Below are 114,603 nucleotides of genomic sequence, written 5' to 3'. Positions count from 1 at the left end.
CCCGGCATCCGGTGGAAAGTGGACGTCATCGACACCTGGGGGATGACCGTCACCGAACTGCCCGGTACCTACGAGGGGGTCTTCCGCATCGACCTGCCCGGCCGCCAGTTCATCGCGGTCCGGCTGCGGGCCGTATAGGCGTGTTCCCGCACGGCCGCACGCGCGGTGGCGGCATGCTCGGCGGCCTCCCGTGCGGCTTCTCGCACCGATGCCAACCCGAAACGTTCCCGCAGGAGGCTTCCCATGACGACGCACCGCTAGACCGCCTGCGCGATCACGCCCGCCACTGAGCCGCCGCGGACCGGGCCCGCCCGGCCGTGCTGCCGCGCGGGGAATTCGCCCTCCGCGCGCCGATCCGCTCGGGCGAACTGCGAGTGACCGCCCTGGGCGTGTACGAGGCGGAGGTCAACGGCGCGGTCGTGAGGGACCACGTGCCGACCCCGGGCTGGACGAGTACCGCCACCGCCGCGCCCGGGACGGCAAGCGGTCTCCCGAGACCAGTGACCACATCGGGGAGACGATCAAGAGCGCCAAGCCGCTCGAGTACGTCGGCGACACCGCCACTTCCTGACGACGTCCCCGTCACCAACACCACCTTCACCGCGGCGGGCGTGCCCACACACGCCCTGAACGTCCTGGCAAGAGCCGCGTCGTGCCTTGGCCCTCTCCGCGGCCACGGCCTCCACCCGGATAACGTCCTACGGACGGCCCTCACGCTTCTGTGCGGCCTGTTGCTCGCGGCCCCGGTGTCGTCGGCTTCCGCGGCCGAGACGTCGCACGACGGACTGATCTCGGCCGGTGCGGTCTGAAGGCGGGACGCACCACGCTCACCATCCGTTCGGGCGGGCTGGAACGCACCGTGGTGGTCTACGTCTCTCGGCGGGCGCAGGGTCGCGGACATCTGCCGACGATGCTGGACCTGCACGGCAGCCAGAGCACGGCGGCCGAGCAACTCGACTGCAGTCAACTGGGGCAGACCGCAGACAGAGAGGGCTTCCTGCTCGTGGCACCGCAGGGTGTGATCGACGCCGCGCCCGGATACCGGTGGAACGTCCCGCATGTCACCGGCACGGGCGGACCGGACGACGAGCAGTTCCTCGTCGCAGTGCGCCTGCGATCACCCGGACCGGCTCGCTGCCATCGCCGCGGTGGCGGGCCTGCGCGCGGGGGCGCCCGTCATGGACGCGGACGGCACCTACGTGCCCGACCTCGCCGCCTGCCGGCCCGGGAGGGGAGTGCCCGTCCTGTCGTTCTCCGGCACCGCCGACCCGGTCAACCCCTACGCGGGCGGTGGCGAGGCGTACTGGGGCGCAGGCCTGCTCGTCGGGTGGACCTTGGCACGGAGGGGCGCCTGAAGGGCACCTGCCCTGGCCAGGCGCCCCTGCGGCAGCCGAAGAAGTCCGGCTTCTTCGGCAAGTACGACACCAGCAGGCCCTTCGTCTGCTGGTAGTACGTGGGCTACGCGTCGCTGACCAGCGCAAAAAGCGCCCGTCGGGACTTTGGCAGGATCGCTGGCCCGGAAATTGTCCGGATCTTGGCCGATGCGGTCTCTCGGACTGGGTGGCCGCCCGGCGCCACGCAGCGGTCGGAGCCGGAAAAGATTGGGGGTGCCGCCTACTGCATCCGGTCGCACTCTGGTGTGACATGGCCATGGGCCGATACCGCCCTGTGCGCCGAAACCCGCACGCTGCCGGCGTGGAGTGACAATCCGCTCTCCGTGGCCGCGTGCGGTGGTGGCCGTCTGCAGTGAGCTATGACGGTCCCATATGGCACAGGTTGCAGAGGCCGTCCAGAGGCGTCCAGACCCAGGCGATGCCGAGGGTGATCTTGCGTCATCCGGTCGGTCGGCTGACCAGCCGTGCAGGCGCCGGCTACGGCGCAGAGCAGCAGGATGCCGACGATGGTCTGCGCCATCAGAGTGGCGGTGTGCAGGTCCCGGCAGACGGGGAGCAGCGCACCGGAGATCACGCCGTTGTCGTATCCGAAGAGGAGACAGCCGATGGCGGCGGCCATGGTGAGCCTGGCGACGCTTCCTCTGGTGTCGCTGTCGGTGGGCTGTGGCTTCACGTCTTGGTGCCCCTTGCTCGTACAAAGGCGCCGGGTTCCGCCGTTACCACGCTTAGACGGTCGGGTGGGGTGGAAAGACGGGTGCGGGTCGGCCCTGCGGGCCCACACCCGGGTGATGCCTTCGCGCGGCGCTATCCGTACAGCGCGGTGCGCACGATGCGCTGGGCCGTCATGGCGTCGTGGTTCGCCTGGGCGGCGGCCAGCTCGTCCAGCGGGATGCGGGCAGCGCGCTGGTCGAGGGCGCGGATCGCGGCGACCGATTCACGGACGGCCTCGCGCGGGTCCTCGCGGTAGGGGAACAGGTCGAGCTTGAGCGGGTGCTCCCAGCCGATCCGCCGGGTGACGTGCAGGAATTCCAGGGTCTCGACGACGTGCAGGGCGCCCGCGGTCAGGTCGTCGTCCCACTCGCGGTAGTTGTCGCAGAGTTCGATGTCGACGAGGCGGCCCATGGAGTGGGCGAGGGTGAGGGCCTCGGCGGGGTTCTCCTTGGCGAACAGGGAGTGGCCGAAGTCGATGACGAGGCCGATGTTGTCGGCGCCCATCTGCTCCAGTGCGAGCAGGGTCGTGGCAGCCGTCGACCAGAACAGGCGGGTGCGCGGTTCCTTCAGCTTGTACTCGATGCCGAAGGTCATGTCCGGGTGGGCCTTGACCACCTCGCCGATGCCCTCGATGGCGTGCCGCCGCAGGGTGGCGTAGTCGACCTGGAAAGGGTAGTCGTAGCCGTCCTGGCCGGGCCAGAACTTCACGTAGCGGGCGCCGAGTTCGCGGGCGACGTCCACGGCCTCGTGGCCGAGGTCGATCGCCGCTCGGCGCAGTTTGGGGTCGGCGCTGGTGAAGGAGCCGGAGCGGTATCCGCGGTCGTAGATCACGGGGGTGATGTTGGTGACGGTGAGGTCGTGCTCGGCCAGTTTCGCCTTCACGTCGGCGACGCTCACGCCGTCGCCGAAAGGGTAGTTGAGGTCGAGCGCGGTCAGCTCGCCGGACTCGGCGGCGAGGTCGATGGCTTCCAGGGCGCCGACCTCGGGGCCATAGCCGTTGGTGGCGTAGCGGTCGATGATGCGGCCGAAGCTCCACATGCCGCCTGCGAAACGGAGCGAGGACATGGGTCTCTCCTTTGGGAGTGGTACGGGTGCGGGATGTTCGGTGGTCGGTCGAGTGGGCGTTGTCAGGTCGGCATGACGCGCGCCCGGGCGACGGCCTGCCGCCAGCCGACCATGCGAGCCTCGCGCCAGGCCTGGCCCCGTATGGGTGCGAACCGGCGCCCGGGCGGGGTGACGGCCGCCAGGTCGGACCTCCTCCAGAGGCCGAGCGCCATGCCCGCAAGCTGGGCCACGCCGAGCGCGGACAACTCCGGAACGCCCGCCCGCAGCACGGGGCAGCCGGTGAGCTCGGTCTGGAAGGACATCAGCCGTTCGTTGGCGGTGGGCCCGCCGTCGGCGCAGAGTGCGGCCACGGGGCCGAGTGCGTCCTCGAAGCGGGTGAGGGTGTCGGCGACCTGGTAGGCAAGCGACTCCACGGCGGCCCGGGCCAGTTCGGCGGGTCCGGTGTCCTGCTGGATGCCGGAGAGGACGGCCCGTGCGTCGCGGTCCCAGTAAGGGGCGCCGAGCCCGTCGAAGGCGGGCACCAGGTGAAGTCCGCTGTCCCGCCCGGTGGCGGCCAGTTCGGCAACCCCTGCTGTATCGGTTCCCAGCAGCCGGGCGGCCCAGCGGACGGCTGTGCCGGCGGAGGCGATGTTTGCCTCCAGCGCGCGGGCGGGTTCCTGGCCGGCGAACCGCCAGGCAATGGTCCGCGCGATGCCGTGGGGCAGCTTGACGTCCTGCGGGCAGAGCATCATCAGGGAGGAGCCACTGCCGTACGTCGCCTTCACCACGTCGGCTTCGCCGTGGCTCTGGGCGAACAGCGCGGCGTGCGAGTCGCCGAGGACGGCGGCGATCGGGAGTCCGTCCGGTACGCCGGGTACTCCGCGCATGCGACCGAAGTCGCCGGTGGAAGCGGTGACCGCGGGCAGGGTTTCCAGCGGGACGCCGAAGATCTCGGCGAGCTCCGGGTCCCACTCGCCCGTGGCCAGATTCAGGAGCTGGGTGCGCGAGGCGGATCCGGTCTCCACGGCCTCGGTCGCGCCGCCGGTCAGCCGATGCAGCAGCCAGGCGTCGACCGTGCCGACCCGCAGCAGACCCGCGCGTGCCCGGCCGCGCCCCGGGTCGAGGTCGTCGAGCAGCCAGGCTGCCTTGCTGGCGGAGAACATCGGGTCGACCGGGAGTCCCGTGCGCTCGGTGATCAGTCCGGCGTGCCGGCTCTGCGCCAGCTCCGCGCACCGCTCGGCGGTACGGCGGTCCTGCCAGCTCACCAGCCGGGACAGCGGCCGTCCAGTGGCTCTCTCCCAGACGAGCACCGCCTCGCGCTGCACGCTCAACCCCAGTCCTACGGGACGTACGCCTTCGCGCATGGCCAGCTCGCGCAGGACCTCCACCACGGTGGTCCACAGGGCTTCCGGCTCCTGCTCGACATGGCCTGGTGCCGGGTACTGCTGGCTGAGCGCTCGGTAAGCGGTCGCGAGTACGGTGCCGTCCTCGGCGACGAGCATGCCCTTGGTGCCGCTCGTGCCCTGGTCGAGGGCGAGGACGGCATCGCGTGCCGAGGCGGCCGGGCTCACGACGCGTCCGTCTCGGAGCCGAGCAGCTCACCCGCGGCCCGTACGACGGCGTCGGCGGTGATTCCGAAGTAGTCGGCGAGGAAGGCCGCGCTGCCGGTCGGGGTGAACTCGTCCCCGACACCCAGCAGCCGCATCGGCACAGGCGTGTGCGTGACCACGGTCTCGGCGATCGAGCTGCCGAGCCCGCCGCGCACGTTGGCCTCCTCGACGGTGACGATCCGGCCGGTCTGGCGGGCCGCCGCGAGCACGGCCTCCTCGTCGAGCGGTTTGACGGTGGAGAAGTTCAGCACCCGGGCCCGTACCCCGTCGGCGGCGAGCCGGTCGGCGGCTTCCAGGGCGGCTGGCACGGTCGTGCCGGCGCAGATCAGCGTGATGTCGTCGCCGTCGCGCAGCCGTGCGGCCCGCCCGGCCCGGAAGGGCACGTGCGGGGTCACGTCCGGCACCTTGGTGCGCCCGATCCGCAGATAGACGGGGCCGTCGTAGGAGTGCGCCCAGCGCAGTGCCTCACGCGTCTCCTCGGGGTCGGCGGGGGTCAGGATCGTTAGTTCAGGCAGCGTGCGCAGCCAGGCGAAGTCCTCCACACCGTGGTGGGTCGGGCCGAGCTGACCGTAGGCGAACCCGGGACTCATGGCGCACAGCTTCACATTCACCCGTGAGTAAGCCACATCGGCCTTGATCTGCTCAAGTGCCCGGCCGGTGAGAAAGGGCGCGGCCGCGCACACGTAAGGAATGCGGCCCCCGCCTGCAAGCCCGGCTCCGACGCCGACCATGTTCTGCTCGGCGATGCCGACGTTGATCAGCCGGTCGGGGAAGCGCTGCTGGAAGTCCTTGAGGTTGCTGGAGCCCACGGAGTCGTTGCAGACAGCGACCGTGCGAGGGTCGGACTCGGCGAGCTCGGCGAGGGTCTCGGCGAAGGCCTGGCGGCAGTCGTGCAGTTCGGGGGCGGCGGTGGCGAGGGTCATCGGGAGAGTTCCTCCAGGGCGGCGGCGGTCTGGTCGGCGGAGGGAACCTTGTGGTGCCACTCGACCCGGTCCTCCATGAAGGACACGCCCTTGCCCTTGACCGTGTCCGCGATCAGGCACAGGGGGCGGTTGTCGGCCGGCTCGGCGCTCAGCGCCTGGAACAGGGCCTCGTGGTCGTGGCCGTCGATGTGCCGGGTGCGGAAGCCGAACGCGGTCCACTTGTCGGCGAGGGGCTCCAGCGAGTTGGTGCCCTCGGTGGGGGCGCCCTGCTGGAAACGGTTGCGGTCGACGACCACGGTGAGCCGGTTCAGCTTGTAGTGGGCGGCGGACATGGCGGCCTCCCAGTTGCTGCCCTCCTGGAGCTCACCGTCGCCGGTCAGGACATAGGTGTGGCGGGTGGAGCCGTCGAGGCGGGCGGCGAGCGCGGCGCCGACGGCGACCGGCAGGCCGTGGCCAAGCGGACCGGTGTTGGTCTCGACGCCTGGAATCTTGCGCCGGTTGGGGTGACCGTTGAGGGCGGACAGCGGCTCCATGTACGTGTCCAGATCGGCGTCCGCGAAGAAGCCGGCGTACGCGAGGGTCGCGTAGAGCGCGCCGGACGCGTGCCCCTTGCTCTGGATGTAGCGGTCGCGCTCGGGCCAGTCGGGGTGCTCCGGGTCGAGGTCGAGGACGGCCAGGTAGAGCACCGCCAGGATGTCGGCCGCCGAGAAGTCGCCGCCGATGTGTCCCTGGCCCGCGCGCGCGATCATCCGCAGGTCGCGGCGGCGGATCTCGCGTGCGGCATCGCACAGCCGGGTGGCCCGATCGGCGGGGGCGGCCGCGCGCAGCTCACTGCGGAGGTCGCGGAGCCGAGAGGTGGCTCCTGGTACGGCTGAAAGCATCTGAATATCCATTCAGCATCGAATTGCTATGCGTCGATAGTTAAGGCCGGACTCCCGACCGCCGTCAAGGGTCGGGAGGCCGGGGCCGTCCCGTACGGTGACGGAAACGACGGGGAACGATGTGCGTCCACATCGGTGGGCGGAGGGGAAAGGAAGGCCGATGTCGGCGCGCGAAGAGCTGCGGATCATGACGCACGTGGCCCGGATGTACTACTCCGAGGGCGTCCGGCAGCCCGAGATCGCGGCACTGCTCGACCTCTCACAGGCCAAGGTCTCGCGCCTGCTGAAGAAGGCCCAGCAGCAGGGCATCGTGCGCATCACCGTGCACGCCGCCCCCGGCACCTACCCCGCACTCGAACAGCGCTTGCAGGAGACGTACGGCTTCAAGCTCGCCCTGGTCGTGGACACGGACCCCGACGACGAGAAGAGCCTGATGGCCGATCTCGGTGCGGCGGCCGCGTACTACCTGCAGACCACGCTGCGCTCCGGCGACGTCATCGGGATCTCTCCATGGAGCGCCTCCCTTCTGGCCACGGTCGAGGCCATGGAACCGGTCGCGGGCCTGAAGGACGTGACGATCGTGCAGGCCGTCGGCGGGGTCGGTGACCCGGCCGCCGCCGCTCACGCCTCGCGGCTCGCCGGGCAACTCGCCCAGCTCGTGGGCGGGCAGGCCGTCTATCTCCCCGCTCCCGGGCTGGCCGGCTCTGCTGAGAGCGCCCGTGTGCTGCGCGAAGACCCCTTCGTGGCGGCCGCGTTGACCCATCTGGACCGGATCACCGTCGGTCTCGTCGGCATCGGCGAGGTCACCCCGTCCAGCACCCTCGCGCGCAGCGGAAACGCTTACCCTGCCGAAGAGTTGGCCTCGCTGGAGAAGCTCGGCGCGGTCGGCGACGTGTGCCTGCACTTCTTCGACGCCGAGGGCCGGGCCGTGCCGTCCGAGCTGGACGAGCGGGTGGTCGGTATCAGCGCGCAGCAACTGCGGGCGGTGCGCCGGACCGTGGCCGTGGCCGGGGGGCAGCGCAAGCACGAGGCGATCCGCGGGGCCGTACGCGGAGGGCTGGTGCACACGCTGGTGACCGACCGGGCGACGGCGGAGGCGCTGCTCGGTTAGCGCCTGCGGGCCTACTCCTTGATCGCACCGGCCGTCAGTCCGCCCACGATCCAGCGTTGCAGGCAGGCGTAGATCAGCAGGATCGGCGCGATCGTGATGAGCACTCCCGCCGACAGTCCGGTGAGGTTGCTGCTGAACTGCCCCTGGAAGTTGAGAAGTCCGAGCGGCACGGTCCGGTGTTCGGGAGAGCTGAGCAGCACCAGGGCCATGAGGAGCTCGTTCCAGGTCGCGGCGACATCAAGGATCGCCACGGTGACCAGGGCGGGGAGCGACATGGGCAGCACGATCCGCAGGAAGATCCGCAGACTGCCCGCGCCGTCGATGCGGGCCGCGTTGAGGAGGTCCTCGGGCACCTTGCGGAAGAAGGACTCCAGGATGAGGACCTGGAAGGGCAGCCCGAAGGCCAGGTACGGGGCGAGCAGACCCCACAGGTTGTCCGTGAGGTGCACCGACCGCAGCATCGTGAACAGCGGTACGACGGCGATGAAGATCGGCATCGTGAGGCCGAGCAGCACCAGGAACATGATGCCGCGACGGAACGGCAGCCTCAGCTTGGCCAGCGCGTACGCCAGCAGCGAGGACAGCACGACACCGAGCGGCACCTTCACCAGGGTCAGGAGGGCGCTGTTGGTGAAGGCCGTGCCGAAGTCTCCGGTGCTCCAGGCGTCCCTGAAGTTGGCCCAGGTCAGCGATCGGGGCCAACTGAGCGGACCGTGCGCGAGGAAGTCGGCCCCGGAGCGAAGTGCGGTGCCGATCAGCAGCAGGATCGGGGACGCCCACAGGAGGGCGACAAGGATCATCAACGCGGTGGTGCCGACCGTCCTGAACCGGCGCCGCCGCGCCGCGCCGACCAGGGGGGATACGGCGGTTGTCACGATGACTCCTTGGTCTGGCGCCAGACGTACGGGATGCCCACGGCGAGCGCGGCCACGGTCACCACGACCGCCATCGCGGTGCCATAGCCGAACTTGTAGGACTGGAAGACGTTGAAGAACATCCAGGTGCCCAGGACCTGGGTGCTGTTGCCCGGGCCGCCGTTCGTCGTCGCGAAGATGATGTCGAAGACCTTCAGGCCCTCGATGAACGACAGTGCCAGGACGACGTAGTGGGTGCCCCGCAGGCTCGGGAAGGTGATGTACCGGAACTGCTGCCAGCCGCTTGCGCCTTCGGTGCGGGCGGACTCGTACAGCTCCCCCGGGATGTGCTGGAGCGCGGCCAGATAGAGGACGAGCGGGAAGCCGACGCGTACCCAGCACGCGGGGACCATGGTCGCCCAGATGGCGAGACTGCTGTCACCCAGCCAGGGGTGGGCGAGCGACCCGAGGCCGATGTCGCGCAGAAGCGTGTTCACCGCGCCGCTCGACGGGTCGTACAGCCAGCCCCAGATGGTGCCGACGGACACCAGTGGCAGCACGGCCGGCAGGTAGAACACCATGCGCAGGGCGGACTTGAAGCGCACCGAGCCGTTGAGGGCGACGGCGAGGGCCAGACCGGCCGCGAGCGGGACAACGGTGGTGACCAGCAGCCACAGCGCGTTGTTGCGCAGCGCCGTGTGGACCACCGGATCGTCCAGCATCGCACGGTAGTTGGCCAGGCCGGTCCACTTGATGTCCGGCGAGATCCCGTCCCAGGAGGTGAAGCTCAACCAGACCGAGCGCAGCGCCGGGTAGATCAGGAAGGCCGCGTAGACGATCAGGCCGGGGGCGGCGAAGAGCCAGGCGGTGCCTGCGAACCGGCGCCGCGGGCGTGATCTCGCCACACTCGCAGGCGCCTTGGCGACGTGTGGGCGGTGGGTCGTAGCGGCCACAGGCTCAGCCCTTCTTGCTCACAGCGGTGGCCACGGCCTTGGCGGCGTCCTTCGGGGACTGCTTGCCCTGCATCACGTCGCTCTGGACGCTGAAGTAGGTGTTGGCGGCCTCGGCGCTCAGCGCCTGGTCCTGGATCATGTAGTGGGCGTGCTCGTTCTGCCACTTCTGCCACTGGAGGCTGAGCGGGCTGGTCTTCGCATCCGGCTCGTACGCCTTCACAGTGCTGTAGCTGTTGCCGAGCTGTGCCTGCGACGTGGCGCGCAGGAAGAAGTCGACGAACTTCGCGGACTGGTCCTTGTTCGGGGCGCCGCGCGGAATCATCAGGCCTTCGCTGAAGCCGGAGAACCGGAGCGTGGACTGGCCGGTCGGCGGAATGAACGTGCCGATTTCCGCCTGGGTCGCGGCGTCGGCGGTGGCCACGACGCCCTCGACCCATTGGCCGTCCAGGACCATCGCACCCTTGCCCGCCACCAGGTTCGACTCGACCTGCGAGGGGTCGAGCCCGAGGACGCCGTCCGCGAACCACTTCTTGTCGGTCCACTTCTTGAGCATCGCGAAGGCGTCCACCACCTCGGTCCGGTCCCAGGAGGTCTTGCCCTGGAGCAGCTGGTCGTGCAGTTCGGGCCCGGCGACGGTCTCCAGGAAGTACTCGAAGAACCGCATCAGGTACCAGCCGTACTTGCCGCCCGCGAGAAAGGGCGTGACACCGGCCTTGACCAGTGCCGCGTTCGTGGCTTCGAGTTCGTCGTAGCTGGTGGGCACGGTCGTGCCTGCCTTCGCCAGCATGTCCTTGCGGTAGTAGACGCCGATCGCGGAGGCGTAGACGGGAACGCCGTACTTGACGCCGTCGTAGGTGAAGTCGCCGATGCTGCCCTTGAGGAGCTTGGCGTCCCACCCGTACCGCTCGTAGTAAGGCGCGAGGTCGATGACCTGGTGGGCGGTCGCGAAGGGGGCGCCGATGGACCCGCCCCAGATGCGGAAGACGTCCGGCGGGCTGCCGCCGAGCAGCGCCGTGCGCACCTTGCCCGGGTAGATGGCCGCGCCCGAGCCGGAGAGGTTGTCGAGGGCGACCTTGACGCCGGAGTCCTTGCGGAAGGCGGCCAGGACCTTCTTGACGTTGGCGATCTGTTCGGCGTTGTCGTAGTCCATGTACGTCAGCGACGAGCCGCCGCTGCCCGTACCGCTGCCACCGCAGGCGGCGAGCGCTGCGCCCAGGGCGGTGACGCCCACTCCGCCGAGAAAGCGTCGTCGATTCAACTCGGTCATGGGGATCTCCAGTCGAGGAGTGGACAAAGGGGAAGATGGAGGCCCGGCAGTGGGGGTGCACGATGTGTGCATGAATATTCAGGTACCGTTGTCTAAGCTGCCGGGAACGTAGGCCCGACAGCTTCTGTGTGTCAAGGATGTTGCCGCACGTTTTCTACTGCAGCGAAAGACACGCAAAAGGTCACTCACGCCAAACCCTTGACGGCACACGGCCCACTGCCCCACTCTCGGCCGAGAGTCGATGCATTCAGTGAATTGTTATTCAGTCATGCGCCGAGCGCCCTTCCGGCGGAGCTCAGTGAGGTGTAGGCATGCCACCGCGCCCCGACCTGACCGGCGGCCAGTCCGTGGACCGACTCCGGCTCATCGTCCGGGTCGCGCGCATGTACCACGAGCGCGAGCTGCGCCAGTCGCAGATCGCCGAGGGCCTGAACCTCTCGCAGGCCGGCGTGTCCCGACTGCTGCGCGCGGCCACCGAGTTGGGGATCGTCCGCACCATCGTGGTCTCGCCCGACGGAATCCACAGCGAGCTGGAGGACGCCCTCGCCGAGCGTCACCGGCTCACGGATGTCGTGATCACGGATGGGGACGACCTGCCCGACCACCCGGCGCTGCTGCTGCGCGCCCTGGGCTCGGCCGCGGCCGGCTATCTGGCGACCGCGTTCCGGGCCGATGACCTCATCGGCGTGTCCACCTGGAGCGAGACCCTGCTGGCCGCAGTGGATGTGATGCAACCCGCGAAGCAGCCTGCCTGCGACAAGGTGGTCCAGCTGATGGGCGGCATGGGCGACCCGCAGGGGCAGGTGCGGGCGACCCGGCTGACGGCCAGGCTCGCCGAACTCGCCGGCGCCACACCGCTGTTCGTCCGCGCACCCGGCCTAGTCGGGGGCGCCCAGGCCCGGCTCGCACTGCTGCGCGACCCGTCGGTGCTCGAAGTCAGCCAGGCCTGGGCGCGGTTGACCACGGTCCTCGTCGGCATCGGCAGCGTGGAGCCCTCTCCCCTGCTGCGGCTGAGCGGCAACGCCGTCGCCGAGGAGGAGATGGAGCGGCTGCGCGACCTGGGCGCCGTCGGCGACATCTGTCAGCGCTTTTTCGACCAGGACGGAGTCCATGTCGACGCGGGCCTCGGCGAGCGCACCATCGGCATCCCCGTGGACCAGCTGCGCACCGTCCCGCGCCGGATCGCCGTGGCCGGGGGCGAGCGCAAGTACGCGGCTGTCCGGAGCGCGGTGCGCGGCCGGTGGATCACCGCACTCGTCACGGACATCGGCACGGCTCGACGCCTGCTGGACGACGACTGAGCGCGCGGCCTCGCCCGATACATCGTCGCCTTCGCCCTCGACAGCTGGCTGCGCGCCAAGGGCTACCCGCCCGATCTCAAACCGCCTGGGCCGCGCCGTGGGCGGCCTCCAGGACCGATCCCGACGACAGCATCGCCCCGCAACCTCGTGCTGTCCGGTCTCCAACAGCTCGGTATGGCTTGGGCGGAAGGCATTTCGGGCACGGTGATCGTTCGTGATATCTCACCCAGGCGGACCCCGGCATCCCAGACCTGCCGGAGCCTGGCGACTCGTTCGGCTTCGCGCTCGCCCTGGGCGACATGAATGGCGATGGTTACGCCGACCTGGTCGTCGGGGCAAGCGGCGAGGCGGCTGGCGACGTGCAGGGCGCCGGTTCGGTCACCGTGGTCTTCGGGGACCGGTCCGGTCTGTCGCGTAAGGCCATCGCGTTCCACGTCCCGGCCCCGACACCACGTGAGCATTTCGGTGGCCGGCTGACCAGCTCGACGGGCAGGTCACGCAGGACCCAGGCCAGGCGGGTGACGTCATAGCCGGCATCGCTGGCGATCACGATATGCGGGTCCCCGGCCTGCCACTGGCCGGCTGTGATGAGTCGCTCGACGACACCCCTCAACTGGGCGGCGGTGACCGCGGTGGCGTCGTCCACCGGTCCCAGCCGCACTGCTTCCTGGCGTGCACATCCCCCCGTGCAACCCAGGGCGCCTTCCAGACATCCGACAGCGACGGCACCGCCGACCTGACCCCAGTTGACTTTGTGTCCGGACAGGCGCTGCACGCCCCAGTCGAGGCCGCCTCCTGAGGGTCTGCGCAGGCGGTCGGGGAGGACAGGGCGTACTCGTAGAGGTTGGGGCCGCCTTCGTGACCGGATGGGGTCTTGGGGAGATGAAACGGCCGGTCTGCGGGTCGTAGTAGCGGTCGCGGCAGTAGAGCAATCCTGTTCCGTCGTCTTCGCGGCCGGTGAAGGTGCGGCGATTGGAGCTGGTGGCGCCTCTGGGCGTGGGCTGGCCTGCGGGGTCGTAGGGTGGCGAGTGGCGATGGTGCCGTCTGTCGGCCAGACCCCGCACGGTGCCCAGGGCGTCAGTGAGGTAGATCTGGGTTTTGCTCTTTCTTCTGGCTTCCGGAAGTGGTCAGACCCGTGCGGTTGCCGAGGGGATATTAGGTGAAGGCGGCGTACTGACTCTGCGTCACACCGCTCGGTACCTGCATCTACGGGAGCCCTCGTCAGCTCTGGACTGTCTCCCGAGACAAAGCCATCTCAAACCAGACGATTTTTCCGGTGGCAAGTCGGCTAGAGCCCCATCGCATGGAAAGCTTGTTGACCAGAAAGAGCCCTCGTCCCCCCTCATCGAAGGTACGTGAATGACGCAGCCGGGGAGGCTGTGACACATCGTCAGCAACCTCGCAGCGCAGCACGTCCGAGCGCAGCAGCCGCAGCGTGATCGGCCGTGACGTGTAGCGCACAGCGTTGGTCACAAGCTCGCTGACGAGCAGTTCGACCGAGTCGGCGAGGCTGTCCAGCTCCCAGCGGGTCAGTGCGCCGCGAGTGAGTTTCCGGGCCAGGCCAGGGGCCTTGGCCTCGGGGTCCAGATGCCAGAACGCGACGTCGCTGGGCGCGATTCCGTCGAAGCGGGCGGCGAGCAGCGCGATGTCGTCGTCCCGGTCGCCCGGGCCGAGCATGTCGAGCACCTCGTCGCACAGCGCCTCAAGGGGCGGCGGATGGTCGGCGCCGGTCAGCTGCGCGGTGGCGGCGAGCTTCTCGCGCAGCTGTTCTATACCGGTCCACACGTCACGCAGCCGCGACTCGACCAGACCGTCGGTGTAGAGCAGCAGGGTGGCGCCGGCGGGCGCGTCCAGCTCGACCGCCTCGAAATCCACCCCGCCCACACCAACCGGTGCACTCGGCGGTACGCGCAGGACCTCGGCCCGGCCGCCCAGGTGGAGCAGGACGGGCGGGGGATGGCCCGCGTTGGCGATGGTGATGCGGTGCGCGACCGGGTCGTACACCGCGTACAGGCAGGTCGCCATGCGGTCGGTACCGAGCCGCTGGGCCTGCTCGTCCAGGTGGTGCAGGACCTCCTGCGGCGGCAGGTCGAGCCCCGCGAGGGTCTGCGCGGTCGTCCGCAGCTGGCCCATGATGGCCGCCGAGGTCATGGAGTGGCCCATGACGTCACCGACGACGAGGGCGACCCGGCTGCCGGGCAGCGGAATCGCGTCGTACCAGTCCCCGCCGACCCTGGCCGTCTCCGCGGCAGGCAGATAGCGGAACGCCAGCCGCACACCGGTCGGCCGGGGCAGCGTCTCGGGCAGCATCGTGCGCTGCAGCTCGTCCGCGATGTGCTCCTGGCTTCGCGCCAGCAGGGCTCGGTCGATACCGAGCGCGCTGTGCGTGGCCATCTGAGCTGCGACCAGCACGTCTGCATCGTCGTAAGGAGCGCGCTGGTAGCGGATGAGGACGGCAAATCCGAATAGCTGCCACTTGCATTGGAGAGGAGCAATGATCGCGCTGAACTGTCCGGGAAGCGGTCCCGCAGCAATCTCCGCCAGCGCGGCCCGGGACAGGACGTCATTGATGGCGATGGGCCTGATGTTGGCAAGAATCTCGGCCAGCGCACCGTCGGACGTGAAGACAAGGTCTTCTTCGGGTGCCAGCAGTATCAGCGGAGCCAGGGCGGAGGACTCCGCTGGAACGTGGGTTCGATGGGCAAGGCGCAGATTGTGCGGGCGCAGCGTTTCGTAGTCCTGCAGCGGCGTGCTGAGGTAGACGAGGATTCCGTCGGCGAACTGTGGCACCGCGGCGTCCGCGAGGGCGGTGACCACTTCGTCGACGGTGGTTCCGGAAGCGATGTGCTCGGTGGCGGCGCCGGCAAGTCTCATACGGTCCAGCGACAGCGCTGCACCGTCGACACGTCCAACTGGTGCAGTGGATTCGCTGGTCACAGGGTTGTTCGTAGTTGTTGCGAAGTATTGTCCGTCAGCTTGCGTCCCAGCTGATTCCTTGCCCGCAGGAGGCACTGACGTCGTCGGTACAGTCTCGCCGGGGATGGTCCGGCTGCCTAAGCCCTCCCCCTGCGGCACGGTGACGTCCAGGCCGAGGTCCTCGGCGGCCTCCTGTACGGCGCTGTGCTCTCGGTCCAGTGCAAAACGCACCTTCTCCAAGGTCTCGTCGACGGCGTCAAAGGCGGCCTCGTCGGGCTCCCGCTGTGCAGTGGGGACAGGTAGCGGGCGGCTGTGGACGGTTTCTCCCCGCTCACCGGCGGCCGTCTTCGTTCTGAGTTCTCGCAGTTCAGCTTCCAACTGCTGGATGCGACGTGCCGCGTGATCGGCGACAGTCTGAGCCGTCTGCCGCTCGCTGTCGGCACGGGTCAACTGGGTGCGCAGCTCATGCTCTTGCGCCTCTGCCCGATGCCTCATCCGCTCAAGACTCGTGACTTCTTCCGGATCACCCGGCGTGGAATGGCTCAGAGCGTCGATACGCCGGGTGAGTTCCATGACTTTCGCCTGGGCCTGGCCCAGCATGCCGAAGAGAATCGTGGCGATCTGCAGGGCCTGCTGCCGTCCGTGCTCGCTGGCTTCGAACGCCTGACGGGCACGGTTGAGTTCTTCGTAGGCGGTGAGGGCCCGTTGCTGAGCGTGGAGAACCTCCCGCGCGGTCACCTGGGGTCCGCTGCCGTCCGTGGCGGTGGGCGCGTTCTCGGCGGCCTCCCACAATTGCCGCGGTTGCTCCAGGCGCTGTTGCACAGCCTCGTGGTCATCATCCGGGAAACAGATGTCGGCCACGGCTTCGACCAGGTCCCATATCAAGCCCTCGCCCGCCAGCTGACCGCGCAGCCTGCGCAGCGTAGGCACTTGGCCGTCGCCGAAATGGTCGGTCGTGAGCCGCAGATGCAGCTGTTTCACGGTCACCCCGGCCATGTCCAGCCATGACCGCAGCATGCCGACGACTTCGTTGGTCTCCGCGCACGAACCACGCGCCGGTGACCACGGACGCCCGGCCCGAGTCTGCTCCCCCACGGCTCGGCCCCCTGTACGAGTTGTTCCGGCACAAACGCCGACTTGTTCCTGCAACAACATCCAACCGCTCGCGCTCATCCGCGCGCCGGGAAACGGTGAGTTCGCTCTCGAACTCAACTACATCGGTTACAGGCGGTGTTACGCGTGTCTCCTCGCTCCATGATCGTGCTGGCTCTGCTCACCACAGTTTTGACGCTGTCTCTGGCCGCGGGCGCCGCCGCTGCCGCACTCGCGCGATGGGACGAAGCCACTGTCCCCACCGCCATCACCCGCGCTGCCATTGCTTTTGGCGGAACACTCTCGCTGGGCATCGCCCTCGTAGCCTTGTTTGTTTCCGCTTGGAGCTAAAGACCGTCGTCAGACAGCCCTGGAAGGCAACGGCGAGGCAGGCGTGGCCGTGTAGTGCCGCTGGGAGGCTGCAAAGCATCCGTTTCCTGTCAACTCGCCGATCTGATCAGCAAAGCCGCGAAGCCGCAGATAGTCTCCCGTGCGTGACGCAGATCAACTCACCCGCGAACCTTCCGCTCATCGCAGACTGCCCCACGTGCCGGAAGAAAGTACTCGCTACCGTTCACGGCGAGGTCGACGTGCCACCGGACGATGACCTTGAACGCGACGACGCCTACCGAGTCATACTGGTCGCTTGCACCACGTGCCGGACCGCCATGGTCCTGTGCAGCAACTACCTCTACGGGCCGGAAGACTGGGACACCCCCGAGAACGTCTGGCCCAACGGTGCCCCGGTCGTCGACGCTCCCTACAGGATCCAGCGCGCCTTCCAGGAAACCTACCGGTGCTTCCACCAGGCCAGCGCCTACTCGGCGACAGCAACGATGGCCCGCCGAACCCTGGAAATGATCTGTAACGACCAAGGGGCCGTCGGCCGCAATCTGGCAAGCAAGATCGGGTGGCTGCAGCAGAACGACAAAATCGAAGGCAGGCTCCTGGACTGGGCGACTGCACTGCGTTTCATTGGCAACGAAGGAGCTCACGGTCACGAGGTCAAGCGACAGGACGCCGAAGACGCCCTGTCCTTCACGGAAGCATTGCTGGAGTACATCTATGTGCTCACCGCTCAGTACGAACAGTTCTCAAAGCGTCGGAACAAGACAGCCGCCAAGAAATCCGTGCCTCAGCCGAAGGGTCCAGCACCACAGGCATAGCGTGCCTGCCAGCCACCGACGGAGCAATACTCAAGACCTATAACTAAGGGCTCGCAGAGAATCAACATGCGGGTTTGATCTTCTTCGGGCGGTGTGTTCCGTACCGGTCGAGGTGGACGGCCACATCAGTCGGGGTGCGGAATCTGGCAGTTGAGGGGTGGATCGCGTGATCGTGCTCGGCCAGTAGCGAGCGTGCTTCCTGGACGGCCCGTGTGAGAGTGCTTCCGGTGACGCCAAAGAGCTGGGCGAGCAGGTCGTGGGTGCCGATCTTGCGGAGGCAGAGCACGGTGGCGAGGATCCGGTCTGCGTCGGAGAGCTTGTCCTTGGCACCCGCACCTCGCCGCCGTCGGCGCTCGCCGCCCCGGCGCTCGTGGCGGATTTGCTCGCGTTGTTCCGCGAGCGCCGGGATCAACGCACTGACCAGCGCGTCGAGTTCGGCAGTGGTCATGCCGGTCAGCTCCGGGTCGCGGAGGGCTTGGGTGTCAACGCCGTCCGGGGACGCGGCCGGGTGGGCGGTGGTTGCTGCGGATTCCGTCTCATGGTGTGGGGCCGGGCGAGGACCAGCAGGACGGAGCGTGTAGTTCCAGTCGCCATGGAAGCGGTGCCGGCTCATTGCCAGTGCATCGATCTCGGCGTCGGTGACCTTCACACCGGTGTCGTAGGTGCCGGTGTCGAGTTCAGCTTCGACTTTCAGACCGGTGCGGGTCGTGGTCGCCGCGATGCTGTCCACGATGACTTCATGGCTGGTCAGCGGTCTGCCGCGCCAGTTCATGGAGATGTGGGAGAACAGTCGGTGCTCGATCTTGTTCCACTTCGAGGTCCCGGGCGGTAGGTGACAGACAGTGATCTCCAGACCAGTTCCGGAGGCGAGAGCGGCCAGTTCACTCTTCCAGGCCCGGGTGCGGTAGCCATTGGAGCCGCCCGCGTCCGCGGTGATCAGGAGACGGGTGGCGTGCGGGTAGTCGTAACGGCCGCGGGCCTGCCACCAGCGGCGGATCGAAGCGACAGCGAATTCGGCGGTGTCGTGGTCGGTGCCGACACTGACCCAGCCGGTGTTCGCCGCAAGGTCGTAGATGCCGTATGGGATCGCCTTGCCCGGTCCCTGTCGGTCCAGGAAGTCATGCGTTTTGACCAGCACTGGTTCGCCCGTCGGCCGCCACTCACGCCCGGCGTTCTTGTAGTCGCCGACCAACTCCTTCTTCTTGGTGTCCACGCTGATCACCGGGTCCCCGGCACCGATGTGTTCCTTGGCCCGGTCGTTGATATAGCGGAACTGGGCATCACGGTCAGGGTGCTGTGCGCCCTCGATGGTCTTCGCGTTGGCTTGCAGGCTGAAGCCCTCCTCCCGGAGCAAGTCCCCGACCGTGTCCGCGCTCACCTTGTGCCCCTGGCGGGTGAGTTCGGCGGCGAGCTTCCTCGTCGACCTGGTTGTCCAGCGCAGCGGCGATATCGGATCCCCGCGTATGTCCGGCTCGACCAGTGCGAGCAGAGCCGGCCGCAGCCCCGGGTCTACCTCGGCGGCCTTCTTGCGCCCGCCGCCAGGACGGCGAACCCGCCCCAGCGGTCCCTCGCCCGCCTCCAACTCGTCCACGCCCTTGCGAACAGTGGTCTCGCTGACCTGAGCCGCCTGCGCGACCAACCGGATACCGCCGTGTCCCAGGGCCCGGGCCTCGGCTCCCATCAGCAACCGACGCTGCCGCTCGTCCAGATGCGGGAACAACACCCCAAACTTGACGGCCAGTTGGTCACGAGTCGCGTCAGGGATGCCCATACCAGGTGAACGAGCCCGGATGCGGGAAGCAACAGCTTGATTCTCTGCGAGCCCTTAGGCTTGGTGTCAGCCACGGAATCGCCTTTGCTTCAGATCTCGTTGGTCAAGCCCCCGCAGGTGTTGCTAGCACCTGGCGGGGGCTGTTCGTTATCCGGGCACGCTAGACCCTTGTGACTGTCCGTGGCAAGCCGGTCGCGTCGAGTCAACTCGCGGGGAGGGTGGGTGGGTTGAGACCCGCCGCCCATTCCTCAGAAGCAGGGCTCGGAGATCGGCGCTTGAGCTTCGGGAGAAAAGATCGGGGCCGGTGTAAGGAAGTGCCGGGCGTATGACATGTACAGGGTGTGGAGAATATTCAGACCGGGATCGACCGTGAACGGACCGCACGGTTCACGGCCTTGTATGTCCGCGACCACCCGCGTGTGCGTGCTTTCGTGCACCGGCGGGTGGGGAACCGTGGTGCGGCGGAGGAGTTGACCTCCGACGTCTTCCGGATCGCGTGGGAGCGCGTGGCCGGGGGCGAGGAGGTGGGTACCGGCTGGCTGTTCGTCACCGCGCGGAATCTGCTCAGCAATCACCACCGCGCGGCGACCCGGCTGGCGGAGCTCCATCGGCGTATCACCGACGAGTTGGACCGCGCACCGGCGTCCGGAGAGGACTCCGCCGTGGTGGAGACCCTTGAGCGGCTTCCGGAGCGGCACCGGGACGTGCTGCTCATGCGCTACTGGGACGGGCTCAGCGCGGCTGAGGTCGGTGAGGTCCTCGGGTGCAGTGGGCCGGCGGTCTGGGTCCGGCTGCACCGGGCCCGTGAGGCGTTCCGCGGCCTCTACACCTCGCACTCATCCCTCTCACTCGAGGAGTCGGCATGATCAACGTGAAGTCCCTTGTCAAGCAGGTCAATCCGGTGCCGGACGAGACGACGACGGCGGCAGCTGACGGCATGTCGGCGCGCGCGTACGACGAGCTCGTCGGTCTTGTCGGGGCCGAGGCGGCGGAGCGGCAGGCAGGGCAAGGACGAGGTGCGCGGAGTCGGCGGCCGTCCCGGCGGGGGGTTCTCGTGGCCGCCGTTGCCTGCACGGCCGCCACGGTGGTCGCGGGGGTCGCCGTCCTCGCGCTGCAGGACCCGAAGCAACCGGGCGGTGGTGACGGCGGTGGTTCCGGGCTCGCGGACGAGCCGTACTTCGCGAAGACCGCCGAACTTGAGGCCGCGTCGGTCCTGATCGTCAGGGCGCGGCTCGGTGCCGGGCACGAGGAGACGGTCGACGGACTCACCGAGACCGTTGCCACGGCGGAGGTGGTGGCGACGGCCAAGGGCGGCTCCCCCGCGGGGAGCGAGATCGAGCTGGCCTACACCACGCCCGGATCAGGGCCCGAGACGGCGGAACTCGCCGCCGGAAAGGAGTACGTCCTGCTGCTCGACGAGCTGGACGGCGGACGGTTCACCCTGATCAACACCACCCAGGGCGCCTACGGGATCGAGGGCGGGCACGCGGTGGCCGGGGGCGACAACGACGTCACCCTGAGCCCCGGGGTGCTCAAGGCGCTGCGACTCACGTCCTGACGCAAGCATGTTCTGACGCGACGACGATTGCCGTGACCGGTCACGGCAACCGTCGTCCTGTACCTGTGTGCGCTGCGGGCTAGTTCGTCCGGCCCAGGGCGGCGGCCTTGGCGGCCAGTTGGTCGACCTTGCCGGCGTTGTCGAAGCCGTCGTCGGCCACGGGTGTGACCTTCTCATCGGCGGTGACGGTATAGAGGGCCTGCTCCGGGTTGAGCAGGTCGTACGGGTTGGTGGTGCCCTGGTCGGCGAGCATCAGTACGTACTCGGTCTTGTCCTTGGCCAGGGGTGTGGTCTCCTGCTCCGCGTACGTCACGCCGCCCAGCGTGCCGCCGAGCTGGGAGACCTCGACCGTGGCCCCCGGCTTCACGTTGCCGGAGAGGACTTCGGAGACCTTGACCGTGGAGACGGTGACGACCACCGGCTCGGCCTTGGCGGCTTCCGCTTCCGAGAGACCCGCCTGCGGGTTGGCGGCCGGGTCGTCGCTCGTGGACTTCTCGGGAAACAGCTCCTGCACGCGGGAGCTGGTCACGGTGCCCCGCACGATGACGTCCGACTCCTTCACGATCGAGTCGAGCGAGTCGTACGAGGGGTAATCGGCGTGGTACGTCACGACGTCCGAGGCCGCCTTGACACCGGTGTTGGCCTTGGCCTTGGAGCCGGATTCGGATGTGCCCCGGCTGTCCGAGGAGCAGCCGGTGAGGGCGATGGCGGCCAGCAGCGCCGAACCGCCGACGAGAACGCTCCTGATCGCGGTCATGAGTAGATCCTCCGCACTTCGGAGACGTCGTACGGCTGCGGCTTCTGCACCGTCGTCCGGTTGCGGTTGTGCTTCATGAGCGAAACCCTGCCGGTGTTCGGGTTGTCGTCGAGGCTGAGCGCGTGCCCAAGTTCGTGCGTGGTCGTGCTGCGGCACCATTCGGTCATGCGGGAACCGGAATCCCGTTCGAGCGTCCTCGCGTTGGCCTTGATTTTGAATACGCGGTTGATCGGGCGAAGGCCGGACGGATCGTAAAGTCCGTACCAGCTCTGTGAATACCGGCCCGCCGTGAATTCGGCCCTGGCGCTTGAGTTGCGACCGATGCTTGCTCCGGCGCCCGCGTTGTTCCAGTTGCTGCGTCCGGTGTCGAGGAATCCGATCCAGGTGTCATTGATGCCGACAGCCTTGACGTTGAAGCTCCGGCTCGGCATGCCGCCGTCGTAGTAGTCGGCGTGGGCGGCCGTCGTCCCGGTGACGGCAAGAGCCGTGGTCAGGGCCGTGGTCAGGGTGGTGCAGGCGACCCATCTCGCTGTGGTCCGTGCGTATTTGTGTGTCAAAGAGTTTCCCCGTACTTGTTTTCGCGGGCAGTGGTGAGTTGCCCGTGTGTGGTCGTGGATTCGCAGCCGGGGCATGGGTGATCAGTCCATGTCCCCCGGAAACGGAGACCGTTGGGAGAAGTGGCGTATGCGGATTCCGGTTCCGCATGAATGCAGGGCCGAGTCTTCCCCCGTGTCTCGGCAGGCCACGTATGCGTGATGTTATGAGCGGAACTGGCTGTGGTCAACGGTGTTTGTGAGGCAACTGACCTTTATGGTGCGAGAGTTGAAAGAAAACGACCCGGAGCCGAGGGTTTGACTGCGGGTCGTTCTTGTGAGCTGAGCCTGGGTGCGGGTTAGCCTCGATCTTTCTTGATGGGCCGTCGACGAATTTGGCGGCCCATTTCGTTGCCGATGGTCGAGACCGGGCAGGTCGAGGGCCCGGGTGTCGTCTCGGGTGGACGCCGGGTTCCACTGCTCCGGGCTGGATCCTCTTCTCATAGGGACAGGCGAGTCCGCCGGTCAGCCGGGGTTCGGCAGGAGTGCAAGCCGTTCGAGGGCGTCTGTGATCTCGCGGGTCCAGGGCCAGTGGTGGGCGAGGCGGAGGATGCAGCGCCGGCCGGTGGTGACGGGCTGACCGGCCGCGGAGAACAGGCGGAGCCGCAGGTGGCGCGGTTCCCAGAAGCGGGGCTTGCCGGTCAGGGCGGGCAAGGGCATCCAGGCCAGCAGGTCGAGAGCGATCTGGACGATCTCCAGCCAGACCCGAGTAGGACAGCCGGCGTCCGCGCTGGGCGAGCCAGGCTACGAAGTCATGGGTGCCGCCATCGGAGTCGCATCGGACCAGCGTCCGCCGCCCTCGCCGGTACTTCCCCGGTAGTTCCAGGTGGTCCTGGGCCGTATCCGGGCGCCCAGGACCGGACCGGGCCGCCCGCGCACCCGGCCTGACAAGGTCCGTGCCGACAAGGCGTACGGCTCCCGCGCGAACCGCGCCTACCTGCGCAAGCGCGGTATCCGCTGCACGATCCCGGAGAAGCGCGACCAGGTTGCGAACCGGCAGAAGCGCGGTTCCCACGGTGGTCGGCCACCGAAGTTCGACAAGGCCGACCACAAGGAGCGCCATGCGGTGGAGTGCGGATTCAATCGCCTCAAGCGCCACCGCGCGGTCGCCACGCGCTACGACAAACTCGCCGTTCGCTACGAGGCGACCGTGCTGGTCGCGGCCATCAACGAGTGGCTGTGACCAACACCTTCGAAACGCCCCCTTGGGCGCTGTTACCGGCCCGCGATCTTTAGAACGAGGCTGGTGGGAGAAGGGCAGGGGACGCGTCCAGCAGCTGGAATCGGTTGTCCCGCTGCTGGACGCGTCCGCTGGTGGGATGCGTGAAGTGGGTGCCCAGCAGCAGGTCATCGGTACCGGCCAGCTCGGTGAGCAGGTGGTGGCGGGTGGTTCGTGCCTCGGCGGGATCGACGTCGCCGACGCTACCCATGTCGGGGTACGCCAGTTGCACGGGATGATGCAGGCTGTCGCCGCTGATCAGCGCATTGCGGCCGGTGCCTGTCAGCTTGACCGACAGGTGGCCGGGCGTGTGGCCGCGTGTCGGTACCAGGCGGACGCCGTCGGCCACCTCAAGGCCTGAGGCGGGGATGTCGAGCAGGTCGTACAGGCCGTTGTCACGGATGGGTCGCAGGGAGTCGCGGTGCACCTGGGCGACTTCCTCGTCGCTTTCGGCGGCGGCGGTCCAGTAGTCCCATTCTCTGCGGTCGGTGAGGTAGCGGGCGTTCGGGAAGGTCGGTGTCCAGCGGCTGTCGACCAGGTGAGTGTTCCAGCCGACGTGGTCGACGTGCATGTGCGTGGTGATCACCAGGTCGACGGTGTCCGGGGCGAAACCCGCGGCGGTCAGCCAGCGCAGCAGCGGGGTCTGCAGATTGTTGGCGTCGGGTATCTGCCGGGGCTTGTCGTTGCCGATGCCGGTGTCGACCAGGATGCGCTTGCCGTTCACCTCGATCGCGAAGATGTGAACGTGCATCGCAAAGGCTGTGCCGTCGGTGAAGTCGGGCTGCAGCCAGGGGTGGTGCAAGTGTTCCGGTGTGGCATCGGGCAGCAGCCATTGACTGGTCGCCGGTGACATCTCGATTTCGTCGACTCGGCGCACAACGATGCCTCCGAGGTCCCAGCCCAGGAAGGCCGGGGATACACGGCTTGTGAACACTTTGAATCCATTCGTCTTGTTTGACCGCCGGTTCCGTGGGTCGACTCTAGGACTGTCGGTGACCTTTCGTAAGTACGTACCTTTTTGTAAGCTGGTGGCATGGCGGTGAGTGAGCAGTTCAAGGATGTTTTCGCCCAGCTTCCGGCAGGCTCTTTCGACAAGGACTGCCCGACCCGGCCGGTGATGGCCCAAGTGACCGGCAGGTGGGGTGCGTTGATCATCGCTGCGCTGGTTCCTGGACCGATGCGCTTCTCCGGCCTTCACCGGCACATCGGCGGCATCAGCCAGAAGATGCTGTCGCAGTACCTCAAGTCGGTGGTGCGGTACGGGCTGGTCGAACGCCTGGTGGAGCCGACCGTCCCGCCGCAGGTCACCTATAGCCTGACGCCACTCGGGCGGAGCCTGGCGCAGCAGCTGTGCGCGCTGCTGAGCTGGTTCAGCGCCAACACCCCGGCACTGGAGGCCGCCCAGCAACGCTACGACGCTGCCGAATCCCCGGCCCGGTAGCGTGTCACGGGACTGCTTGCCGGCGCGCCATCAGCCTCCTTGTCGGGCAGCAGCCGCTTACGCTGCTCGGACCGGCCGCACGCTGCCACCGCCCGATCCACCAACCCCGGCGGATACACCCAGGTCAACAGCCCCAGACCCGATAAGTCAGACACACTCGCAGCCACCCGCACCACCCTCGGGACCCACTCCCAACCAGCCTACGCCCAGGGCAAAAGCAACGGTATTTGCCTTAAGGGAGCGGCCGACGCGATAGGCAACTCGCGTTTTGTGATTGGCAGTTCTGTCCATGAGGTCCTCCGTCAGATGGTCCCGCCTTGGTGAGCGCGCATATACGGGCTCGTCCGGACCCGATGCACGGCACGTTGAGACAGGCCCGGGTTCCTTAGCTCCGATGGGAGTGCGAACGATGCGCGAGGCATACGTTCATGAGGGAGCCGCTGCCTGCCGTGACGGGAGTGGGCGCCCCGCAGATGTGGGAAGCGATCCGCACGCGCGGAGGGGTTTGCCCTCGCTGCTTCTGTGTCGGCTTCCGCTGCGGCGGTGATGTGCAGGCACTGCTGCCGGGCGGTGTCGGTGCGCATCGGTCCCTCACCCTCCGATGAGCGGAGGGTGAGTACCAGCGATGGTTGGCCTACGGAGCTTCAGGTGATGCCTGCGACCTGTGCCCGCTTGGGATTACGGTTCGGCCCCCAGGGCAAGACCCTCTGTCACCGGGTGGCCGACTGGTGGCCCTGCGGTTTGTTGCTCCTCTCACAGCCGGTCATGGTGTCGTCGGGGCGGATGTCGATGGTGCACCTGTCCCAGCCGGAGCCGCCGCGGACGACATCGTTGGCCTTCCCGTCGCGTGCGTACAGCCTGTCGTTGCCGGCGTAGCCGTCCATCAGGTCGCGGCTTCGGTTGTCCTCGGCGGACGTCATCAGGTCCGCTCCGGCGCTGCCTCGCATGGTGTCCTTGCCGCTGCCGCCGACCAGGGTGTCGTTGCCCCAGTTCACGCTCCGGCTGTGGCCGTCGCCGCCTTCCAGGGTGTCGTCTCCCCGGCCGCCCTTGAGGTTGTCGTCTCCCGGGCCGCCCTTGAGCCTGTCGTTCCCCCGGAAGCCGCGCAGGCGGTCCTTGCCGGTCTTGCCTTCCAGGAGGTCAGCGCCCTCCTCGCCGGCGATGAGGTCGTCGCCCGGCCCGCCCACCAGGTGGTCGTTGCCGGTGTCACCGCAGATGATGTCGTTGCCCCCGCTGCCGTAGATCGTGTCACGGCCGCCGAGCCCGACGATGACATCCTTGCCTGTCGTACCGAACAAGATGTCGCGGCCCTGCCCACCCCACTTCGTCGCGTATTCGCCGTAGCAGCGCGGCGGGGCAGCCGCATCGGCGCCGGTCTGCGTGATTGTGGCAGCGATCAGGAGCAGCCCTCCGGTGACCACGATCAGGAGATTCCGCCGCTTGGACGTGGACGGGACGGTGCGGCTTCGGTCAGCGGCCGAGGCTGCCAGTGCAGGTGCGATGGCGCGGCGCGGCGCCAGGTGGCTGTGCTTCATGCTGTCTCTCCCATGGGCTTGTGGGCACGGCGTGTGCTGGGCCGCGCCTACGGTTGGGTGGTACAGCAGCCACGATGCTGTCCCGGTGTCCTGGTCCGCATGGGGCATGGTGTCCTGGACAGTCGGGCTCTTTGACGGGGTGTCGGAGCCGGTTCAGTCGGAGTGGAGGGTCAGGCCGGCGTCACGGGCTTGCTGCCCGGCCTGTGTGCGGTCGCGGGCGGGGAGCTTGGCCAGGACGGCCGAGACGTGATTGCGTGCCGTCTTCCCGCTGATCCCCAGCCGCTGCGCAATGACCTGGTTGGAGCAGTCCGTGGCCAACAGGGCGAGCACCTGGTGCTCTCGGTCGGTCAGCTGGGGGAACAGATGGAGCCGCAGGTGGTCTGAGGAGAGACGGGCCCGGATCCGGTCGCTGAGCCGGGGGTCGAAGAACATCGCACCGCGGGCGACGGTGCGCACGGCCTCCAGGATCGTGGCCGGCTCGGCATGCTTGGACAGGTAGCCCAAAGCACCCGCATCCATCGCGGCCGTCAGGCGCTGGTCGTCGTCATAGGCCGTGAGGATCAGCACCTGGACCGGGGGCTCCAGGCGGTGCAACAGGCGGGCGGTCTCGATGCCGTTCTGGTCGGGCATCTCGATGTCCAGGACAGCCACATCGGGACGGTGTTCCACGACGAGCTGCGCGGCCTGCCGCCCTGTGCTGGCGGTCGCCACGACCCTCATGTCCTCGGTGGCTGCAAGCCGGGCGGCGAGCCCTTCGAGGAAGACAGGATGGTCCTCAGCGATCAGGACGGTGATCGGGCGTGTGCTCATGGCGCCTGCTGGGCAGAGTGGCCGGACGGTGGACAGGGCAGGACAGCGTGCACGGCGGTCCCCCCGCCATGCCGGATACGCACGGTGCACCGGCCGCCCAGTTCCTCGGCACGTTCGCGCATCGACCGCAGCCCGAAGCCGGGACCACGGTCATCGATGACGACCGGCAATCCGACGCCGTCATCGACCACCTCAAGCTGCAGCAGAAGCGCTTCCCCATCGAAGGTCGACAGCCTGAGCGGACCGGACGGCGCGGCGAAGCCGATGCGGACCAGGCAGTGGGAGGCGTGCGCATGGCGGATGCAGTTGGCCATTGCCTCCACCGCGATGTGGTAGGCGGCGACTTCGACGGCGGCCGGCAACCCGGTGGTCCCGGCAGGGCCGACCACCTCCCAGTGCGGAGTGCCGGCCGTATCCGCCGCCAGGTCGTGCATCCTGAGCCGGATCGCCTCCATGAGACCGAGGGAGTCCAGCGCCGGGGGGCGCAAGCCTTCCACCAGAAGGCGCAGATCATGGGCGGTGGTGCGCATGCCTGCCGCGCTCTCGAGCAGCAGGCGGTGAGCGCTGTCGAAACGATCCGGGTCGACCCGCGGCAGGACCGGCATGTCCTCGCCATCAGCAGGCGTCGGCGAGGAGGTGATGTGACTGCGCCAGCTGTCGAGCAGGGCGAGGGCTGCCTCGGTCTTGAGTGACAGTCCGGAGAGGGTGGGGCTGAGCCCGTCATGAAGATCCCGGCGCAGCCTCCGACGTTCGTCCTCACGGGTGGCGACGGCGGCGGTGCGTGAGCGCAGCACCTCTTCATGGAGGGCCACCGCCTGCATGGCGGGGCCGAGCTGCGCGGCCACCTCCCCCAAGAGGGCCAGATCGGACGCGGACAACGGCTCGTCGACCTCGCGGGCGGAGACGGTCAGGCGGCCGACGGCCCGGCCGTGGTGGTACATCAATTGGCTGTAGCGGGCACCGACCGGGGCCCCCGAGTGCTCGGCCGTGCGAAAGCCGCCGGGCGCGGTCGGATCCGTGAACTCGACGGCTGCGTAGGGCAGTCGCAGAGCCTGGGTGACGGCTACCACCACATGCGGCAGCGCCTGTTGGGGAGAGGGAATCTGCGCCAGGGCCCGCCCCAGCGCCCGCAGTGTCTCGGCGGGCTGCTCCCGTCCGCCGAACAAACGCTGGGCGGCACGGCGGCGGATCGCCTCGCGCACCGGCAGGGCAATCACCGCAACCGACACTGCCGCGGCAGCCGCCACCGTGGTGTCGGACGCCGCCGTGGTCGCCGCCGCTACGGTGACCGACAGGTAGCAGCCGAACAGCACGGCCGCCAAAGCGGTGTAGCCCAGGGCTCGGCTGATGACCCGCTCGATGGCGTACAGGTGGTAGCGCAGTATCGCGACGGTGATGCCGACCAGGATGGGCAGGCCGGCCAGGCCCACCCACCGGATGGTCGTGGGCCGGTAACCGACGACGATGTCGGGCACGAGCCAGAGCGCGAACAGGCCGAGTCCGGACAGCAGCCCGCCACCGAGCACCCAGCGCAGGGGACGACGGTGTCGGGGCACGGCCCGGCGGTACACCTGGAGCGAGAAAAGCCCGGCAGCGATCCAGCAGGCCACGGTGACGGTTTCCTGACCCGCGTGGATCCACCCGATCGCCGGCATCCCCGAAGGGCCCAGGACCAGTACGCCCCCGGTCCATCCTGCGAGCAGCAGCAACGGCCCGCCATAGGCGGCAGCGCTCAGCCACCGATAACTGCCCGGCCGGTGGGCTCGCAACGGGACCAGAGCAAGCGCCACCATGGCTCCCCAGGCGAGTGACCCGCCGCCCAGAGTGGCAATGTGATACAGCCAGAACAACGCACTGCCCGTCGCCGCATCCAGCGCTGTCATCCCGACCGCCGGTCCAGCGGCCAGCCAGGCGAACATGCCGGCGAAACCGAGCAGCAAAGGGGTGCCCGTGGGGGCAGCCGGGCGGCGGGCACGCAACCACAGGGCCAGCACACCGAGGATGCTCAGGTAGAGCAACGGGCCGGAAAAGGTGACCAGCTGCCTGCCCAAGGGCGGTCGGGCTAAGGCCACTTCCACCTCCATCGGCGCCCCGTCCCGTAACAGCTCATAGCGCAGCACAGCACCGGAACGCAAGGTCTGATCCGGTACCGAGCCCACGCCCTCGGCCAGGGAATATCCCTCGATCGCGATGACTACATCATCGTTCCTGACCTGCTTCGCATGGGAAAACCACTGCCCCACCACGAGCCTCGCAGGCAGCCAATCAGCACGCGAATAACGCACATCGGTACCGTCACAGGGCGTATCCAAACGGAGTGCAAAACCCCAACAGCCCAAGGCGACAAGGGCTCCTGCCAGCACCGTGGCGAATGGAACCCGGACAGGCAGTGCCGAATCCCTCAGCGCCCGCATCCTTCACATCATGAGGCACCCCACCTGCCGCGGCAACAGCCGTACAGCCGCGGCAAAAGGACGCGACAGCAGTATCACGGACGCGAACAGCACCCTGGCCCGCCCGCCCCACGGCGGGCGTGACTACGCTGAAGAGCCGTGCGGGATCAGCATCTCTCGCAGGTCCTGACACGAGGGCAGCGGGGCCCCGCTGGGCTCCCACGAGCGGGGCTCCGCGGGAGCGGTGGGACTGTTGTCGGCAGAAGGTTCCGGACCTGACTAATTGTCAGATGTCGGGTCGCTGCGGCGCGTTGAGCCTTGCATTAAACGATGGGTGCAGCTCGTCTTGAGGGAGGGGCGCGATCAAGCGATGGCATGAGTGCGTCAGGGTTCCCTGACTGCTGCGGCCGCCGCAGCCCGCAGTTCGGCTGTGTTCACCCCGGGGTCCTCGAGCAGGGCAGTGGTGTGTTCGTTGTGGTCGAGGATCAGTGCGAGCAGGCGGGCAGAGGCGAAAGGGCTTCTTGGTGAGGCTTTGCGAGAGGTGGAGGATCTACTCCACCGCGGGTGCCCAGGGCAGATCCCGAGCGTGGCCGAGCCTTCCTGGCGTGCCGGGTGGCAGCCAGCCGGGCGGCTCAGCAGGCGTCACTCTGGGGGTGGTTCAGAGGGTGTCGGCGATGAAGTCGGTGGCGGCTGGCATATTGTCGGCGCTGACGTGCTCGATGCCGCCTTCGTGTTCGGCGAACCGCTTGAGTTCTTCGGGCTGTTGACAGCGGTCTCGTACTGGTTGACGGCGTAGGTGCGACAGTACCGCGCGCACCCCGATCGGATAGGTCACGAACCACCACCGTCCTGACGAAGCGTCAGCCCAAAGGCTTGAGACGGACACGCTGGCCAGGAAAGTGAAGGAGCGCAACCGGGATACTAGGCTCTCGAAGCCGACATCCGGGCCTGGATAAGGGCTGGAACGAAGACCCCAAACCGTTCATCTGCAATAGCAGGCCGGATCGCATTTTTGTGCCGCCTCCAGATTCATCATTCATCACAGCAAAGGCCATAAATGTCGCGAATAGCTGCCAAACTTCGTTCGCGTATGCCTGAAGCGTCGTCGACAGGTCTCCTCGGGTGGTCCGGCAGCACCTTTGCCATCGCAGCCGTCATTGCCGTCGCCGTGATCGCCGTACGGCTCTCGATGGTGCACCAGCAGTCCCCCGACTACACCAGGTTCCTGAAGCCCTGGTACCAGCACATCTCCGCGAACGGTGGCTTCCACGCCCTCAAGGACCCCGGCTTCTCCGACTACAACGTCCCCTACCTCTACTTCCTGGCGTTGTTGACGCACTTGCCGATCTCGCCGCTCGCCGGGATCAAGGCGATCTCAGTCGGATTCGACCTGCTCCTGGCGATTTTTGCGTTCCGGATCACGGCCCTGCGCCATCCTGGCCGGCCGGGTCTGGCCCTCGCCGCCGGGGGCATCGTCCCGCTCCTGCCGACGGTGACGGCCAACAGCGGCTGGTGGGGCCAGGCTGACTCGATATTCACCGCTTTCATCCTCGGAGGGATCTACTTCGTACTGCGCCACCGTCCGTGGTGGGCCTGCACCTTCTTCGGGCTAGCGCTCGCGTTCAAACTGCAGACCGTCTTCATCTTCCCGTTCCTGTTCGTGCTGCTCCTCACCCGGCGGTTGCCCTCGAAGGCCCTCTTGGCCATTCCCGCCGTCTACCTGGCCCTAGACGTGCCCGCACTTCTGCTCGGCGCCGACCCGGTGCAGCTCCTGACCATCTACGCGCGACAGACCGGCACCTACCAGTTCCTCACCATGAACGCGCCGTCCGTGTACCAGTTCGTCACATCGGGCGACCACGCCGACGCCATCCGCTCGGCGGGCATCCTTGGCACCGGGTTCGTTGTGCTCGCGCTGACGGCACTGGTCGTGTTCTCGCGCGTCGGCCGTGCGTCCATGCGGCTCGGTGGACGCGACAGTGAGATCACTTCGACGCGCATCCTCCTGATGGCCACCGTCTCAGCCGTTCTCGTGCCGTTCCTGCTGCCGTCGATGCACGAACGCTACTTCTATGTGGCGGATGTGCTGAGCGTGCTCTCGGCGTTCTACCTGCCCAAGCAGCTCTGGCTGCTACCCGTCGTGGTGCAGATCTCATCGTTCGGCTCGTACCTGCAATACCTCAGATACCAGGAGCTCAACCGCATGCCCGACATGGCGCTCTGCGCCGGCCTCATGGCTGCGGCAGTCATCTGGCTGCTGGCCGTCACTGTCCTGGAGTTCCGCCGGGGGGACAACTCCCCGGGACCGGCCATCCCCGGACCCGTCGCCGAGCATGTCCAGCCCCGTACTCCGTTGGCATAGGCCAACGATCCATCACGCAAGCCGAGAGGGTGGCGGAAGCCAAGCTCGGCGGTATCCCGGTCCGCCACGGCAGATGGCTGCCGTCGCCAACATCTACCGTGCCGCATCGGCGGTCCGGCGGCACCTGGAGAACTGTGTGCTGCGTGGTGCGGACCTGACCTGGACGGCATTCGTCGTGCTGTGGGTGGTGTGGATCTGGGCGCACGGTGTCCAGCGGGCCGGACATCTTCGCCAGCGTCAGCTTCCCGTCCCGGTACCGGAACGCACTGGAGGTGTACTCCGCCGACCTGCGCGACTTCTTGCGGAACTTGAAACGCGGGCACCTGGCCCGCTTCGCAGGAATCCGATTCCTCCCCCGGCTTCACTCAAGGCGAGGATTTCCCTGGAGGTTTCCGATGAAGATCTCGCTCCGGCTACCCGGCTCACCCCAGATTGCTGGGAAATGTCAAACTGCCATGAGTCAAGCCGGGTGCGATTTCAGGATCTTCTGGGCACTCCTAGGCAGCAAGTTGTTGGGGGAAGCCCAGCACGTCAGCGTGGATTGTTCCGCTGGTGGCACCCAGTGGGGCGCCGGGACGGTGATTGCGTGAGGCAATGATCTCGGCGAGTACGGAGATCGCCGTCTCATGCACGGTGCGGCTGCCGATGTCGAGTCCGCACGGGGCATGAATGCGGCTCAGCTGCGCGGAGGAGAGACCGGCCTGCTGGAGGCGGTGGCGGCGGTCGGCTGCGGTCTTCCGGCTGCCGAGGGCACCGATGTAGCCGGCTGAGGTGGCGAGGGCTGCCGCGAGAGCTGGTTCGTCGAACTTGGGGTCGTGGGTGAACACCAGCACGGCGTCCCGTGGGCCGAGGTCCTGGCCCCGGAGCACGTCCTGCGGCCACCCGACGACGACCTTCGCGGCGCGGGAGAAGCGGGGCGAGCGGGCGAAGCGCTCGCGGGCGTCGCAGATCGTGACGTCGTAGCCGAGTTCCCGCGCCAGGGGTGCGAGTGCGGCGGAGAAGTCCACTGCACCGACGATGATCATCCGGGGCGTCGACGCGAAGCTCTGCAGGTGTACGCGCAGGTCCTGGCCCGCCGTTGTGCCGTCGGTGTCGAAGGTTCGTACGGCAGTGATGCCCTGGTCGAGCAGGCCGTCGAGTTCCCGAAGGACGTTCCGGTCCAGCTGGGTGATTTCGCCCAGTGTGCCCAGCGGCAGCCCATCGACCAGGGCGAGCTTCGCTCCGGCGTGCGGTCCGTCGAGGAGGGTGGCGACGGCTGCGTGGCGGTGGGCGAGGACCGCTTCCAGGACGGCGAGTTCGGTCTGTGCGTCAGCTCCGCGCACTTCGTGGAGGAAGATGTGGACCGTGCCGCCGCACATGAGGCCGACGTCCCCGAGGTCGTCTTCCGAGACCCCGTAGGTGACGAGCTTCGGCGGCCCTCCCGCGAGGATGAACTCGGCCTCTTCCACGAGGGCCGCTTCCACGCAGCCTCCGGTGAGGGAGCCCTCGATCGCGCCGCGTTCGTCGATCACCATGCGCGCTCCGGCCGGTATCGGGGCCGAGCCGTCGACGCCGACAAGGAGGGCACTCACCATGCGTCGCTTCTCTCGCAGCCGCGTGGCGGCGGCGGACAGGGTGGCGAGCGCAGTCTGGGACTCGGTGGACGAAGGGGTCGACATCACGCAGCCTCCTTGATCGGAACCGGGCCACTGCTTGCGTCGAGGGCCGACGGACCGGCGGATCCGCATAGCTTGTGGGTGTGAAGACGGCGGTCGGCAATGGCGCGGTGCACCACCGCTCCGACCGCTCCGCCGATCATGGGAGCGATCAGGTAGACCGCGAGATCGGCGGTCTGTCCCGACCACAGCGCAGGACCGAACTGGCGCGCGGGGTTGGAACTTCCGCCGCTCAGCGGGCCGAGGACGACGATGTTCGCGGCCACCAGGAGAGAGACGGCGTACGGGACCATCCCACGGCTGCGCCCGGAAGGCATGGAGAGGAGAAACCCGACGACCAGGACGATGACCGCGACGCCGCTGGCCTCGGCGAGCGCGACCTCGGACCAGTTCCAGGCGGGTGAGGGCAAGGCCACCCCATAGTTGACGGGCGGCAGTCCGCTCGTCCTTCCCCAGACGAGCCGTCCCAGGCCGGTGCCGACGATCGAGCCGGCAAGCTGGGCGATGACGTAGCCCGCCACGTCGCGGCCTGGGAAGGCCCGCATAAGCCACAGCGCCAGCGTGACCGCGGGGTTCATGTGTGCCCCCGAACGCCGCCCCCAAGGTGACAAGACCAGGGAGAACAGGACAATCGCCACAACCAGCGCCGCTACGGATAGTTCGCCGCGCGGTGAGCCCAATTCGGCGATCGCTGGGGCCACGTGCAGAGCCCAGACAGTGGTGATCACGGTGAATGTCAGCACGGTCGCGAGCGCGAACTCGATCACTGGGGTCGTGAGACTTTCAGGCAGATTCAGTCGGCGCCTCCTCTCCGCTGTCACTCCGTTTTCTGTATGCGTCGACAACGTTTCCCTCCTCGTCGGCGAGTCAACGGCAGCCAGCGGCGGAGGTGCGGTCCACCGCTGGAACCGGCGGCCGGCCCGGTGCCGGCTTTTGCTCATGACGTGCCGACGTTGGGCTCCCCGACGACCGGTCCGATCAGGTCCGCGCAGGCGCCACGGGCCTGCTGGACGCGGTCGTCGTCGAGCATGAACGCGAGGAACTGGTCGGCCAGCGGGTACTCCGCGAGCGGGCGCAGGCCGGTGGGGGCGGGCAGGTCGGCGCGGGGCGACCAGGTGCCCAGGGTGGCCTGCTGCTCGGCGGCCAGGAACCACGACATGTACAGCTTCGCGGTGCTGGGGTGCGGGCAGTTGTTGAAGATCGCCGCGGTCTGCGGCCAGACCGGCATGACGTCCTGCGGCACGTGGACCGCGGTGGGCCTGCCGGCCGCGATGTCCGCCATGGTCAGCGCCACGATGCTGTCCATGGAGACGTCGGCGTCGCCTGCGGCGATGCGGTCGGCCACGCCCAGGTGGCCGCGGATGAACTGGGCGCCGCTGTGGACGTAGTCGGCGACGAAGTCCCACCCGTAGCGCTCGGCGAGGGTCGCGTACAGGTACAGGGTGATGTCGTCGTCGTGGGGGTAGGTGGTGATGGCGCGTCCCCGGAAGAGCGGGTCGAGGAAGTCGGTGGCCACGGTGGGCATGAGGTCATCGGGCACCGTGTCGGTGTTGCGGGTGTAGGCAAGCGCGTGCACGATCAGCCCGTGGTAGGTGCCCTCGGTGTCCTTGAAGGCCGCCGGGATGTGCTCGGAGCCGTCGGGCTGGTAAGCGGTGAGGACCGAGCGCTGCTTCCAGTGGTAGAAGTCCTGGACGGTCTGGAAGATCGCAAGGTCGACTTCGAGGTTCTCGGCAGCGATCTGGGCGTCGATCTTCGGGGCCAGGATGTTGGAGAACGTCGCGGTGATGTCGACGGTGATACCGGGGAACGCCTTCTCGAACGCGGCAGCGGCGCCGGTGTACAGGGTGACGGGGCCGCCGCCGTAGAGCGACAGGGCGCCGCCCTCGCGCAACGCGGCCTGGTAGAGCTGCTCCCACTGGGGGTTGTCGGTGAGGGTGCTGTTCACGTGCTCGTCCTTCGGTTGCGTGACGGCGTCTGCCGTACGGGCTGTCCGGGCATCAGGCGGAGCGCGGCGGGGCGGTGCCTGGCGGGTGGGGGTGGGCGGTGGGAGCGGGGCCGCAGGGACATGCCGCACCCGGTCCTGCGTGGGCGGCACGGTGCGCCGCCCACGGGCTCTAGTTGTTGAGGGTTCCGTCGAAGGCGACGGACGCGTGTGAGCCGTCGCAGAAGGGCTTGTTTGCGGAGGCGCCGCAGCGGCATAGGTACACGTCGCCGTCCGGAACGTCCACTTCGCGTCCGTCGTGGTCGTGGATCGTGATCGGTCCGGAGCACTTGTAGGGGCCGTCCTGTGTGGGGACGATGTCGACGGCGGTGATGGGATTCTCCTGGGGTGCGGGGCGGGCTGACGGGTCGTGGGCGATCCGGGTGCGGATTCCGCCGGTCGGGGAGATCTTGGTGCTCGTGCTGACCGGAAGGCTGCGGATGCGCTCGCCGCGCAGGCTGGCGATCGCGTTCACGAGCGCGGGTGCCACGGTGGGCACCGCGACCTCGCCGATGCCGCCGGGCGCATCCCCGGACGGCACGAGATGGATGTCGATGTCCGGGGTGCCTGCCATCCGCATAATGGGGTAGCCGTCGAAGTTCTGCTGGACGACGTTGCCGTCCTTGAGCGTGATGCGGCCGGAGAGGGCGGCGCTGAGGCCGAACAGGGCTCCGCCCTCGAGCTGGGCACGGACCATGTCCGGGTTGACGACGGTGCCCGGATCGGCGACGAGGACGATCCTGTCGAGGTGGATCTGATCGCGTGCGTCGGTCGAGATCTCGACGACCAGGGCACTGTGTGTGCCGAATCCGGACGAGACGGCCACGCCGCGCGCCCGCCCCGCCGGCAGCGGGGTGAACCAGTCGGAGCGTTCGGCGGCCAGGTTGAGCACGGCGAGGGTGCGCGGGCTGGAGACGAGCAGGTCGCGGCGCAGCTCCAGGGGGTCGCGGTCCAGGCGTTCGGCGATCTCGTCCAGCACGGTCTCGATGGCCAGCACGTTCTGGACCATGCCGATGCTGCGCCAGGTCGCCACCGGGATCGCCGTGGGGAAGTGGATCATCTCCACGCGCTGGTCGCCGAAGGCGTAGGGGTGGTCGATGGCGCCGACCACCTGCAGGATGTCCACGCCGTTTTGGAACAGCGCCTTGCCCGTCACCGGGAGGGACTCAGCGACCGCCTGGGCGACCACCCGGTGGTCCCAGGCCGTGATCGCGCCGGTGGCGTCGAGGCCGGCCCGGACCCGGACGGCCGCCATGGGCCGGAACTGGCCGCTCTTGAATTCCTCGGTCCGTGACGACTGCACCTTGACCGGGTGCTTGAAGCCCAGCGCCTGCGTAATCTCCACGGCCTCCGAGACCGGGCTCGGGGCTGCTCCCAGCCGCAGTCCGAACCCACCGCCCGCCAGCGCGGTCTGCACTTCGATCCTGTCGTCCGGCAGACCGGTCACGTCGGCGGCCACCATGCGCGCCACGTCTCCGGACTGGGTACCGGCCCGCACTTCCAGGACGCCGTCCTCGCGCATCCGGCAGGCCGCGTTGTGGGGCTCCATCGGAGCGTGCGCGAGGTAGGGAACGTCTACGACGGACTCGACGACCGTATGGGCGGCGGCCAGCGCGGCCTCGACATCGCCCTCGCTCTTCGCGACGGCGGCGCCGGACCCCTCGCGGGCGAGCTGTAGATGCTCCTCGCGCAACTGGTCGGTGCCGCGTGTCTCCGCGCCGGTGTTGTCCCACTCGAGGACCAGAGCGGCGGCGCCCTTGACGGCGTCGAAGAAGGTCTCGGCCACCACGGCCACACCGTTGCTGATGGTCACCACGTCAACGACGCCGGGCATCTCGCGGGCAGCGTCGTCCTCGACCGAGGCGAGCGTCGCGCCGAACAGCGGCGGATGCACGACGAGCGCGGTCAGCACACCGGGCCACTCCACGTCGATGGTGTACGCGGCGGTGCCCCAGATCTTGCCCGGGCTGTCGACCCGCGGGCCGCCGTCCCGTCCCACCTGCCGATACTCATCCGCCTGCTTGGGCTGGGCGTCCAACGGCGCGGGCAGCAGCGCGGCCTCGGCCGCCAGCTCGCCCACCGTGGCCCGGTGACCGTCGGGATGGCTCAGGACACCTGCGCTGACCTCGATCTCCTCGGCCTGCACGGTCCACCGCAGGGCGGCGGCGTTCTTCAGCCGCTGCCGCAGAACCGCGGCGATCTGCCGGTAGCGCTGCCAGAACATGATCAGCGAAGTCGAACTACCGGTGCTCTGCAGGCCGCCCCCCAGGATGGGGTTGTCGTAGCGTCCGGACGTGTCCGTGACCGTGACGACGTGCACCGACGCCGGCTCAACGTCGAGTTCCTCGGCGAGGATCGTGGTCAGCGCGGTGTGGACGCCCTGGCCCATCTCCAGCTGCGACGACGCCACGTGCACCGTCCCGTCCGGGTCGATCGTCACGTATGCGCCGATGGGGTCGGTGACGTCGAAGACCGGCTCCCCTCCGGTGTCGCCTGTCGGCACCGGTGCGGGCCGTCGGCCGGCCTTCAGCGTGTCGGCTGCCTCGTGGATCGCCGCGCGGATACGCGGATATGTGCCGCACCGGCACAGGTTGCCGGTCATCGCCTTGTCGATGGCCAGGTCATCGGGCTCGGGATCGGCGCTCAGCAGTGCGGTGGCGGCACAGATCTGGCCCGGCTGGCAGTACCCGCACTGCACCACATTCTTGCGGTACCACGCGTCACGGACGGCGTCTGCCTCTGCACCCGCCGCTGCCTGCGCGGTGACCACCTTTCCCTGCACCCGGCCCGCCAGCTGCTGGCAGGCCTTCACCGCCTTGCCATCCACCAAAACCGTGCACGCCGCGCAGAACCCGCCCCCGCAGCCGAACTTCACACTGCGTACTCCGAGAACGTCACGCAGAACCCACAGCAGGGGCGTCTTGGCATGCCGGTCATCCACGTCGTGGAGTTCACCATTGACATCTAGCTTCATGAAGAAACGGCCCTCACGCCGTAGGCAGCGCGGAATTTACGCGCGCCTGATCCGTATTTCCCGGGTGCGGCCTCGCAGAAATATTCCGCAGCCAGCAAAAGGCTCCCAGCGGCGGTGGTGAGAAGCCACAGATTTCCGGCGTCACCCGACACAACTCGGTCGTGAGCCGGACCTTGTTCCTTCACCAAGTATGACGGCTGTCCGCTCAGTCCGCGATGGACAGAGTTCGCAGGCGTATGGACTTATCCATCGTACGATGGACAATTCTTGCGACCGTATGGACGCATCCTTCGCCATCCCGGCCCAGCGGTCCGTGAGCGTCGGCACCGCGAACGGCGAGCGAGCGCCAGCCACCCCAGTGTTCCGTGGATCTCGCGGTGCGAGGCGCCGGTGTCCGGAGGCATACCTCACCCTGGAGTGCAGGTCAGTGGCTTCTTCGGGGCGGTAGCATGTGTAACAGCGGCGGATCGCCGCGGGCAGGAGCCCTCGTCTTGAGTACTGAGCCAGATGTCCAGCTTCCGAGCAGGCGGCTCGGCCGTGAGCTCGTTGTCGAGCGCATGCCGATAACCGTTCCTGCACTTCATGTGACGCTGTACGAACGTGACACTTTCGTCGATGACCGGTGCCCTGTCTATGGGCCTCATCAGCATGAGTTCCATGAGCTGATCTGGACCAGGAGCGGAACCGGTCACCACCGTCGCGACAACGAACGTTCCGTCCTCGGGGAAAACACAGTGATGCTGGTCGGCCGCGGCCAGGTACATCATTTCGAGCGGGCGCAGGACTTGTCGGGGGCGATTGTCCGCTTCGGTGACGAGCTGCTGTACGACGAGGTGGCCGGACCTGGGCAAAGCCCCGGCCGGCTACTCACCGGCCGCCAGATACCGGTCATCCGGGTGCCATCGGATTCCACGGCGCGCGTCGACGCCCTGATCCACGCGCTGGACGCCGAGGCCAAGGGCCCCGTGGACGCCCGGAGTGTCGGGGTGCAGCGGCATCTGCTGCTGGCGCTGCTCGGGTGGGCTGAGCGCTGGTCGCAGGAGGGCGCGCCTCGGCAGACCGCAGAGGATGAATCCGACATCCGGCTGCACCGGCGTTTCGTCGATCTGCTCGAGCGTGGCTTCGCCGACCATCACGACGTCGGTCACTATGCGCAGGGGCTCGGGGTGTCGCCGGGAGTACTGTGGCGGGCGCTGTCGCGGGTGACGGACAACTCGACACGGGGGCTGATCACTGAGCGGGTGATGCTCGAGGCCGCTCGGCTGTTGCGCTTCACGGAGATGTCCGTCAGCGAGATCGCCTCCCGCGTCGGCTTCAACGACCGGCTGTACTTCTCCCGTGCGTTCAAGCGGCAGTACGGCGAGTCGCCGCTGGCCTACCGTGAACGGCTGCATGGCCGCGATGGCGCCGAACCGTATGCCGATCACTGAGCCGGCAAGCGGCACCGGGCATCCGACGGCGCTCTGAACAGAGCCCGCGACGGGCGGAGAGGCGCCCTCCAACGTGGCTGGGCTGCGTGGCCAGCGGGCCCTCGGCGGTCCGCTTGCCTATGTCGGCCGGTCCCCAGCGGGAACCAGGCTCGCACCTGTCCCGGATACGGCAATGGCCTCTTTCGTGGGCCGACCGCTGTGAGCCGGCCCATGAGGGAGCCCTGACCTGAGGCGCCGCGGTCTTCGGCCGCGGCCCCGGTTGGTCGTCACACGAGGGTGGCGTCGGTGCGCAGGTGCAGGAGCGCCGGGCCGTCAGTGGCAAACAGCGTGCGCATGGCGTCGTCGAGTTCGGTCGGCGTGCCGGCCGTGAGCCCGGTGGCGCCGCAGGACCGGGCGAAGTCGGCGAAGTCGGGATTGACCAGGGAGGTCTGCCAGACGGGCAGGTGCCCGGCGAGCTGCTCCTTGCTGATCTTGCCGAGGGAGCCGTTGTCGAGCAGGACGTGCTTGATGGGCATGTGGTGTTTGACGGCGGTGGTCAGTTCGGCGAGGTACTGGCCGAAGCCGCCGTCGCCGGTGACCGCGACTATGGGCCGGCTCGGATCGGCGGCCCAGGCGCCCATGGCGGCCGGGTAGCCGAAGCCGATGGAGCCGAGGTAGCCGGACATCAGCACGGGCTGGCCGGTGCTTTCGAAGTAGCGCCCGAAGGAGTACGCATGGTTGCCGACGTCCACGGTCATCACGGCGTCAGTGGGACAGTGCCGGGTCAGGGCGGCGAACACGGCGGCCGAGGACAGGCCCTGGCCTCGGTCGTCGGCGGCCCGGCGCTCCTTCTCCTTCCGCCAGATGGCCCAGCGGGCGGCGACATCGTCGCGCTGGTCCTCGGCTTTTACGTCGTGGCCCAGGCCCTCCAACAGCTCGGTGAGGGTGACCGCGGCATCGCCCAGCAGGCCGACATCGACACCGGTGAACCGTCCGATCACTGCGGGGGTGTCGTCGACCTGGATGATCGGCTTGTATGGAGCGATGCCGGTGTGGTTGGCGAACGAGGCACCGACCACCAGCAGCAGATCGGATTCGTTCATCAGCCACGAGGCCACCGGTGTGCCGGAGCGGCCCAGGACGCCCGCGCCGAGGGGGTGGGTGTCGGCAACGAGGCCCTTGGCACGGAAGGTGGTGAGCACCGGTGCACCGAGCCGTTCCCCGAGAGCGGTGACCTCGGCCTGGGCGCCGCGTGCGCCCTCACCGACGATCAGAACGGGCCGTCGTGCGGTGCGCAGGCGTTCCAGGGCCGCCGTCAGCTCGGCGGCAGGCGGCGTCACGGCCAGGTTCGCCTGCCGTCCGGCGGGTGAGCCGGCCTTCGCGTCCGAGGGCTGATCCTGGACCTCGTCGGGCAGCACCAGGTGGGCCACGCCGCGGCCGTCGAGGGCGTGCTTGACGGCCGTGCCGGCCAGTTCGGCGTGATCAGAGCCGGCGTGCACGGTGACCGTGGAGAGGGCCACGTCGCGGAAGACGGCGGACAGATCGACGTCCTGGAAGGCACCGCAGCCCAGCACCGTGGAGGGCACCTGCCCGGACACGGCGAGCACCGGGGCGCTGTCGAGGCGGGCGTCGTACAGTCCCGTAAGCATGTTCGTCGATCCCGGTCCGGCGATGCCGAGACAGACCGCGGGGCGGCCGGTGAGCTTGCCGTAGGCGCTGGCGGCAAAGGAGCCGGCGCCCTCGTGGCGGATGCCGATGTAGCGCAGCTCGCCGCGCTCCTCGGCCCGGCGCACGGCCTCGGCGAAGCCCAGGTTGGAGTGCCCGACCATGCCGAAGACGGTGTCCACGCCCCAGGCCACCAGCGTCTCGACGAGGACGTCGGAGACACTGCGTGGACGTTCGGACTCCGCGGGCAGCGCCACATAGGCGCCGTCCGCCCGTTCCTCGACCTCGTAGGAGGCGGGGGCGTCGCTGAAGCCCTCCGGCGGGCGGCCGTCGGTCGGGTTGTAGTCGTAGCCGTGCCAGGGGCAGCGCAGCCAGCCGTTCTCGATCGAACCCTCTCCAAGCGGGCCGCCCTGGTGGGGGCAGTGGTTGTCCAGCGCGCCGAGCTTCCCGGCGCAGCGGGACAACGCGAGAGCTCGGCCGTCGACCACGGCGGTGTGCACCCGCCCCTCGTCGGGGAGTTCGTCGAGTTTGTGCCAGCGTGTGGCGCCGTCGCTCTGGTGCTGCTTGTCGGTCATCGCTTCGCTCCCGCGTAGGTGACGCCGGCCAGCTCAGCGACGTCGTGCTTCCAGGTGGTCAAGTCGTGTGCGGTGAAGGCGCCGAGCCGGTCGTGGCCACAGGCCCGGGCCAGGACCTTCATCAGCTGGGTGGCCGACTCGAAGTAGCGGGTGAGCTGCGCCGCGGCCCGCTGCACGGGCAGCCGGGCCCGCAGGTGCGGCTGCTGCGTGGCGATGCCCATGGGGCAGTTATCGGTGTGGCAGGCGCGCATCCCCACGCAGCCGATGGCCTGCAGCGGCACGTTGGACAGCGCGAGCGCGTCGGCGCCCAGCGCGAGGGCCTTGGCCATGTCCTGCGGCCGGCGCAGTCCCCCGGTCGCGATCAACGTGACATGGCGGGCGCCGGAGGTGTCGAGATGGCGGCGGGCTCGGGCGAGCGCGGCCATCGTCGGCACGCCGATGTTGTCGCGCAGGATGGTGGGGGCCGCCCCGGTGCCGCCACCGCGGCCGTCGAGGATGACGTAGTCCACGCCCATCTCCAGGGCGGCGTCCAGGTCGGCCTCGACGTGCTGGGCCGACATCTTCACCCCGATGGGGATCCCGCCGGAGCGTTCCCGCAGATGGGTGACGAGGTCGGCGGCGTCGCGCAGGGTCGTCCAGTCCGGGAAGCGGGCCGGGGAGACGGCGGAGGTGCCCTCGGCAAGGCCGCGGACCTCGGCGATCCGGCCCGTCACCTTGTGGCCGGGCAGATGGCCGCCCGTGCCTGTCTTCGCGCCCTGGCCGAGCTTGAGGTGCACGGCCTGGACCTTCTCCAACACCGCCTCGTCCCAGCCGAAGCGCCCCGAGGCCAGCTCGTACAGGTACCGCGAATTGGCGGCCTGTTCCTCGGGCAGCATGCCGCCCTCACCGGAGCAGATCGCGGTGCCCGCGCCCTCCGCGCCCATCGACAGCGCCGTCTTCGCCTCGGCCGAGAGGGCGCCGAAGCTCATGTCGGAGACGAACAGCGGGATGTCCAGGCGCAGGGGCCGCGCGGCGGCCGGGCCGATAGTGACCGCGGTGTCGACGGGCTCGTCGTCGAGGAGGGGAAATCGGTGCAGCTGGGCTGTGAGGAATTGCAGGTCGTCCCAGTCCGGCAGGTCGGTGCGCGGCACGCCCATGGCGGCCACGTCGCCGTGCGCGCTGCTCAGGCCGCGCCGCGCCATGCGGTGGATCTCGGCGACGTACGGCTCGGCCGGGGTGTTCTGATGCGGATCGTTGTAGAGCCGGTCGTACGTCGACTCCGTCACCGGCGATGGGTTGGCGTCCTGGTAGGCCACCAGTTCGGCTTTGTCGATCACCACGTGCTCACCCTCGCGGCGGGCGGTGAAGCGATGGATGCGTTCGGCCGGGTTGTACGCCGAGACCCCGGTGTCCAGACGGAAGTCCCACCCGTGCAGACCGCAGACGATGTTGCCGCCCTCCACCCGGCCGTCCGCCAACAGCGCGCCCCGGTGCGGGCAGCGCCCTTCGAGTACCGCCACGTCCTGGCCATGGCGGACTACGACCAGGTCCACTCCGTCGGCCTGCGCGGCCGCCGGAACGTCGCCGACCAGCTCGTCCCAGCGGGCGAGGGGGATGAAGGGGCCACTCATGACAAGACTCCAAGGCAGGTGAACAAATGAGGGGTGACGGAGAACGGGCAGGTGACCGCCGGTTGGAACCGGATCAGCTGCCTGGGGCGGCCGTGCGGTGCGGTGCGCAGGGTCAGACGGTCTGGCCTGGGGCGGGGTGGGCGTGTCGGCAGACGCCGATCTGGTGGGCCCAGGCGTTCTTGACGCGGGGGTAGTGTGTGGCGGCTTCTACGAGGTTGACGAAGTCGATGACGTTCGCGTCGAACCGCTGTTGGAGGTAGCTGTCCGACAACAGGCCGCCGGTGGTCAACATGGTGTCGGCACGGGCCAGAGAGAACATGCCGGGATAGACGCGGGCGCCAAGGTGTTCGAGGGGAACGCGCAGGGCCCACAGTCCGCGGTTGCCGCCGACCATGGAGGGCGATGCCGACATGAGCAGTGTCTGGCGGTCGCTGAACGGCTGAGGCCGGAAGCGGGACACCCAGTCGAGAAGGTTCTTCAGCACGCCGGGAATCGAGGCGTTGTACTCGGGTGAGACGACGACGAGTGCGTCCGCGTCCTCCAGTCGCCGTTTGAAGTGTTCGGCGCCGAGCGGAATGCCGTTTCTGGCCTCGGCGTCGCCGTCGTAGTCGGGGACGGCGAAGTCCTTGACGGTGGCGAGATCGGCGACCGAGCCATCTGCCTCGATTGTTGCAGCCGCCAGTCGTGCCAGCTGGGTGTTGAGGGAATCGGCCCGCCCTGATGCGGACACGACCAGAAACCGCAGTGGCTCGCGTGTGGGTGTGTTCATCTCTGTCGTCTTTTCTGGCGTGTTCGGCGGGAGGGGACGATGGAGGAGGCGGGCCGACGTAGGCGCCGGGGTGTTCGAGGAGGGCCGCGCAGGACTCGCCGCCCGCGACACTCGCCGAGGCACGGGCGGCGGCGTATTCCGGCTGAGCGCATGAGCGCGCTCAGCTCCGGTAGGCGTGCTCAAGCATGAGGACGAGACCGCTGCTGAGAAGCAGGGTGGTCACTGCGAGGAGGAGCACTTTCGTGCGCTCGCGGGCGTGAGGAGTCATCGTGCTGCCTTCCTGAAGCGTTCATCCGGGGGTGAGCGATCGGCGATGTGCCCCGGCAGGGGCGGGCGGGTGTCAGCCGAACTGCACTGAGCGCTTGGACATGCCCAGCCAGTAGCCCTCGATGACGGCCTGCTGGGTGGGCAGTTCATCGAAGGCTGCGCCGAGAGTGACGGCGAGCGGGACGAAGTGCTCCTCGCGCGGGTGGGCATACAGGGCGGCCGGCGCCTTGTGCTTGAAGTCGAGGATCGCGTCCACGTCTCCCCCGGCCAGGGCTTGCTTGCCCCAGTCGTCGAACTCGGCCATGAACGGCAGCACGTGGTTGGCGGTGTTCAGGGCGCGCAGGTTGTGGGTGAAGTGACCGCTGCCGACGATGAGGACTCCTTCGTCGCGCAGCGGGGCGAGCCGGCGCCCGATGTCCATCAGCTGCTTCGGCTCGAGGGTGGGCATGGACATCTGCAGGACGGGGACGTCGGCCGCCGGGTACATCTGTGTGAGCGGGACGTAGGCGCCGTGGTCCAGGCCCCGGTCGGGCAGGTCATGGACTGGCATGCCCGGGCCGCGCAGGAGCTTGCGCACCTTGTCGGCCAGATCGGGGGCGCCGGGGCTCGGGTACTGAACGCGGTAGAAGTGCTCGGGAAAGCCGTAGAAGTCGTAGGTCAGCGGCACCGTGGTGGTCGCTCCCAGGGCGAGCGGTGCCTCCTCCCAGTGTGCGGAGATCATCAGGATCGCGGTGGGGTGCGACAGGGCGGCCCCCCAGCGGGCCAGTTCGCCGGGCCAGATCGGGTCGTCCGGGAGACTGGGCCCGCCGTGACTCATGTAGATGGCGGGCATCCGTACAGGTGTTGCGGCGTTCATCGCTCTCCTTGGTGGGGCAGGCCTGATCGGGGTGGATCTCTTCGAGGCGGGGCTGAAGGGTGGGACGGGAGTCCTCCGCGGAGCACTCAAGCGGCGGCAGCGGTGCCGGGCCACGACCGGCGCAACGTGACGCTTCAACCTGGGCGGGTATCCTCGGCGAATGACGGATGCGCAATCGGGCGAGCCCAGGCCGGAGCCGGACTGGCTGACCGACAATGAACTGGCTGCGTGGGAGCCGCTGGCCGCCATGCTGGTCAAGCTTCCGCCCGCGCTCGACGCGCAGGTCCAGCGCGACATCGGCGTGAACCATTTCGAGTACGGAGTCCTCGCCAACCTCGCCAAGGCCTCCGACCGCAGGCTCCGCCTGCGGGAACTGGCCGCCAGGGCGAGCGGGTCGCTGTCGCGTGTGTCCCATGCGGTGAAGCGGCTTGAGCAACGCGGCTGGGTGGTCCGCGAACCGACCCCGGACGACTCCCGCTACGCCGATGTCGTGCTCACGGACGCCGGATGGGCGGCTGGAGCGGCAGCCGCTCCAGGGCATGTGGCCACGGTGCGCAGACTCGTCATTGATCACCTCAGCGCCACACAGCTGCGCTATGTGCGCAGCATCTGCACCCGCGTCGTCAAGCAGCTCGACATCGACGAGGTGGAGCAGCGCCGACGCTAGCCGCGCGGTCACACCTTGCGGGTCGGCCGCCCGCCTGCCGGCGACCGCGGGCGCGCGGCAGGAAACACTGCTGCTCGCAGACCCGAGGCCGCCCCCGTCGCGGACGGTGGCTGCTGCCTGATCGGCTCGCACTGTGCGCAGAGCGGGCAGCGGCCCGATGCTGTGTGCTGGGCCAGCCGAGAGGGCTGCACGAATGCCGCCACTCTCACCCAACGCGTCCACACGCGTCGTCACACCCCGGCTTCGGTCCGCCGGTGGCAGGCGGGGCGCGACCGGGCAGCCACCGGCACTTATGCCCGCACAGGACCTGTCCATAGAAACCTTGCTTTCGACGCCAGCGCGGATCTCGCGTCCGAATAAGCGCGTCGTCTATTGGGGAAGAATTGTGCCGCACGGGCCGGTTGAACACGGGCCACACGAGGGGAAACGGCACGGCATCGTGACCGTATTCCCATTCCAGAATTCCCGCTTTTGATGCATTCCGGCGGGCGGAAATTCACCCGGTCGAGAAGCCGTGACTCAGTATTTGATTCATGACGCACAGGCTTCCAAAATTGGACAAATCCCGCCCGATGCACGCTGGAACAGTACCTCGATCAGGATGAACGTTCAAGCAGGCAACATGAACCTTCAATGTGATGTGCACCATATTCACTGATCACAGGGTCACTGAGTTGACATGACGTGATCAGTTGATCATTCGCAGCTGATCGCGTGACGTGGACGGGCGCATGACGCCACCGAGGCGTTCGGGTCAGTCGCACAGCGAACCTCGATCCCTCCATGAGTCACGCGGAACGAACCTCGTCAGACGCAATTGACCAGGTCAGCAAAAGCGGATTCCTGAGGGAATTTTGATCGCAGGCTCGGAGCCGGTTACGGTGATCCCGCAGTCGTCCGGGTGCCACATTTCAGTGAACCCAGGAATTCATTTCACGGAAAACAGAGGTTCTCGTGATAGACCGTCGTTTCGTCATCCAGCGAAGTGGCGTCACAGCAGGCGTGGTCGCGCTCGCCGCGGCAGGACTGGGCTCGCCGGCCCCCGCCGCAGCCGCCCCTACGACGCCCGCCACCGGCTTCCTCCCGCTCCCGGAGCACGCGAAGCCGCTGCCTATGCCGCCCGAGGGGTACCGACTCGAGCGCGTCGGCAAGAACGGCTACGTCGTCAGCGCTGGCATCGCCCAGGGCTACTTCTTCGTCACGCGCACCGGCGTCGTCATGCTCGACGCGGTCGCCAAGTTCCTACCCCTGGCGTCAAGCGGGTCACAGACAAGCCGGTGACCCACGTGATCCTCACACACGACCACGACGACCACATCGCCGGCGCCGTCAAGTTCCCCGACGCCACGTTCGTCTCCCACAAGATGACCGCCGAGGTCCTGCGGATCTACACCGATCCCGAGCGCCCCGTGCCGGACATCACCTTCTCCGGTAAGCACCACAGCCTCACCGTGGGCGGCGAGCGCTTCGAGCTGATCTACCCGGGCCCGAACCACGAGCACGGCAACATCATCGTCTACCTGCCCAAGCAGAAGATCGTGATGATGGCGGATGTCGTCGCGCCGGGCTGGGCGCCGTACATGCACTACGGCAACGCCGACCACATCCCCGGGCATCCTCGAGGCGATGGACGCCATCCTCGAACTCGACTTCGAGGTCTTCCTGGGCGGCCACACCTACCACACTGGCAACCGGTACGACGTCGAGGCCTGCCGCTCCTTCTTCGTGGACCAGTGGAACTGGACGGTGCAGGCGATGAAGGACATTCCCATGGACCTGAGAGTCGTCGAGGAGGGCAACATCTGGGCGGCGCAGGCTGTCTGGTTCAACCGCATCGCCGACCACGTGACGCCCCGTCTGATCGAGAAGTACGGCACGGAGCTCGCCGCAGTAGACGCGTTCACGCACGACAACATCAAGGCCATCATCGTGTCGGCGTTCACCGACGATCCCAAGATCCCGGCGGACGCCCTCCGGTAGGCCGTGCACCCACGTGACATCGGGGCGCCTGTCCGCAAGGAGGATGCGAGGCCGGCACCGCTGCGGCAACAGGGCCTCCAGATAGGCTGACGACGTGATCGAGACTCCCCGGGACGCAGCCGAGCTCTACGGAACAGGCACTCCCACGCGAGAGGCTTTCGAGAGGCTGGCCAACCGCTGGACCATGCTCATCACCTACACCCTGGAGGCCGGGCCCGCCCGCTTCAACGACCTCAAGAAGCAGCTCGGGGTGAGCGGCGAGATGCTCTCCCGCGTCCTGCGCGACCTCGAACGCGACGGCCTGGTGGAACGGCGGGTCTTTGCCGAGGTACCGGTACGCGTCGAGTATGCCATCACCCCTCTGGGCACCACCATGTGCTCCGCCGTGCACGCGGTGCGGGAATGGGCGGAGCAAACCGCAGACGCGATCAGCACGGCACGCGCGACCTACGACGAGCGGTCACAGGCGAAGCCGTCGCACTGACGACGCCGCGTGCCACAGATCGGTGGACCGCCCCTTCCGCATGGTCAGAACGTGTGAGTGATGCCCACATCTGCACCGTCCACCGCCGGTCCAGGGATCCTCACTCAGCATCCGTACGACACATCGGACGGCGTATGCAACCGAACCGGCAAACCGACATATTTTCCGCACAATACAAGGCGTGACATGACAAGCGTGCCCTCAACTCCGGGCAACCTACCGGCATCCTTCACCACTTTCGTGGGCAGGCGGCGCGAAGCCGCCGAAGCCCGTCGTCTTCTCGGCACCGGGCGGCTGGTGACACTCACCGGAGCCGGCGGGATAGGAAAGACGCGGCTGGCACTGGAAGTGGCCACCGCGTCCAGAAAGGCCTTCCCGGACGGCGTGTGGCTCGTGGACCTCTCTCCGGTGAACGATCCCGCAGAGGTGCCGGGCGCTACCGCGGCCGTGCTGAGAGTGCCGGATCGGGGCGAGCGGACTGCCCTTCAGCAGCTTGCGGGGTATCTGACCCGGCACCAGGCACTGATCGTCCTGGACAACTGCGAACACCTGATCGATGCCTGCGCCGGGCTGGCGCAGACTCTGCTGTCAGCCGCTCCCGACCTGCGCATCCTGGCGACGAGCCGCGAAACCCTGGGCATCACCGGCGAGCGCCTTTACGCCGTGCCACCCCTGACACCGGACGAGGCCGTCGAGCTGCTGCGGGACCGGGCCACCGCCATCCAACCGGAGTTCCAGGTCACCGACACCAACCGCGCCCAGATCTCCCGGCTCTGCGAAGAACTGGAGGGGCTGCCGCTGGCCATCGAACTGACCGCGGCCCGGTTGCGCGCCTTGACCGTCGAGCAGACGACAGCCCGCCTGACAGACCGGTTCGCGCTGCTGATCGGCGGCAGTAGGACCACACCACTGCGGCAGCGCAGTCTGCGAGGCGTGATCGACTGGAGCTACGAGCTGTGCACACCGCCAGAACAGCTACTCTGGCGGCGCCTTTCGGTCTTCGCCGGCGGCTTCGCGCTGGACGCGGCCGAGAAGGTCTGCGCAGGAGACGGCATTGCGGCTGATGAGGTGCTGGCTCTTCTCGAGCGGCTGGTCGCCCAATCCATCGTGCTGACCGCCCAGGTTGAAGGGCTACCCCGTTACCGGTTCCTGGAGACCATCCGTGAGTACGGCAGAGCACGCCTGAGCGAGTCCGGCGAGGAGCAGATCCTGCTGCGCCGACACCGCTCCTTCTATCTGGATCTGGCCGAGCGCCTCGCCGATGCCTGGTTCGGCCCTGGCCAGGAAGAGTCATTGGCCCGGCTGCGTATCGAACACGCCAACCTCCGGGTGGCGCTGACGGGCGAGGGCCAGAAAGTGGCCACGGTGAGTTGGGCAGGCTCAGACCGAACTGAAGCGCAAAACACAGGCCCCGAGCCGAGCGGGCGGTGCATCGCCTCCAGCCAGGATGACGCGCAGGCGGCGCTGCGCATGGTAGCCGCGCTGCGCTTCCACTGGTGTGCCGACGGATTCCTTGGTGAAGGGCGTCGCCACTTCGACGGGATCCTCGCTGCCGCGCCCGAGCCCACCCCGGCCAGGGCCAGGGCCCTGTGGGCAGCATCCTGGGTGGCACTATTGCAGAGCGACTTCGCAGCAGCGGCCCGCTGGCTCGATGAGGCCGCAGAGCTGGGCGAACAGCTGGACGACCCGGTGGTGCACGCGTATGTCGAGGGTTTCCGAGGCGCATCAGCAGCCTTTCAGGGCGAGTACGAGCAAGCTGCCCTCTGCTACGCGGGGGCGGTGGCCGCCCATGAGGCGGCCGACGACCAGCCAGCCACCGTGTTCTGGCTGTTCCAGCTGGCCAAGATCCAGTCTCAACTCGGCGACCCCCGCGCGGCGCAGACAGGCCAGCGGGCACTGGCCCTCGCCGAAGCCCGAGGGGAACGGCTAACGCGGTCCTACGCGCTGTGGGCGCTGGGTTACGAAGCCTGGGTACGCGGCGAAAAGGAGATGAGTTTGGCATGGGCACAGACCGGGCTGGTGATCCAGCGGGGCTTCAACGACCACATCGGGGCCACCATGCTGCTGAGTCTTCTTGCCTGGAACACCGCCTCCGGCGGTGACCACACGCGTGCCGCACACCTACTGGGCGCGCTACGCGCCCTGTCCCGGGACCTCGGCGCCACCACCTCGGCCGCTCTGGGCGACCGGAACGCCTCCTGTGAACAAGCGGTCAGCACGGCCCTGGGCCCCACCGCCTACGAGAAAGCTCTCACCGAGGGTGGCCGGCATGACAGCCCGGGCAGAGCCATCGCCTTCGCCTTGGACACAGGAAGCGGCCCCGCCGGGAGCGCCCCGGTCACCAACCCGAACCCCCTGACGCGCAGGGAGCAGCAGGTCGCCACGCTGGTGGCCCAGGGCATGACCAACCGCCAGATCGCCTCCACGCTCGGGCTGTCACCACGCACAGTCGACAGCCACATCGAGAACATCCGGGGCAAGCTCGGTTTCGCCTCCCGCGCTCAGGTCGCAGCCTGGTGGGCAGAGAAACAACCAGCACTCCGTAAAACTACGGATAGCCGGGCGGGAACTCCCGCCTCGATGCTTCTCGCATGACGCACATCAAGGAGGCAAAGCACGGGGCGCTGGCTTCGCATCCCGTGCACACCCATAGGCGGGACGCCCGCCCGCGTCGGGGCTCGAGGGGGAATTACCCCCGGCCCGATTCGCGTGGCGCGGGGTGAAGGTATCACCTTCGTCTCCTTGTACGGCGAATGCTGCTCCGTTTATGGAATTCTGTACGCACCTTCGAACCTGCTGAATCCCTTGCATGCGCTGCATTGCCTGAAAGGGAGAAGTGCATCGCATAAAGGTGATCAGGAAACAGTCTCCTTCGGAGTTGCAGTGCAATGGATCCATTTCGTGATCATCGCGTGACAAAAGGAAGAAGATGAGATCAGTAATGAGATCGAAGCGCCGCGTTGGGGTGCTACTCGCCAGTGCCGCCGCGATGGTGGCGGCACTGGCAGGTCCTGTCCACTCGGCGGTGGCTTTCCCTGCCACCCCGACCGCGGCTTCCGCCACGGAGCCTTCGAGCGAGCCGAGTCAGGCGCAGTGGAAGCAGCTCGGCAAGGCCGCTGATGCCCATTCCGCGCTCGGCGTCTTCGGGGACTCCGACCCGGTACTGACGCTGCCGGCAGACACGTCCGCCGGGGAGAAAACCAAGGTTGAGGCGGCAATCCCGTCCGGCATGAACGTCGCCGTCAAGACCAGCAAATTCACCAGGGAAAAGTTGGAAAAGATCCAGAAAACAGTGACGGCGCGCAAGTGGCACAGTGACGCGGACACGTACAGCGTCGGCGTTCAGTACGACGGACGGAAAGACAAGGTGGTCGTCGACACCGATGCTCCAGCGTCGGCCACGGAGTCATTGCGCAACGCGTACCCCGGCGCGATCGAGGTGCGCTCCGCTCGCTTCGAACCCCAGGCCGGCATCCGGTTCAACTCATGGTCCCCCTTCTATGGCGGGATTGCATTGATATCACCTGGAAAAGGTGGGTGCACCGCCGGGTTCGCTGTCAGGTCGAGACTATCCGGCAACGAATACATGCTGACCGCAGCACACTGCTACGACACCAGCGCTCAGGTCTACAACCGCAGGACAGACTGGTCCAATGGCCAATGGGTGGGAACGGTCGTTGCGCGGTGGACGACATTTGACACGGAAACTCTATTGGGACCGGTGTACGACTCTTACATCCACACAGGCGGCTACGACACCAGCAGCCAAACCCACTTTGTGCACGGGACGGCGTGGGTCGCCTCCAACCTGAAGGTGTGTGTGAGCGGTGCTGCGACGTACAACCACTGCGGTCACCCGATCTCCAACACGAGCTACTCCGTCTGCTGGTCGGGCACTACCGTGTGCATCAGTGATGGCAGGGGTTTCCTCTACGACCGGGGAGGGACCAACTGGCCCTCCTACAACAACGGGAACAGGACGGAAGTCGGGGACTCCGGCGCCCCCATCTACACGACCGACCAAACCAACTCGGCTGCGTGGATTGTCGGCATGCATGCAGGCATCGTGTGGAGTGACTGCTGCACGCCGCACATGGTCGGCGTGAACTGGAACAAGATCAGCTCCACGACGGATCTCTCCCTCATGACCCGGTGAGCCACTGAGCCAGCCCGGCAGACGCTGACGGAGATACGGGTGCCGGCTGCCTGGGGACAGCCGGCACCGCCCGGAAACCTTCCGCCTCGCCACGCTCCCACACTCACGAGCCGGCATCCCTTCCCGACAGGCCTGGGCGCAGACGTCACACCAGCCCACCACCGGTCCGTCGTGGCCCCAGCCGCCTGCACGGCGGCGTCGCAGACATCTGGAGCTTCACCATGTCCCACCCCCATAACCGCACCACCGCGCCGGCCACCCCCATGAACCGCAGTGACTCCCGGAGCCGACACATCGGCATCAGGCTCAGCAGATGGCTGGTGTCCGGGACCCCGTACATCGGAGCCTTCACCGCGCTCTCCGCATTGCTGGTCGTCCTGGCTCTGGCAATCAGCGGTCCTCGCATCGCCGAATCGGCCTCCCAGGCCCTGTACACCGGCGACTGGAGCCAACCCCTGACCTGGGCCGCGTTGCTGCTCAAGGTCGGCCTCAGCGGGCTGGCCTTCCTCCCTGCGCTCGTCGCCGCTTACGTCGCCTACGGCATGGCCGACCGGCCCGCAGTTGTCCCCGGGTTCCTCGGCGGCATGGCTGCAGTGGGGATCGAGGGCGGCGCCCTCGCCGGGCTGGTCGCCGGGCTGGTCGCCGGTGCGGCCACTCTGGCCCTGCAGCGTATGTCCGTCCCACCGGCGCTGCGTGGCATCACCTCCACCGTGCTGTTCCCGCTGCTGGCCACCGTGACGACCTCGCTGGTGATCTTCGCGTTGATCGGAGCACAGCTCACGTCCATGACCGAATGGCTGCACGGGCAGCTGGCCGGACTGCAATTCGAGAGCGCCCCCTTGCTCGGGCTCATCCTCGGCCTCATGGTTTGCTCCGACCTCGGCGGGGTGATCAGCAAGGCTGCCGTCGCCTTCGCCATGGTCGGTGTAAACGGTCCCGACCCGTCGAAGTTCAACACGCTCAACATGACCATCATGGCCACGGTCGTGGCGGCCGGCATGGTTCCCCCGTTGGGCCTAGCGCTGGCTGCCCTCGTACGCCGCAAGCTATTCACCGAGGCCGAGCGGGACTACGCAAAGACGTCCTGGTTGTTCGGCGCGGCCTTCATCCCCGAGGGTTCCGTCCCGTTCGCGCTTGCGGATCCCCTGCGGGTGATTCCGGCCTCGATGGCGGGCGGTGCCGTCACCGGTGCCCTGGCCATGACCTTCGGTACCACTCTCAGCCTGCCGTACGGCGGCGTCTTCGCCGCCGGACAGTTCGGTAGGCCGCTACTACTCGCCGCGGTCATAGCCGCCGGTGTGCTGACCACCGCCAGCCTCACGATCGCCCTCAAAAGCTTGCATCGCACTTCACCGGCCAAGACCATCACACCTGCCGTCCCCCGCCGCGACCGCGGGAAGACCTCGGTGGCGGGCTGAGCCCAGCTCATCCGGCGTCAAGCCTGGGAGGCCCCTTGCTAGCGCCGCCACGACGGCGAGGAGCAGAGGACGTCTGAAAAGCCCGTCAGCGGGCTGTCTTGCGAGGCGGTGCACGTCCTTTCACAGGCGGCGGCACCGTCCCAGCCAGGCGAATGTCCGCTCCATCGCCCAAGCACACTGCGCTTATGGAAAATCAAAGCAGTGAGCGGAGGCCGATAATCGGCCGTGAGGGCCTGCAGCGGTTGGCCGCTGTGGCCAACGGTTGCGGGGCCGGCTGAGCGACGAGGGGAACAGGTCGTCATGCGCAACGACAGTGACGCCGGCCCCAGAAGACGATTCCGGTGGTGCCGGACGGGCAGGTGTGGGCGGCGCTGCCGGAGGTCAACCGGCAGGCGGTGGCGGGACAGTTGGGCCCGCAACCAGGCCCAACTCGCAGCCGAGCCCCGCAGGTTCTTCCACCGCCGCCAGCGCCAGCCCCACATCGTCCGCGGCTACTTCGGCGGCCCCCACGTCCGCTACACCCCTCGAAGAGAACCATTTGAGTTTCTGATCAATAGCAGGCTTTGCAGGAATGTCCGGGCAGCTGTCCTCGGGAAAAGCAGATCTTGCACGAGGCAGGCGGCTTGTCCGCTCTGGGCGGTGTCAACGTTGATCGCCCGTCAGGTCAAGGGAAAGGATCGGCCGTCACGACGCCGAGGCACCACGGCGGGCGCCGTCCCGCCGGCGACTGCTGGTGTCGGCTCGGCCTCCTGGCCGGGCCGGGCACTTACTGCGGCTCGGGAATCAGCAACTCGCCGGTCTCACAGCCGAGGACCACGCAGATCACGTCGAGGTCATCGAGTTTGAGGGAGACCGGCTGTCCGGACCACAGCCCGGACATCTTCCCCGCCGAGCTCACCAGGCCGTGCTTGGCCAGGCTCCGTTGCAGTTCAGGCGCCTTCCAGACGCCCCGGTTCGCCACGGTCAGTCGCAGGTTCCACCTCATCGGACCAGACCTTCCAGCTGCCGAGCGGCTCGTTCGTGCCCGGCCACCCAGGCATCCTCGACCCGCGTGCGGTGCACGTGGATGTATCGCATCGTCGTGGCAGTCCACGAATGGCCCAAGACTTCCTGAATCGAGATGAGATCCAGGCCGTTCAAGTACAGCTCGGACGCGCAGAAGTGCTGAAGGACGTGCGGAGTCAACTTGTCCACCCAGACCCGCAGTCCGACCTCGGCCATCAGCTTGGCGGCCACGTAATTGCGGGCCGTGGGACCGAACTTGCGGCAGGTCGCCAAGTCGCCGCCCCCGCTGGTGAACAAGGCGGCGACTTCGTCAGTGTTCGGCGGAATCCGAAGCCGAGCGTCTTCGCTCCCACACGGCCGGTTTATCTCATCGATCGGGTACTTGATGGTGCTCAGCCTGGAGAGCAGGGCGAGATCGTGCGGAGGGTACTTGGCGAAGCCGAGACCGGGGTCGAGAACGAGCTGCTCGCGTGCGACGCCGACAGCAAGGGCGGCTTCGACCCGGGTCAGCAGCTCGCGCCGGACGTCCGCGACGACGTCGTCGTAGTGTGCCGCGGCGTACATCTGCCGGCTGTGATCGCGCCAGTGCGTCAGTACCCAGGGGACGCCCGCATCGGCGACCACAGTGGCCATGGCGGGGTCGGCCAGTCCGCCGCTGACGAGAACGGCGCCGACGGCGATGGCAGCCTCTGCGCCTCGGACACGCGTGGTGCCGATGCTCACGGCGACGCCTGCCCTGGCCAACTCGGTCACGACCGGCAGCACGCGGCGGAGCTCCTCCTCAGTCGGCACACGGTCGGCTCCGGGCGAGTCGATTCACCGCCGATGTCGACCTGGTCGGCTCCTGCCGCAGTCATCCGCAGGCCGTGCACCACTGCCCGCGCCGTGTCCTGGAAACGTCCGCCGTTGGAGAACGAGTCCGGGGTGACGTTGAAGATGCCCATGACCCGGCACTGTTGCGGCCGGGTCGATACCGGAACGGTCCTGGTTGAGTCAGTGGTCAGCAGCATCGCAGTGCGGCTTCTGGGCTTGGCGGATACGCAGGTGTCCAGTGGGCGGCTTCCCGGCGACCAGCGAGGCTCGGATCTCACCGCCGGTCGCGGCCCGGCCTGTGTCGGGGGGCGCGAGACGAGCGGGTCTGGACTGCCCGGTCGCCGTTTGGCAGCCGCTTCCTCCCGGCCGGGTAACCGAGTTCCTCGCAGCCATCGCTCCTTCTGGGCGGAGCGGTTGCCTAGGCTCGGCACCCTGATCATCGGCGCACTACTTTCCGTCCCGTGCCGGCGACCCCTGCCACGGAGCCGAGAAGGAGTGCCTGCCGCCAGCCCTGCAGTGAACTGACCACGGCGATCGCCTCTGCCTCCCGCAGGTCGCGGACGTGGAGCCGACGCTCTTGCAGGCGTCCGAGGTCGAGCAGACGGGCGCGTTCGACTCCCGGTAGGCAGCCCGATGAAGTCGGCGGCGTCCACCAGCGGCCGCCGAGCCGGACCGCGAGCGTGGCGACGGTCGTCTCGGTGATGTCGCCGTCCTCGTTGACCAGCACGACATCGTCGGCGTCCGGATGCCGCAGGGTACGCGTGAGGTAGGGGTCACGACGGGTCGTCTTGTGCTGCAGCCACGCACTGCGTCTGTCGACGGGCTCGTCGTCCACGGCGAGGAGTACAGGGCGGGCGATGACCGGTTCAAGGTCTTGCACATCGACGGTGACATCGCCGGTCCGTCCCAGAAGTACCCGCACACAAGTGGGTTCGGTTCGCCCTTCGAGGGCACGTTGGATGCGGTTCTGGACGGTGTCCTGGTCGAAGCTGAAACCGAACCAGGCAGCCGAGTCGGCCATCCGCGCGAGGTGGCGCGCGTGGTTGCGCAAACCCGTCAAGGGATGAAAGGCCATGGATTCCAGCAGTTGGTGGTCGCCGGAGTCGTGTGCCAGCACTGCCGCCTTGGCGTGCACCTCGGCGCGCTCGGGCCCCGGTTCCGAGCCCCAGGTGATCCCGCCGCCGACGCCGTAGACGGCCCGGCCCGACATCCGGTCCACAAACGCGGTCCGGATGGCCACGCTGAACCGGGCGCGCACCGGCGCGGTCGGTGGAGCGACCAGTCCGATGGCCCCGCAGTAGACGCCGCGGGGGCCCGGTTCCAGTTCGCTGATCAGTTGCATGGTGCGCCGTTTGGGGGCGCCGGTGACCGACCCGCACGGGAACAGGGCCCGGAAGATGTCCAGCAGGCCTGTGCCGGGCGGTAGCCGAGCGCTGACCTGTGAGGTCAGCTGCCAGACGGTCGGATACCGCTCGAGTGTGAACAGCTCGTCCACCCGCACGCTGCCGTGCTCGGCGATCCGGCCGAGGTCGTTGCGTAGAAGGTCGACGATCATGAGGTTCTCGGCCTGTTCCTTGCTGTTGGTCCGGAGCGCACGGGATTGGCGGGCGTCCTCGGCGATGGTGCGGCCCCGGGGGGCGGTGCCCTTCATCGGCCGTGTGCGGACCTCACTGTCGGCCCATTCGAAGAACAGTTCGGGGCTGGCGCTTGCGATGACGTGCTCACCGAGATCGAGGTAGGCGTTGTACGCCCCCCGCTGTGCCAGAGCGAGGCGCGTGTAGAGCGCCTCGGGAGTCTCTGTAAGCGTGGCGCGCATCCGGTCCGTGAGGTTGCACTGGTAGGTCTCACCGGCAGCGATGTGCTCACGGACGCACGCCACAGCGCTGGCATGCTCGGCGTCACTCCAGGTCGGCCGCCAAGAGGTGACCCGGGAAGCGGACGACTCCTCGGGGCGCACGGGTTCGACGCGGGCGGGCTCGTCACACAGTCCGAACCAGATCAGCGGAGGCTGACCCGGCTGCCAGCCACCGGGCAGCTTGGGATCCAGGGCTGCGGCTGCCTCGTAGGCCACGTAGCCGAAGGCCCAGCTGCCCTCGGCGGTGGCCTCGTCGACCTGCCGGAGGATGGCGGGCACGTCCTCCGGGCGCTCCCCTGCCAGCACCCGGAACGGCGGTGGGCAGCGCAGGGCCGTGCCCGTGCGGAGGTCGTCGAATCGTGCCCAAGGCCGGCTCATGGCCGGCCGGCCATGCCCTGCTGGCGTCGCGCGGCGGTGAGCGTGTTGGCCAGCAGCATGACGATGGTCATCGGGCCCACACCGCCCGGGACGGGGGTGATCCGAGCGGCGACCTCGGCGACAGCGGCCGTGTCGACATCGCCGCACAGACCGGTGTCGCGGCGGTGAATGCCGACGTCGACCACGGTCGCGCCGGGCTTGACCGCGGCCGGGCCGATGAGCTCGGGAATGCCGGCGGCCACGACGAGGATGTCGGCTCGGCGGCAGACAGCCGACAGGTCCCGGGTACGGGAGTGGCACGTCGTCACCGTGGCGTCGCGCTCCAGCAGAAGCTGGGCCATTGGCTTGCCGACCAGGGCCGAGCGGCCGACGACGACGACTTCGGCGCCCCGCAGCGGAACGTCGTACTGATCGAGCAGCACGATGATGCCCGACGGGGTGCAGGGGCGCAGCCCTGGTCGCCCCTGGGCGAGCAGCCCTGCGTTGGCGGTGGTCAGCCCATCGACGTCCTTGGCCGCCGGAATCAGGGCAAGCAGTGCCTCCGCGTCCAGGTGGCCCGGGGTGGGCAGTTGCAGCAGTATCCCGGAAACAGCGGGGTCAGAGGCGAGTTCGTCGATCAGTGCCGCAGCGGTGGCCTGGTCGACGTCGGCGGGCAGATGCCGGTGGTGGTCGCGGATGCCGACCTCGGCGCAAGCTCGTCGTTTGTTGCGGACGTAGACGTGCGAGGCAGGGTCGTCCCCGATGAGTACTGTCGCCAGGCCGGGAACGGTCCCGCCGGCAGCGACCAGTTCGGCGACGCTTTTCGCGATGTCCTCGCGGACTCGCCGCGCAGTCGTCGTCCCATCGATCAGCTCAGCGGACATGGAGGCTGCCTTTCAGAAGACGGTGGTGGTGTTGCTGTTGCGGAGCGCGCGCTTTTCCAGGTGCGGGCGCACCGCCAGGCCGCGCAGCGCGCGCTTGCGCCAGGCCTCGGTGGGCTCGAGGTCGTTGAAGGTGAAGACGTGGAAGCCGGCGATGGTGTTCTCGGGCTTGCCCAGGTGGGGCGCCAGGCCGTTGATGATGCCGTCCGGCCGGTAGCCGCCGGGCAGGAAGAAGCGCCAGAACAGGTTCTGCTGCTTTTTCAGGAACTTCACCGACTGGCCGATACCCAGCCCGCTGGAGATGCGTAGCAACTTCTGGCGGTGGACCGCGCCGGGCACGCCGATATACACCGGCAGGTCGATGCCGCGGTTTCTCAGTTCTCGGGCCCAGCCGAGGATGGCCTTGGGGTCGAAGACGATCTGGGTAGTGATGTGGGTAGCCAGGGGTGCTTTGTCCTTCAGCGCCTGGAACAGCGCTTCGTCGTCCGCTTCCGGGTGGCCCTCCGGGTGACCGCCGATACCGATGTCGGCGAAGCCGTGGCCGATCTCGTGCAGAGCTCGCAGTAGTTCCATCGCGTCGGCGAAGGCCGTCGGAGTGCCGGTGCGATCACCGCCGACGACGAAGACTCCGGTGATACCCGCTGCGCTGCACCGGGTCACGATCTCCGCCAAGTGGGCGCGGTCGCGGATCTGGTGGGCCGACAGGTGCGGCGAGACCGAGTAGCCGTGACCGGCCAGCGCGACAGCGAGTTCGACGGTCGCGTCCTGTCCCTTGGCGCGGGATACGGTCACGGTCAGCGGCACGCTCATGGGCACGTGGGTGAGTACCGCTTCCTCCGTCTTCTTGAACGGGATCACCTCATAACCGAGGTGTCCCAGGGTGCGCCGCAGATCCGCGCGCACGCCCGCGTCCCGGGTGAAGGGCAGACGGTTCACGATGGCTGGTTCTCCTGGTGTCAGCGGGCAGGTCAGGGTCCTCGTTGCATGGGGTGAGCGGTTCGTGGCCTATGACTTCAGAACACAACCGTGGTGATGCCCTGGCGACGGGATGCAGCGGCCCGAACAACAGGGTGAGCTCGGATCCCCGAGCTCCGCCATGACGTCGTGGAACGGAGTCTGGCGCGCTGCAGGTCGACTGGTCTGTATCGAGATTCCTTCTATGGCCCGTGCTTCAGGCCCATGCCAAGTGGGGGCTCAGTTTGCTCCTTGACCTCGTCCTCGGTGACGCCGGGTGCGAGTTCGACCAGCTTGAGCCCCCCGCCTTCTGACGGTGGCGTGATGTCGATGACGGCGAGGTCGGTGATGATGCGTTGCACGACTCTCTTGCCGGTGTAGGGCAGGGAGCACTCTTTGACGATCTTGTAGCTGCCGTCTCGGGCGACGTGCTCCATCAACACGATCACCCGCTTGGCGCCATGGACCAAGTCCATCGCGCCGCCCATGCCCTTGACCATCTTCCCGGGGATCATCCAGTTGGCGATGTCCCCGGCCGCCGAGACCTGCATCGCTCCCAGGATCGCTGCGTCGATCTTGCCGCCGCGGATCATCCCGAAGCTCGTGGCCGAGTCGAAGAACGACGCGCCACGCCGCACGGTGACGGTCTCCTTGCCGGCGTTGATCAGGTCGGGATCCTCCTCCCCGTCGTTCGGGTACGGGCCGACACCGAGAATGCCGTTCTCAGACTGCAGGACGAGCTCGACATCGTCGGCGACATGGTTCGGCACTAGAGTCGGCAGACCGATGCCGAGGTTCACGTACGACCCGTGTGTCAGTTCCGAGGCAGCCCTGGCCGCCATCTGTTCCCGCGTCCAGGCCATCAGGCTTCGCTCCTTCCCCTCACCGTGCGCTTCTCGATCCGCTTTTCGGCGGCTTGGTCCGGCGTCAGAGCGACCACGCGCTGCACGAACACGCCGGGCGTGTGTACTTCGTTGGGATCGATGTCGCCGGGTTCGACGAGGTGCTCGACCTCGGCGATCGTGATCTGCCCGCACATCGCTGCCAGCGGGTTGAAGTTGCGCGCGGAGTCGCGATAGACGAGGTTGCCGTGCCGATCGCCCTTCCACGCACGCACCAGCCCGAAGTCGCACACGATTGCCCGCTCCAGGACGAAGTCCCGGGCGCCGCCAGGTGTGTCGAGCGTCCGGATCTCCTTCGGGGGCGACTCCAGCTCCACGTTGCCGTACGCGTCGTACTTCCACGGCAGGCCGCCCTCGGCGACCTGCGTGCCCACACCGGTCGCCGTGTAGAACGCAGGGATGCCCGATCCTCCGGCGCGCAGCCGTTCCGCCAGGGTGCCCTGGGGGGTCAGCTCAACCTCCAGTTCGCCGGAGAGGTACTGCCGTGCGAACTCCTTGTTCTCGCCGACGTACGACGCGACCATCCGGCGAATCCGTCCCCGGGACAACAATCGCCCCAGACCCCATTCGTCGACACCGGCGTTGTTCGAGACGGCCTCGAGCCGGTCGACACCAGTGTCGAGGACAGCCTCGATCAGGGCCGCCGGGATGCCGCACAGACCGAAGCCGCCGACCGCCAGGGAAGAACCCGAGGCAATGTCCGCGACGGCCTCGGCAGCGGATCCGACGGCCTTGTCCAGTCCCCTGCGCGCACGATCAGTCACGGCGCCTCGCCCTCCGCGGTGGCCGGCTCGGAGACGATTCGCCCACGCACCTCGCCGAAGCCGATCATGGTCCCGTCCGGTCCCGGAGCCGTCGCCGAGATCACCACCTCGTCGCCGTCTTCGAGGAACGTCCTGGTGGTGCCGTCCGGCAGTATGAGCGGCTCGGTCCCGCCCCAGCTGAGCTCGATGAACGAACCCCGCTGATCCCGCCCGGGCCCGCTCACCGTGCCAGAGGCGAACAGGTCGCCGGTGCGCAGTGAGGAGCCGTTGACCGTCATGTGTGCCAGCATCTGTGCGCCGGTCCAGTACATCGACGCGAACGGCGGGTGTGAGACCACGTGGCCGTTCAGAGCCACCTTGAAGTCGATGTCGATTCCCCATGAAGGCGTGGCCGCGTCATCGAGATAGGCCGCCGGCCGGGGATCGCGTACCGGTGGCCGGACCCTGGCAGCCTGAAGAGCCTCGAGCGGAACGATCCACGGTGAGAGCGACGTGGCGAACGACTTGCCGAGGAAGGGACCCAGGGGCACATACTCCCACGCCTGGATGTCGCGAGCGGACCAGTCGTTGACCAGGCAGACGCCGAACACGTGCTGCTCGAACGCGTCCAGCGGCACGGCCCGCCCTCGCGGGGACGGGGCACCCACCACGAAGCCCAGCTCGACCTCGATGTCCAGGCGAGTGGACGGACCGACGACGATCTCGCCGTCTGGACGACGGCTCTGCCCTCGTGGACGCCAGACCGGCTCGCCGGACACCACCACAGTGCCGGAACGGCCGTGGTACCCGATGGGCAGGTGCTTCCAGTTCGGTGTCAGCGGCTCCTGGTCAGGCCGGAACATCCGCCCGAGGTTGGTCGCGTGATGTTCCGACGCGTAGAAGTCGACGTAGTCGCCGACCGTGAACGGAAGGCACATGGTCACATCTTCGAGCGGGACCAGCAACGGCTCGAGTGCGGTGCGATAATTCGTGTCACTGAGCCAGGTTCGTACCTCGCCACGCACCGCTGCCCAGGTGTCCGGGCCGGCAGCCAGCAGCTCATCCAGGCTGCCTCGGGCGAAGAGGCCCGCATCGATACGTCGCGAACGCGCGCACGCGGCAGCCAGATCCAGGACGCACTCGCCGATGCGCACACCGACCCGCCGACCGGAGCCGGCGTCGAAAACGCCATAGGGCAGTGTCTGGAGCCCGAAAGGGTGGTCTTCGGACAGACCGAGCCACGTCGACGGCATGTCGGTCGCACTCGTGGTCATGCGGCTTTCTCCTGGAGAAGTCGGAGGTCGTTGAGGTCGGCGAGAGGTTCCTCGATGCTGCAGGTCCCAAAGGAGCGGAAGTAACGACGTGCGTCCGCGGTGACCTCTGGAGAAAGGCGCCGGACCGCGTCGCCGACGGCGCGCACGTCCTGATGCGCCAGCACGTCGCGCACTTGTGGTGCGGTCGCTCGTGCGGCGGCAGCCGCTGTCGCGAGCAGCACGTTGAGGAAGCCGTGGTGCTCGAACCCGGTCACGGGATCGCGGTGCCGAACCCCGTGGTGCAGGCCGGCTGTCGCCTTGAACGGCAGCCCGTGCCGTACCGCCAGGTGCACCAGGTCCGCCAGAACGTCCTCGTCGGGAAAGTCGGTTGTGGCCAAACCGCCTGTACGGACCTTGAGCCGGAGCCCAGCCGTGGCCAACGCCGCGCAGGCGGTGTCGTCGACATCGTGCGGTGACAGCTCGACATACCCGCTCATGCTCTCGGGCAGCATGTCACTCACCGTCGTCGCGGCCCGAAGTGAGGTGGCGGCCAACGGCAGTTCGACAGCGACGACACGGACACGTCGTTCCTCAGTTGCCGCGGCGATTGCCCGGCCCAGGTCTTCCACACCGCCGGGCACCGTGAGGGCGACGTCCAGAACCGTCTTGTCGGGCAACGCGTCGCGGAGCTCCTCCCACCGCGTCGCCGCACACACGAACGGCCCGATGTGACGAGCGTCGACCGACGCCTTCCACGCGAGGTGCCGGCGCACGGCTTCGGGCAGTGGTGCCTCCCCCGGCGGGAAGATCGCCGCGTCGTCGAACAGCGCATCGAAGAGCGCTCCGACGGCCGGCTTTTCCCTGGTTGGCGCGCTCACGACCGTGCCCCCCGGCCGGACCACGACCATGCGTACACGCCGTCGTCAGTGATTCGACCGGCCTCGCCGAGTTCGAGTGGACGGAAGGTGTCGACCATAACGGCAAGCTCGTCGAAGAACTCAATTCCCAGACTCATCTCTACGGCGCCCGGCTGCGGGCCGTGCGAGTGGCCTCCCGGATGCAGCGAGACCGACCCGACGTCGATACCGCTGCCCTTGCGCGCCTCGTAGTCGCCCCCCACATAGAACATCACCTCGTCGGAGTCGACGTTGGAGTGGTAGTACGGCACCGGCACCGCCTCCGGGTGGTAGTCGACCTTGCGCGGGACGAAGTTGCAGATGACGAAGTTGTGCCCCTCGAAGACCTGGTGCACCGGAGGCGGCTGGTGGATCCGTCCCGTGATCGGCTCGAAGTCGCTGATGTTGAAGGCGTAGGGGTAGAGGCAGCCGTCCCAGCCGACCACGTCGAAGGGGTGCCGCGGCACCACGTGCACCGTTCCGGCAAGCCCGCCCGGGCCGGTGCCGCGATGCTTGACGTACACCTCAACGTCCTGCTCGTCGACCACCTGCGGGTGCGCCGGCAGACGGAGATCGCGCTCGCAGTACGGCGCGTGCTCGAGGAACTGCCCATGCCGAGAGAGGTACCGCTTCGGAGGCACAATGTGGCTGTTCGCCTCAATGACGTACAGCCGGAGCGGGACGCCACCACTCGGCACCCAGCGGTGCGTCGTGGCTCGCGGCAGGATGACGTAGTCACCCGGGCCGACGGCCAGGTCTCCGAACACGGTCTCCACCGACCCCGTCCCGGCCTCGACGTACACACACTCGTCGCCCGTTGCGTTGCGGTACAGCGGCGAGGTCTCGCCAGCCGCCGCGTAGCTGATCCGCACGTCTGCGTTCCCGAGTACCAGACGCCGCCCGGTGACGGCATCCACGGCCTTCCACCCCTGGCCGGGGAACAGGTCGTGCAGACGGAGGTGACGCGGAGTCAGCGGGCTGTTCGCCACCGTCGTCAGATCGGGCAGTTCCCACTCGCGCGCCCCGATGATGGCCGACGGAACACCAACGTGGTAGAGCAGCGAGGAGTCCGAGGAAAAGCCCTCTTCTCCCATCAACTCTTCGTAGTAGAGGTTGCCGTCCGGATCCCGGTGCTGGGTATGGCGCTTGGACGGAACGCTGCCGACGCTCTGGTAGTGAGCCATGGGAAGTCTCCTTCGGAAGTGGCGACTCAGGCCAGGACGGTTGCTGTGACAGCGAGAGCACGGTCGACCGCTTGCCAGACGGCGCCGGCATCGGAGCCATCGAGGACAGCGGCGACGTGCGCGTCCGGCCGAAGCACCCACACTTCCTGAGAGCGCGCGGCGAGGGTCGCACCGAGATTCGACGCGAGCGATGACATCGCATGCACGGCCACGGGCCGCGCCCAGGCCCGCGCCTCCAGATCGGCAAGTACATGGAGGGCGTCGTCGCCGACCAGGACGGTGACGCCGGACCTGGCCAGGTTGCGCAGACGCGACACCTCGGGCCGCCCGGTCACGGTGACCGGGACGTCCGGCACCAGTACGCCGGGCGCGGGTGCCGGGACCGCTCCCTTGGGAGGCCTTCCGGGAAACGGGCCGCGGTAGTCAGGGGTGGTGAGGGGCGAGTCGACGTACCAGAACGGTTCGGCCATTCGGCCCGAATCGACCTCGGCACAGGCTGCCTGGTCGACGCGTGCCCTCTCCAGCGTGTCACGACGCCGACGCCAGTCGTCTTCGTCCTGGGGGATCAGGAATCGCATGGTGTTCGCGGTGACGTCGAGGTTCTCCACGGCCGCCGCGTGGCGTTCCAGGTGATAGCTCTCGAGGAGCTGCTCGGGTGCCCATCCGTTCAGGACGTGGGCAAGCTTCCAGGCAGCGTTCTCCGCGTCCTGAACGCCCGAGTTGAGGCCGCGCGCACCGAAAGGTGCCACCAGGTGCGCCGCGTCGCCGGCCAGCAGTACCCGGCCGACACGCATCCGGTTCGCGACGCGCGCGTGGAACCGGTAGACGGACTTCCACACGATCTCGTAGTCGCGATCGCCGATGACGTCGCGAATGCGCCGGTCGAGCTCGCCGCCTGCCTCCTCGACTGCCAGGTCGAACCCGTCGGGCACCTGCCAGTCGATCCGGAAGGTCGAGTCGGGGCAGGGGTGGATCAACACTTGTCGGCCTGGGTTCCACGCAGGGTCGAAGTAGAACCGCCTCTCGTGCTCCCAGCCGGGGAGGTCGGTGCGAATGTCACAGATGAGGAACTGGTCGCCGAAGGTGCGTCCCTCAAAGGTGACGCCGAGCAGGTCGCGCACCGCTTGTCCGCGCGCTCCCGGGCAGGCCACCGCGAAGGACCCGGTGAGCGTGACCGGCCCTTGGTCGGTCACGCAGCCCACGCGGACCTCTCGCGCGTCCTGTTCCAGTGAGGTGACCCGGTGTCCCCAACGCACCTCGATGAGCGGCTGAGCGGCGATCTGCCGGTCGAGGAGCTCCTCGGTCCGGCCCTGCGAGATGTTCACGAACGGCGGGAACGGCGACGCACCGGAATCCTGGAGCTGGATGGCGAACAGTTCGCTGTCCTGGTAAAAGGTGCGCGCGATACCCCAGGTGAGTCCCTCCGCGGCGATCTCCGCGCCGGCGCCGACCGACTCCCAGATGTCGAGCACGTCGCGGTGCTGGCAAATCGCCTTCGAGCCGATCGCGTCTCGCGCCGGACGGGCGTCGAGCAGCACAACGGGGATATCCCACCGTGCGAGAAGGAGCGCCGCCGTCTGGCCTACCGGCCCGTTGCCGATCACGAGCACCGGCGGTGTCGAACTGTCCACGACGCCTCAGCCCTGCAACTGGTCCCACACCTGGCGGTCGCGTTCCGCGGTCCAGATGACAGGCCAGTCGATGCCGGAGAGCTCGTCCCACAGTCGTGCCACGTCGAACGGAAGGCAGTGCTCGAAGATCGGCCAGTGTCCGAACTTGGGAGCCAGCGCCGCATGGGTCGCCTCGAACGCCTCCTTGAGCGTGCCCCCGCGTTCCCGCACGGCGCCGACCTCGGTAATCATCGTGTCGAGGAAACCACGCGTCTGCTCGATGGCAGCCTCGACGGCCTCGGCCCCCCGCGCGACAGCACCCCTGCCCCCGACCACCTGTTCGGCGCCGAGTGCCTTGAGCCGGTCGAGCGTCGTGGACGCCCACTCCCGGTGGAACGCGTCGCCGGTGTAGAGCGCCGCCTGGGCCTCGACGAGATCACCCGCGAAGAGGATCTTCTTCTGGGGGAGCCAGGCCACGATGTCGCCGGCGGTGTGCCCCCGACCGCAGTACTGGAGCACCAAGTCTCCTCGGTCACCGCCGAGGTCGATCGTGAAGCGGTCGCTGAACGTGACGGTTGGCCAGGTCAGCCCAGGGATCGAGTCGGGATCCTTGAACAACCGCGGCATCCGGCCGTACTCCGAATCCCAGTCCTGCTTGCCGCGCTCCGCAATGAGTTCCCGCGTCTTCTCGTGCGCCACGATCACCTCGGCGTCGAACGCGCTCGCACCCAACACGCGGACAGCGTGATAGTGCGACAGCACCAGGTAGCGGATCGGCTTGTCGGTGTGCTCCCGCAGCTTTTCCAGCCACTCCCGTGCGGCGGTCGGTGTGGCGAGCGCTTCGAAGCACACGAGGAAGTCCTCGCCCTCGATCGCACCAAGGTTCGGGTCCCCCTCCGCCGTCAGGGCGTACACACCGTCGGCGAGGACCTCCAGGGTCTGCTCCTTGGCGGCAGTGTCCGCCGACGACGCAAACGATTTGGTGGCCATACTCGGACCACTCCATTCAGATAGAAAATCCTTTACGATTTCACTATGCTAGGCGATGATCGCTGCGCTGGGAACCCTGAGAATCCGCACTACGACGTTTCCGCTCACCGGACGTCGTCGCGGCGTCGGACGTCCGGCGCGGCTGCACCGACCAGCGGTTTCCGCAGCTCAGACAGGACGAACCCGCATTACCGCGGGCGTCAACGACTCGGCCCGGGGCACCCGTCCGCGTTGCGGGCGTGACAACTGCACGAGATCGCGCCCTGACCCGCGTCCGTGAGCGCGAAGCGACTGCCCGCGCGGCGCGACGGCCTCGTCGAGGGCCGGCAGCGACGTCGCAGCGAGGACGTCGGCGACCTCTCGGAACTCGTCGGCACCAAAGCCCCGTGCCGCCAGGGCCGGCGTACCGATCCGCACCCCGGAGAACACCATCGGCGGGCGCGGGTCGAACGGCACGGCGTCGGGGCCGACGGCGATGCCGGCCTGGTGCAGTCAGCCCTCGGCCTGCTGTCCGTCCAGCTCCGAGTCCCGGAGGTCCACCAGGACGAGATGAACGTCCGTGTCGTGTGTCACGGTACTGACGTCGGGCTCCGACAGCCGGTCAGCGAGGATCCCGGCCCCCCGAGCGTGCGTGCCTGCCACTCCGTGAAGTCCGGCCGGGCAGCGAGCTTGGAGGCGAGTCTCGGCCGCGATGGCATGCTCGGGCAGGCCGCCCTGTCGGCCCGTGGCACTGCCGAGTTCATCTTCCTGGCGAGATCCATCACAGAGTGGACCACATCACCACGCGGACCACCGGGTGTCTTGCGCGTCGGGGTCGTCAAGACATGGGCGTGCGGCACGGGGTTCGGGTGCGGACCGGCAGCGACCAGGCCCGCGATTCGGCGCAACTCGGCGAAGTCAGGTGTCGCGTGTACGCCGACCACCCGGCAACGATGAGCATAAGCCGGTGTGCGGCCCGCCAGCCGTTCGACCTCGGCCATGTCGAATCGACGACCTGCCTGGGCGATGCGGTACGGCACCACCTTGAAGGGCTTGGCGGAGAAGTTGACGCGCATGCCGTGCGCGAGGTGCTCGCCGGTAATCATCTCCAGAGTTCCGCGTTGCCGAGAGAACTCGGCCCCGATGGCACCGGTGGTCGCCGGATCGAGTTCGGCCGTACATCAAACTCACGAACGCCCGCCTTCCCGGAAGGTTCCAATGTCCTATATGATAAGCGACATCAATCGTAGGCGTAGCCGCAGCAACCTACGACGCTGTCGATCGATGGAGGATGCCCGTGCACGGCGCACACGACGAGGTGGACCTGAAGCTCACCGTGAGCCGCAAGGTGGTGCTCGCTGACGGCGTCATCGGACTCCATCTGCGCGGTCAGGAAGGTGAGGTCCTCCCTGGCTGGGCACCCGGCGCACATATCGACCTTCAGTTCGGCGACGATCTGGTCCGCCAGTACTCGCTGTGCGGAGACCCTCGCGACGAGACCACCTGGCACGTGGCGATCCTGCGCGAGCCGGCGAGCCGCGGTGGGTCCGCTCACGCACACGAGCGCGTCACGGACGGGACACAGCTCACGGCCCGCGGTCCTCGCAACCATTTCGACCTCGTGCCCGCGAGCAGCTACCGGTTCATCGCCGGAGGCATCGGCATCACACCGATCCTGCCAATGATCCGGGAAGCAGAACGGCGCGGCGTTCCGTGGGAATTGCTCTATGGAGGCCGGAGCCGCACGTCCATGGCGTTCCTCGACGACCTCGCCGCCTTCGGCGAGCGGGTGCGCATCCGACCGCAGGACGAGACGGGGCTTCTCGACCTCGTGGCGTTCCTCGGCGACCCTCAGCCGGATACAGCCGTCTATTGCTGCGGGCCCGAACCGCTGCTGCAGGCTGTGGAGAAGCAGTGCGAGCAATGGCCGCCTGGCGCGTTGCACCTGGAACGGTTCGCGCCCAAGGACCTGGCGGAGCCGGTGCTCCACGGAGCGTTCGAGGTCGAGCTGAACCAGTCCGGCCAGATCTTCACCATTCCGCCCGAGCGGTCCATCCTGGAGGTGTTGCATGAGGCGGGCATCGAGGTGCTGGCATCGTGCAAGGAAGGCACCTGCGGCACCTGCGAGACCGACGTGGTCGAAGGTGAACCCGATCACCGCGACTCCTTGCTCACACCCGAGGAACAGGCGTCGAACGAAACCATGATGATCTGCGTGTCGCGCTCCAAGTGCGCGCGCCTCGTGCTCGACCTCTGAGGGCCTGCTGACGAAGGCTTGAGGCTCTTGAGAATGGGAGCATAGAAGACTGGCCCAGTCTTGTTGACGTAACCCTGGTGGGACGATGGGGACAGTTGGACGCGGAAGCTGTTGACGTCTCGATTCCGAGCATGGCGGCCACGGCCCGGCGCTTGCGCAGGTGCTCGCGGTAGGGATCGACAACGGTGGCACGGTACTTGGGGACGCGGAGCATCCGCTCGGGCCGATCAGCGCGGGCGTGGCGTGTGACGGTGTTCAGGACCAGCTGCGGACGGCGGGCGCAATCGAGCAGGCCCACGCCCTGGTCGAGGAGGTCATGGACCTGGTGCCGGCGTACCAGGGTGGTCTGTGCGCGGGGTCCGTCGTACAAGGGCGCGTCCAGGCGCGGTGGCCCGGCAGCCGCTGTGCGCCTTGGCCTCGCTCAGGGCGCCCGCAGGCCGCCCGGCAGCGCTCCCTCGCGGTGGCGATCCGCGCTCCACACAGCCTGCATGATCGACCACAGGTGCAGCAGTCCTGCGCGCACCTCGGCCTCGGGCCGCCATGCCTGCGCGTCGGCGAGCATGATGTCGCTGATGGCGAGGTCTTCCCGCCCGCAGTGCGCGAGCGGTTCGGCTGCCGAGCCGAAGGGGAACCGTACTCGTGTGGTGTCCGCGACGACACGGTCGGCGCCGGTGTCTTCCTCGTCGACAACGAAGCCGCCACCAACGGGGTAGTAGATCCGTTTGGCGAGCGCCCGGCCGTCGACGAAGGCGTGCGACATCATTCCGTTGGGGTGCACGGGCAGGGACCTGCGCCGGTGCGGCACCGGGTCCGCATCGCTGTCGAAGCCGATCCGGTACTTGTCGGCCAAGAGCAGCGTGTTGCTGTCGCCTACCAGCGCGACCCGGCCGGTGTCCACGGTGACGGGGTCCTCGTCCTCAAAACGAGCACGACCGCCTTGTCCGAGCCATGACCGTGGCCGGTCGCGCCGAGCGACCCGAACAGTTCGGCCCGCACGCGGCTGCCGGAGGGCAGAAGGCCCTCCTCGTCCGGGAGCCCGACGAAGCGTGGGGCCGCCCTCATCGGACCCGCCGGGTGAGAGGAGGAAGAGCCGATGCAGACCGAGTACAGATCGAACGCGCTCAATGCCATCAGGGCACCTCCACTCGGCGGTACTCACTCATGGCGTCGATGAGCCAGCGAGCCAGGTAGTCGGCGAACGAGGAGCGTGGGAGGAGCCGGTACGTCGGTGTGTCGTCGACCTGCCAGAGCAGCACCGCGACGGGTCCCACCGTGGTCGACACGGCCTGGCCGGGGCCGAAGGCCCGGGGGTGTAGGTCCAGCGGGCAGCCCTTCTCCAGTACCTGCCGGGCGGCCGGGCCGCTGAGCTCCAGCGTGGTGCGGTTCGCCGAGACGTCCACGACGGAGCCCGGGTCTCCGCCGAGTGCCTCCCGCAACTCGGCGGCCACAGCGGTCGCGTCGGCCTGGGACAGCACGAGCCATTCGTCGGGGCCAAGCCACAGGACCGTGTGGGGTCCGGATGTGGAGGTGTGGCCGCATTGCGGCGGGAGCGGCGCTCCCAGGGCCTTCTCGATACGGTCGGCCGCTTCGGAAGCGGGGTTGACGCGCACGTTCACCATGGTGAGGAACGGCCACTCGGTCAGCGTGACGCCGCGGGCGCCGGTGACGGTGGCGGCGCGCATCCGTTCCGTCAGATGCGCCACGGGGCTGGTACGCGATGCGGCGATCAGCTCAGCCATTTCGCTTGGTCCCTTCGGGGTCGTAGAGGACGAAGTCGGTCACCTCGACGGGCACCAGGTTCTCGCCCACCGGGGCGAGCAGGGTCTCGCCGATCCTTGCCCGCCCGTCGGCGACCAGGGCGAGGGCGAAGGGGCGGCCGAGGGCCGGGCTGTGGTAGCTGGAGGTGACGTGGCCGAGCATCGGCACCGGCCGGGTCTCGGGGGTGACGGGTACGTCGGGTGCGACGAGCTGGGTGCCCTCGGGCAGCCGGGTCGTGCGGTCGGCCGGCAGCAGGCCGACCAGCTGCTTGCGGTCGGTGCGGGCGGTGTCGGCGCGGGCGTAGGACCGCTTGCCGACGAAGTCCTTCTGCTTCGACACCACCCAGGACATGCCCGCGTCCTGCGGGGTGACGGTGCCGTCGGTGTCCTGGCCGACGATGATGTACCCCTTCTCGGCGCGCAGGACGTGCATCGTCTCGGTGCCGTACGGGGTGATGTCGTACGGCCGGCCAATCGCGTCCAGTTCCTCCCAGACCGCCAGGCCGTACCACGCGGAGACGTTGATCTCGTAGGCGAGTTCGCCGGAGAAGGAGATCCGGCAGATGCGGGCGGGGATGCCGGAGGCCAGGGTGGTCTCGCAGAAGGCCATGAACGGGAAAGCCTCGTTCGACAGGTCGACCTCGGGGGCCAGATGGGCGACGACCTCGCGTGACTGGGGACCGACGACCGCGATGGTCGACCACTGTTCGGTGACCGAGGTGCAGTGGACGTCGAGTTCGGGCCACTCGGTCTGCAGCCACTCCTCCAGCCAGTCCAGCACCCCGGCCGCGCCGCCGGTCGTGGTGGTCATGAAGTAGCGGTTCTCGTCGAGGCGCAGGGTCACACCGTCGTCGAAGATCATGCCGTCGGGCTTGCACATGACGCCGTAGCGGGCCATGCCGGGCTTGAGCTTCTTGAAGGCGTTGGTGTAGATGCGGTTGAGGAACTCGCCCGCGTCGGAGCCCCAGATCTCGATCTTGCCGAGGGTGGATGCGTCCATGAACGCCACCCCCTCACGGGCCGCACGGCACTCGCGGGCCACGGCCGCGTCCATGTCCTCACCGGGCCGGGGGTAGTACCAGGGGCGCTTCCACTGCCCGACGTCCTCGAACTCCGCCCCGTGCGCCACATGCCAGCTGTGCATGGACGTGGTGCGCTCAGGATCGAACAGGTCACCGCGCTCACGACCGGCGAGGGCTGCGAAGCCCATCGGCGTATAGGGCGCCCGGTAGGCCGTGGTGCCGATCTCCCCGGGAGACGCGCCCGCGCCGAGTGCCTCGGCGATCACACCGATGGCGTTGACGCCGGACGTCTTGCCCTGATCGTTGGCCGTGCCGAGCGAGGTGTAGCGCTTGACGTGTTCCACGCCGCGCATGCCGGCGCCGGTGGACCGCCAGACGTCGGCGACGGTGACGTCGCGTTGCAGGTCGACCAGGTGGGTGTCCCAGCCGCCGGGTTCGCCGTCGGGGGCGGGCACCAGCCAGAGGGCGCGCACATCGGCACGTACCTCCTTGTGCGAAGCCGTGGGCACCGGCACCGGGAACCCTGCGTCCGTCGCGGCCCGCGCACCGGCCCGTGCCCCTTCGGCCAGACAGCCGTCGAGGCCGTACGTCCTGTGGGCCGCACCGACGACCTGCTGGTCCCGGACGGTGCCGTCGGGGACGAAGGCGACCAGGTCCTCGTCCCAGCGCAGCCGGCCCTGGCGCTGGCTGTGCAGGTGCACCACCGGGCTCCAGCCACCCGAGACGGCGAGCAGGTCGCAGTCGAACGACTCGGGTGCGCCTGCGAGTTGGCCTTCGGCGTCGAGGGTCTGGACGGTGACACCGGTGAGTCGGCCTTCGCCCGCGGTGTCGACCACCGCACTGCCCGTCAACACTCGCGCCCCCGTCGCCACGGCGACCTCGGCGGCCCGGTGGGACAGTTCGGGGCGGGCGTCCACGACGGCGGCGATGTCGATGCCCGCAGCGTGCAGGTCGGCGACCGTGTCGTACGCACTGTCGTTGGTCGTGCCCACCACGGCCCGCGAGCCCGGGACCACGGCGTACCGGTTGACGTACGAGCGCACGGCCGCCGCGAGCATCACGCCGGGGCGGTCGTTGCCGGCGAAGACCAGCGGGCGCTCGTGAGCGCCGGTCGCCAGGATCACCTGGCGAGCGCGGATGTGCCACAGCCGCTGGCGCGAGACACCCGTGGACGGTTCGGGGGCATCGGCTCCGAGGTGGTCGGTTCGCCGCTGGAGGGCCAGCAGGTAGTTGTCGTCGTACGAGCCGAATGCCGTGGTGCGTTGCAGTACGACGACCTCGGGTGCGGCGTCGAGTGCCGCGCCGATCTCGGCGACCCACTCCAGGGCGCTCCGCTCGCCGACCTTCTCGGTACGCCCGGAGAGCAGCGAACCGCCGGACTCGGGCTGGTCGTCGACGACGATCACGCGGGCGCCGGAACCCGCGGCAGCGGCGGCGGCCGCCAGCCCGGCCGGTCCGGCGCCGACGACCAGGACGTCGGTGTGGACGTACTTCTTGTCGTAGACGGCGGGGTCGGAGCCCGGGTCGAGCCGGCCCATCCCGGACAGCGTCGTGGCGGACAGGCCGTCGTACAGTTCCGCCGTCGTCGCGGGCAGCATGCCCTCCGAGTGCGGACCCTCGATCTGCAACAGGGCGTTGGGCTCCTCGACGCCGGCGGCGACGATGCCGCGCGGGCGACTGCGGTAGAGCGACGGGGCGACCTCTACGAGGCCGTTCGCCAGCATCGCCGAGGCGACGGTGTCGCCGGGGTGCCCGGTGAGTTCCCGCCCGTCGACGGTGAACCGCAGTACGGCGTCGCGGTCGATGCGGCCGCCTTGTCGGAGCCGGAAGTGCTGGTCGGTCATCGCTGTCCTCCGGCCTGGGGCAGTTCGGGGCGTGGCTCGTCGAGCCGGTAGGAGGTCAGTACCTCGTGGGTGGCGGTGTCCCGCAGCACGTTGAACCAGCGGCGGCAGCCGATGCTGTGCATCCACCGCTCGGCGAAGGGGCCCTTGGGGTTGTCCCGGTAGAAGACGTACTCGGCCCACTGCTCGTCGGTGAGGTCCGCGGGGGTGCCGGGGTAGGGGACGTGGGCCTGTCCCCCGTAGTGGTACTCGGTCTCGTTGCGGGGACCGCACCATGGGCAGCTGATCAGCAGCACGGTGTCCTTCTCTCAGCAGGCTGTCAGTGGGCCACGGCTGCGGCGCCGTGCTCGTCGATCAGAGCGCCCGTCGCGAAACGTTCGAGGGCGAAGGGGGCGTTCAGGGGGTGCGGCTCGCCCGTGGCGATGGTGTGCGCGAAGGTCCAGCCGGCGGCCGGGGTGGCCTTGAAGCCGCCGGTCCCCCAACCGCAGTTGACGTAAAGGTTCTCGACCGGGGTGGTGCCGATGATCGGGGAGGCGTCCGGGCTGACGTCGACGATGCCGCCCCAGGTCCGCAGCACATGCGCGCGGGCGAAGACGGGGAACAGCTCGACAGCGGCGGCCATCTGCTGCTCGATCACGTGGAAGGAGCCGCGCTGCCCATAGCCGTTGTACGAGTCGACGCCCGCGCCCATCACCAACTCGCCCTTGTGGGCCTGGGAGACGTACACGTGCACGTGGTTCGACATGACAACCGTCGGGTGCACCGGCTCGTGCAGTTCGGAGACCAGCGCCTGGAGCGGGTGGGACTGCACCGGCAGCCGGACGCCGGCCCGTTCGGCCAGCACGCTGCTGTGCCCGGCGGCCGCGAGGCCGACACTGCCGGCGAGGATGCGGCCCCGGTTGGTCTCGACGCCCACGACCCGGTCGCCGTCCTTGAGGAAGCCGGTGACCTCGCAGCCCTGGATCAGGTCCACGCCCATCTCGTCGGCCCGGCGGGCCAGCGCCCAGGCGACGTGGTCGTGCTTGGCGATGCCGGCGCGCGGCTGGAAGGTGGCGCCCAGAACCGGATACCGGGTGCGGGACGAGACGTTGAGGATGGGACAGACCTTGGCTACCTCATCCGGTTCGAGCCACTCGGCGTCGACGCCGTTGAGACGGTTGGCGTTGGCTCGGCGCATGCCCTCGCGGACGTCCTGCAGGGTGTGCGCGAGGTTGAGGACACCGCGCTGGCTGAACAGGAAGTCGTAGTCCAGTTCCTCCGGGAGCCGCTCCCACAGCTTGAGCGCGTACTCGTAGATCGCCGCGCTCTCGTCCCACAGGTAGTTCGAGCGGATGATCGTGGTGTTGCGGGCCATGTTGCCGCCGGCCAGCCAGCCCTTCTCCAGGACGGCGACGTTGGTGATGCCGTGGTTCTTCGCCAGGTAGTAGGCGGTGGCCAGGCCGTGGCCGCCCGCGCCGACTATGACGACGTCGTACGAGGAGCGCGGGTCGGGGTTGCGCCACAGCCAGTCCGGATGCTCCGGCAGCGCCGTGCTGGTCATACCGCGTCTCCGTTCAGGTGGGGCAGGTGGGACAGGTGGGGATAGAGGGGGAAGGCGGAGGCGAGCTTCTCGACCCGGTCGCGCAACAAGGCCACGCGCTCGTCGCCGAGCTGCTCGTCCTTCAGGGCCTCGGCGATGATGTCGGCGACCTCCCGGAACTCCGCTGCGCCGAAGCCCCGGGTGGCCAGGGCCGGGGTGCCGATCCGCAGCCCCGAGGAGACCATCGGCGGGCGGGGGTCGAACGGCACCGCGTTGCGGTTGACGGTGATGCCGATGCGGTGCAGCCGGTCCTCGGCCTGTTTCCCGTCGAGCGTGGAGTTGCGCAGGTCGACGAGGACCAGGTGGACTTCGGTGCCGCCGGTCAGCACGGTGATCCCGGCCTCGGCCACGTCGTCGGCCAGCAGCCGTCCGGCGAGGATGCGGGCGCCGTCGAGGGTGCGCTGCTGGCGTTCCTTGAACTCCTCCCCCACCGCCACCTTGAAGGCCACCGCCTTCGCCGCGATGACATGCTCCAGCGGGCCGCCCTGCTGGCCCGGGAAGACCGCGGAGTTGATCTTCTTGGCCAGGGCGGCGCGGCTGAGGATCACCCCGCCGCGCGGGCCGCCGAGGGTCTTGTGCGTGGTGGTCGTCACGACGTCGGCGTACGGCACCGGGTTCGGGTGCAGGCCCGCGGCCACCAGTCCGGCGAAGTGGGCCATGTCCACCAGCAGATACGCGCCCACCGCGTCGGCGATCCGCCGGAACGCGGCGAAGTCCAGCCGCCGGGGGTAGGCGGACCAGCCGGCGACGATCATCTTGGGCCGGTGGGCGAGAGCGAGCTGCTCGACCTCGTCCATGTCGATGCGCAGGTCGGACTCGCGCACGTGGTAGGGCACGACGTTGTACAGCTTGCCGGAGTAGTTGAGCCGCATGCCGTGGGTCAGGTGACCGCCGTGCGCGAGGTCCAGGCCGAGGATCGTGTCGCCGGGCTGGAGCAGCGCGAACATCGCGGCCGCGTTGGCCTGGGCACCCGAGTGGGGCTGCACGTTGGCGGCCTCGGCGCCGAACAGTTCCTTCACCCGGGCGATGGCCAACCGCTCGATGACGTCGACGTGTTCGCAGCCGCCGTAGTAGCGGCGGCCGGGGTAGCCCTCGGCGTACTTGTTGGTGAGAACCGAGCCCTGGGCCTCCATGACGGCGGCCGGGGCGAAGTTCTCCGAGGCGATCATTTCGAGGGTGGACTGCTGACGGCGCAGCTCGGCGTCGACCGCGGTGGCGACCTCCGGGTCGAGCTCGCTGAGCGGGGCCGAGAGAAGGGAGGCGACCGTGGTGATGGACGGGTTGGTTGCCATCTGCACACCATTCTGAGAGCCAACTAATGGACGACTGATATATCAACCTCTGCGGTAAGGTATGGGAGCTTGTCGGCCAGGTCAAGGGGGCATCTCATGCAGCAGACGGCGACAGAGCCCGCGGGCGAGGAGCTGTCCCTCGCCGAACGCGCGTACCGCGTCATCCGCGACCGGCTCGTCATGCTCGAGATCCGCCCGGGCGCCCCGATCAACGAGGACCAGCTGGCACAGTCCCTCGGCGTCGGCCGGACACCGGTGCGCGAGGCCCTCAAGCGGCTCCAGTACGAGCGCCTCATCGCCACCTATCCTCGGCGCGGCACCTTCGCCACCGACGTCAACATCACCGACCTGGCCCACATCTCCGAAGTGCGCCAGGAACTGGAGCCCCTGGCCGCGTCCCAGGCCGCGCGGCGCGCCACGGCCACGGACCGCGCGACGCTGACAGCCGTCCTGCGGGAGCTGGAGAGCGCGGATCCCGGGCGGCGCGACGCCACCGAGCTCATGCACCTTGACCTTCAGGTCCACCGCGCCATCTACGCGGCCACACACAACCCGTACCTGGAGGACACCCTCGTCCGGTACGACAACCTGGCCACCCGCATCTGGTGCCTGTTCGTCGACCGGTTGTCCGACATGGCGGGTCATATCGAAGAGCACGGACCGTTGATCGAGGCGATCGTCGCCGGTGCCCCCGACAGGGCGGCACAGCTGGCCGGCAGTCACGTCGTGGGCTTCGAACAGGCCATTCGCGCGGCCATCTGAGAAGGCTCTCCGCTCCAGCGCGCGGCGCCCCGCGGATCCCAGGGCATCGCGCGGGCGACCGACTCTCGGGAACCGCAGCCGAATTTTGTGACTCAGATGTACCCCGACGGCCGGTCCGGAAGCGAAGGCATTGCCGGTCACCGCTGTCCTTCACCTACTTCATCACCACCGGCGGCTCTCGGCGTCGCTGCCCGCTTCCCAAGAAACCTCGAGCTCGTCACCCTTCGTTGACATTCCGCACGTCATGCCAACGGCAAGCCAGCACGCTCCGTCACCACCGAAAGGGAGACAGGGCCGTGAGACTCACACTCCCTGTCACTCAGAATGTCCTCGCCCAAGGCATCCCTGGTCCTGCCCTCAACGATCAAAGACTTCGCCAGTGGTCTCTGCATGCCGGCGACAGGGCGCCGTTTTCGCAGGCCGGTCCCACGACTCAAGAGCTGGGCGCGACGCCCACCGGCAGGTGCGAGACGCCCCGCGTGATGGTGTACGTCGGAGTCCGGACGATCTCGCCGTTCAGGACATAGTCCGGCATGTGCTTCAGGATCGCCGACAGCACTGTCCGGGTTTCCATCTTCGCCAGGACCGAGCCGAGACAGCTGTGGACGCCTTCGTTGAAGGCGATGTGCCGCTTGCGCTGGCGCGCGATGTTGAACCGGTCGGGCTCCTCCCACCTTCTGGGATCCCGGTTCGCCGCAGCGAAGACCAGCGCCACCTTCGCGCCTTCGGGGATCGTCTGTCCGTGGAGTTCGACACTGGTCCGAGTGGTGCGGACGGTGTACGGGAGGGACGGCTCGACTCGCAACACTTCTTCGACAGCCGCGTCCAGGAGCTGGGGGTTCTCCAGCAGCAGGGCCCGCTGGTCGGGGTGCCTCGCGAACAGGATGACGGCGTTCGAGATGAGAGCGGCCGTCGTTTCAGAACCGGCCTCGAGCAGAAGCGTGAGCATTCCGAGGGCGCCATCGCCGATCGGAGCTCCTTCCGCCTCTGCATGGGCGAGTCCACCGACAACGTCAGATCCGGGGTTTCGCCTGCGCTCGGCGAGAAACTCCTCGAAGTAGTGATGGATCTTGTCCCCCGTCGAACGGGCGGCTTCGGGCACGCTGAGAGAACCAGAATCGCGTGAAGCCATCAACTGCACCCACTCCGCCAGCATCGGCACGTCGCTCGAGGGCAGACCGAGAACGTGGGCAATCGTGCTCACCGGCAACGGGAACGACAGCTCTTGCGCGAGGTCTCCGCCACCCCGGGCCACGATCTGCTTGACGCGGGCCTCAGCTTCCTCCGCGATCACCTGCTGAAGGGTATTGACCGCATTCACCGAGAACCAGTCTTTGACGAGGTCACGGTAGACATCGTGACGGGGCGGGTCCATGTCGATGAAGTTGCCGGGACCCACGATGCCGGCGATGTCATCGATAGTCACGCCGTCCGCACTCGAGAACGTCTTCCAGTCGCGAGCCGCCTTCTTGACGTCGTCGAATCGCGACAGCGCCCAGAACCCGAGGTCAGCGTTGTAGTACACCGGATGGGACTCGCGCAGTTCGGTGTAGATCTCCCACGTCCCTGGGTCAGTTTGAAAGTCCTCGTAGACAAAGGGGTCAAAGGTGAATGGCGCGGTCCCGGTACTCATCGGACTCCTTAAGGCGCGACTGCTCGACTCCATGGACTGGGCACAACCCATGGCACACCAATCATATAGGAAAAGCTACGTTCGCGCTCGTTTCTGAGGCCCGCGGGCCAGCGTTGCGCCAGCCAGCCCCAGTCCTCACACATCCGGAAACCCGGTGGCGCCATCAAGGGGCCGCACCCAGACCCCTCCCACCTCCGCTGCTTCAAGCCTCACGATCCCCGGATCCGCCCCGAGCTTCAGATCGAGGGCCCTCGACGCAAGCCGCCTCTCCACACTCACGATGACGTCCAGATTCAGGCCAAGCTCGGTGAAGCGGCGAAGGGTCGTCGCGTCCTCGTCGCTAATCCTGACGACGACTGCACATTCCCCTGACTCCATCTCGGTGAGGGATCTCGCGGGAATGCTGGGCAACGCGCCTGAACCGTCAGGGATCGGGTCGCCATGAGGATCCCGCCGCGGATAACCGAGAAGGGCATCCAGTCGCTCGATCAACAAATCCGAGACGGCGTGCTCGAGGAGCTCCGCCTCATCATGGACCTCGTCCCACGCGTAGCCGAGGTGGTTGACGAGAAACGTCTCGATGAGGCGGTGCCGCCGCACCATACCGACGGCGAGAAGGCGTCCGGCGGCGGTGAGCTCGATAGCACCGTAACGCTCGTGCGCCAGCAGACCGGCCTCAGTCAGCCTCCGGACCTGCTCCGAGACCGTGGACATCCGCACCGTCAAGCGCTCAGCGAGGCGCTTAGTCGTCACCGGCCCTGAAGACCACTCGCCGAGAGTCCAGATCGCCTTCATGTAGTCCTGCGCCACTGATGAGACCGACTCGACTGACATCGCACTATCGTACCCGCCAGCAACTCTACTATATACGATTTCACTCTATGAAACTATTGAGTTCGTCTACCCGAACTCATACGATCGACGCCACATCCCGGGCCCGGACCGTACTGGCCGGACCGAGCAGCGAAGGGACCGCGTACATGACCCGCAACCTTGCGAAGCTGCAGGCACGCTGCTACACGGCATTCTGCATTGCTGCTGGCGCGTTCTCCCTGGCGACCGGCCGGTGGCTGACCGCCGGGCTGCTTCTCACAGGCACTGCCTTTCAAGCACTGCTTGCTCGCCGATGGCGCCATCGAGCCGAGCACCCTCCACAGACCGCGCCGCACGTGGCGCCCCACATGGGAGCTTGACGAATGCCTGGAGATCTCGTGACTCACCGGCGCGACGGCGCCACCCTGGGCCGGCGCGCAGCGCTCCTGGGGCCCGCCTTCGTCGCCGGCATCGCGTACGTGGATCCCGGCAACGTAGCCACCAACATGACCGCCGGCAGCCAATACGGATACCTGCTCATCTGGGTCGTCGTGGCAGCGAACCTGCTGGCCATGCTGGTGCAGTACCTCTCTGCCAAGGTGGGGATCGCCAGCGGACGAACACTCCCGCAGCTCTGCCGGGACCACTATTCCAGACGCGTGTCGTTCTTCCTGTGGCTCCAGGCCGAGGCGGTCGCGCTGGCAACAGACCTGGCCGAGGTGCTGGGCGGCGCACTGGCGCTCTACTTGCTGTTCGATGTTCCCCTGTTGATAGGTGGACTCATCACAGGTGGTGTCAGTTTCTCGCTGTTGCTGCTGCAGAAGCCCGCGACCCAGGCCCGGTTCGAGCGCGCCATCATCGCGCTGCTCCTCGTGATCACCCTCGGATTCACCTGGTCCGCGCTCGCGGCCGGGCCCGACATCTCGTCGACCATAGGCGGTCTGGTTCCCCGCTTCGCCGGTGTCGACACACTGATGCTGGCGACGGGCATTCTCGGCGCCACCGTCATGCCTCACGCCATCTATCTGCACTCGGCCCTGGTCCAGCACCGATTCGGCCCGGGCCAGCGTGACGACGCAAGCAAACGCGCCCTCCTGCGCGCGACGAAGACGGACGTGGTGTCCGCGATGAGCATCGCTGGTGTCGTGAACCTCTCGATGATCTTGCTGGCCGCTGCCGCGCTCTTCGGTGTCGGCGTCGACTCCATCGAAGGAGCGCACCAGGCGATCGGTGATCACCTCGGCGCCGCGGTTGCCCTGCTGTTCGCGCTCGCCCTCCTTGCCTCCGGATTCGCTTCGTCGTCCGTAGGAACCTACGCCGGTGCGGTGATCCTCGACGGGTTCCTCCAGCGCAGCATCGCCGTTTCGGTGCGACGAGCGGTCACCATGGTGCCGGCACTGGCGATCCTCGCGCTCGGCATCGATCCGACGAAGGCCCTCGTACTCTCCCAGGTCGTGCTCAGCTTCGGCATACCCTTCGCGCTCTTCCCGCTCGTACGGTTCACCCGGGACCCGGGGGTCATGGGTGCGCTCGTCAACCGCGCGGTCACCACGCATGCCGCTCGTGCGGTCGCGGTCGTCATCTCCGCCCTCAACGTGGTGCTGCTGGGTCTCACACTCGGATCATGGTGAGCGGCCCTACTGCTGTCCTTGGGGTGTCCAGCGGCGCAGCCATCGGTATCCCGGCAAATATTCGCCGGGATGCTATATCATCGACGCAACATCACGAACACGATGTGCACGCGCGTAGACGATACGCCGGTCAGCGGTCCGGGACACCCGTGGCGCGGACCGTCAGCCGATGACACCAGCTACATCCGTAGACGGAGAGCACGCAATGAACAAACAAGAGCACGTATATCGCGTCCTCCGTGAGCGAATCCTGGAGGGCCAGTACGGGCCCGGCTATCGGCTCGTGATCGATGCGATCGCCGAGGAACTCGGCTACAGCGCGCTGCCCGTACGCGAGGCGATTCGCCGCCTTGAGGCCGAGGGGCTGGCCATCTTCCGGCCGAACGCGGGCGCGCAGGTCAAGCCCGCTGACCCGGCGGGCTTCGCAGAGGGGCTCGCCACCCTGGCAGTGCTTGAGGGCTTCGCGACCGCCGAAGCCGCCAAAGCCATGACGGCGGAGGACCTGGCGGCCGTCGAGCACGAGACCGACCTCATGGTCGAGTGCATGGAGACGCTTGACGTGAGCGGCTACAGTCAAGCGAACAAGCGCTTCCACGAGTACATCAACGCCCGGTGCAACAACGCGTCGCTGCTGGAGATGATCAACGAGATCTCGCAACGATCGGACGTTATCAGGCGAACGGTCTTCACGCAGATCCCCTACCGCGGGCGAAGCTCCATCGCCGAGCACAGGGCGATCATCGAGCTCATCCGCAACGGCGCGCCGAGCGACGAGATCGAGAAGGCAGCTCGTACTCACAAGCTCCGCACGGTCGAGGCGTTCCGCAGCTGGCAGAAGGAGAACGCACCCGGCGACGCCGTTGCCGGCATGATTCTGAAGAACGCTGCCGCGAAGGTCTGAGCAGTCATCCCGGGCTCTGTCGATGCCGCCCCGTGACCGGGAAAATCAGGGGGCGGTGCCCGCTCTCTGACGGCGAACCCAATCGTCGTCAGGGGATCACGATTCAGCCGACGCCGGCAGGCAGACTGACGGCGCATCGAAGCTCCGTCGCGGGACGGCGAATTGGGAAGGTCGCCTCCACAACGGAGCTTCGTCGCGTCCGGTCGCGCACCCGATCAGCATTGTCATACCGCCGTGACCCGCGCATCCGAGAGACCACCTCGGCTTTGACCCGAAGAGGCGCCGGTCATTCGGCGGCGCTCGCCTGAGTGTCAATCCGCGGGTTCGGCTGAGCGACAAACAGGAGAGTCGACAACCCGGCAGCGGTCACCACGACCATCACCACGACCAGGGGGAGTGCACTGTCACTTCCACCGATGCCCACGAGGGGCGCCGCGGCCGCGCCGAGCCCGAACATGATGATGTTGACCAGCGACGAGGCAGTGCCAGCCCGGTCGGGGTGACCGGCCAGGGCGAGAGCGGTGGAGTTCGGCGTCTCCATCCCATGCCCGCCGAGGATGATGAAGATCGCCCCGAGGAAGGGCAGGAGGCCGAGCCCGCCGACGACGGTGACCGCCAACAGGGCGACGGCGCCGGCAACGGCCAAGGCCCCGCCCGCCAGAGCGACGTTGCGTGGGGTCGTCCACCGGAGCATGAATCGACCGACCTGCATCGCTGCCATCAGCCCGATGGAATTGAGGGCGAACACGAGGCCGTACATCTGGGCCGACAACCCGTACACATCGTGGAGCACCAGGGACGAGCCGCCCAGATAAGCGAAGACGGCGGCCGAGATCAGAGAGCCGCCGACCGCGTACCCGAAGAACTGCCTGTCCTTCAGCGCATGTCTGAACCCGTCGAGGGTGTCCTGGAGCGCTGCTTTATGACGCCGTCCTTTCGGAAGCGTCTCAGGCAAGGCCCACAGCACCAGCAGTGTCAGTACGGCGCCGTACACCGCAAGTGCGACGAAGATCCACCGCCAGGTCCCGATGGCCAGCAACAGACCGCCCAGCAGCGGAGCGATCACCGGTCCGACCATCCCGACAAGCATGGTCCAGGACATGATCCGCGCGGCTGCTCGCCCGTGGGCGATATCGCCCACGATCGCCAGGCTCAGGACCGCGGCGGCACTGCCGAGAATGCCCTGCGCGAACCGCGCGCCGACCAGAACGGGCAGGGACGGCGCGACGGCACACAGCGCCGAGGCGAGAGTGAAGCCCGCCAGGCCGACAACGAGCGGACGCTTCCGGCCGTGTCTGTCGCTGGCCGGCCCGACCGTGGCCATGCCGACGACCATGCCTGTGAAATAGGCGGTCAACGTGAGCTGCACCTGCGACGCGCTGGCGTTGAACTCGCTCCTCAACGAGGGAAACGCCGGCAGATAGAGGTCGATGGTCAAGGTGGCGATCGCGATCAGACCGCCCAGGAGAACAACGACCTTGCCTTGCGCCGACGAGGTCTGCGCATCGCCTGTACGCGCGAATGAGGAGGGCACTTCTACAACTTGGGTTCGGTCAAGGTGTTCGGAGCAAACAACTCCTCGACGCTGACCGGTCGGGTGGAGAGCCCCTGCTCGTGTGCGTAGCGCGTCAGTGTCTCGAGGACCTGCCGATTCGCTTCCACACCGTAGGGCCAGAAGTCCTCGCCCATCAGTTGCCGGGTCGCCAGTGCTTCCGTGACGACCCAGGGCAGACCGATCTTCAGAGCGGCCGTCTGGGTCAGTTCCTCCTGGGCGATCGCTTTCGCCTGGTTGAACGCCTTCAACAGGCTTGCGGCCAGCCAGGGATGCCGCTCGTGAACATCGCGCCGCACGCCCAGGGCATGCATGATCGGGAACAACCTGGTGCGCGCGAAGTAGTCACGCTCGACCTCGGCGAAGTTCTCGAAGAGACGACCTACGTTCGGATCCTCGAGGTAGGCGCGTGGAGTGCGGGCTGAGACCAGTGCGTCCAGTTCACCGTTGCGCAGCATTGCGTCGAGCGTGTCGTCTGGGCCGATCGGCTCCAGCGGGAAGCCCTCCGGCAGGCTCATCGGGTATTTGTCCTTGCGACCCGGTTGCTCGAGCCCTCCCTGCCGCCACTGCACGTCGGCCGCGGCCACGCCGTGGTCGTCATTGAGCATCCCCCGCACCCAAAGGCCGACAGCCATCGAGTACTCCGGGATCCCGATCACCTTGCCGCGCAGATCTTCCGGCTTGCCGATACCGCGATCGGTGCGAATGTAGATGCCCGAATGGCGGAACATCCGGGACAGGAAAACCGGAACTGCCATATACGGGGCGATCCCGCGCGATGTCGCGGCCAGGTAGGAGGAGAATCCGATCTCCGACACCTCGAAGTCGCCGTTGACGACGCGGTGGAACAGCTCTTCGGGCGGCAGTACGACATGGTTGATCTCACAGCCCTCGACCCGCACGCGGCCATCCATGATCGGGCGAACGCGGTCGTAGTCCCAGGTCGCGATGGTGATGTTCAGTGCACCCATGTCAGGCGACGTCCTTTCCACCCGTGCCGGCCGAACAGGCCCGGACGGTGCGTAGTTTGTGCTCTGGGGCGGCGGTCTCGACGGCCGCGGGATCAGCACCGTTCTCAGTCAGTTCGAGCAGCGCGTCGTGTTCGTCGGCGGACCCCGCGGGCAGACGAGCGGAGCCGTCCCCTGCGCAAGGAACCGAGGAGACTCCATGCGCGCCGCCGGACCGCGCGGTCACGGAGCCGACGAGGACGGCCGGTATCCCCATCCGCTGCTCCCAGGCCCCTGGCACGGCACCGGCGCGCACCGACGTAGCGCTCGCTCTCGACAAGGCCTTCCGCCTCCTGGCGGCGGAGGACTCTGTCAACGGCGGCTCACTGATCTCCAGCTCACGGCCGAGGTGATCGCCGACCAGGCGACACCCCGGCCGTACCAGCCCGGTGGATCGCGCTCGTGCGGGACCGCGCAGGCGTGGTCGTGCGTGCTCACCGCCGGCCATCGGTCTCGGCCCCGATCCTGATCGGTTTCAGGCGAACGGCGGCGGCACCGGTCCACCGGGCAGCTGGACGTTCGGTGTCCCGTACGTGTAGAAGTACTCGGCGATGGGCTGACCGACCCACGTGTCTCCGTAGCCGGCGATGTCTTCGAATACCCAATCGACGGTCTCCCAGCTGGGATCGAAGATGAGCAGGCCCGAGTCGCCCCACAGCTCGACGCGGTTTCCGCCGGGCTCGTAGACGTACATGTACATGCCCTGGCTGATGCCGTGCTTGCCAGGGCCGGCCTCGACGAAGATGTCGTGGTCCTTGAAGATGTCACCGATGTCGTAGAGGTGCTGCGGCGAACCGTAGAAGTAGCACACGTGGTGCAGCCGCCCGCGCGTACCGGTGGGGTCCTTGAAGATGGCGATGTCGTGGGTGAGGTTGGTGACCGTGACCCATGCGCCGATCCACTCGCCGTTGTTCTCGCGTGACACGAGCTTCTCGGTGACACGGAACCCGAGGTTCTCGACGAGGTGTTCAGCGGTGGCCTGGACGTCCGAGGCGAGGATGTTTCCGTGATCGAGGCGGCGGACCGGGACACCCCGCAGCGGGCGACGCGACGGCCGGTTGCGCAGCTTGGTGGCGGTCTCGGGGGTCGCCTTGTAGTAGTCGACGTCCCAGAAGACCTCCATCAGGTGGTCATCGGGTGTCTGGAACGTATAGGCCCGCCCGTGCCCGACGTCACCGTCGATCCAGCCACGCCCCTGCCCGCTCGCCTCGAGGCGAGCGGCGCGACGCTCCAGCGCTTCGGGAGAGCTCGCGCGCCAGCCGACATGGCCCAGACCCGCCTTCGGAGCTTCGGTGAGCTTCAGCGAGTGGTGGTAGGGATCCTCGAAGGCACGCAGGTAGACCGACTGACCTTCCTGATGGGTCACCTCCATGCCCAGCAGCTCACGGAAGAACCACAGGCTCTCTTCGGGCTTCGGTGTCAGAAGCTCCATGTGAGCAAGCTGCGCGATCTCGAAGCGCGCCTCGGGCGGTGGGACGTTCGACATGTTAGAGCTCCATCCTGCTAGTGGTGTCGTTGACGGTGAACCAACGCCATTCGGTGAACTCGTCCCAGTTCGACGAACCGCCGAATCGCCCTCCGTTGCCGGAGGCTCCCGTACCGCCGAACGGAACGGTCGGCCCGTCCTTGATCGTGACGTCGTTGATGTGCGCCATGCCGGTATTCAGTCGCTCGGCAATGGCGAGAGCGCGGCCCGTGGAACGGGAGTGGACTGCGGCGGTGAGGCCGTACTCGCTCTGATTGGCCAGTGCGACCGCCTCGTCGTCGTCTCGGAACGAGGTGATTCCGACGACCGGGCCGAAAGTCTCCTCCTCGAAGATCGCCATGTTCGGCGTCACGTCCGCGAGCACCGTTGCCGGGAACAGACAACCCCGCGGTTCCCCGCCGGCCGTCAGCCGCGCGCCCGCGGCGACGCTGCTGGTCACAATGCGGTTCACGTTGCCCGCCTGGCGCTGGTTGATGAGAGGACCCAGTCGGATGGACTCCTCACGCAAGGTGTCGCCGACGGTCAGCGCACGTGCGTACTCAGTGACCAGCTCGACGTACCGGTCGTACAGGTTCTCCGCAACGAGGTGCCGCCCGGCACAGATGCATCCCTGGCCGGCGCCGAAGAACGTGCTCCACGCACCGGCGGACGCGGCGGCCTCGACGTCGGCGTCGTCGAGCACGATGAAGGCGTTGTTGCCGCCCAGCTCCAGGTTCACCGGCTTCAGGGCTTGTCCCGCTGCCGCGCCGACAAGACGCCCCACCTGCGTGGAACCGGTGAACGAGATCATGGCAATGTGCGGGTCGGCGACCAGCGCTTCGCCAGCTTCGACTCCGCCCGGTACGACGTGCAGCAGCCCGGTCGGCAGGCCGGCGTCCTCGAACAGTTGCGCAATGAGCACGCCTCCGGAGATCGGAGTGTGCGGGTCCGGCTTGACCACGACCGCGTTCCCGAGTGCGAGGGCGGGTGCGATCGAACGCATCGCCAACAGCAGCGGCGCGTTCCAGGGCGAGATCACCCCGATGACGCCACGCGGCACTCGGTAGGCATAGGACCGCTCCCCCGCCTTGAGCGTCGGGTAGAACTCGCCGTGTGCCTGGGACGTGCTGGCTGCCCCCTCGCGAAGCTCAGCCTCTGATCCACCCAGTTCCATGCGTACTCGCAGGGCGGTCGCGCCCGCTTCACGTCGCAGCCAGTGTCCGAAATCGGCCTCGTGAGCTCGCAGAAGATCCGCGGCCCGGCTCAGGACCGCGGCACGATGGGGAAACGGCGTGCCGGCCCACTCGCGCTGTGCCTCGGCGGCCCTGGCGGCGGCACGGCGGACGTCCTCCGGCGAGGCGCTGCCCACGTGTGCGATCAGGTCGCCCGTCGCAGGTTCGATGACGTCGAGCAGCCCACCGCCGGCCTCGATCCAGCCGCCACTGTAGATGCGCTCACCAATGGCGGTGGGGTCCGCCCAGGTGGCGGGTGTTGTCACGGTCATCGTCTCTCTGCCTCCTGCGTCAGTGGGGGTCGATCTGGCTTGGGCCGTCCCATGCCGCCGGCCGCCTGTTCCTGGTCCATGTCCGGTGTCCGCGGTATCCGGCGCGGTCAACGGAAGGTCACGGCTGCCGTGCCGATGCGGTCAATGCGGACCCGGAAGTGATCTCCGGGTTCGACGGCGACTGCGCGGCATGGTGCGCCTGACAACACGACCGAGCCCGCAGGCAGCGTGGTGCCGTACTCCGCCAGAGCGTTCGCAAGCCACGCGACGGCGCGGGTCGGATGCCCCATGACCTCGGCAAGCGCGGCGGTTGACACGATGGAGCCGTTGCGCTCGAAGACGAGACCTGCCATTTCGAGATCGAGGCCCTTGGGGTCCACCCCGTTGTCGCCGAGCACGAACCGGGCCGACGACCCGTTGTCGGCGACCGTGTCGACCCAGCGGATCTTCCAGTCGTCGAAGCGGGTGTCGACGATCTCAAGTGCTGGGCAGACAAAGGCGGTGGCTCGCAGCACGTCCGCGGCGGAGACTCCTGGACCCTCCAGCGGCTCGGCCAGCACATAGGCGAGCTCGGCCTCGACCGCGGGCTGCATGAGTTCGGCCGTCTCGACGATCGCACCGTCAGCGACCGCCATCGCGGCGAACAGGTGCCCGAAGTCTGGCTGCATGACTCCGCTCATCTGCTGCATCGCGCGGCTGGTCAGTCCCACTTTCAGGCCAACGAGCTGCTCACCGTTGTCAGTTCGCCGCTGTGCCACTTCGCGTTGGATACGGTATGCCTGCGCCGGTTCGAGCTCGGGCTCGGCGGCTGAGAGCTTGCCGATCGGCGTGCGTGTCTCCTCGGCCTTCACCAGGGCGTCCGCCCACGACCCCACCTGCTCATCGCTGAGTCGCATGGTCAGTGCACCTCCGCGTCACGCGCGGCCCAGTAGTCACCCATCAATGCGATGCGGCGAACATTGTCGCTGTCGGTGCGGCGATGACCGTCCTCGAAGGCGGCGTCCGGCCGCTCGGCAATCCGGTTGCTCAAGCGCCCGACCCCGGTGACTTCCACCTCGACGACGTCGCCTACGTTCATCGGGCGAGAGTTTGCGGGCGTCCCCAGCAGCACCACGTCACCCGGCAGCAGGGTCATGTGGCGGGACAGGTCACTGAGAACGTAGCCCGGATCGAACAGAAGGTCTGCAATCGACCCTTCCTGCACCACCGCTCCATTGACATACGTGCGCAGGGTGGACTCGCGAACATCGACGCCGCTGACCAGGCCCGGGCCCAGCGGGCAGAATCCGTCCTGGCCCTTGACCCGCAGCATCGAGCCGTTGTCGGTGTCGCGATAGTCGTGCAGCCCCACGTCGTTCGCCACCGTGAATCCCGCGATCGCGGCCCAGGCGTCGTCGGGGCGCACATCGAACAGGGGCTGTCCAACGACGACGGCCAGCTCTCCCTCGTAGTTCAGATAGTGATGGCCCTGCGGCCGGTGAAGCACACCGTGGTGCGCGTTCACGGAGGTCGGCGGCTTGAGGAAGTAATTCGGTGTCGCCGGCGGCGCAGGATCCCGATTCTCGATTCTGCGTGCGTCGAGGTTCAGATGCATCGCCACGATCTTCGACGGTACGCAGGGCGCCAGATGGGGGGCTTCCTCCTCCGGGACCCACCGCCCGTCCGAGATCCTGAGCTGCCCGTCGCGAGCGAGCACGTGTTGAACGCGCCCCTCGAAGAACACGCGGCGCCACTCCGTCCGGGGCCCCCTCAACACAGGGGGGAGCGAGTCGAAGCCCCACAACGTCATCGTGTACCCCCAAAGGTGTCTGCGGTGATCGAAACGTTCTTGACGTCGCAGAAGAAGTCGAAGCTCCAGTCGCCGCCTTCGCGGCCGAGACCGGAGCTCTTCGTGCCCCCGAACGGCGTAGCCAGATGACGCGCGCCGTAGCCGTTGACCCATACGAGCCCCGAGACGATGGCGTCGCTGACCCGCCAGGCCCGTTGCGCGTCAGTCGTGTAGACGCCGGCCGCGAGAGCGAATCTCGTGCCGTTGGCCAGCGCGACGGCTTCTGCCTCGTCGGCAAACGTCTGGAACGTGAGCACAGGCCCGAAGATCTCCTCCTGCACGACTTCCATGTCCTGGCGCACGCTGGCCAGAAGCATTGGCATCATGTACAGGCCATTGCGTTCAGGACTCCCCCACAGCAGCTCGGCTCCGTCGTCCAGTGCCCGTTCAACGAATCCGGCCACTCGTCGCGCCTGCTGATCGGAGATGAGTGGGCCGACCTGGGTGCTCGGCTGGCGTGGGTCCCCGACTCGCAGTTCCGCGGTGGCTTGCGCCGCACGTTCGAGAAAGACGTCTGCGATCGCTTCATGGACGATCACCCGTGTGCCGGCGAGGCACACCTGCCCGGCGTTGTGGTATTGGTGGGTGAGGTCAGCGACCGCAAGATCGATGTCGGCGTCTTCGAACACGATCAGCGGCGACTTACCCCCGAGTTCAAGACTGACGGGCACCATCCGTTCCGCCGCGCGGGCAGCGACGCGCCCGGTCGGGACGGAGCCGGTGAAGCTGAGGCGGTCGATGTCGGGATGTTCGACCAGGGCGGCTCCGGCCTCACGTCCGTAACCCTGAACAACGTTGATGACTCCGTCCGGGATGCCTGCCTCTGCGGCGATCTCCGCAAGCAGCGAGCAACTCAGCGGAGCCAGTTCCGGCGGCTTGATCACCACGGTGTTGCCCGCGGCAAGGGCAGGTCCGAGCTTCCAGGTGGTGAGCATGAGCGGGGCGTTCCACGGTGTGATCAGCGCTGCCACACCTGCCGGCTGATAACGAGTGTGGTGAGAGACCTCGCCGCTGACGATCGGCGTGCGGTTCAGGTCGACGGCCCGGTCGGCGAAGAACTCGATGTTGTGCTTGGCGCGGGGCACGAACCGATTCCGCATGGCCGCGAGCAGGGTGCCATTGTCGAGCGTCTCGACCTGCGCGAGCTTTTCGCCGTGACGTGCGATCGCGTCGGCGAAGGCACGTAGGTGCTCCCGTCGGCCTTGCGGCCCGAGCGCTGCCCAGGCCGGGAACGCGCTGCGTGCAGCGGCGACAGCAGCATCGACCTCCTCAGCACTGCCCGAGGCGATGTCACCGAGGTCCTCGCCGCCGATCGGGGAGGTGACCGGGATTCGGCTGGCGCTGTCGACCCGATGTCCGCCGATCCAGTGTCCGCGCCAGACATCGGCAGTCACTGATGGTCCGATCTCGGCCGCAGGTGTTGTCTGCACAAAACTCAAGGTGTTCCCCAGTCCATCCAGCTGCACGCCGGGTTCAATCGCTTCCGACTCAAAGGCCGCCAAGATCTCATCATTTATCATATATGAAATTATTTCTTCATGTCAACGAAGCAGACGCTCGCCGAGCACCCGGGCAGGCGGTTGGGCTAGTACGTCGCCCGGCCCCCGGAAGCGTCCAGACACGTGCCGGTGGCGAAACTCATCTGCTCGCTCGCAAGCCAGCAGATCGACGCAGCGATCTCCTCCACGGTCGCGAGACGCCGAAGAGGCACGCGCTCGAGGAGGTGGTCGAGGTGATCGGCCGGCAGCGGTGCGAGCAGCGGCGTCTCGACAAGCGCGGGCGCGATGCTGTTCGCCAGCACGCCCGTCCCCGCGAGTTCCTTTCCGATCGACTTGGTCATCGCGATGATCGCCGCCTTCGAAGCCGAGTAGACGGCGGCCAAGGGGTTGCCCTCCTTGCCGGCGATCGACGCGACATTCACGATGCGTCCGTAGCCATTGGCTCGGAGCTTCGGAATGGCAGCACGATTGCTCAAGAAGGTGCCGGTCGCATTGATGGACATCACACGCTCCCATTCGTCGACAGGGAGGTCCTCGAGGGGCATCGCCGTGCCCGCCACGCCTGCCGAGCACACGAGGATGTCCAGCCGCGGCAAGGCGTCAACACACGCTCGGAGCTGATCCGCATCACGCACGTCCTGACCGTTGGCGGCGTCGAACACGTGGACCTCCGCTCCGCGTTCGCGCAGCATGTCGACGACGCCGGCACCGATGCCGCTCGCGCCGCCGGTCACGAGTGCAACCCGTCCATCGAAGTTCATCGAGGCCCCCTCAGCCCGCGACGACCGGGTTGCTGACCCGGCCGACCCCGTCGATCTCGACCGTGACAACGTCGCCGGGCTGCAACCACACAGGCGGCTTGCGCACCGCCCCGATTCCGGCAGGAGTACCAGTCAGCAGCAGGTCACCGGCTTCGAGTGTGATCGCCTCACTGACGAAGGCGATGAGTTCTGCAACCGAAAAAATCATGTCGCCGGTCGTGGACTCCTGCATGACCTGGCCGTTGACGAAGGTGCGCATCGCGAGCGCCTGAGGGTCACCCACCTCCGTAGCCGGCCGTCGTGTGGAGATCGGCAGGAACGTGTCGAAGGACTTGCCGCGCACCCACTGCCCGTCCGATGTCTGGACGTCCCGCGCAGACACGTCGTTCGCTGCCACGTACGCTGCCACGTACTGCAGTGCGTCCTCGACAGCAATCGCGCGGCCTCGACGTCCGATCACCACGCCGAGTTCAGCCTCGAAGTCGACCTTCGTGGAAACTGTGGGCACTTTGATGTCGTCGCCGTCCCCGATGAGCGTGTTCGGCCACTTCGCGAACAACAGCGGCCGCTCCGGTAGTGGTGCATCGATCTCGCGGGCGTGCTCGCGGTAGTTGAGCCCGATGCAGATGATCTTCGACGGGGTGATGCCGTCCGCATCGGTTTCCTGACTGGCGGTGACCAGTCCTTCCATGATTCCTCCTTGGAACGCCAACCGGCGGACGCGCAACATGGCGGCGCACGGCGACCGTCACTTGATAGAGAATTGTATATGATCCCTATGAGTGATGTGTGTCTGAAGCAGAGAATTTGGAACGGCGCCGTCTTCGGAGAATCTGCCCCGCCGGCACCAGGGCGACGTGCCAGGCCAACACGGCGCGCTCCGGCCTCGCCGGTGCGCCCGGCGAGCTGACTTGCCCTTCTACAGGTCGTCCGAGGAGGTTCGGCCCGTCAGGTCAACCGTCGGCGTGCACCCCGGCGCGCTCTTCACCGAGATAGCTCGAGATCATGAGCTGCTCGTTCTCACGCAGTTTGGCTGCGCGCTCACTCAGGACGATCTCGCCATGCGAGAGCACGTAGCCGCGGTCGGCAATCTCCAACGCGAGCTGGACATGTTGCTCCACGAGAAGGACCGCACACCCTGACTCGTCGGCGTACTTGCGGACCACTGGGAGGATTCGCTCCACGATCACTGGCGCCAGTCCGAGCGAGAGCTCGTCGAGCATGAGCAGCTTCGGTCGCCTCGCAAGCGCCCGCCCAATGGCCAGCATCTGCTGTTCCCCGCCGGACAGCAGGCCGGCACGGCGGTCACGCAGTTCACGCAGCGCAGGAAAATGGTCATAGACGAGCCCTTCGTCCAAGGTCTCGCCCGGAGGCCCCACCCGAATGTGCTCGCCGACAGTCAAACCGAAGAACAGGCCGCGATCGTCGGGTACGTGAGCAATCCCGAGTCGCGCTCGCGCCATCGGCGAAACGTCCGCGAGGTCTCTGCCCTCGAACACTATCTGCCCATTTATCGTCGGGAGGAGCCCGGAGACGGTATGCAGCGTTGTGGTCTTGCCTGCGCCATTGGCTCCGAGGAGCGCGACCACCTCCCCCTTTGTGACGGTCATGTCCATGTTGCGGACAACCTCGGCCCCGTCGTACCCGGCGGTCATGTTCTCGATGGCCAGCACGGTGTCGCTCACTGGTGGTTCACCTCGATCTCGGCGTTCTTGATCAGTTTCTCGCCACTTGAGCCGAGGTACGCCTCCATGACACGAGGATCTCGGCACACGTCTGCAGGAGCACCGCGCGCGATCACCTTGCCGAATTCGAGTACGACGACGTGGTCACACACACTCAGCACCAGCCCCATGTCATGTTCGACGAGAAGCATGCCGATACCCTCACGGGTCAACGTGCGCAAGCGCTCACCGAACTCGAGCGACTCGTTGACGTCCAGACCCGCCGCCGGTTCGTCCAGGCAGAGCACCCGGGGTCCCTGAGCGACTGCTCGAGCCACCCCGACGAGCTTTCGGTGTCCCTGGGAGAGCTCCTGGGGCATTCGGTGGCGAAGGTCCGCCAGGCCGAGGAGGTCGAGGCTCTCCATGACCTTCGTGCCGGGCGGGCGCGGAGGCAGCACCATCTCCTTGAGCACCTGCAACGTCGGGGGGTGGTGTGCGGCCACGGCGACGTTCTGCTCAACGGTGAGATCGTCGAACAGCTCGATCGACTGCCAGGTCCGCGCAAGGCCCCGCCGTGCTCGCTTGTTGGCTGGCATCGACGAGAGTTCCTGCTCGTCGAGCTGCACCGATCCGGAAGACGGGACGAAGCCGGTGACGGCATCGATCGTGGTCGTCTTGCCAGCGCCGTTGGGACCGATGAGCCCGACGAGTTGCCCGCCCTGAACGTCCAGGTCCACATCGCGAACCGCGTGCACGCCCCCGAAGGAGACACAAAGTCCTTTGGCTGAGAGTGCTGAACTCATCGCTGCGCCTTCCCGGGGTGTGCGAGATCCGGACCTGACCGACTCAGCCCCGCGGGCCGCGACCATGTTCTACGAAACATTGCGGGTCACTCCCATCGCGGCCGCGTCAGCGCCTTCGTGACTGCTCGTCGTCGACACAGGCGAGGCACCGGCACGGCGGGGTCGGAACCGTCCCAGGATCCGCTCGATCGAGTCCATCGTGTAGAGCGCAACACCCTGGGGGTAATAGATCACCGTCAGGACCAGTGACACACCGCCGATCCACAACAGCGCGTTCGTGCTGAGGCCGGTCCAATTCTGGAGAAGCACAGCGATGAGGCCACCCGGAACCATCAGGCCGGCGTTGACAGCGCCGAAGGTCGTCGTGATCCCCCCCATATAGGCGAACGCGACGAATCCAAGAGCCGTGATGAGGCCCCATCGGGATGCACTGACACTGCCGAGGTTGTAGGCCGCAAGCACTCCGGCCAGTCCGGCAATGGCCGAGGAGATGGCGAAGGCCGCGATCTTGACGTTGCGGACGCTGATGCCGGCCGCTGCGGCTGCACGCTCGTTGGAACGTACTGCGAGCATCTGACGGCCGAGCGTGCTTCGGCGGAGGTTCGCCACGAACAGGCCCACGACGAGAGTGATCGCGAGGACCTCAAGGCCCACAAGTGGGCTGGGCAGTTTTCCATCCCAACCCGGGAAGCCGGCTCGTGGGCCAAGGTCAAGGCCGAACAACCGGGGCGAGGGAACCGGCGAGTTGGAGGGATCCTGGCCGAGAGTCGGATTGGAGAACACGAACTGCTCGATGGCGACTGCCGCCGCAAGTGTCACGATGGCCAGATTCACCCCTCGCACACGAAGGGCGGGAATCGCTGCTGCCAAGCCGAAGATCACGGCGACTCCGATGGCCAGGATCGGCGCCAGGGGCAGCCCGATCCCGGCGTGCAGGGCGAGCTTGGAGATGGCGAAAGCCGCAACGCCCGCGAGCGCGACGTGCACCAGCGACACCTGTCCGACGAAGCCCACGATGACCACCAACGACAAGCAGATGATCACGCCGAGCAGCGAGTTGACCGTGGCTTGACGCAGGTCGAATGTGAACACCATGATCGCACCGACGCCGAGGACAGCGGATACCAACGTCGGCACAGTCAGGCGACGAGCTTCCGGCGCTGCCGGCAGCCGCTGCTCGCTCAGGGTGCCACGCGAAGGCAGTTTGGCTCCTCGCCAGAGCAACGCACCGACGATCACGGCCAGATACACCACCGACTCCACGCCGGGCATCGCAGTGCCGCTTGTGGTCGGGAACCACGACAGTGTCTGCACGTACGTCACCACGGAGCCTACGATTCCCATGGCTATGCCCGCCGCGGCAGCAACGCCGAACGACGTGAAGCCGGCCAGCAGGGCCGCTCCGAGTGCGGGGACGACCGCCAGACTGATCGTTGTCGTATCGAGCTGCGTGGTCGGCGCGACGATGACGCCGAACGTTCCTGCCAATGTGGCGGCGATGGTCGTGTTGTAGAGCGACAAACGCTGCGGGTTGATGCCGATCAGCATCGCGTTCGTCTCGCTCTCGGACGCCGCGCGGGTAGCCAGTCCGAAGCCGGTGAAACGGTAGACACAGATCAACATCACCGCCACGACGGCCACGAGTCCAGCGACAAAGAATCGATCGGTCGGCACAGGCACCCCGAACAGCGTCAGCGAGTCATCGGGGCCGTTCGGGAAGATGGCCGGCGCGGCGAGTCCGGTGGGTCCGAACCGCATCGCGAACACCGACTGCAAGGTCAGGAAAACGCCCAGTGAAACCATGAGCTTTGCGAGCGGCGATGCGGTGCGCAACGGACGGAACAAGAACAGGTCCAATGCTGCGCCAAGCGCCATGCACGCCACAATCGTGGTGAGGAACGCGGGTACGGGGGCCCATGGTCCGCCGAGACCAATCCGGTGCGGCGGGAACGGGAACGGCATGAAGATCGAGCCATCGGTGCGGAGTGAATAATAAAGGAAAGCACCAAAAGTGGCGATCGAGCCGGTAGCGAGGTTGATGACACCCGAACCCCGATACTGCGCGACGAGTGATACCGACAAGGCGGCAATCAGGGCCGCTGGGCCCAGACCCAGTGCCACGAAAACTACTAGCTGGTCCACGTTGCCATCTCCAACATTGAATCATTGCTCAGATCATGCGGCTGGCCCCGGCGCCGATCTCTCCATCGAAGCCGCTGAAGGATGGCGTACCTGCCTCATCAAGGGTATGTGCGGTTCCTGGGCCGTCCGAAAGCCCGGCCTTCCGGACGGCCCAGGTCGTCAAGTCTGTCGGCGAAGCCGACATTGCGCGTCCCTGTCAGAAGGTGGTCCCAGGGATGGGGTAGACCCACTTTCCGTCGGTCGCGTCCTTCCACTTGCCATCACCAAGATAGGTGAAGAATCTGTTGCCAAGCCCGGCCAGCGCGGGGTATGGCTGCTTGCCGAAGCTGACCTTCGGCTGCCCGAGGAAGAGGGGCCCGGGATCGCTGTCGGCGGCTTCTTTGAAGGTGGCCAGCGAAATGTTGTCAGGACCCTTCTCCCTGAGCCACTTGGCGATGGTGAGCACACCCCCGAAGGCTGCCGGCGCACCGAACTGATCCTTGACGTTTGCCACCTGGGTCGGGGCGTACTTGTTCAGGGCGTAAAGGAAAGTTCCGACCTGGCCAGTCGGGTCTGGGCGGTTGACACTCTGGTATTCCTGAAAGTACGTCCAGCCCTTCGGATAGTCACCGAGTGTCTTCTTGACCGAAGGATCCAGGCAGCCCGGGAACGCAAGGGTCGGCTTGTCGGCAGAGCCGAGCTGCTTCAGTGCCTTGTAGGCCGTGATGCAGGCCTGTGCCGTCCCGGCATTGTTTTCGATGCCCTCGGATTGCTGAACCTTCCCGGCAACCAGTGGTGCGAGAGCGTCCGGCGCATCCGGCTTCAGAAACGCGGTGTGGAGGTTTATCCCTCCCGCCTTGAAGATGTGGGTGTAGACCTCGGCGAACCCGCGGAGCTCCGGAGTGTCCAGATTGATGTTGCTGACGGACTTGACCTTGGCGTAGTCGCGCATGTAAGTAACCTGGGCGCCGAGAGCGAGGAACCCAGGCCGCAAAAAGAACGCGTTCTTCAGTTTCGCCTCGTCGGGCGCGAGAGGCGACAACCCGACGAACGGCTTGTTCGAGTTTCCGATGCCGGCCATGAAGGAAGCCTGTGCGCCAGAAGCCTCTCCTGCGAACATGACCTTGATGGCGTCGTCGTTCAAGAACCTCTGGGCGCAGGCCTGCCCTTGTTCGGGATCCGTGCCGACGATGCATTCCTTGAGTTTGAGTGGATGCCCGTCGATGCCGCCCAGCTCGTCGTTCAGGAACTTCACTGCGGTCCGGACGGACTCCGAGTACCAGGGGACCGCTGATGCGCCGCCGCTGTCCTGGTTCATCCAGCCGATCACGATCGGCGTCTTGGAAGCGTCCGCCTTACCAGCAGTCCCGCCCGTGTACGCAAGTGCAGTCTTGACTGCGCCGGCTCGGTTCGAGCCCATCGCGTCGCTCCCTTTCGAAGGGTCCGATCCCGACGTCGGACTCGGCCCGCACCCAGCCAAGACAAGCGCCACCGCGATCCCGGTGATCGAGAGCCACGACTTCGAGCTGGCCCCTCGCGACGTTCTTCGCATCATCAACGCGCTCCTATCGTTCCAGTTCAGGGAACCGTACCCCGCCAACCCCCGAAATGCTATACTGAATTCATATATGATCTGAGTGGTGATTCTGCGCGTCGGGGTGCATCTGCGGCACTACGAGGTGATGTGCTCTTCCAGCACGTACTCGCGAATCTCCAGGCTGTCGGGGTGGAACAGGTTCGGGGAGTCATCGTCGTTCTGCTGGCGATTCTCCGGCCGGTCCATCTGTGCGACCCACTCCTGGTGGGCGGCCTTGTCGGCGAACCCGAACTCGACCATCACGTCGAAGTCGAATCCATCGCTCGCCGACCCCTCCGGAACCAGGTAGTTGCGTCGATAGATCGGCGGGGACGGCGCCATGCTCAGGATCAGCGGGACATGGCGGTTCTCGTAGTAGTCGACGAACTCCTCGCGACTGAGTCCGTCTCTCTTCTTGAGGAAGACAATGACCTTATACATGCGGCATGACTCCTCTCCGCGAGCGCCGCCGAGGGGCGCCGAGCGGGTCTGCGACAACGAGCGGACTCTCCGCTCGCATGAAATCATATATGATTTCATGGTTAGATTGCAATGGTTCGACTGAAGGCGCCGACAAATCGCCGAATGCCACCGGTCCTGCGGCCAGGTTTTTGCGTGTCCCAGCCGCTAGAACCGGAGTTCGACAGCCGGACCGATGCGGTCTCCGGTGTCTCAGCGCGTCTGGATCCAGATGGTCTTGAGCTCGGTGTACTGGTCAAGCGCTTCGACCCCGTTGTCGCGGCCTCCGAAGCCGGACTGCTTGTAGCCGCCGAAGGGCGTGGTGACATCGCCCTCGGAGAAGCAGTTGACCGAGACGGTGCCGGCTCGGATGGCGCGCGAAACCCGGATGGCGGAATCGACGTTCTGCGTCCAGACGGAGGCGGCCAGCCCATAGTTCGTCTCGTTGGCGAGTCTGATGCCATCGGCCTCGTCATCGAACACGATCGTCGAAAGCACTGGCCCGAAGATCTCCTCACGGGCGATCGTCATGTTGTTGTCCACCCCGTCGAAAATGGTCGGTGCCACGAAGTAACCGCCGCTGCCTTCCAGAGCACGTCCCCCACCGGTACGGAGCTGGGCACCCTCCTTCGTGCCCGCCTCGATGAACCCCATCACCTTGGCGAAGTGGTTCGCATCGATCATCGGCCCGATGCGCGTCGCATCGTCGAGGGGATCGCCGACCTTCCAGTCGGCCAGGCTGGAGACGAGCCGCTCGACGAGTTCCTCGTGTCTGCTGCGGTGAACGATGAGCCGCGACCCGCTCGAGCAGTTCTCACCCATGTTCCAGAACCCTGCGGCCAAGATGTCGTCGACCATCACGTCGAGCTCCGGTGCGTCGGCCAGCACCAACTGCGGGCTCTTGCCGCCGCACTCCAGCACCACTCGTTTGAGGTTGGACTGTGCGGCGTACTGCAGGAACAGCCGTCCGACCTCGGTCGATCCAGTGAAGGAGACGACGTCGATACCCGGATGACGACCCAGCGCCGCCCCGGCAGACTCGCCGTAGCCAGGCAGGACATTGAGTACACCGGCCGGCACGCCTGCCTCGAGAGCGAGCTGACCCATCAACAGCGCGCTGAGGGAGGTCTGCTCGGCGGGCTTCACCACGATGCTCGAACCGCTCGCCAGAGCAGGCGCGACCTTCCAGGCGAACATCAATGCAGGAAAGTTCCACGGCAGCACCGCCGCTACGACGCCGATGGGCTCCCGGACGATCAGGCCCAGGATGTCCGGCGCTGTGGGAGCAACCCGGTCGTAGAGCTTGTCGATCAGCTCCGCACACCAGCGAAACGTGCTGATCGCCTCCGGGACGTCACCGTCGCGTGTATCGCTGATCGGCTTCCCGGCCTCCAGGCAGTCGAGGGCGATGATCTCGTCCGCGTGCTCCTCGAGCAGGTCGGCATACCGCAGCAACACCCGCTTGCGCTCAGCGGGAGCGAGCCGACTCCATGTGCCGGCCTCGAAGACCGAGCGGGCTGCCGCTACTGCGGCGTCGACATCGGCCGCGCCACATGCCGCGACCGCCGTCAGCGTCTCCCCCGTGGCGGGATTGAGGGTGGTCAGCGTCTCGCCGGACGCTGCGTTGACAAACGACTCGCCTATCAGAGCTTGGCGGGGTGTGTTCGGAAGGCTGATCACTGGCGCGGACTCCTCACAATGCTGACGATGACCTGAAGCGGGAGCTGAGGGCTTCGCGGACGCTCGGAGCGGCGCGGCCGCACTGTGGCTTGCGGCTGGTCCAGCGCAGCCACGCAGTGGCCCGATCCAACTACTTGGTGATGTACTCCTCGAGCACATACTCCGCGATCTCGTGGCTGTCCGGGTGGAACAGATCCGGTGCGTCAGCCCAGGCTTCAGGCCGGTCCAGCTGAGCGACCCAAGCGGCGTGAGCGGCCTTGTCCTCGAACCCCAGCTCCACCATCACGTCGAAGTCGATGCCCTTGGCGGACTCCTCGGGCACGAGGTAGTTGCGCCGATAGACCGGCGGCGACGGCGCCAGGCTGAGCATCAGCGGCACGTGGTGCTGCTCGTACTGCTCGATGAACTCGCCCCGTGTCAGCCCGTCGCGCTTCTTCAGAAATGCGATCACCTTGTACATCGAAACGTGGTCCTTCCACTTGTGTGCCGCGCCCATTCGGCGACAGCGGCGCTTCTCGCCGCACCACTCCGGCGAGGGAGAGCCAAACCATATATGATCAGGCACCCCTCCACAATCGACTACTCCCATTCCGAGTAGAGCAGGGCGGGTCACCCTCACGCCCGAAACTCGCACCACGTGACGCTTGGCCTGAAAACATATACGATACCCTCGATGCATCTCAGCTATCAAGGAGCGACATGGCTCAGACAGTCACCGCAAATCACGTCGGCGTCTCCGTGAAGGACATCGGCCTCATGAAGAACTGGTACGCCACGGCCTTCGGGTTCGAGGAGGCCTTCGCCTTCAAGCTGCCGGACGGGCGCGGGATCATGCTTCGGTCGGAGTCCGGCGGTGCGCAGATCGAACTGTTCGAGGTCGAAGGCTCCACCAGCGGCCCGGTGCAGGGTACTGAGCCTCCGGGCGCCCCGCAGAGGCACGGTTACTTCCACGTGGCTCTGGAATTCGACGATCTCGACGCCGCGTACGCCGCCGCGGTCGAGGCCGGTGGCCAGGGTGTGTGGGACCCGCGCGACTTCGGGGTGCCCGGCCGCCGCGGCTCGTTCGTTTTCGACCCCGAGGGCAACCTCGTCGAACTCGTCGGCGTCTGAGCCGCAGAGACGAATTCGCCATGGGACGACTCGACGGAAAGGTGGCGTTCATCACCGGCGCCGCACGTGGCGTGGGCCGCAGCCTGGCGGTTCGATTCGCCGAGGAGGGCGCAGACATCATCGCCGTCGACCTCTGTGCACCGGTCGCCGGCGTGGACTACCACGAATCCACGCCCGACGACTTGTCAGAGACGGTGAGTGCCGTCGAGTCCCTCGGTCGGCGCATCATCGCCTCGGCAGCCGACGTTCGAGACTTCGACGGCCTAAAGGCCGCACTGGACGTCGGCGTGGCCAAGCTCGGACGCCTCGACATTGTGTGCCCCAACGCCGGGATCAACACCTTCGCCGACGTGGCGGACATGCCCGCGCAAACCTGGCAAAACATGATCGATGTGACGCTAACCGGCGTCTTTCACACCTGCAAGGCCGCACTGCCCCATCTGGCGCCTGAAGGGGCGATCGTGATCACCAACTCGGTCGCGGGCCTGAAGGGTGCTGCGGGGATCGCGCACTACTCGGCGGCCAAGCATGGCGCCGTCGGGTTCATGCGCTCACTCGCGCATGAACTGGCCGACCGAATGATTCGCGTCAATAGTGTGCATCCCACCGGAATCAAGACTGACATGGTCGTCAACGAGGTTTCCTACCGGCTGTTCGTCCCAGGTGACCCAAATCCGACGCCGGAGAAGCTCGCCGAGGCCACGAAGGGCGAGAACCTGCTGCCGATCCCGTGGGTCGAGCCACGCGACATTGCCAACGCCGCTCTGTTCCTTGCAAGCAACGAAGCGCGTTACATCACCGGGGTGGCGCTGCCGGTCGACGGTGGAGCATTCATACTCTGAGCCGAAACCGAGGCGAGGACACGGCACACTCGGGCCGTGTCCTCGCCTCGGTTCACTATGTCGCGACACGAGTTGTCCACGACGTGACGCCAGTGGGTCAGGCACGGAGGGTCGATCGGCTCCGCATGTGCCGCGCCCGTGGCGCGATAGGCGAACGCGATCATCGGGCCGAGCGTGCCGCCGACAGCCCAACGCGTGCCGAAGGCGAGGCGACACAGTTGCCCACCTCGTACAGCCCGGGGATCGGCACATCCATGTCATCGACGACCTGGCCGTCGACCGTGGCCTTAGGTCCGCTCTTGGTGTCCAGCGCTCCGGCCGACACGAGCGCCGTGCAGCACGGGCCGGTGTCGGCGAGTGGCCACATCGCGGGATTCTCGCGTCCCGGTCCTTCCTTCACCGCACCGTTGTACGACTACGAGTCGGTCATGCCACCGACCACCCACCATCGTCATCAGCCGAGGCACGTCGAGCTCCATCTACTCGGCCTCCTCGGCCTGGAACCCACACATCCCCGCTGGCCAGAGACCTGAACGAACTACCCGCGAAGTACAGAGCTAGACGGCAGCCATTGACAAGCCAATGTTTTCATATATGATTAATGGATGTTTGAGTCATCGACTGTGGTCCCGCGGGGCACGACTCCCACCCCTTACAGGTGGACAGAGACGTGGCTTGATGACCCGACGCCCGCAATGTCCCACACCAGCATCGTGATCCCCCGCGATGGTTCCATCGGCCTTGGTGCGGCCGATGAGCCGGCCCTGGTCTTCCGCGATCGCACAGGCAATGTCACGCGCCGAGTCTCGGTGCCTGATGTGATCGAGCTGCACGGCCTGACGCTGGTCGAGGAGGACGGCGAACAGCGGATCTGGATTGCCGACACCGCAGAGAAACTGTACGGCGGCCAGCCCGAGCTCTATATCCAGGCTTCGCTTCCCGGAAAGGTGCTTCAGATCGACCTGAACGGCAATGTTCTGCGTCGACTGGCAAATCCTGATGTCGCCGCGTACACAGAGACGCCGTACGCCCCGTCCGGCGTCGTGGTCGACGAGCAACGTTTCGGCGGGAGTGGCGACATCTGGGTCGCCGACGGCTATGGCGCCTCGCTGGTGCACCGTTACGACGCGGCGGGCAACTACGTGTCGACCCTGGATGGCACCAAGGGAGCCGGACGCTTCCAGGAACCACACGACTTGCTCATCGACCGCCGCGGAGCAGAGCCCCTCCTCTACGTCGCCGATCGTGTGCACGGGCGAATCCAGGTGTTCGACCTGACTGGTACCTTCGTCCGCGTCGTCGGTGAGGGCGACCTCGGTGGGCCGACTCAGATGGCGGTCAGCGGTGAGTACCTGATCGTCACGGATCTCCTCCGCGGCCGTCTGAGCATCTTCGACGGAAACGACCGGTTGGTCACCCATCAGTTCGAGCACTCATCGGCGCCCCAGTCCTGGGGCGATCTCGCCCGCTGGGAGGCTCAGGGGTGGCCCAATGCGCTGTCCGCGGAAGGCATCGTGGCACCTGTGCATTTCGAGCCTGAAGCCTTCCACACCCCTCACGGGATCGCGGTCGCCCCCGACGGCACCGTGTTCGTGTGCGAGTTCGCGCTCCAGGGACGAGTGGCCGTCCTCGATCCCACTCGCTGCTGAGCACCATTGAGCCCCGTGCAACAGGTCACAGGGGCTGGTGTGTGGGGGCGGGCGGGATACTCGTGCTGGTCGCCAGCAGGTGTCTCTGGTGAAGATCGTCTGACGTGCCGGTCTGGGCCAGCTGCAGGGTTCCGCTGCGCCGGTCGCCACGCCGCTCCTACGATCCGTGGCCAGGTCGGTACCCCAGGAAGTCGCGGAAGGGTGCGGGGATGCAGGAGCTGGAGCGGATCACAGCTCGCCGGAGTGAACTGGACGCAGTCGTCGAGGAGTTGACCAAGCGGCTCCAGGATGTCCATACGGAGCGGGAGGAGCTGGTGGCCGAGCGAGCCTGAACCGGCTGGCCGAGCAGGATCGGGCCGCGGCGGTCGTCCCAGCTCCCATGCGGGTGGCGGGACGGCCAGTCCTGCTGATTCCGCACCGCGGCGAGAATCCCGACGAGACCGCCCTGCCTGGCGATCGTGCGGGGCGCGGACGGCCCGGTGCAGGTCAGGGGGCGTCGGCGAGGAGCTGGGCCTGAACGTGGCAGCGCGCGGCAAGCTGGAACCGTTGCGGGCGAAGATGGCCAAGCTCGCCGACTGGGGCTGGCTGCACAAGCGGCGGGGCGGTAGCGGGCCCTGCCCGCCGGGAAGATCGCCACCGTCGTACTGACGGTACTGCGCTGTGACCAGCGGCCGGGTGACCTGGCCGACGGTAACGGGACAACGTACCACCGTGACTCGCCGGGTCCGCGAAGTCGTCGGCCTGCTGGCTGCCCGTGCCCCCCACGCCTGGACCGGGCCCTGAAGAAGATCACCCGGAACGGTGGCGGGGTGGTGCTGCTGGACGGCACGCTGATCCGCACCCGCTGGCGCACCAGCCGGGAGAACCGGAAGAACTACTCCGGCAAGAGCAAATGTCACGGCCTGCTCGCGATCGCGCTCACCGACGAGAAGGGCCGGCTGCTCTGGTCTCCTCGGCCCGGCCCGGGCGAACCCCGGAGATCACCGCCTGCCGCCACGACCAGCTCACGCAGAAGCTGCGGGCGGTTGGCCTCGGAGTCATCGCCGACCTGGGATTCGTTGGACTCGACGACAGCAATCCCGAGGCCGACCCCGCAGTCATCATCGGCTACAAGGCCGCCCGGAACCGGCCGCTCGCACGCGGGCAGAAGCTGTCCAACAAGGTCCTGGCCGCCGTCCGGGCACCGGTCGAGCACGGCTTCGCCCACCTGAAGAACTGGCGCGTCCTCGGCAAGGTCCGCACCGACCGACGTGGGCGACCACCCTGGTCAGGGCCCTGCTCGTCCTCACGAACCGCGAAGTCCCGATGACCGACGATCTTCACCGAAGTCACCCGCCCACGACCAGCACAAGCATCACACCCACCCGTCACACCAGGCCCATGACCTGCAACTTTACGATGCACACTGCTCAGTGACGGCCGCAGTCTGGAATGGAGGGCTGAGGGCCCGCAGTACGAACCCTTGGTCCGTCCGCTTCAACGACGCGACGTACCCTTGCCGACTCGAGGACACACGCCGTCGAAGCGCGATCGCCTCGGCTCACGACATTCCGTCACCGAGGACATAAGCAACATCGACGTTTGCCTGAGTGAGACTACGGACACGACTGCAGGTTGACTGTATGGCAAGCTCTGCCCTGTCGAGAAGACGCCGCCCAAGCCGCGGGAACCCTTCGCGGACGAGCCAACGCACCTCATCAAGACGGGACAGATGCAACCCGTCGCAAGAGAGACCAGGTGGTTGGAACGAGAGTCCAAGAGCTGACAGATGGGCCGCATATTCGTCGGCGAGGGCTCGATGACCGAGCTCCGAGGGGTGGAGCCGGTCGACGGACCAGAACTCGCGGTCGTAGACGCCGGGATGAGCGCCGAGGTCTACATACACGCCCCCGAAGCGGTGGTGGATCTCGTCGAAGATGCCGTTCAGTTCGTCGATGCGATGTTGCATCCGGCGAGCGAGCAGCCTGGGAAGCCCCAAGACGCGCGAGTGATCATGGAACCGTGCGGTGAGCAGGAGCGCGCCGTGCGCGGACAGCTCGCCTGCGCTCTTGAGGAGGTCAGCTCGGATCCGATCCGCGTCCCAGCTTGCACGCATGACATCGCTGAGGCCGACGATCAAAGACGCCACATGTGGCCGATGCTGGAGCGCGGGGCGGAGTTGCTCATAGCGGACGTCCGCAACCGTCGCGCCGGGCCGAGCGACGTTGTGAAACGACACATCGTGGTCCTGTCGCATCGCGTCGGCCAGGAGGCGTGCCCAGCCGCGGCAGCGCCCGGGAAGGGGGTCGCCGATGCCGAAAGTGGCTGAGTCGCCGAGAGCGGCAAAGCGCACGTAGCTACGTCGTACGCCGACCGCGTCGGACCGGTCGTTAACGTTGAGCATGTCGATCACCTCAGATGGCTAGGCGGCTGCCGCAGATGCTGGGGGCTCGATCGTGTGGCTGTCGGGGAAGACGGCGCCACCGTCATCGAAAGCGATCACGCCGTTGCAGAGTAGGCACCATCCCTGCTCCGGATGTGCCGTGCGCACGCGCGCCAGACACGCCTCGCCAGAGTCGGCCGAGGGACAACATGGTGTGTGAGTGCACGTGCCTGCCGACGTCGATCGAGACCGCCGGGCGCGATGAGGCGTCCTGACACCGATCTGAGCCATCTAGGCCTCCTCTCGACTGTGAGCTGAGCCACCCCTTGAGGCTGGTCTCTATCGCGAGCAAGCGCATGGGCAGAAGCACGGATATGGGCGTAGGCAATGACGCCGGACATACGTAGAGCCCGGCGAATGCGACCGGGTACGCCGCCTCCACCAGCCAGACGAGCTCGCGGCCGAGCGCTCGGCCAGGGATAGGCTTGGACGGCGGACAGCATCGAAGGGAGTTGGCCATGGTCAGTGGCACCTCGCGAGCAGCTGGAAATCTGTCTGCCGAAGTGACCAACCTGGTGGGCAGGCGGGGAGAATCTGCCGAGGTTCGGCGGTTGCTCGCTGCGTCGAGGCTGGTGACGCTGACCGGACCTGGAGGTGTCGGTAAGACGCGGCTTGCCATCGATGTGGCTCGCAGACTGCAGAGCTCGTTTCACGACGGTGCTTGGCTGACTGCTCTGGCGCAACTGACCGAGCCGGATCTCCTGGTGCCGACTCTGATGTCGGCTATCGACAACGGAGCCTATGAGTCGGTCCGGGTAGAGGAGCTCACGGCACTCATCGGAGACCGGCAGATGCTGCTCGTGCTCGACAACTGCGAGCATCTCCTGGATGCCTGTGCTGCCTTGACTGCCGAGGTGCTGCGTTCATGCCCGTACATTCGGGTGCTCACGACGAGTCTGGAGCCGTTGCAGATCGACGGAGAGTCGCTGTATCGCGTACCGCCGCTGTCGGTGACGCTGTCAGGGCGGACGTTCGGTGCAGCTGTCGCGGGCTCCGATGCGGTGAAGCTCTTCATGCAGCGTGCTCGCGCGTTCAACCCTGACTTTTCGACCACCGAAGACGAAGAGCGCGCAATCGTGGACCTGTGCCGGCGTCTCGATGGGCTTCCGTTGGCCATCGAGTTGGCAGCTGCTGCCACGCGTGCCATGCCCGTCAAGGTGCTGGCAGAAAGGGCACGCGACGCCTTGACGCTGAGGTCCGCAGGAAGCCGGACGGCGCCATCGCGCCACCAGACACTGCGAGCCACGATGGACTACACATACCAGCTGTGCTCGGGGAAGGCTGGAAAGCTTTGGGCATGTATGTCCGTTTTCCGAAGTGGCGTGGACATCGTGGGACTCGAACAAGTCTGCGTCGGGGACGACCTACCCCTAGAGGACCTCTGGTCGACACTCGCTGAGCTCGTCGACAAGTCCATCGTCAACTTGAACGGTTCCCGTTACGTGATGCTTGAGGTCATCCGGCGGTATGGACAGGAGCGTCTTACCGAGCTGGGCGAGGAGGACGTCGTACGCAGCAAGCTGCGCAGTTATGTCGAAGATATCGTCGACGAGCTGCACTCTGGTTGGTTCGGCCCCGGGCAGCAGGCGGTCCTGGCCCGCGTCCTTACGGAACGGGCGAGCGTGCGGGATGTGCTCTCCGACTATCTTCGCAAGTCGGCTGACCTGCGCAGTGGTCTGCGCGTCGCGGCGAACCTCTGGCCGCTGTGGATCAGTAGCGGCAATCCCGCCGAGGGTCGGCACTGGCTGGACGCGCTACTGACGGCGTCGACGGAGCCAACGCAGGAGCGTGCGGCCGCTTTGTGGGTGGACGCACGGCTCACGCTCATGGAGGGAGACCTCACCGGAGCGCTCCGACTCCTTGACGAGTGTGAGAGCGTCGCCAGCGCCTTGGGCGATCTCGTCAGCCTCGCCCGGGCCACCACGTGCCGCGGCGGCGCCTACCTCTACGCGGGCCGCGTCGAGGACGCCATGCCTTTCCTCAAGCGGGGAGTCAAGCTCGAGCGCAATCTGCAAGACGACAATCCTCATCGTGCGGTCGGCATGGGTGAACTCGCATTCGCGCTGATCTTGCGGGGCGACCTGGAAGGCGCGGAGCAGGTTCTCAACGAGGCGAAGGCGTTCTGCGCGCGACACGGCGAACAGCTCCTCCTGTCCTGGGTCCTGGTCTATCAGGGTCTGGTCGCCCTGCTCGATGAGCGGGTCGGGGATTGCGTAGCGCTGGTCGTTGATGCCCTTGACCGGAAGCGAGCCGTTGACGACCCGCTGGGGATCACCTACGCGATCGAGATCCTCGGGTGGGCGTCGTTCGCCCGCGGGGATGCGAGACGAGCCGCTGCTCTGCTCAGCGCAAACGAGGTCAGAGCTGAACGGCCGGGAACACACCTGATGCGGGACATGCCTATGGTGGAGTGGCACGCCAGCTACGTGGGCCAGGTGCGCGAGCGCCTCGGTGCGCGAGCTTTCGAAGCGGCCTGGGAGCGCGGCCGCCGCCTCACCGGTGCCGACCTGTTCGACTACGCGCTCGCCGCCAAAGTTCCGGCAGTCCACGACGCTCCCGATCTGCCGTTGACGCCCCGCGAACGCGAGATCGCCGAGCTGGTCGCGGTTGGGAAGACCAACAAAGAGATCGCGTCGACGCTGGTCATCGCTCACCGAACGGTTGACACACATGTCGAGAACATCCTGACCAAGCTCGACTTCAAGTCGCGTACGCAGATTGCTGCCTTGTTCGGGGCTCGTGCCCGACCCGAGACCTGAGCCGACGCCAGGGCGTCACGATCGCGTGACAACGAGAGAAGCGGCCCACGCCTGCCATCGAGCCGATCGACGGACGCGGCAGAGACTGGTTACTCAGTCAACCTGCGTACGCTGCTCGGTGCCGGCCCGGCCATCCGCACGAACCCAGCGCACGGTAACTTGACCGCGCCGCGTGAAACGGACCAGGTGACGGCCTACGACGTCTTCGAGGTCGTCGAGGTCGTCGGTTGGTCCGTACACCCGCAGGATCAGCGCTTCACTGCGCGCCTCGACCTCAGCCCGGGCTTCACCGAGCGAGATCCACCCGGTGCCCTCATCATCGGACCATTCCCCGCCCGAGTGCCGCCCCAGGTGGGCCACAAGCTGCTTACCGAATCGTGCGGGTCGCTCAGTGGTCACGACTGCTGTGCTCGCGGCGGTCGGCGCGTTTGTCATGCTGATCTCCTCCGAATACCTACGTCGGGTGTGGGCTCTTCCGAGCACAGGATGCTGGCTCGGTGTGTCATACTGTCGAGCTCGATCATGGTGACCCCACCCCTCCGGCAATGAGGACGAACTCTGCCGTCATCAGCCAAGTGAAGATTCCTTTGAAGGTGATGCGGGCGACGATCGATGTCAGGACGATGCCGACGGCCGTCCAATGGCGTAGACGACACCCATGGGGATGCCTTCGTGCAGCACGAGCGCGAGCATGCAACGAGATCAGCTATCCCAGGGCCAGGAGGCCGACCCAGATCCTGCGTCCGGTTCCGTGACTCGCCACACGTAGACACAGGGTGGCGCTGACCTCGCTGATGATAGCGACAGGCAGGAAAACCCAGCTCACGGATGGCCTTCCGTGCGGGGTGTACCCCGATTCTCAGCCCGGATCTCGACGGCGAGCACACCGATGATGACAAGTCCGATCCCCGGCAACATCGTGGGGCTGAGCGGGGCATCGAAGACGCCGGCACCCATGAGGGCGATGAAGGTGACGCCGCAGGCGCCCCAGATGCCATACGCGACCCTCAAGGCCATCCCGCATCGAAGTACCTGGGTCAAGAAGTAGAACAACTGAGGTAGTCGGGGCGTACAGGGCGGGGTTCTGCTGGACCGCGCAGGCACAGCGTTGCCGTCACCTCCGTCGATCACCGCACTGAGGAACAACCTTTTGGCATGAGGCTCCATCATTCGCTCTCAGTAAGCGACGGTGAAACGGCGACGTTGCTGCTTGGACGTTTCGATCTCGTCCACGATCGCCACGGCGAGGTCCGCACCCGAGATCGGGCTGTAGCCGCCCTCTGAGTCAAGCAGCGGTGTGTCGGCGCCGACCCGGTAGGTGCCGCGCCGTTCTTGGGGGCCTGGGTATCCCGGGGGTGGACTCAGGAAGGTCCAATCCAGCTCCGTCTCGTCGAGGATCTCGGCGTAGTAGTCACGTGCGGCATGAACGCCGGCCTCGAACGGATCGGGGTACTCGGTCGTTTCGAAAAGCTGCCGCCCGTCCTCGCCGTACAGGCTGCTGGCCCCGCCGACCACCAGGAGGCGTACGCCGGCGGCCTTCGCCGCCTGGTGGATGCTTCGCGCCCCGGCTAGGAACTGGCGGTAGAGGTCCGGCGCCGTCCAGCCCGGGTTGAATGCGCTGATGACGGCGTCGACTCCCTTCAGGGCTTCGCACAGACGTGGAGTGTCGTGAACGTCGACAAGAACCGGCTCGACCCGGTCGGACGGGTCCACAGCGCCAGCTCGGCGGACGATTGCCACGACCTGGTGGCCCCGGGACACCAACTCGGGGAGGACTTCAGCTCCGACGCCGCCGGTAGCACCGATCAAAGCAATACGCATAGGATTGACCATGCCGTGTACGATATCCTATCGGATCCGATCCATATTCGAGCCAAGACGCTCGTTCGCGCCGCTCCATGTATTCGCCCTAGGAGATCCAGTGACCGACTCCTTCACGCTCACCCTGAGTTGCCCCAACCGGACTGGGATCGTGCACGCTGTGAGCGGCTACCTGCTCAAGTACGGCTGCGACATCGGTCAGCACCAGCAGTTCGACGACTCACTGAGCAACCTGCTGTTCATGCGCACCCAGGTGACCGCCCCGCTCGACATCGATCTCGAAGCAGTCTCGCGGGGATTCGAATCGGTGGCCGCGGAGTTCCAGATGAGCTACCAGTTCAACGACCGGCAGAGTGCACGCATGCTCGTCATGGTCTCCAAGCTGGGCCACTGCCTCAATGACCTGATCTTCCGATGGAAGGCCGGCTCCCTGGGCGCCGAGATCGTCGCGGTCGTGTCCAACCACGAGGACCTGCGCTCGATGGCCGAGACTGCCGGCCTCCCGTTCGTGCACGTGCCGGTCACACCGGAGACGAAGGCAAGCGCCGAGATCAGGCTCCTCCAACTCGTCGACGAGTACGACGCCGAACTCGTAGTGCTCGCACGGTACATGCAGATCCTTTCCGACGAGACCTGCAAGGAGCTGTACGGTCGCGCGATCAACATCCATCACTCTTTCCTGCCGGGATTCAAGGGCGCCAAGCCCTACCACCAGGCGTATGAACGTGGCGTGAAGCTCGTGGGAGCAACCGCGCACTACGTGACCTCAGCCCTGGACGAGGGCCCGATCATCGAGCAGGAGGTCATTCGCATCGACCACACCTACGATCCGCGGGCGCTGCAAACCGTCGGCCGGGACGCGGAGGCTCAGGCCCTCTCTCGGGCGGTGCGCTGGCATTGTGAACGCCGAGTGCTCCTCAATGGGCAAAGCACTGTCGTCTTCCAGTGATCCCGTGGCGCGGACTCGTCCAGCGATGCCAGCAGCAGGGGGCATCGCCGGACGCCTACCGCGAAGCACCGCGCTTCCTGCACGACGACCTGACGCCCGACCGGGCAGCCGACCTGCGGCGTGATACCAGAATCATTCGCGCTCGCACGCGACTTGCCCGGCTCGGTGATCCGCAGAACCAGGTGAAGTCGGTCTACGTCGCAGAGACAGCTGGCAAGTGGCGAGGCCGACAACGCGCCACACGATCACCTATGATATCAAGCACGATATCGACGAGCGATACGTAACGCGAGGGCCGGGCGACCCCGCGACTCTGACAGCGAGGGAGACATCAATGGCGCGTTTGGAAGGCAAGGTGGCGTTCGTCACCGGCGCTGCGCGTGGCATCGGGCATGCTTGTGCAGTGCGCCTTGCGGAGGAGGGTGCCGACATCATCGCCGTCGACCTGGGCAGGCAGGTCGCAAGCGTGAGTTCAGAGATGACCACCCCCGGAGGGCTTTCAGAGACGGTCGCTGCGGTGGAAGGCCTCGGTCGGCGCATTGTCGCGTCGATGGCCGACGTGCGCGACTTCGAGGCAGTCAAGGACGCGCTGGAAACGGGCATGGCCGAACTGGGTCGACTTGACATTGTCTGTCCGAACGCAGGGATCGCTTCTCATGTCGCGGTAGCAGACATGCCACTTCAGACGTGGCGGGATGTGATCGACATCAATCTGACCGGAGTCTTCCACACCTGCAAGGCTGCGATCCCGCACTTGGCCGATGGCGGCTCGATCGTGATCACCAGCTCGGTCGTCGGCCTGAAGGGTGGCAGCCACATCACACATTACTCGGCCTCCAAACACGCCGTTGTCGGCTTCATGCGCTCGCTCGCGCACGAGTTGGCCGAGCGGATGATCCGCGTGAACACGGTTCACCCAACGACGGTGAACACTCCCATGCTGCATGAGGACGAGATGATGCGGCTGTTCGTCCCAGGAGTGGAGCATCCCACCCTGGAGCAATTCGCGGAAGCATCGAAGGCGTTTCAGCTGCTGCCGGTGCCGTGGATCGAGCCACAGGACGTTGCCAACGCCGTTGCCTTCCTCGCTAGCGACGAGGCGCGCTACATCACCGGTGTCACTCTCCCCGTGGACGCGGGCACGCTGGCGCTCTAGGCTTCCGGGGAGAACTGAGGTTCCTCGGCATCTTCCGTGAAGCCGCCCAACTGGCCAGCAGGGTGCGGCGTTTGAGGATCGAATCCAGCTCGTCCGTAGCGCTGGCGTTTGATCGTCTCAATCCTGTTCACGTGTCCCTCGACGGCCCTGGAGTTCCAGGGCAGGGTCAGTCCGGCGGTGGCAGCCGCAAGGCCCTTGCGCAGGCCATTGGCGAAGACACACAGGTCCTTGATCTCACTCTGTTCGACTTCCTCAAGCCAGTGGGTGAGGCGGTAGCCGTCGCGGCGACGGAGGATCGTCGCGAAACTGCGTGCGACGATTGCGCTGCACCACAGCCCCCCCCGTTATCTTCTTCGCGGTCCTGCAAGAGGGCCGCTGGCCTCCGGGCCCGGCATGACTGTGTCCCCCTGTCCACGATGACCTGGGGGGTGGTGTTCACCGGGCCCGAGAGGTGCCGTCGGAGACGCTGATAAGAGGTCCGACTACCGCCCCGCCGAGCGCAACGCCCGGCAGTTCGTGGGCGGCAGGTCTGCATAACGTGGATGCGTGAGTACGACACCGATGCCCAGGCCGGCACCGCATCAAAGGAGTTGAGAGCCCGATGTTCGACACCGGCGACGTGGGCGTGTTCCTCGGCCTTGACGTCGGCAAGACCGCTCACCACGGCCATGGGCTGACCCCGGCCGGCAAGAAGATCTTCGACAAGCCGCTGCCCAACAGTGAGCCGAGACTGCGGGCCGTATTCGACAAACTGGCCGCCAAGTTCGGCACCGTCCTGGTGATCGTCGACCAGCCCGCCTCCATCGGCGCCCTGCCGCTGACCGTCGCCCGCGACACGGGATGCAAGGTCGCTTACCTGCCGGGACTGGCGATGCGGCGGATCGCCGACCTCTATCCGGGCGAGGCGAAGACGGATGCGAAAGACGCCGCGGTGATCGCTG

The 114,603-nt window shown here is 67.2% G+C and carries 100 protein-coding genes and 11 pseudogenes (2 of these 111 cut by a window edge); 36 read left to right on the top strand and 75 right to left on the bottom strand.

Features of this window, described 5'->3' with window-relative positions:
- From OG718_RS53980 to OG718_RS53970, 4 genes are all read left to right on the top strand, one after another.
- On the top strand, positions 1–138 hold the final stretch of the coding sequence (locus tag OG718_RS53980) for a DUF5605 domain-containing protein (protein ID WP_328842667.1). The gene continues 1,623 nt to the left of window position 1, outside the view; the window shows 138 of its 1,761 coding nt (coding positions 1,624–1,761); the start codon falls outside the window, past its left edge; it ends in the stop codon at positions 136–138.
- Positions 139–317: 179 nt separating this feature from the next.
- Positions 318–809, top strand: coding sequence for an alpha-L-rhamnosidase N-terminal domain-containing protein (locus tag OG718_RS54605; protein ID WP_443054846.1), 492 nt, complete (start codon positions 318–320; stop codon positions 807–809).
- Positions 810–1,058: 249 nt separating this feature from the next.
- A complete protein-coding gene (locus tag OG718_RS53975) occupies positions 1,059–1,355 on the top strand; it encodes a hypothetical protein (protein ID WP_328842668.1) in 297 nt (98 codons plus the stop codon).
- A complete protein-coding gene (locus OG718_RS53970) occupies positions 1,328–1,450 on the top strand; it encodes a hypothetical protein (protein WP_328847651.1) in 123 nt (40 codons plus the stop codon). Before OG718_RS53975 ends, OG718_RS53970 begins: the two co-directional genes overlap by 28 nt.
- A 748-nt stretch (positions 1,451–2,198) precedes the next feature.
- Here the strand turns inward: OG718_RS53970 and OG718_RS53965 are convergent.
- The 4 genes from OG718_RS53965 to OG718_RS53950 all read right to left on the bottom strand — a co-directional run bounded on the left by OG718_RS53965 (position 2,199) and on the right by OG718_RS53950 (position 6,563).
- Positions 2,199–3,170, bottom strand: coding sequence for a sugar phosphate isomerase/epimerase family protein (locus tag OG718_RS53965; protein WP_328842669.1), 972 nt, complete (start codon positions 3,168–3,170; stop codon positions 2,199–2,201).
- Positions 3,171–3,232: 62 nt separating this feature from the next.
- The gene (locus OG718_RS53960; RefSeq protein ID WP_328842670.1) at positions 3,233–4,720 is read right to left on the bottom strand and encodes an FGGY family carbohydrate kinase; all 1,488 of its coding nucleotides are present in this window, start codon (positions 4,718–4,720) and stop codon (positions 3,233–3,235) included.
- A complete protein-coding gene (locus tag OG718_RS53955) occupies positions 4,717–5,682 on the bottom strand; it encodes a transketolase family protein (RefSeq protein WP_328842671.1) in 966 nt (321 codons plus the stop codon). Before OG718_RS53955 ends, OG718_RS53960 begins: the two co-directional genes overlap by 4 nt.
- Positions 5,679–6,563 (bottom strand): transketolase, encoded by an 885-nt coding sequence (locus OG718_RS53950; protein WP_328842672.1) that lies wholly within the window; start codon positions 6,561–6,563, stop codon positions 5,679–5,681. Before OG718_RS53950 ends, OG718_RS53955 begins: the two co-directional genes overlap by 4 nt.
- 160 nt (positions 6,564–6,723) lie before the next feature.
- Between OG718_RS53950 and OG718_RS53945 the strand changes: the two genes are divergently transcribed.
- A complete protein-coding gene (locus OG718_RS53945) occupies positions 6,724–7,674 on the top strand; it encodes a sugar-binding transcriptional regulator (RefSeq protein ID WP_328842673.1) in 951 nt (316 codons plus the stop codon).
- 11 nt (positions 7,675–7,685) lie between these two features.
- Here OG718_RS53945 and OG718_RS53940 read toward each other — a convergent pair whose 3' ends face one another.
- The 3 genes from OG718_RS53940 to OG718_RS53930 are packed head-to-tail and all read right to left on the bottom strand — an operon-like array spanning position 7,686 to position 10,748.
- Positions 7,686–8,549: a carbohydrate ABC transporter permease gene (locus tag OG718_RS53940; RefSeq protein ID WP_328842674.1), complete on the bottom strand. Its 864-nt coding sequence runs from the start codon at positions 8,547–8,549 to the stop codon at positions 7,686–7,688.
- Positions 8,546–9,433, bottom strand: a complete 888-nt coding sequence (locus tag OG718_RS53935) for a carbohydrate ABC transporter permease (protein WP_328842675.1) — start codon at positions 9,431–9,433, stop codon at positions 8,546–8,548. The genes OG718_RS53940 and OG718_RS53935 overlap by 4 nt, the downstream gene beginning before the upstream one ends.
- A 52-nt stretch (positions 9,434–9,485) precedes the next feature.
- Positions 9,486–10,748: an ABC transporter substrate-binding protein gene (locus OG718_RS53930; protein ID WP_328842676.1), complete on the bottom strand. Its 1,263-nt coding sequence runs from the start codon at positions 10,746–10,748 to the stop codon at positions 9,486–9,488.
- Between the two features lie 311 nt (positions 10,749–11,059).
- On the opposite strand from OG718_RS53930, the gene OG718_RS53925 reads away from it, so the two are divergent.
- Entirely contained in the window at positions 11,060–12,049 is a 990-nt protein-coding gene (locus OG718_RS53925) for a sugar-binding transcriptional regulator (protein WP_328842677.1), read from the top strand.
- A 409-nt stretch (positions 12,050–12,458) separates the two neighbouring features.
- On the opposite strand, the pseudogene OG718_RS53920 reads toward OG718_RS53925, so the two are convergent.
- The 3 genes and pseudogenes from OG718_RS53920 to OG718_RS53915 all read right to left on the bottom strand — a co-directional run.
- A pseudogene (locus tag OG718_RS53920) lies at positions 12,459–12,713 on the bottom strand (transposase); the annotation flags it as partial.
- Between the two features lie 217 nt (positions 12,714–12,930).
- Positions 12,931–13,113: pseudogene (locus OG718_RS54600) on the bottom strand (RHS repeat-associated core domain-containing protein); the annotation flags it as partial.
- Positions 13,114–13,270: 157 nt separating this feature from the next.
- Entirely contained in the window at positions 13,271–15,124 is a 1,854-nt protein-coding gene (locus OG718_RS53915; RefSeq protein WP_443055316.1) for a SpoIIE family protein phosphatase, read from the bottom strand.
- 1,095 nt (positions 15,125–16,219) lie between these two features.
- Here OG718_RS53915 and OG718_RS53910 point away from each other — a divergent pair.
- Together OG718_RS53910 and OG718_RS53905 are read left to right on the top strand one after the other, a co-directional pair.
- Positions 16,220–16,408 (top strand): hypothetical protein, encoded by a 189-nt coding sequence (locus OG718_RS53910; protein ID WP_328842678.1) that lies wholly within the window; start codon positions 16,220–16,222, stop codon positions 16,406–16,408.
- A 143-nt stretch (positions 16,409–16,551) separates the two neighbouring features.
- On the top strand, positions 16,552–17,223 hold the full coding sequence (locus OG718_RS53905) for a DUF4145 domain-containing protein (protein ID WP_328842679.1): 672 nt from the start codon (positions 16,552–16,554) through the stop codon (positions 17,221–17,223).
- A gap of 61 nt (positions 17,224–17,284) precedes the next feature.
- Here OG718_RS53905 and OG718_RS53900 read toward each other — a convergent pair whose 3' ends face one another.
- Entirely contained in the window at positions 17,285–18,994 is a 1,710-nt protein-coding gene (locus OG718_RS53900; RefSeq protein ID WP_443054847.1) for an ISAzo13 family transposase, read from the bottom strand.
- Between the two features lie 341 nt (positions 18,995–19,335).
- Here OG718_RS53900 and OG718_RS53895 point away from each other — a divergent pair, with 341 nt between their 5' ends.
- Both OG718_RS53895 and OG718_RS53890 read left to right on the top strand, forming a co-directional pair.
- Positions 19,336–19,860, top strand: coding sequence for an RNA polymerase sigma factor (locus OG718_RS53895; protein ID WP_328842680.1), 525 nt, complete (start codon positions 19,336–19,338; stop codon positions 19,858–19,860).
- Entirely contained in the window at positions 19,857–20,552 is a 696-nt protein-coding gene (locus OG718_RS53890) for a hypothetical protein (RefSeq protein WP_328842681.1), read from the top strand. The genes OG718_RS53895 and OG718_RS53890 overlap by 4 nt, the downstream gene beginning before the upstream one ends.
- Before the next feature lie 79 nt (positions 20,553–20,631).
- Here the strand turns inward: OG718_RS53890 and OG718_RS53885 are convergent, their stop codons facing one another.
- The 3 genes and pseudogenes from OG718_RS53885 to OG718_RS53875 all read right to left on the bottom strand — a co-directional run.
- Complete coding sequence (locus OG718_RS53885; RefSeq protein WP_328842682.1) at positions 20,632–21,309, bottom strand: hypothetical protein; 678 nt, start codon at positions 21,307–21,309, stop codon at positions 20,632–20,634.
- Positions 21,306–21,866 carry a hypothetical protein gene (locus tag OG718_RS53880; protein WP_328842683.1) on the bottom strand — a complete coding sequence of 187 codons (561 nt, stop codon included), beginning with the start codon at positions 21,864–21,866 and terminating at the stop codon, positions 21,306–21,308. Before OG718_RS53880 ends, OG718_RS53885 begins: the two co-directional genes overlap by 4 nt.
- A 501-nt stretch (positions 21,867–22,367) precedes the next feature.
- A pseudogene (locus OG718_RS53875) lies at positions 22,368–22,785 on the bottom strand (transposase); the annotation flags it as partial.
- Between OG718_RS53875 and OG718_RS53870 the strand changes: the two are divergent.
- Positions 22,723–23,085 (top strand): annotated as a pseudogene (locus OG718_RS53870) (transposase); the annotation flags it as partial. The pseudogenes OG718_RS53875 and OG718_RS53870 sit on opposite strands and share 63 nt — an antisense overlap.
- 49 nt (positions 23,086–23,134) lie before the next feature.
- Here OG718_RS53870 and OG718_RS53865 read toward each other — a convergent pair.
- Positions 23,135–24,055, bottom strand: a complete 921-nt coding sequence (locus OG718_RS53865) for an MBL fold metallo-hydrolase (protein ID WP_328842684.1) — start codon at positions 24,053–24,055, stop codon at positions 23,135–23,137.
- 99 nt (positions 24,056–24,154) lie between these two features.
- Between OG718_RS53865 and OG718_RS53860 the strand changes: the two genes are divergently transcribed.
- Positions 24,155–24,562 carry a winged helix-turn-helix transcriptional regulator gene (locus tag OG718_RS53860; protein ID WP_328842685.1) on the top strand — a complete coding sequence of 136 codons (408 nt, stop codon included), beginning with the start codon at positions 24,155–24,157 and terminating at the stop codon, positions 24,560–24,562.
- A gap of 710 nt (positions 24,563–25,272) precedes the next feature.
- Here OG718_RS53860 and OG718_RS53855 read toward each other — a convergent pair.
- The 4 genes from OG718_RS53855 to OG718_RS53840 form a co-directional block, all read right to left on the bottom strand.
- Positions 25,273–26,094: a calcium-binding protein gene (locus OG718_RS53855; protein WP_328842686.1), complete on the bottom strand. Its 822-nt coding sequence runs from the start codon at positions 26,092–26,094 to the stop codon at positions 25,273–25,275.
- A gap of 153 nt (positions 26,095–26,247) precedes the next feature.
- Positions 26,248–26,904 carry a response regulator transcription factor gene (locus tag OG718_RS53850; protein WP_328842687.1) on the bottom strand — a complete coding sequence of 219 codons (657 nt, stop codon included), beginning with the start codon at positions 26,902–26,904 and terminating at the stop codon, positions 26,248–26,250.
- The gene (locus OG718_RS53845) at positions 26,901–29,189 is read right to left on the bottom strand and encodes a sensor histidine kinase (RefSeq protein WP_328842688.1); all 2,289 of its coding nucleotides are present in this window, start codon (positions 29,187–29,189) and stop codon (positions 26,901–26,903) included. Before OG718_RS53845 ends, OG718_RS53850 begins: the two co-directional genes overlap by 4 nt.
- A gap of 766 nt (positions 29,190–29,955) precedes the next feature.
- Positions 29,956–30,132 carry a hypothetical protein gene (locus tag OG718_RS53840; protein ID WP_328842689.1) on the bottom strand — a complete coding sequence of 59 codons (177 nt, stop codon included), beginning with the start codon at positions 30,130–30,132 and terminating at the stop codon, positions 29,956–29,958.
- A gap of 255 nt (positions 30,133–30,387) precedes the next feature.
- Here OG718_RS53840 and OG718_RS53835 point away from each other — a divergent pair, with 255 nt between their 5' ends.
- Complete coding sequence (locus OG718_RS53835; protein ID WP_328842690.1) at positions 30,388–31,659, top strand: hypothetical protein; 1,272 nt, start codon at positions 30,388–30,390, stop codon at positions 31,657–31,659.
- A pseudogene (locus tag OG718_RS53830) lies at positions 31,656–31,858 on the top strand (MarR family winged helix-turn-helix transcriptional regulator); the annotation flags it as partial. The gene OG718_RS53835 and the pseudogene OG718_RS53830, both read left to right, overlap by 4 nt.
- Here the strand turns inward: OG718_RS53830 and OG718_RS53825 are convergent.
- From OG718_RS53825 to OG718_RS53805, 5 genes and pseudogenes are all read right to left on the bottom strand, one after another.
- Positions 31,850–31,993: pseudogene (locus tag OG718_RS53825) on the bottom strand (RNA-guided endonuclease TnpB family protein); the annotation flags it as partial. The pseudogenes OG718_RS53830 and OG718_RS53825 overlap by 9 nt on opposite strands.
- 163 nt (positions 31,994–32,156) lie before the next feature.
- Positions 32,157–33,317, bottom strand: coding sequence for an XdhC family protein (locus OG718_RS53820; protein ID WP_328842691.1), 1,161 nt, complete (start codon positions 33,315–33,317; stop codon positions 32,157–32,159).
- The gene (locus tag OG718_RS53815) at positions 33,317–34,081 is read right to left on the bottom strand and encodes an MIP/aquaporin family protein (RefSeq protein WP_328842692.1); all 765 of its coding nucleotides are present in this window, start codon (positions 34,079–34,081) and stop codon (positions 33,317–33,319) included. The genes OG718_RS53820 and OG718_RS53815 overlap by 1 nt, the downstream gene beginning before the upstream one ends.
- A 170-nt stretch (positions 34,082–34,251) precedes the next feature.
- Positions 34,252–35,259, bottom strand: coding sequence for an ABC transporter substrate-binding protein (locus OG718_RS53810; RefSeq protein WP_328842693.1), 1,008 nt, complete (start codon positions 35,257–35,259; stop codon positions 34,252–34,254).
- 169 nt (positions 35,260–35,428) lie between these two features.
- The gene (locus OG718_RS53805) at positions 35,429–38,269 is read right to left on the bottom strand and encodes a molybdopterin cofactor-binding domain-containing protein (protein ID WP_328842694.1); all 2,841 of its coding nucleotides are present in this window, start codon (positions 38,267–38,269) and stop codon (positions 35,429–35,431) included.
- Between the two features lie 491 nt (positions 38,270–38,760).
- Here OG718_RS53805 and OG718_RS53800 point away from each other — a divergent pair, with 491 nt between their 5' ends.
- Entirely contained in the window at positions 38,761–39,699 is a 939-nt protein-coding gene (locus tag OG718_RS53800) for a helix-turn-helix transcriptional regulator (protein ID WP_328842695.1), read from the top strand.
- Positions 39,700–39,965: 266 nt separating this feature from the next.
- Here OG718_RS53800 and OG718_RS53795 read toward each other — a convergent pair whose 3' ends face one another.
- The 4 genes from OG718_RS53795 to OG718_RS53780 form a co-directional block, all read right to left on the bottom strand.
- Positions 39,966–41,918, bottom strand: coding sequence for a thiamine pyrophosphate-dependent enzyme (locus OG718_RS53795; protein WP_328842696.1), 1,953 nt, complete (start codon positions 41,916–41,918; stop codon positions 39,966–39,968).
- Positions 41,915–43,528 (bottom strand): glutamate synthase-related protein, encoded by a 1,614-nt coding sequence (locus OG718_RS53790; protein WP_328842697.1) that lies wholly within the window; start codon positions 43,526–43,528, stop codon positions 41,915–41,917. Before OG718_RS53790 ends, OG718_RS53795 begins: the two co-directional genes overlap by 4 nt.
- A 112-nt stretch (positions 43,529–43,640) precedes the next feature.
- Positions 43,641–44,297 (bottom strand): NADPH-dependent FMN reductase, encoded by a 657-nt coding sequence (locus OG718_RS53785; protein ID WP_328842698.1) that lies wholly within the window; start codon positions 44,295–44,297, stop codon positions 43,641–43,643.
- A gap of 340 nt (positions 44,298–44,637) precedes the next feature.
- Positions 44,638–45,420, bottom strand: coding sequence for a dioxygenase family protein (locus tag OG718_RS53780; protein ID WP_328842699.1), 783 nt, complete (start codon positions 45,418–45,420; stop codon positions 44,638–44,640).
- A gap of 160 nt (positions 45,421–45,580) precedes the next feature.
- Here OG718_RS53780 and OG718_RS53775 point away from each other — a divergent pair, with 160 nt between their 5' ends.
- From OG718_RS53775 to OG718_RS53745, 7 genes and pseudogenes are all read left to right on the top strand, one after another.
- A complete protein-coding gene (locus tag OG718_RS53775; protein ID WP_328842700.1) occupies positions 45,581–46,087 on the top strand; it encodes a MarR family winged helix-turn-helix transcriptional regulator in 507 nt (168 codons plus the stop codon).
- Positions 46,088–46,968: 881 nt separating this feature from the next.
- Positions 46,969–47,595, top strand: a pseudogene (locus OG718_RS54595) (MBL fold metallo-hydrolase); the annotation flags it as partial.
- Between the two features lie 118 nt (positions 47,596–47,713).
- The gene (locus OG718_RS53765; protein ID WP_328842702.1) at positions 47,714–48,067 is read left to right on the top strand and encodes a hypothetical protein; all 354 of its coding nucleotides are present in this window, start codon (positions 47,714–47,716) and stop codon (positions 48,065–48,067) included.
- A gap of 94 nt (positions 48,068–48,161) precedes the next feature.
- Positions 48,162–48,551, top strand: a complete 390-nt coding sequence (locus OG718_RS53760; protein WP_328842703.1) for a winged helix-turn-helix transcriptional regulator — start codon at positions 48,162–48,164, stop codon at positions 48,549–48,551.
- A gap of 186 nt (positions 48,552–48,737) precedes the next feature.
- Positions 48,738–51,146 carry an ATP-binding protein gene (locus OG718_RS53755; RefSeq protein WP_328842704.1) on the top strand — a complete coding sequence of 803 codons (2,409 nt, stop codon included), beginning with the start codon at positions 48,738–48,740 and terminating at the stop codon, positions 51,144–51,146.
- A 346-nt stretch (positions 51,147–51,492) separates the two neighbouring features.
- Positions 51,493–52,707: a hypothetical protein gene (locus OG718_RS53750; protein WP_328842705.1), complete on the top strand. Its 1,215-nt coding sequence runs from the start codon at positions 51,493–51,495 to the stop codon at positions 52,705–52,707.
- Between the two features lie 221 nt (positions 52,708–52,928).
- Positions 52,929–54,125, top strand: coding sequence for a PTS fructose transporter subunit IIC (locus OG718_RS53745; RefSeq protein WP_328842706.1), 1,197 nt, complete (start codon positions 52,929–52,931; stop codon positions 54,123–54,125).
- A 659-nt stretch (positions 54,126–54,784) separates the two neighbouring features.
- Here the strand turns inward: OG718_RS53745 and OG718_RS53735 are convergent.
- The 15 genes and pseudogenes from OG718_RS53735 to OG718_RS54590 form a co-directional block, all read right to left on the bottom strand.
- A pseudogene (locus OG718_RS53735) lies at positions 54,785–55,110 on the bottom strand (helix-turn-helix domain-containing protein).
- Positions 55,107–55,346: a tyrosine-type recombinase/integrase gene (locus OG718_RS53730; protein WP_328847999.1), complete on the bottom strand. Its 240-nt coding sequence runs from the start codon at positions 55,344–55,346 to the stop codon at positions 55,107–55,109. The pseudogene OG718_RS53735 and the gene OG718_RS53730 overlap by 4 nt, the downstream one beginning before the upstream one ends.
- 225 nt (positions 55,347–55,571) lie before the next feature.
- Positions 55,572–56,074, bottom strand: a pseudogene (gene folP / locus OG718_RS53725) (dihydropteroate synthase); the annotation flags it as partial.
- Positions 56,075–56,379: 305 nt separating this feature from the next.
- Complete coding sequence (pabB, locus tag OG718_RS53720) at positions 56,380–58,176, bottom strand: aminodeoxychorismate synthase component I (RefSeq protein ID WP_328842708.1); 1,797 nt, start codon at positions 58,174–58,176, stop codon at positions 56,380–56,382.
- The gene (folD, locus tag OG718_RS53715) at positions 58,173–59,039 is read right to left on the bottom strand and encodes a bifunctional methylenetetrahydrofolate dehydrogenase/methenyltetrahydrofolate cyclohydrolase FolD (RefSeq protein WP_328842709.1); all 867 of its coding nucleotides are present in this window, start codon (positions 59,037–59,039) and stop codon (positions 58,173–58,175) included. The genes pabB and folD overlap by 4 nt, the downstream gene beginning before the upstream one ends.
- Positions 59,040–59,051: 12 nt before the next feature.
- Positions 59,052–59,972, bottom strand: a complete 921-nt coding sequence (locus tag OG718_RS53710) for a methylenetetrahydrofolate reductase (RefSeq protein ID WP_328842710.1) — start codon at positions 59,970–59,972, stop codon at positions 59,052–59,054.
- Positions 59,973–60,193: 221 nt separating this feature from the next.
- The gene (locus tag OG718_RS53705; RefSeq protein WP_328842711.1) at positions 60,194–60,853 is read right to left on the bottom strand and encodes a CoA transferase subunit B; all 660 of its coding nucleotides are present in this window, start codon (positions 60,851–60,853) and stop codon (positions 60,194–60,196) included.
- Positions 60,853–61,632, bottom strand: coding sequence for a CoA transferase subunit A (locus OG718_RS53700; RefSeq protein ID WP_328847655.1), 780 nt, complete (start codon positions 61,630–61,632; stop codon positions 60,853–60,855). The genes OG718_RS53705 and OG718_RS53700 overlap by 1 nt, the downstream gene beginning before the upstream one ends.
- A 20-nt stretch (positions 61,633–61,652) precedes the next feature.
- A complete protein-coding gene (fahA, locus tag OG718_RS53695; RefSeq protein WP_443054851.1) occupies positions 61,653–62,909 on the bottom strand; it encodes a fumarylacetoacetase in 1,257 nt (418 codons plus the stop codon).
- Entirely contained in the window at positions 62,906–63,766 is an 861-nt protein-coding gene (locus OG718_RS53690) for a hypothetical protein (protein WP_328842712.1), read from the bottom strand. Before OG718_RS53690 ends, fahA begins: the two co-directional genes overlap by 4 nt.
- The gene (locus OG718_RS53685; RefSeq protein ID WP_328842713.1) at positions 63,763–64,968 is read right to left on the bottom strand and encodes a homogentisate 1,2-dioxygenase; all 1,206 of its coding nucleotides are present in this window, start codon (positions 64,966–64,968) and stop codon (positions 63,763–63,765) included. Before OG718_RS53685 ends, OG718_RS53690 begins: the two co-directional genes overlap by 4 nt.
- 26 nt (positions 64,969–64,994) lie before the next feature.
- Positions 64,995–66,599: an FAD-dependent monooxygenase gene (locus OG718_RS53680; RefSeq protein WP_328842714.1), complete on the bottom strand. Its 1,605-nt coding sequence runs from the start codon at positions 66,597–66,599 to the stop codon at positions 64,995–64,997.
- Positions 66,600–66,605: 6 nt separating this feature from the next.
- Positions 66,606–67,568, bottom strand: a complete 963-nt coding sequence (locus OG718_RS53675; protein ID WP_328842715.1) for an MBL fold metallo-hydrolase — start codon at positions 67,566–67,568, stop codon at positions 66,606–66,608.
- Between the two features lie 168 nt (positions 67,569–67,736).
- Positions 67,737–68,231: pseudogene (locus OG718_RS53670) on the bottom strand (hypothetical protein); the annotation flags it as partial.
- Positions 68,138–68,623 carry a hypothetical protein gene (locus OG718_RS54590; RefSeq protein ID WP_443055393.1) on the bottom strand — a complete coding sequence of 162 codons (486 nt, stop codon included), beginning with the start codon at positions 68,621–68,623 and terminating at the stop codon, positions 68,138–68,140. The pseudogene OG718_RS53670 and the gene OG718_RS54590, both read right to left, overlap by 94 nt.
- Before the next feature lie 215 nt (positions 68,624–68,838).
- Between OG718_RS54590 and OG718_RS53660 the strand changes: the two genes are divergently transcribed.
- On the top strand, positions 68,839–69,804 hold the full coding sequence (locus tag OG718_RS53660; RefSeq protein WP_328842717.1) for a PDR/VanB family oxidoreductase: 966 nt from the start codon (positions 68,839–68,841) through the stop codon (positions 69,802–69,804).
- 142 nt (positions 69,805–69,946) lie between these two features.
- Here OG718_RS53660 and OG718_RS53655 read toward each other — a convergent pair.
- The 8 genes and pseudogenes from OG718_RS53655 to glyA all read right to left on the bottom strand — a co-directional run.
- Positions 69,947–70,232 (bottom strand): annotated as a pseudogene (locus OG718_RS53655) (ISL3 family transposase); the annotation flags it as partial.
- Entirely contained in the window at positions 70,226–70,702 is a 477-nt protein-coding gene (locus OG718_RS53650) for a serine dehydratase beta chain (protein ID WP_328842718.1), read from the bottom strand. The gene OG718_RS53650 and the pseudogene OG718_RS53655, both read right to left, overlap by 7 nt.
- The gene (locus OG718_RS53645; RefSeq protein ID WP_328842719.1) at positions 70,675–70,935 is read right to left on the bottom strand and encodes a serine dehydratase beta chain; all 261 of its coding nucleotides are present in this window, start codon (positions 70,933–70,935) and stop codon (positions 70,675–70,677) included. Before OG718_RS53645 ends, OG718_RS53650 begins: the two co-directional genes overlap by 28 nt.
- Positions 70,935–71,543: a sarcosine oxidase subunit gamma gene (locus tag OG718_RS53640; protein WP_328842720.1), complete on the bottom strand. Its 609-nt coding sequence runs from the start codon at positions 71,541–71,543 to the stop codon at positions 70,935–70,937. Before OG718_RS53640 ends, OG718_RS53645 begins: the two co-directional genes overlap by 1 nt.
- Positions 71,536–74,427, bottom strand: a complete 2,892-nt coding sequence (locus OG718_RS53635; RefSeq protein WP_328847650.1) for a sarcosine oxidase subunit alpha family protein — start codon at positions 74,425–74,427, stop codon at positions 71,536–71,538. The genes OG718_RS53640 and OG718_RS53635 overlap by 8 nt, the downstream gene beginning before the upstream one ends.
- Entirely contained in the window at positions 74,424–74,720 is a 297-nt protein-coding gene (locus tag OG718_RS53630) for a sarcosine oxidase subunit delta (protein WP_328842721.1), read from the bottom strand. Before OG718_RS53630 ends, OG718_RS53635 begins: the two co-directional genes overlap by 4 nt.
- Positions 74,721–74,743: 23 nt before the next feature.
- Entirely contained in the window at positions 74,744–75,964 is a 1,221-nt protein-coding gene (locus tag OG718_RS53625; RefSeq protein ID WP_328842722.1) for a sarcosine oxidase subunit beta family protein, read from the bottom strand.
- On the bottom strand, positions 75,961–77,295 hold the full coding sequence (glyA, locus tag OG718_RS53620; protein ID WP_328842723.1) for a serine hydroxymethyltransferase: 1,335 nt from the start codon (positions 77,293–77,295) through the stop codon (positions 75,961–75,963). Before glyA ends, OG718_RS53625 begins: the two co-directional genes overlap by 4 nt.
- Positions 77,296–77,391: 96 nt before the next feature.
- Here glyA and OG718_RS53615 point away from each other — a divergent pair, with 96 nt between their 5' ends.
- Complete coding sequence (locus tag OG718_RS53615) at positions 77,392–78,057, top strand: GntR family transcriptional regulator (RefSeq protein WP_328842724.1); 666 nt, start codon at positions 77,392–77,394, stop codon at positions 78,055–78,057.
- A 433-nt stretch (positions 78,058–78,490) separates the two neighbouring features.
- Here OG718_RS53615 and OG718_RS53610 read toward each other — a convergent pair whose 3' ends face one another.
- A complete protein-coding gene (locus OG718_RS53610) occupies positions 78,491–79,690 on the bottom strand; it encodes a cytochrome P450 (protein ID WP_328842725.1) in 1,200 nt (399 codons plus the stop codon).
- Between the two features lie 135 nt (positions 79,691–79,825).
- Positions 79,826–80,524: a metal-dependent transcriptional regulator gene (locus OG718_RS53605; RefSeq protein WP_328842726.1), complete on the bottom strand. Its 699-nt coding sequence runs from the start codon at positions 80,522–80,524 to the stop codon at positions 79,826–79,828.
- A gap of 377 nt (positions 80,525–80,901) precedes the next feature.
- Here OG718_RS53605 and OG718_RS53600 point away from each other — a divergent pair, with 377 nt between their 5' ends.
- Together OG718_RS53600 and OG718_RS53595 are read left to right on the top strand one after the other, a co-directional pair.
- Entirely contained in the window at positions 80,902–82,134 is a 1,233-nt protein-coding gene (locus OG718_RS53600) for an Nramp family divalent metal transporter (RefSeq protein ID WP_328842727.1), read from the top strand.
- Between the two features lie 169 nt (positions 82,135–82,303).
- Entirely contained in the window at positions 82,304–83,035 is a 732-nt protein-coding gene (locus OG718_RS53595; protein ID WP_328847649.1) for a GntR family transcriptional regulator, read from the top strand.
- Between the two features lie 286 nt (positions 83,036–83,321).
- On the opposite strand, the gene OG718_RS53590 is transcribed toward OG718_RS53595, so the two are convergent.
- The 16 genes from OG718_RS53590 to OG718_RS53515 form a co-directional block, all read right to left on the bottom strand.
- A complete protein-coding gene (locus tag OG718_RS53590; protein WP_328842728.1) occupies positions 83,322–84,569 on the bottom strand; it encodes a multidrug effflux MFS transporter in 1,248 nt (415 codons plus the stop codon).
- A gap of 2 nt (positions 84,570–84,571) precedes the next feature.
- Positions 84,572–85,558, bottom strand: a complete 987-nt coding sequence (locus tag OG718_RS53585) for an ABC transporter substrate-binding protein (protein WP_328842729.1) — start codon at positions 85,556–85,558, stop codon at positions 84,572–84,574.
- Positions 85,559–86,069: 511 nt separating this feature from the next.
- A complete protein-coding gene (locus OG718_RS53580) occupies positions 86,070–87,080 on the bottom strand; it encodes a catechol 2,3-dioxygenase (RefSeq protein ID WP_328842730.1) in 1,011 nt (336 codons plus the stop codon).
- Between the two features lies 1 nt (position 87,081).
- Positions 87,082–88,563, bottom strand: coding sequence for an aldehyde dehydrogenase family protein (locus tag OG718_RS53575; protein WP_328842731.1), 1,482 nt, complete (start codon positions 88,561–88,563; stop codon positions 87,082–87,084).
- A gap of 107 nt (positions 88,564–88,670) precedes the next feature.
- Complete coding sequence (locus OG718_RS53570) at positions 88,671–89,414, bottom strand: 2-keto-4-pentenoate hydratase (protein ID WP_328842732.1); 744 nt, start codon at positions 89,412–89,414, stop codon at positions 88,671–88,673.
- A gap of 47 nt (positions 89,415–89,461) precedes the next feature.
- Positions 89,462–90,352, bottom strand: a complete 891-nt coding sequence (locus tag OG718_RS53565; RefSeq protein WP_443054853.1) for a fumarylacetoacetate hydrolase family protein — start codon at positions 90,350–90,352, stop codon at positions 89,462–89,464.
- Positions 90,349–91,911, bottom strand: a complete 1,563-nt coding sequence (locus tag OG718_RS53560) for an aldehyde dehydrogenase family protein (RefSeq protein WP_328842734.1) — start codon at positions 91,909–91,911, stop codon at positions 90,349–90,351. Before OG718_RS53560 ends, OG718_RS53565 begins: the two co-directional genes overlap by 4 nt.
- 65 nt (positions 91,912–91,976) lie before the next feature.
- A complete protein-coding gene (locus tag OG718_RS53555; protein WP_328842735.1) occupies positions 91,977–92,651 on the bottom strand; it encodes an SDR family NAD(P)-dependent oxidoreductase in 675 nt (224 codons plus the stop codon).
- 10 nt (positions 92,652–92,661) lie between these two features.
- Complete coding sequence (locus tag OG718_RS53550; RefSeq protein ID WP_328842736.1) at positions 92,662–93,342, bottom strand: fumarylacetoacetate hydrolase family protein; 681 nt, start codon at positions 93,340–93,342, stop codon at positions 92,662–92,664.
- A gap of 262 nt (positions 93,343–93,604) precedes the next feature.
- Positions 93,605–94,336, bottom strand: coding sequence for an ABC transporter ATP-binding protein (locus OG718_RS53545; RefSeq protein ID WP_328842737.1), 732 nt, complete (start codon positions 94,334–94,336; stop codon positions 93,605–93,607).
- Positions 94,333–95,184: an ABC transporter ATP-binding protein gene (locus tag OG718_RS53540; protein ID WP_328842738.1), complete on the bottom strand. Its 852-nt coding sequence runs from the start codon at positions 95,182–95,184 to the stop codon at positions 94,333–94,335. Before OG718_RS53540 ends, OG718_RS53545 begins: the two co-directional genes overlap by 4 nt.
- A gap of 3 nt (positions 95,185–95,187) precedes the next feature.
- Positions 95,188–97,239 (bottom strand): ABC transporter permease, encoded by a 2,052-nt coding sequence (locus OG718_RS53535; protein WP_328842739.1) that lies wholly within the window; start codon positions 97,237–97,239, stop codon positions 95,188–95,190.
- A gap of 217 nt (positions 97,240–97,456) precedes the next feature.
- Positions 97,457–98,659 carry an ABC transporter substrate-binding protein gene (locus OG718_RS53530; RefSeq protein ID WP_328842740.1) on the bottom strand — a complete coding sequence of 401 codons (1,203 nt, stop codon included), beginning with the start codon at positions 98,657–98,659 and terminating at the stop codon, positions 97,457–97,459.
- A gap of 252 nt (positions 98,660–98,911) precedes the next feature.
- Positions 98,912–99,256, bottom strand: coding sequence for an EthD domain-containing protein (locus tag OG718_RS53525; RefSeq protein WP_328842741.1), 345 nt, complete (start codon positions 99,254–99,256; stop codon positions 98,912–98,914).
- Positions 99,257–99,487: 231 nt separating this feature from the next.
- Positions 99,488–100,954, bottom strand: a complete 1,467-nt coding sequence (locus tag OG718_RS53520; protein ID WP_328842742.1) for an aldehyde dehydrogenase — start codon at positions 100,952–100,954, stop codon at positions 99,488–99,490.
- Positions 100,955–101,084: 130 nt separating this feature from the next.
- A complete protein-coding gene (locus OG718_RS53515) occupies positions 101,085–101,414 on the bottom strand; it encodes an EthD domain-containing protein (RefSeq protein WP_328842743.1) in 330 nt (109 codons plus the stop codon).
- Between the two features lie 239 nt (positions 101,415–101,653).
- On the opposite strand from OG718_RS53515, the gene OG718_RS53510 reads away from it, so the two are divergent.
- Both OG718_RS53510 and OG718_RS53505 read left to right on the top strand, forming a co-directional pair.
- The gene (locus tag OG718_RS53510; protein WP_328842744.1) at positions 101,654–102,064 is read left to right on the top strand and encodes a VOC family protein; all 411 of its coding nucleotides are present in this window, start codon (positions 101,654–101,656) and stop codon (positions 102,062–102,064) included.
- 20 nt (positions 102,065–102,084) lie between these two features.
- Positions 102,085–102,906, top strand: a complete 822-nt coding sequence (locus OG718_RS53505) for a mycofactocin-coupled SDR family oxidoreductase (RefSeq protein ID WP_328842745.1) — start codon at positions 102,085–102,087, stop codon at positions 102,904–102,906.
- 160 nt (positions 102,907–103,066) lie between these two features.
- Here OG718_RS53505 and OG718_RS53500 read toward each other — a convergent pair whose 3' ends face one another.
- Positions 103,067–103,306, bottom strand: a complete 240-nt coding sequence (locus tag OG718_RS53500) for a hypothetical protein (RefSeq protein WP_328842746.1) — start codon at positions 103,304–103,306, stop codon at positions 103,067–103,069.
- 295 nt (positions 103,307–103,601) lie between these two features.
- Between OG718_RS53500 and OG718_RS53495 the strand changes: the two genes are divergently transcribed.
- From OG718_RS53495 to OG718_RS53480, 4 genes are all read left to right on the top strand, one after another.
- Complete coding sequence (locus OG718_RS53495) at positions 103,602–104,555, top strand: hypothetical protein (RefSeq protein ID WP_328842747.1); 954 nt, start codon at positions 103,602–103,604, stop codon at positions 104,553–104,555.
- Positions 104,556–104,764: 209 nt separating this feature from the next.
- Entirely contained in the window at positions 104,765–104,887 is a 123-nt protein-coding gene (locus OG718_RS53490) for a hypothetical protein (protein WP_328842748.1), read from the top strand.
- Between the two features lie 187 nt (positions 104,888–105,074).
- A complete protein-coding gene (locus OG718_RS53485; protein ID WP_328842749.1) occupies positions 105,075–105,203 on the top strand; it encodes a hypothetical protein in 129 nt (42 codons plus the stop codon).
- A gap of 244 nt (positions 105,204–105,447) precedes the next feature.
- On the top strand, positions 105,448–105,864 hold the full coding sequence (locus OG718_RS53480) for a transposase family protein (protein ID WP_328842750.1): 417 nt from the start codon (positions 105,448–105,450) through the stop codon (positions 105,862–105,864).
- Between the two features lie 231 nt (positions 105,865–106,095).
- Here the strand turns inward: OG718_RS53480 and OG718_RS53475 are convergent, their stop codons facing one another.
- Together OG718_RS53475 and OG718_RS53470 are read right to left on the bottom strand one after the other, a co-directional pair.
- Positions 106,096–106,938, bottom strand: a complete 843-nt coding sequence (locus OG718_RS53475) for an SGNH/GDSL hydrolase family protein (protein ID WP_328847658.1) — start codon at positions 106,936–106,938, stop codon at positions 106,096–106,098.
- Between the two features lie 18 nt (positions 106,939–106,956).
- Complete coding sequence (locus tag OG718_RS53470) at positions 106,957–107,208, bottom strand: DUF5999 family protein (protein ID WP_328842751.1); 252 nt, start codon at positions 107,206–107,208, stop codon at positions 106,957–106,959.
- A 227-nt stretch (positions 107,209–107,435) separates the two neighbouring features.
- On the opposite strand from OG718_RS53470, the gene OG718_RS53465 reads away from it, so the two are divergent.
- Positions 107,436–109,736, top strand: a complete 2,301-nt coding sequence (locus OG718_RS53465; RefSeq protein WP_328842752.1) for a helix-turn-helix transcriptional regulator — start codon at positions 107,436–107,438, stop codon at positions 109,734–109,736.
- A gap of 93 nt (positions 109,737–109,829) precedes the next feature.
- Here OG718_RS53465 and OG718_RS53460 read toward each other — a convergent pair whose 3' ends face one another.
- The 3 genes from OG718_RS53460 to OG718_RS53450 all read right to left on the bottom strand — a co-directional run bounded on the left by OG718_RS53460 (position 109,830) and on the right by OG718_RS53450 (position 111,557).
- Complete coding sequence (locus OG718_RS53460; protein WP_328842753.1) at positions 109,830–110,171, bottom strand: DUF2218 domain-containing protein; 342 nt, start codon at positions 110,169–110,171, stop codon at positions 109,830–109,832.
- A gap of 387 nt (positions 110,172–110,558) precedes the next feature.
- Positions 110,559–110,903 (bottom strand): DMT family transporter, encoded by a 345-nt coding sequence (locus OG718_RS54585; RefSeq protein WP_443055391.1) that lies wholly within the window; start codon positions 110,901–110,903, stop codon positions 110,559–110,561.
- A 9-nt stretch (positions 110,904–110,912) separates the two neighbouring features.
- Positions 110,913–111,557: an NAD(P)-dependent oxidoreductase gene (locus OG718_RS53450; protein ID WP_328847648.1), complete on the bottom strand. Its 645-nt coding sequence runs from the start codon at positions 111,555–111,557 to the stop codon at positions 110,913–110,915.
- 100 nt (positions 111,558–111,657) lie between these two features.
- Here OG718_RS53450 and purU point away from each other — a divergent pair, with 100 nt between their 5' ends.
- The 3 genes from purU to OG718_RS53430 all read left to right on the top strand — a co-directional run.
- Entirely contained in the window at positions 111,658–112,506 is an 849-nt protein-coding gene (gene purU, locus OG718_RS53445) for a formyltetrahydrofolate deformylase (protein WP_328842756.1), read from the top strand.
- Positions 112,507–112,840: 334 nt separating this feature from the next.
- Positions 112,841–113,662 carry a mycofactocin-coupled SDR family oxidoreductase gene (locus OG718_RS53440; protein ID WP_328842757.1) on the top strand — a complete coding sequence of 274 codons (822 nt, stop codon included), beginning with the start codon at positions 112,841–112,843 and terminating at the stop codon, positions 113,660–113,662.
- A gap of 601 nt (positions 113,663–114,263) precedes the next feature.
- On the top strand, positions 114,264–114,603 hold the beginning of the coding sequence (locus OG718_RS53430; protein ID WP_328842758.1) for an IS110 family transposase. The gene runs 863 nt beyond the window's last position; only the first 340 of its 1,203 coding nucleotides appear in the window; the start codon lies at positions 114,264–114,266; its stop codon lies off the right edge, out of view.

The organism is Streptomyces sp. NBC_00258, assembly GCF_036182465.1.
Taxonomy (GTDB): domain Bacteria; phylum Actinomycetota; class Actinomycetes; order Streptomycetales; family Streptomycetaceae; genus Streptomyces.
The sequence above is the reverse complement of the archived record's forward strand: the minus strand, read 5'-3'. Positions and strand labels throughout refer to the sequence as shown.

Coding starts and splice junctions, on each gene's coding strand:
- OG718_RS53510 (WP_328842744.1), top strand. CDS start 101,654: ATGGCTCAGACAGTCACCGCAAATCACGTCGGCGTCTCCGTGAAGGAC.
- OG718_RS53775 (WP_328842700.1), top strand. CDS start 45,581: ATGACGGATGCGCAATCGGGCGAGCCCAGGCCGGAGCCGGACTGGCTG.
- OG718_RS53495 (WP_328842747.1), top strand. CDS start 103,602: ATGTCCCACACCAGCATCGTGATCCCCCGCGATGGTTCCATCGGCCTT.
- OG718_RS53900 (WP_443054847.1), bottom strand. CDS start 18,994: ATGGGCATCCCTGACGCGACTCGTGACCAACTGGCCGTCAAGTTTGGG.
- OG718_RS53550 (WP_328842736.1), bottom strand. CDS start 93,342: ATGGAAGGACTGGTCACCGCCAGTCAGGAAACCGATGCGGACGGCATC.
- OG718_RS53785 (WP_328842698.1), bottom strand. CDS start 44,297: ATGAACACACCCACACGCGAGCCACTGCGGTTTCTGGTCGTGTCCGCA.
- OG718_RS53675 (WP_328842715.1), bottom strand. CDS start 67,568: ATGGCCACCAAATCGTTTGCGTCGTCGGCGGACACTGCCGCCAAGGAG.
- OG718_RS53685 (WP_328842713.1), bottom strand. CDS start 64,968: ATGGCTCACTACCAGAGCGTCGGCAGCGTTCCGTCCAAGCGCCATACC.
- OG718_RS54585 (WP_443055391.1), bottom strand. CDS start 110,903: ATGGAGCCTCATGCCAAAAGGTTGTTCCTCAGTGCGGTGATCGACGGA.
- OG718_RS53910 (WP_328842678.1), top strand. CDS start 16,220: ATGATCGTGCTGGCTCTGCTCACCACAGTTTTGACGCTGTCTCTGGCC.
- OG718_RS53530 (WP_328842740.1), bottom strand. CDS start 98,659: ATGGGCTCGAACCGAGCCGGCGCAGTCAAGACTGCACTTGCGTACACG.
- OG718_RS53440 (WP_328842757.1), top strand. CDS start 112,841: ATGGCGCGTTTGGAAGGCAAGGTGGCGTTCGTCACCGGCGCTGCGCGT.
- OG718_RS53470 (WP_328842751.1), bottom strand. CDS start 107,208: ATGGCTCAGATCGGTGTCAGGACGCCTCATCGCGCCCGGCGGTCTCGA.
- OG718_RS53580 (WP_328842730.1), bottom strand. CDS start 87,080: ATGTCGAACGTCCCACCGCCCGAGGCGCGCTTCGAGATCGCGCAGCTT.
- OG718_RS53480 (WP_328842750.1), top strand. CDS start 105,448: ATGTCACGGCCTGCTCGCGATCGCGCTCACCGACGAGAAGGGCCGGCT.
- OG718_RS53575 (WP_328842731.1), bottom strand. CDS start 88,563: ATGACCGTGACAACACCCGCCACCTGGGCGGACCCCACCGCCATTGGT.
- OG718_RS53595 (WP_328847649.1), top strand. CDS start 82,304: ATGACACCAGCTACATCCGTAGACGGAGAGCACGCAATGAACAAACAA.
- OG718_RS53560 (WP_328842734.1), bottom strand. CDS start 91,911: ATGATAAATGATGAGATCTTGGCGGCCTTTGAGTCGGAAGCGATTGAA.
- OG718_RS54590 (WP_443055393.1), bottom strand. CDS start 68,623: ATGCGCGTCAACTTCTCCGCCAAGCCCTTCAAGGTGGTGCCGTACCGC.
- OG718_RS53540 (WP_328842738.1), bottom strand. CDS start 95,184: ATGGTCGCGGCCCGCGGGGCTGAGTCGGTCAGGTCCGGATCTCGCACA.
- OG718_RS53750 (WP_328842705.1), top strand. CDS start 51,493: ATGAGATCGAAGCGCCGCGTTGGGGTGCTACTCGCCAGTGCCGCCGCG.
- OG718_RS53525 (WP_328842741.1), bottom strand. CDS start 99,256: ATGTATAAGGTCATTGTCTTCCTCAAGAAGAGAGACGGACTCAGTCGC.
- OG718_RS53460 (WP_328842753.1), bottom strand. CDS start 110,171: ATGACAAACGCGCCGACCGCCGCGAGCACAGCAGTCGTGACCACTGAG.
- OG718_RS53505 (WP_328842745.1), top strand. CDS start 102,085: ATGGGACGACTCGACGGAAAGGTGGCGTTCATCACCGGCGCCGCACGT.
- OG718_RS53745 (WP_328842706.1), top strand. CDS start 52,929: ATGTCCCACCCCCATAACCGCACCACCGCGCCGGCCACCCCCATGAAC.
- OG718_RS53945 (WP_328842673.1), top strand. CDS start 6,724: ATGTCGGCGCGCGAAGAGCTGCGGATCATGACGCACGTGGCCCGGATG.
- OG718_RS53765 (WP_328842702.1), top strand. CDS start 47,714: ATGGACGCCATCCTCGAACTCGACTTCGAGGTCTTCCTGGGCGGCCAC.
- OG718_RS53610 (WP_328842725.1), bottom strand. CDS start 79,690: ATGAGTACCGGGACCGCGCCATTCACCTTTGACCCCTTTGTCTACGAG.
- folD (WP_328842709.1), bottom strand. CDS start 59,039: ATGTCCGCTGAGCTGATCGATGGGACGACGACTGCGCGGCGAGTCCGC.
- OG718_RS53585 (WP_328842729.1), bottom strand. CDS start 85,558: ATGGGTGCACTGAACATCACCATCGCGACCTGGGACTACGACCGCGTT.
- OG718_RS53805 (WP_328842694.1), bottom strand. CDS start 38,269: ATGAAGCTAGATGTCAATGGTGAACTCCACGACGTGGATGACCGGCAT.
- OG718_RS53790 (WP_328842697.1), bottom strand. CDS start 43,528: ATGAGTGGCCCCTTCATCCCCCTCGCCCGCTGGGACGAGCTGGTCGGC.
- OG718_RS53955 (WP_328842671.1), bottom strand. CDS start 5,682: ATGACCCTCGCCACCGCCGCCCCCGAACTGCACGACTGCCGCCAGGCC.
- OG718_RS53975 (WP_328842668.1), top strand. CDS start 1,059: ATGTCACCGGCACGGGCGGACCGGACGACGAGCAGTTCCTCGTCGCAG.
- OG718_RS53820 (WP_328842691.1), bottom strand. CDS start 33,317: ATGTCGACCCCTTCGTCCACCGAGTCCCAGACTGCGCTCGCCACCCTG.
- OG718_RS53835 (WP_328842690.1), top strand. CDS start 30,388: ATGCCTGAAGCGTCGTCGACAGGTCTCCTCGGGTGGTCCGGCAGCACC.
- OG718_RS53645 (WP_328842719.1), bottom strand. CDS start 70,935: ATGGCATTGAGCGCGTTCGATCTGTACTCGGTCTGCATCGGCTCTTCC.
- OG718_RS53660 (WP_328842717.1), top strand. CDS start 68,839: ATGCCCGTGCACGGCGCACACGACGAGGTGGACCTGAAGCTCACCGTG.
- OG718_RS53850 (WP_328842687.1), bottom strand. CDS start 26,904: ATGAGCACACGCCCGATCACCGTCCTGATCGCTGAGGACCATCCTGTC.
- glyA (WP_328842723.1), bottom strand. CDS start 77,295: ATGGCAACCAACCCGTCCATCACCACGGTCGCCTCCCTTCTCTCGGCC.
- OG718_RS53885 (WP_328842682.1), bottom strand. CDS start 21,309: ATGACCGCGATCAGGAGCGTTCTCGTCGGCGGTTCGGCGCTGCTGGCC.
- OG718_RS53965 (WP_328842669.1), bottom strand. CDS start 3,170: ATGTCCTCGCTCCGTTTCGCAGGCGGCATGTGGAGCTTCGGCCGCATC.
- OG718_RS53490 (WP_328842748.1), top strand. CDS start 104,765: ATGCAGGAGCTGGAGCGGATCACAGCTCGCCGGAGTGAACTGGACGCA.
- OG718_RS53565 (WP_443054853.1), bottom strand. CDS start 90,352: ATGACGTTGTGGGGCTTCGACTCGCTCCCCCCTGTGTTGAGGGGGCCC.
- OG718_RS53795 (WP_328842696.1), bottom strand. CDS start 41,918: ATGACCGACAAGCAGCACCAGAGCGACGGCGCCACACGCTGGCACAAA.
- OG718_RS53925 (WP_328842677.1), top strand. CDS start 11,060: ATGCCACCGCGCCCCGACCTGACCGGCGGCCAGTCCGTGGACCGACTC.
- OG718_RS53640 (WP_328842720.1), bottom strand. CDS start 71,543: ATGGCTGAGCTGATCGCCGCATCGCGTACCAGCCCCGTGGCGCATCTG.
- OG718_RS53465 (WP_328842752.1), top strand. CDS start 107,436: ATGGTCAGTGGCACCTCGCGAGCAGCTGGAAATCTGTCTGCCGAAGTG.
- OG718_RS53780 (WP_328842699.1), bottom strand. CDS start 45,420: ATGAACGCCGCAACACCTGTACGGATGCCCGCCATCTACATGAGTCAC.
- OG718_RS53625 (WP_328842722.1), bottom strand. CDS start 75,964: ATGACCAGCACGGCGCTGCCGGAGCATCCGGACTGGCTGTGGCGCAAC.
- OG718_RS53635 (WP_328847650.1), bottom strand. CDS start 74,427: ATGACCGACCAGCACTTCCGGCTCCGACAAGGCGGCCGCATCGACCGC.
- OG718_RS53730 (WP_328847999.1), bottom strand. CDS start 55,346: ATGGCCGAGGTCGGACTGCGGGTCTGGGTGGACAAGTTGACTCCGCAC.
- OG718_RS53860 (WP_328842685.1), top strand. CDS start 24,155: ATGGCGGTGAGTGAGCAGTTCAAGGATGTTTTCGCCCAGCTTCCGGCA.
- OG718_RS53515 (WP_328842743.1), bottom strand. CDS start 101,414: ATGTACAAGGTGATCGCATTTCTGAAGAAGCGCGACGGGCTGACACGG.
- OG718_RS53615 (WP_328842724.1), top strand. CDS start 77,392: ATGCAGCAGACGGCGACAGAGCCCGCGGGCGAGGAGCTGTCCCTCGCC.
- OG718_RS53555 (WP_328842735.1), bottom strand. CDS start 92,651: ATGAACTTCGATGGACGGGTTGCACTCGTGACCGGCGGCGCGAGCGGC.
- OG718_RS53755 (WP_328842704.1), top strand. CDS start 48,738: ATGACAAGCGTGCCCTCAACTCCGGGCAACCTACCGGCATCCTTCACC.
- OG718_RS53450 (WP_328847648.1), bottom strand. CDS start 111,557: ATGCGTATTGCTTTGATCGGTGCTACCGGCGGCGTCGGAGCTGAAGTC.
- OG718_RS53605 (WP_328842726.1), bottom strand. CDS start 80,524: ATGTCAGTCGAGTCGGTCTCATCAGTGGCGCAGGACTACATGAAGGCG.
- OG718_RS53950 (WP_328842672.1), bottom strand. CDS start 6,563: ATGCTTTCAGCCGTACCAGGAGCCACCTCTCGGCTCCGCGACCTCCGC.
- OG718_RS53930 (WP_328842676.1), bottom strand. CDS start 10,748: ATGACCGAGTTGAATCGACGACGCTTTCTCGGCGGAGTGGGCGTCACC.
- OG718_RS53855 (WP_328842686.1), bottom strand. CDS start 26,094: ATGAAGCACAGCCACCTGGCGCCGCGCCGCGCCATCGCACCTGCACTG.
- pabB (WP_328842708.1), bottom strand. CDS start 58,176: ATGAGCCGGCCTTGGGCACGATTCGACGACCTCCGCACGGGCACGGCC.
- fahA (WP_443054851.1), bottom strand. CDS start 62,909: ATGACCACGAGTGCGACCGACATGCCGTCGACGTGGCTCGGTCTGTCC.
- OG718_RS53705 (WP_328842711.1), bottom strand. CDS start 60,853: ATGGCCTGGACGCGGGAACAGATGGCGGCCAGGGCTGCCTCGGAACTG.
- OG718_RS53475 (WP_328847658.1), bottom strand. CDS start 106,938: ATGCTCAACGTTAACGACCGGTCCGACGCGGTCGGCGTACGACGTAGC.
- OG718_RS53890 (WP_328842681.1), top strand. CDS start 19,857: ATGATCAACGTGAAGTCCCTTGTCAAGCAGGTCAATCCGGTGCCGGAC.